General features: G+C 64.4%; 97 protein-coding genes and 1 tRNA gene. 53 read left to right on the top strand and 45 right to left on the bottom strand.

Annotation, left to right across the window (positions count from 1 at the left end):
* Positions 1 to 322: 322 nt before the first annotated feature.
* A complete protein-coding gene (locus DNK34_RS13250; protein WP_131174908.1) occupies positions 323 to 1,336 on the bottom strand; it encodes a DUF2167 domain-containing protein in 1,014 nt (337 codons plus the stop codon).
* 218 nt (positions 1,337 to 1,554) lie between these two features.
* Between DNK34_RS13250 and DNK34_RS13245 the strand changes: the two genes are divergently transcribed.
* From DNK34_RS13245 to DNK34_RS13235, 3 genes are all read left to right on the top strand, one after another.
* Positions 1,555 to 1,836, top strand: a complete 282-nt coding sequence (locus DNK34_RS13245) for a peptidylprolyl isomerase (RefSeq protein WP_131174907.1) — start codon at positions 1,555 to 1,557, stop codon at positions 1,834 to 1,836.
* A gap of 197 nt (positions 1,837 to 2,033) precedes the next feature.
* Complete coding sequence (locus tag DNK34_RS13240; RefSeq protein ID WP_131174906.1) at positions 2,034 to 3,182, top strand: zinc-binding metallopeptidase family protein; 1,149 nt, start codon at positions 2,034 to 2,036, stop codon at positions 3,180 to 3,182.
* 60 nt (positions 3,183 to 3,242) lie between these two features.
* Positions 3,243 to 3,665 carry a GFA family protein gene (locus DNK34_RS13235; protein WP_131174905.1) on the top strand — a complete coding sequence of 141 codons (423 nt, stop codon included), beginning with the start codon at positions 3,243 to 3,245 and terminating at the stop codon, positions 3,663 to 3,665.
* Positions 3,666 to 3,718: 53 nt separating this feature from the next.
* On the opposite strand, the gene DNK34_RS13230 is transcribed toward DNK34_RS13235, so the two are convergent.
* A complete protein-coding gene (locus DNK34_RS13230; protein WP_131174904.1) occupies positions 3,719 to 4,543 on the bottom strand; it encodes an inositol monophosphatase family protein in 825 nt (274 codons plus the stop codon).
* A 121-nt stretch (positions 4,544 to 4,664) separates the two neighbouring features.
* Here DNK34_RS13230 and DNK34_RS13225 point away from each other — a divergent pair, with 121 nt between their 5' ends.
* The gene (locus DNK34_RS13225) at positions 4,665 to 5,399 is read left to right on the top strand and encodes a sulfite exporter TauE/SafE family protein (RefSeq protein ID WP_131174903.1); all 735 of its coding nucleotides are present in this window, start codon (positions 4,665 to 4,667) and stop codon (positions 5,397 to 5,399) included.
* A gap of 29 nt (positions 5,400 to 5,428) precedes the next feature.
* Here the strand turns inward: DNK34_RS13225 and dgt are convergent, their stop codons facing one another.
* Positions 5,429 to 6,901 (bottom strand): dGTPase, encoded by a 1,473-nt coding sequence (dgt, locus tag DNK34_RS13220; protein WP_131174902.1) that lies wholly within the window; start codon positions 6,899 to 6,901, stop codon positions 5,429 to 5,431.
* Positions 6,902 to 7,163: 262 nt separating this feature from the next.
* The gene (locus tag DNK34_RS13215) at positions 7,164 to 7,409 is read right to left on the bottom strand and encodes a DUF2789 domain-containing protein (RefSeq protein WP_131174901.1); all 246 of its coding nucleotides are present in this window, start codon (positions 7,407 to 7,409) and stop codon (positions 7,164 to 7,166) included.
* A 230-nt stretch (positions 7,410 to 7,639) separates the two neighbouring features.
* Here DNK34_RS13215 and DNK34_RS13210 point away from each other — a divergent pair, with 230 nt between their 5' ends.
* The 10 genes from DNK34_RS13210 (at position 7,640) to DNK34_RS13170 (ending at position 13,481) form a co-directional block, all read left to right on the top strand.
* A complete protein-coding gene (locus DNK34_RS13210; protein WP_131174900.1) occupies positions 7,640 to 8,146 on the top strand; it encodes a hypothetical protein in 507 nt (168 codons plus the stop codon).
* A gap of 142 nt (positions 8,147 to 8,288) precedes the next feature.
* Positions 8,289 to 8,990 carry a YebC/PmpR family DNA-binding transcriptional regulator gene (locus DNK34_RS13205; RefSeq protein ID WP_131174899.1) on the top strand — a complete coding sequence of 234 codons (702 nt, stop codon included), beginning with the start codon at positions 8,289 to 8,291 and terminating at the stop codon, positions 8,988 to 8,990.
* A gap of 149 nt (positions 8,991 to 9,139) precedes the next feature.
* Positions 9,140 to 9,742: a hypothetical protein gene (locus DNK34_RS13200; RefSeq protein WP_131174898.1), complete on the top strand. Its 603-nt coding sequence runs from the start codon at positions 9,140 to 9,142 to the stop codon at positions 9,740 to 9,742.
* A gap of 3 nt (positions 9,743 to 9,745) precedes the next feature.
* Positions 9,746 to 10,174 carry an NUDIX hydrolase gene (locus DNK34_RS13195; RefSeq protein WP_131174897.1) on the top strand — a complete coding sequence of 143 codons (429 nt, stop codon included), beginning with the start codon at positions 9,746 to 9,748 and terminating at the stop codon, positions 10,172 to 10,174.
* A 68-nt stretch (positions 10,175 to 10,242) separates the two neighbouring features.
* A complete protein-coding gene (locus tag DNK34_RS13190) occupies positions 10,243 to 10,497 on the top strand; it encodes a hypothetical protein (RefSeq protein ID WP_131174896.1) in 255 nt (84 codons plus the stop codon).
* Between the two features lie 94 nt (positions 10,498 to 10,591).
* Positions 10,592 to 11,119 (top strand): ankyrin repeat domain-containing protein, encoded by a 528-nt coding sequence (locus DNK34_RS13185; RefSeq protein WP_131174895.1) that lies wholly within the window; start codon positions 10,592 to 10,594, stop codon positions 11,117 to 11,119.
* Positions 11,120 to 11,220: 101 nt separating this feature from the next.
* Positions 11,221 to 11,571: a DUF2025 family protein gene (locus DNK34_RS13180; RefSeq protein ID WP_131174894.1), complete on the top strand. Its 351-nt coding sequence runs from the start codon at positions 11,221 to 11,223 to the stop codon at positions 11,569 to 11,571.
* Positions 11,572 to 11,720: 149 nt separating this feature from the next.
* Positions 11,721 to 11,849 carry a hypothetical protein gene (locus DNK34_RS25855; RefSeq protein ID WP_278248871.1) on the top strand — a complete coding sequence of 43 codons (129 nt, stop codon included), beginning with the start codon at positions 11,721 to 11,723 and terminating at the stop codon, positions 11,847 to 11,849.
* A 34-nt stretch (positions 11,850 to 11,883) separates the two neighbouring features.
* Positions 11,884 to 12,288 (top strand): GNAT family N-acetyltransferase, encoded by a 405-nt coding sequence (locus DNK34_RS13175; protein WP_131174893.1) that lies wholly within the window; start codon positions 11,884 to 11,886, stop codon positions 12,286 to 12,288.
* Positions 12,289 to 12,446: 158 nt separating this feature from the next.
* Entirely contained in the window at positions 12,447 to 13,481 is a 1,035-nt protein-coding gene (locus tag DNK34_RS13170; protein ID WP_131174892.1) for a GGDEF domain-containing protein, read from the top strand.
* A gap of 137 nt (positions 13,482 to 13,618) precedes the next feature.
* Here the strand turns inward: DNK34_RS13170 and DNK34_RS13165 are convergent, their stop codons facing one another.
* From DNK34_RS13165 to DNK34_RS13155, 3 genes are all read right to left on the bottom strand, one after another.
* Complete coding sequence (locus tag DNK34_RS13165; protein ID WP_131174891.1) at positions 13,619 to 15,277, bottom strand: cation acetate symporter; 1,659 nt, start codon at positions 15,275 to 15,277, stop codon at positions 13,619 to 13,621.
* Entirely contained in the window at positions 15,274 to 15,585 is a 312-nt protein-coding gene (locus tag DNK34_RS13160; RefSeq protein ID WP_131174890.1) for a DUF485 domain-containing protein, read from the bottom strand. Before DNK34_RS13160 ends, DNK34_RS13165 begins: the two co-directional genes overlap by 4 nt.
* Positions 15,586 to 15,718: 133 nt before the next feature.
* Positions 15,719 to 16,057, bottom strand: coding sequence for a hypothetical protein (locus DNK34_RS13155; RefSeq protein ID WP_131174889.1), 339 nt, complete (start codon positions 16,055 to 16,057; stop codon positions 15,719 to 15,721).
* Positions 16,058 to 16,162: 105 nt separating this feature from the next.
* Here DNK34_RS13155 and DNK34_RS13150 point away from each other — a divergent pair, with 105 nt between their 5' ends.
* Together DNK34_RS13150 and DNK34_RS13145 are read left to right on the top strand one after the other, a co-directional pair.
* Positions 16,163 to 16,393 carry a hypothetical protein gene (locus DNK34_RS13150; protein WP_131174888.1) on the top strand — a complete coding sequence of 77 codons (231 nt, stop codon included), beginning with the start codon at positions 16,163 to 16,165 and terminating at the stop codon, positions 16,391 to 16,393.
* A gap of 260 nt (positions 16,394 to 16,653) precedes the next feature.
* Complete coding sequence (locus tag DNK34_RS13145; protein WP_131174887.1) at positions 16,654 to 16,899, top strand: DUF1654 domain-containing protein; 246 nt, start codon at positions 16,654 to 16,656, stop codon at positions 16,897 to 16,899.
* Between the two features lie 111 nt (positions 16,900 to 17,010).
* Here DNK34_RS13145 and DNK34_RS13140 read toward each other — a convergent pair.
* A tRNA-Thr gene (locus DNK34_RS13140) sits at positions 17,011 to 17,086 on the bottom strand.
* Positions 17,087 to 17,153: 67 nt separating this feature from the next.
* Positions 17,154 to 17,996 (bottom strand): CvfB family protein, encoded by an 843-nt coding sequence (locus DNK34_RS13135; RefSeq protein WP_131174886.1) that lies wholly within the window; start codon positions 17,994 to 17,996, stop codon positions 17,154 to 17,156.
* 155 nt (positions 17,997 to 18,151) lie between these two features.
* Here DNK34_RS13135 and DNK34_RS13130 point away from each other — a divergent pair, with 155 nt between their 5' ends.
* Both DNK34_RS13130 and DNK34_RS13125 read left to right on the top strand, forming a co-directional pair.
* Positions 18,152 to 18,340: a hypothetical protein gene (locus tag DNK34_RS13130; RefSeq protein WP_207390818.1), complete on the top strand. Its 189-nt coding sequence runs from the start codon at positions 18,152 to 18,154 to the stop codon at positions 18,338 to 18,340.
* Positions 18,341 to 18,559: 219 nt separating this feature from the next.
* Positions 18,560 to 20,776 carry an LTA synthase family protein gene (locus DNK34_RS13125; RefSeq protein WP_131174885.1) on the top strand — a complete coding sequence of 739 codons (2,217 nt, stop codon included), beginning with the start codon at positions 18,560 to 18,562 and terminating at the stop codon, positions 20,774 to 20,776.
* Between the two features lie 21 nt (positions 20,777 to 20,797).
* Here DNK34_RS13125 and DNK34_RS13120 read toward each other — a convergent pair whose 3' ends face one another.
* Positions 20,798 to 21,517, bottom strand: coding sequence for a substrate-binding periplasmic protein (locus DNK34_RS13120; protein ID WP_131174884.1), 720 nt, complete (start codon positions 21,515 to 21,517; stop codon positions 20,798 to 20,800).
* Positions 21,518 to 21,597: 80 nt separating this feature from the next.
* The gene (locus DNK34_RS13115) at positions 21,598 to 22,005 is read right to left on the bottom strand and encodes a transcriptional regulator (protein WP_131174883.1); all 408 of its coding nucleotides are present in this window, start codon (positions 22,003 to 22,005) and stop codon (positions 21,598 to 21,600) included.
* Positions 22,006 to 22,187: 182 nt separating this feature from the next.
* On the opposite strand from DNK34_RS13115, the gene DNK34_RS13110 reads away from it, so the two are divergent.
* A complete protein-coding gene (locus DNK34_RS13110; RefSeq protein WP_131174882.1) occupies positions 22,188 to 23,963 on the top strand; it encodes a S8/S53 family peptidase in 1,776 nt (591 codons plus the stop codon).
* Positions 23,964 to 24,069: 106 nt separating this feature from the next.
* Positions 24,070 to 24,360 carry a hypothetical protein gene (locus DNK34_RS13105; protein WP_131174881.1) on the top strand — a complete coding sequence of 97 codons (291 nt, stop codon included), beginning with the start codon at positions 24,070 to 24,072 and terminating at the stop codon, positions 24,358 to 24,360.
* A 222-nt stretch (positions 24,361 to 24,582) separates the two neighbouring features.
* Here the strand turns inward: DNK34_RS13105 and DNK34_RS13100 are convergent, their stop codons facing one another.
* The 3 genes from DNK34_RS13100 to DNK34_RS13090 form a co-directional block, all read right to left on the bottom strand.
* Positions 24,583 to 25,932: a DEAD/DEAH box helicase gene (locus DNK34_RS13100; RefSeq protein ID WP_131174880.1), complete on the bottom strand. Its 1,350-nt coding sequence runs from the start codon at positions 25,930 to 25,932 to the stop codon at positions 24,583 to 24,585.
* A gap of 100 nt (positions 25,933 to 26,032) precedes the next feature.
* On the bottom strand, positions 26,033 to 26,938 hold the full coding sequence (rarD, locus tag DNK34_RS13095) for an EamA family transporter RarD (protein ID WP_131174879.1): 906 nt from the start codon (positions 26,936 to 26,938) through the stop codon (positions 26,033 to 26,035).
* 333 nt (positions 26,939 to 27,271) lie between these two features.
* On the bottom strand, positions 27,272 to 27,568 hold the full coding sequence (locus DNK34_RS13090) for a 3-phosphoglycerate kinase (protein WP_131174878.1): 297 nt from the start codon (positions 27,566 to 27,568) through the stop codon (positions 27,272 to 27,274).
* 173 nt (positions 27,569 to 27,741) lie between these two features.
* Between DNK34_RS13090 and DNK34_RS13085 the strand changes: the two genes are divergently transcribed.
* The 5 genes from DNK34_RS13085 (at position 27,742) to DNK34_RS13065 (ending at position 32,573) form a co-directional block, all read left to right on the top strand.
* On the top strand, positions 27,742 to 28,668 hold the full coding sequence (locus tag DNK34_RS13085; protein ID WP_131174877.1) for a LysR family transcriptional regulator: 927 nt from the start codon (positions 27,742 to 27,744) through the stop codon (positions 28,666 to 28,668).
* A gap of 12 nt (positions 28,669 to 28,680) precedes the next feature.
* Positions 28,681 to 29,505, top strand: a complete 825-nt coding sequence (locus DNK34_RS13080; RefSeq protein ID WP_131174876.1) for an alpha/beta fold hydrolase — start codon at positions 28,681 to 28,683, stop codon at positions 29,503 to 29,505.
* Entirely contained in the window at positions 29,499 to 30,053 is a 555-nt protein-coding gene (locus DNK34_RS13075) for a peptidylprolyl isomerase (RefSeq protein ID WP_131174875.1), read from the top strand. Before DNK34_RS13080 ends, DNK34_RS13075 begins: the two co-directional genes overlap by 7 nt.
* Positions 30,054 to 30,206: 153 nt before the next feature.
* Positions 30,207 to 32,039, top strand: coding sequence for an ABC transporter ATP-binding protein (locus DNK34_RS13070; RefSeq protein WP_131174874.1), 1,833 nt, complete (start codon positions 30,207 to 30,209; stop codon positions 32,037 to 32,039).
* 270 nt (positions 32,040 to 32,309) lie between these two features.
* Positions 32,310 to 32,573, top strand: a complete 264-nt coding sequence (locus tag DNK34_RS13065) for a DUF2790 domain-containing protein (RefSeq protein ID WP_131174873.1) — start codon at positions 32,310 to 32,312, stop codon at positions 32,571 to 32,573.
* A gap of 17 nt (positions 32,574 to 32,590) precedes the next feature.
* Here the strand turns inward: DNK34_RS13065 and DNK34_RS13060 are convergent, their stop codons facing one another.
* The 3 genes from DNK34_RS13060 to DNK34_RS13050 form a co-directional block, all read right to left on the bottom strand.
* The gene (locus DNK34_RS13060) at positions 32,591 to 33,715 is read right to left on the bottom strand and encodes a GNAT family N-acetyltransferase (RefSeq protein ID WP_131174872.1); all 1,125 of its coding nucleotides are present in this window, start codon (positions 33,713 to 33,715) and stop codon (positions 32,591 to 32,593) included.
* 367 nt (positions 33,716 to 34,082) lie between these two features.
* On the bottom strand, positions 34,083 to 35,408 hold the full coding sequence (locus tag DNK34_RS13055; protein WP_131174871.1) for an OprO/OprP family phosphate-selective porin: 1,326 nt from the start codon (positions 35,406 to 35,408) through the stop codon (positions 34,083 to 34,085).
* Between the two features lie 290 nt (positions 35,409 to 35,698).
* The gene (locus DNK34_RS13050) at positions 35,699 to 36,823 is read right to left on the bottom strand and encodes a beta-ketoacyl-ACP synthase III (protein ID WP_131174870.1); all 1,125 of its coding nucleotides are present in this window, start codon (positions 36,821 to 36,823) and stop codon (positions 35,699 to 35,701) included.
* Positions 36,824 to 37,393: 570 nt separating this feature from the next.
* Here DNK34_RS13050 and DNK34_RS13040 point away from each other — a divergent pair.
* Positions 37,394 to 39,001, top strand: a complete 1,608-nt coding sequence (locus DNK34_RS13040; RefSeq protein ID WP_131174868.1) for an FMN-binding glutamate synthase family protein — start codon at positions 37,394 to 37,396, stop codon at positions 38,999 to 39,001.
* A 35-nt stretch (positions 39,002 to 39,036) separates the two neighbouring features.
* On the opposite strand, the gene DNK34_RS13035 is transcribed toward DNK34_RS13040, so the two are convergent.
* Positions 39,037 to 40,002, bottom strand: coding sequence for an NAD(P)H-quinone oxidoreductase (locus DNK34_RS13035; protein WP_131174867.1), 966 nt, complete (start codon positions 40,000 to 40,002; stop codon positions 39,037 to 39,039).
* 128 nt (positions 40,003 to 40,130) lie between these two features.
* Between DNK34_RS13035 and DNK34_RS13030 the strand changes: the two genes are divergently transcribed.
* Positions 40,131 to 42,215, top strand: a complete 2,085-nt coding sequence (locus DNK34_RS13030) for a carboxy terminal-processing peptidase (RefSeq protein ID WP_165497304.1) — start codon at positions 40,131 to 40,133, stop codon at positions 42,213 to 42,215.
* 342 nt (positions 42,216 to 42,557) lie between these two features.
* A complete protein-coding gene (locus tag DNK34_RS13025; RefSeq protein ID WP_131174865.1) occupies positions 42,558 to 44,342 on the top strand; it encodes a bifunctional diguanylate cyclase/phosphodiesterase in 1,785 nt (594 codons plus the stop codon).
* Here the strand turns inward: DNK34_RS13025 and DNK34_RS13020 are convergent.
* The 15 genes from DNK34_RS13020 to DNK34_RS12950 form a co-directional block, all read right to left on the bottom strand.
* The gene (locus DNK34_RS13020) at positions 44,324 to 44,689 is read right to left on the bottom strand and encodes a hypothetical protein (RefSeq protein ID WP_131174864.1); all 366 of its coding nucleotides are present in this window, start codon (positions 44,687 to 44,689) and stop codon (positions 44,324 to 44,326) included. The two genes, DNK34_RS13025 and DNK34_RS13020, sit on opposite strands and share 19 nt — an antisense overlap.
* On the bottom strand, positions 44,686 to 45,012 hold the full coding sequence (locus tag DNK34_RS13015) for a helix-turn-helix domain-containing protein (protein ID WP_131174863.1): 327 nt from the start codon (positions 45,010 to 45,012) through the stop codon (positions 44,686 to 44,688). Before DNK34_RS13015 ends, DNK34_RS13020 begins: the two co-directional genes overlap by 4 nt.
* A 114-nt stretch (positions 45,013 to 45,126) precedes the next feature.
* Positions 45,127 to 45,570, bottom strand: a complete 444-nt coding sequence (locus DNK34_RS13010; RefSeq protein ID WP_131174862.1) for a YkvA family protein — start codon at positions 45,568 to 45,570, stop codon at positions 45,127 to 45,129.
* A 345-nt stretch (positions 45,571 to 45,915) separates the two neighbouring features.
* Positions 45,916 to 46,653, bottom strand: coding sequence for a BamJ family beta-barrel-assembly machinery protein (bamJ, locus tag DNK34_RS13005; protein ID WP_131174861.1), 738 nt, complete (start codon positions 46,651 to 46,653; stop codon positions 45,916 to 45,918).
* 182 nt (positions 46,654 to 46,835) lie between these two features.
* On the bottom strand, positions 46,836 to 47,735 hold the full coding sequence (locus DNK34_RS13000) for a hydroxymethylglutaryl-CoA lyase (protein ID WP_131174860.1): 900 nt from the start codon (positions 47,733 to 47,735) through the stop codon (positions 46,836 to 46,838).
* Positions 47,732 to 49,636 carry an acetyl/propionyl/methylcrotonyl-CoA carboxylase subunit alpha gene (locus DNK34_RS12995; protein WP_131174859.1) on the bottom strand — a complete coding sequence of 635 codons (1,905 nt, stop codon included), beginning with the start codon at positions 49,634 to 49,636 and terminating at the stop codon, positions 47,732 to 47,734. The genes DNK34_RS13000 and DNK34_RS12995 overlap by 4 nt, the downstream gene beginning before the upstream one ends.
* Positions 49,637 to 49,667: 31 nt before the next feature.
* Positions 49,668 to 50,456, bottom strand: a complete 789-nt coding sequence (locus DNK34_RS12990) for a gamma-carboxygeranoyl-CoA hydratase (protein ID WP_131174858.1) — start codon at positions 50,454 to 50,456, stop codon at positions 49,668 to 49,670.
* A gap of 80 nt (positions 50,457 to 50,536) precedes the next feature.
* Entirely contained in the window at positions 50,537 to 52,144 is a 1,608-nt protein-coding gene (locus DNK34_RS12985) for a carboxyl transferase domain-containing protein (RefSeq protein ID WP_131174857.1), read from the bottom strand.
* A gap of 91 nt (positions 52,145 to 52,235) precedes the next feature.
* A complete protein-coding gene (locus DNK34_RS12980; protein WP_207401594.1) occupies positions 52,236 to 53,414 on the bottom strand; it encodes an isovaleryl-CoA dehydrogenase in 1,179 nt (392 codons plus the stop codon).
* Between the two features lie 55 nt (positions 53,415 to 53,469).
* A complete protein-coding gene (locus DNK34_RS12975) occupies positions 53,470 to 53,856 on the bottom strand; it encodes a MerR family transcriptional regulator (protein ID WP_131174855.1) in 387 nt (128 codons plus the stop codon).
* Positions 53,857 to 53,984: 128 nt separating this feature from the next.
* Positions 53,985 to 54,428: a phosphotransferase system, HPr-related protein gene (locus DNK34_RS12970; protein WP_131174854.1), complete on the bottom strand. Its 444-nt coding sequence runs from the start codon at positions 54,426 to 54,428 to the stop codon at positions 53,985 to 53,987.
* Positions 54,429 to 54,504: 76 nt separating this feature from the next.
* Positions 54,505 to 54,831 (bottom strand): thioredoxin family protein, encoded by a 327-nt coding sequence (locus tag DNK34_RS12965; RefSeq protein WP_131174853.1) that lies wholly within the window; start codon positions 54,829 to 54,831, stop codon positions 54,505 to 54,507.
* A gap of 251 nt (positions 54,832 to 55,082) precedes the next feature.
* Positions 55,083 to 55,307, bottom strand: coding sequence for a DUF2188 domain-containing protein (locus DNK34_RS25440; RefSeq protein WP_165496979.1), 225 nt, complete (start codon positions 55,305 to 55,307; stop codon positions 55,083 to 55,085).
* A gap of 4 nt (positions 55,308 to 55,311) precedes the next feature.
* Positions 55,312 to 55,638, bottom strand: a complete 327-nt coding sequence (locus tag DNK34_RS12955) for a YgaP-like transmembrane domain (RefSeq protein ID WP_131174851.1) — start codon at positions 55,636 to 55,638, stop codon at positions 55,312 to 55,314.
* A 117-nt stretch (positions 55,639 to 55,755) separates the two neighbouring features.
* The gene (locus DNK34_RS12950; RefSeq protein ID WP_131174850.1) at positions 55,756 to 56,919 is read right to left on the bottom strand and encodes an acetyltransferase domain-containing protein; all 1,164 of its coding nucleotides are present in this window, start codon (positions 56,917 to 56,919) and stop codon (positions 55,756 to 55,758) included.
* 268 nt (positions 56,920 to 57,187) lie between these two features.
* On the opposite strand from DNK34_RS12950, the gene DNK34_RS12945 reads away from it, so the two are divergent.
* The 5 genes from DNK34_RS12945 to rfbC all read left to right on the top strand — a co-directional run bounded on the left by DNK34_RS12945 (position 57,188) and on the right by rfbC (position 62,694).
* A complete protein-coding gene (locus tag DNK34_RS12945) occupies positions 57,188 to 58,162 on the top strand; it encodes a D-2-hydroxyacid dehydrogenase family protein (protein WP_131174849.1) in 975 nt (324 codons plus the stop codon).
* 588 nt (positions 58,163 to 58,750) lie between these two features.
* Positions 58,751 to 59,797: an NAD-dependent epimerase/dehydratase family protein gene (locus DNK34_RS12940; RefSeq protein ID WP_131174848.1), complete on the top strand. Its 1,047-nt coding sequence runs from the start codon at positions 58,751 to 58,753 to the stop codon at positions 59,795 to 59,797.
* A gap of 188 nt (positions 59,798 to 59,985) precedes the next feature.
* Positions 59,986 to 60,762 carry a glucose-1-phosphate cytidylyltransferase gene (gene rfbF / locus DNK34_RS12935; protein WP_131174847.1) on the top strand — a complete coding sequence of 259 codons (777 nt, stop codon included), beginning with the start codon at positions 59,986 to 59,988 and terminating at the stop codon, positions 60,760 to 60,762.
* A gap of 13 nt (positions 60,763 to 60,775) precedes the next feature.
* Positions 60,776 to 62,149 carry an NAD(P)H-dependent oxidoreductase gene (locus DNK34_RS12930; protein WP_131174846.1) on the top strand — a complete coding sequence of 458 codons (1,374 nt, stop codon included), beginning with the start codon at positions 60,776 to 60,778 and terminating at the stop codon, positions 62,147 to 62,149.
* Entirely contained in the window at positions 62,146 to 62,694 is a 549-nt protein-coding gene (gene rfbC / locus DNK34_RS12925) for a dTDP-4-dehydrorhamnose 3,5-epimerase (protein ID WP_131174845.1), read from the top strand. The genes DNK34_RS12930 and rfbC overlap by 4 nt, the downstream gene beginning before the upstream one ends.
* Here the strand turns inward: rfbC and DNK34_RS12920 are convergent.
* Positions 62,688 to 63,731, bottom strand: coding sequence for a glycosyltransferase family 2 protein (locus tag DNK34_RS12920; RefSeq protein WP_207390846.1), 1,044 nt, complete (start codon positions 63,729 to 63,731; stop codon positions 62,688 to 62,690). The two genes, rfbC and DNK34_RS12920, sit on opposite strands and share 7 nt — an antisense overlap.
* 475 nt (positions 63,732 to 64,206) lie before the next feature.
* Between DNK34_RS12920 and rfaH the strand changes: the two genes are divergently transcribed.
* The 17 genes from rfaH (at position 64,207) to DNK34_RS12835 (ending at position 83,748) form a co-directional block, all read left to right on the top strand.
* Positions 64,207 to 64,719, top strand: coding sequence for a transcription/translation regulatory transformer protein RfaH (gene rfaH / locus DNK34_RS12915; RefSeq protein ID WP_131174843.1), 513 nt, complete (start codon positions 64,207 to 64,209; stop codon positions 64,717 to 64,719).
* Positions 64,720 to 65,174: 455 nt separating this feature from the next.
* The gene (locus tag DNK34_RS12910; protein WP_131174842.1) at positions 65,175 to 66,335 is read left to right on the top strand and encodes an outer membrane beta-barrel protein; all 1,161 of its coding nucleotides are present in this window, start codon (positions 65,175 to 65,177) and stop codon (positions 66,333 to 66,335) included.
* A gap of 119 nt (positions 66,336 to 66,454) precedes the next feature.
* A complete protein-coding gene (locus tag DNK34_RS12905) occupies positions 66,455 to 66,994 on the top strand; it encodes a polysaccharide biosynthesis/export family protein (protein ID WP_131174841.1) in 540 nt (179 codons plus the stop codon).
* A gap of 2 nt (positions 66,995 to 66,996) precedes the next feature.
* Positions 66,997 to 69,228 carry a GumC family protein gene (locus DNK34_RS12900; protein ID WP_131174840.1) on the top strand — a complete coding sequence of 744 codons (2,232 nt, stop codon included), beginning with the start codon at positions 66,997 to 66,999 and terminating at the stop codon, positions 69,226 to 69,228.
* A 47-nt stretch (positions 69,229 to 69,275) separates the two neighbouring features.
* Positions 69,276 to 70,001 carry a tyrosine-protein phosphatase gene (locus tag DNK34_RS12895; RefSeq protein ID WP_131174839.1) on the top strand — a complete coding sequence of 242 codons (726 nt, stop codon included), beginning with the start codon at positions 69,276 to 69,278 and terminating at the stop codon, positions 69,999 to 70,001.
* Positions 70,002 to 70,248: 247 nt separating this feature from the next.
* Positions 70,249 to 71,640 carry an undecaprenyl-phosphate glucose phosphotransferase gene (locus DNK34_RS12890; RefSeq protein WP_131174838.1) on the top strand — a complete coding sequence of 464 codons (1,392 nt, stop codon included), beginning with the start codon at positions 70,249 to 70,251 and terminating at the stop codon, positions 71,638 to 71,640.
* A 101-nt stretch (positions 71,641 to 71,741) separates the two neighbouring features.
* The gene (locus tag DNK34_RS12885) at positions 71,742 to 73,088 is read left to right on the top strand and encodes a UDP-glucose dehydrogenase family protein (protein WP_131174837.1); all 1,347 of its coding nucleotides are present in this window, start codon (positions 71,742 to 71,744) and stop codon (positions 73,086 to 73,088) included.
* A 13-nt stretch (positions 73,089 to 73,101) separates the two neighbouring features.
* Positions 73,102 to 74,469, top strand: coding sequence for a lipopolysaccharide biosynthesis protein (locus tag DNK34_RS12880; protein ID WP_131174836.1), 1,368 nt, complete (start codon positions 73,102 to 73,104; stop codon positions 74,467 to 74,469).
* Between the two features lie 37 nt (positions 74,470 to 74,506).
* Positions 74,507 to 75,667, top strand: a complete 1,161-nt coding sequence (locus DNK34_RS12875; protein WP_131174835.1) for a glycosyltransferase family 2 protein — start codon at positions 74,507 to 74,509, stop codon at positions 75,665 to 75,667.
* A 48-nt stretch (positions 75,668 to 75,715) separates the two neighbouring features.
* Positions 75,716 to 76,840: a GDP-mannose 4,6-dehydratase gene (gene gmd / locus DNK34_RS12870; protein WP_131174834.1), complete on the top strand. Its 1,125-nt coding sequence runs from the start codon at positions 75,716 to 75,718 to the stop codon at positions 76,838 to 76,840.
* Between the two features lie 2 nt (positions 76,841 to 76,842).
* Positions 76,843 to 77,820 carry a GDP-L-fucose synthase gene (gene fcl / locus DNK34_RS12865; protein WP_131174833.1) on the top strand — a complete coding sequence of 326 codons (978 nt, stop codon included), beginning with the start codon at positions 76,843 to 76,845 and terminating at the stop codon, positions 77,818 to 77,820.
* 1 nt (position 77,821) lies between these two features.
* Positions 77,822 to 78,283, top strand: coding sequence for a GDP-mannose mannosyl hydrolase (locus DNK34_RS12860; RefSeq protein WP_131174832.1), 462 nt, complete (start codon positions 77,822 to 77,824; stop codon positions 78,281 to 78,283).
* Positions 78,284 to 78,351: 68 nt separating this feature from the next.
* A complete protein-coding gene (locus tag DNK34_RS12855; RefSeq protein ID WP_131174831.1) occupies positions 78,352 to 79,635 on the top strand; it encodes a hypothetical protein in 1,284 nt (427 codons plus the stop codon).
* Positions 79,598 to 80,362 carry a glycosyltransferase gene (locus DNK34_RS12850; protein ID WP_131174830.1) on the top strand — a complete coding sequence of 255 codons (765 nt, stop codon included), beginning with the start codon at positions 79,598 to 79,600 and terminating at the stop codon, positions 80,360 to 80,362. The genes DNK34_RS12855 and DNK34_RS12850 overlap by 38 nt, the downstream gene beginning before the upstream one ends.
* 62 nt (positions 80,363 to 80,424) lie before the next feature.
* Complete coding sequence (locus DNK34_RS12845) at positions 80,425 to 81,177, top strand: WecB/TagA/CpsF family glycosyltransferase (RefSeq protein WP_131174829.1); 753 nt, start codon at positions 80,425 to 80,427, stop codon at positions 81,175 to 81,177.
* Entirely contained in the window at positions 81,174 to 82,604 is a 1,431-nt protein-coding gene (locus DNK34_RS12840; RefSeq protein WP_131174828.1) for a mannose-1-phosphate guanylyltransferase/mannose-6-phosphate isomerase, read from the top strand. The genes DNK34_RS12845 and DNK34_RS12840 overlap by 4 nt, the downstream gene beginning before the upstream one ends.
* Before the next feature lie 346 nt (positions 82,605 to 82,950).
* On the top strand, positions 82,951 to 83,748 hold the full coding sequence (locus DNK34_RS12835; protein ID WP_242675232.1) for a WecB/TagA/CpsF family glycosyltransferase: 798 nt from the start codon (positions 82,951 to 82,953) through the stop codon (positions 83,746 to 83,748).
* An 88-nt stretch (positions 83,749 to 83,836) separates the two neighbouring features.
* On the opposite strand, the gene DNK34_RS12830 is transcribed toward DNK34_RS12835, so the two are convergent.
* The 8 genes from DNK34_RS12830 to DNK34_RS12795 form a co-directional block, all read right to left on the bottom strand.
* Complete coding sequence (locus tag DNK34_RS12830) at positions 83,837 to 85,030, bottom strand: polysaccharide pyruvyl transferase family protein (RefSeq protein ID WP_131174827.1); 1,194 nt, start codon at positions 85,028 to 85,030, stop codon at positions 83,837 to 83,839.
* 1 nt (position 85,031) lies between these two features.
* The gene (locus tag DNK34_RS12825) at positions 85,032 to 86,348 is read right to left on the bottom strand and encodes a flippase (protein ID WP_131174826.1); all 1,317 of its coding nucleotides are present in this window, start codon (positions 86,346 to 86,348) and stop codon (positions 85,032 to 85,034) included.
* Positions 86,345 to 87,445: a nitroreductase family protein gene (locus DNK34_RS12820; protein ID WP_165497303.1), complete on the bottom strand. Its 1,101-nt coding sequence runs from the start codon at positions 87,443 to 87,445 to the stop codon at positions 86,345 to 86,347. Before DNK34_RS12820 ends, DNK34_RS12825 begins: the two co-directional genes overlap by 4 nt.
* 763 nt (positions 87,446 to 88,208) lie before the next feature.
* The gene (locus tag DNK34_RS12815) at positions 88,209 to 90,281 is read right to left on the bottom strand and encodes an ATP-binding protein (protein ID WP_131174824.1); all 2,073 of its coding nucleotides are present in this window, start codon (positions 90,279 to 90,281) and stop codon (positions 88,209 to 88,211) included.
* Entirely contained in the window at positions 90,271 to 91,773 is a 1,503-nt protein-coding gene (locus DNK34_RS12810; RefSeq protein WP_131174823.1) for an ATPase domain-containing protein, read from the bottom strand. The genes DNK34_RS12815 and DNK34_RS12810 overlap by 11 nt, the downstream gene beginning before the upstream one ends.
* A gap of 160 nt (positions 91,774 to 91,933) precedes the next feature.
* Positions 91,934 to 92,296, bottom strand: a complete 363-nt coding sequence (locus DNK34_RS12805; RefSeq protein WP_131174822.1) for a response regulator transcription factor — start codon at positions 92,294 to 92,296, stop codon at positions 91,934 to 91,936.
* Between the two features lie 24 nt (positions 92,297 to 92,320).
* Complete coding sequence (locus DNK34_RS12800; protein ID WP_131174821.1) at positions 92,321 to 93,763, bottom strand: ATPase domain-containing protein; 1,443 nt, start codon at positions 93,761 to 93,763, stop codon at positions 92,321 to 92,323.
* 183 nt (positions 93,764 to 93,946) lie between these two features.
* Positions 93,947 to 95,104 carry a two-component system sensor histidine kinase NtrB gene (locus DNK34_RS12795; protein ID WP_131174820.1) on the bottom strand — a complete coding sequence of 386 codons (1,158 nt, stop codon included), beginning with the start codon at positions 95,102 to 95,104 and terminating at the stop codon, positions 93,947 to 93,949.
* Positions 95,105 to 95,300: 196 nt separating this feature from the next.
* Between DNK34_RS12795 and DNK34_RS12790 the strand changes: the two genes are divergently transcribed.
* Together DNK34_RS12790 and DNK34_RS12785 are read left to right on the top strand one after the other, a co-directional pair.
* Entirely contained in the window at positions 95,301 to 96,941 is a 1,641-nt protein-coding gene (locus DNK34_RS12790; RefSeq protein WP_131174819.1) for a VRR-NUC domain-containing protein, read from the top strand.
* Positions 96,938 to 99,325 (top strand): ATP-dependent DNA helicase, encoded by a 2,388-nt coding sequence (locus DNK34_RS12785; protein WP_131174912.1) that lies wholly within the window; start codon positions 96,938 to 96,940, stop codon positions 99,323 to 99,325. Before DNK34_RS12790 ends, DNK34_RS12785 begins: the two co-directional genes overlap by 4 nt.
* A gap of 45 nt (positions 99,326 to 99,370) precedes the next feature.
* Here the strand turns inward: DNK34_RS12785 and DNK34_RS12780 are convergent, their stop codons facing one another.
* Positions 99,371 to 100,501 carry a M14 family metallopeptidase gene (locus tag DNK34_RS12780; RefSeq protein ID WP_131174818.1) on the bottom strand — a complete coding sequence of 377 codons (1,131 nt, stop codon included), beginning with the start codon at positions 100,499 to 100,501 and terminating at the stop codon, positions 99,371 to 99,373.
* A gap of 164 nt (positions 100,502 to 100,665) precedes the next feature.
* On the opposite strand from DNK34_RS12780, the gene DNK34_RS12775 reads away from it, so the two are divergent.
* The gene (locus tag DNK34_RS12775; RefSeq protein WP_131174817.1) at positions 100,666 to 101,064 is read left to right on the top strand and encodes a hypothetical protein; all 399 of its coding nucleotides are present in this window, start codon (positions 100,666 to 100,668) and stop codon (positions 101,062 to 101,064) included.
* A 428-nt stretch (positions 101,065 to 101,492) separates the two neighbouring features.
* Here DNK34_RS12775 and ahpF read toward each other — a convergent pair whose 3' ends face one another.
* Entirely contained in the window at positions 101,493 to 103,046 is a 1,554-nt protein-coding gene (gene ahpF / locus DNK34_RS12770) for an alkyl hydroperoxide reductase subunit F (protein WP_131174816.1), read from the bottom strand.
* Between the two features lie 239 nt (positions 103,047 to 103,285).
* Positions 103,286 to 103,849: an alkyl hydroperoxide reductase subunit C gene (gene ahpC, locus DNK34_RS12765; protein WP_131174815.1), complete on the bottom strand. Its 564-nt coding sequence runs from the start codon at positions 103,847 to 103,849 to the stop codon at positions 103,286 to 103,288.
* Positions 103,850 to 104,201: the final 352 nt, after the last annotated feature.

Below are 104,201 nucleotides of genomic sequence, written 5' to 3'. Positions count from 1 at the left end.
GCAGTTGGAGGCTTTCGAGGCGGTCAGCGATAATCCGCAGGCCAAGCTGTCGGCCGTGATCAACTAAACGGCAAACTCAAGTGGCCGAAGCCATGATGAGTTACACCACTTCCAGGGGCACGATCGCGCTTCAGTGGCGACTGCTGGCCCACCGCAGGTTCTGTTGGATGGCCAGCATCGCATCGCCCGGCGCCGAGCCTGTGGAGCCCGACGCAACCTGGCCCTGGTGGAAGAGAAAAGCGTCTTCCACCCTGCGTAGTGCAGATAAACAAAAGCCCCGGCCGCTTGCGCGGCCGGGGCTGGTCAGGAATGCACCAGGCGATCAGCGCTTGTCGTCAGCCTGCGGCGTGTCGTTCATGTCCATCACCGTCCTGGCCGGTTCCACTGGAGGCGTGCTCGCTTGCGGATCGGCCGCCGGCGCCACAGGCTCGGCCTCGCGCTTGCGCCCCATGCGCCGCCACAACCAGCCGATCAGCAGCAGCGGCAGGAACCACAGTTTCTTCAGCAGCACCAGCGCCGCGGCGAGCAAGCCGACCTTGGCCGCGGCCTTGCCGGCGATCAGGGCACCGATGCCGTAGGCCGCCACCTGGTCGAGATCGGGATTGAAATCGGCATAGCGGCTGCCGTCGTTGAAGTCGGTCATGGCCAGTACCGCCGGCAGGTTTTCCTCGATCTGCGGCAATTGATGCATGCCGGCGATGAAGTTCAGCACCAGCACGCCTTTGCGCCCCAGCACGCGAATGTTGTAGTTGAGGATATGCTCGTCGCTGTCGCCGAACTGCACTTCCTTGGCCCAGTGCAGCTTCTTGCCCTGGGCGTCGTAATGCGGCTCGGCGGCCCAGCCGACGATGGCGATGGGTTCATAACCGTTCTCGCTGCGCCACTGGTTCTCGGCCTTGGCGCCGTCCTGCAGATCCTTGAGCATGTCGCCATAGTCGATATCGGCGGCATCGTCGTCGGAGACGTAGCCGCTCTCCTCGTATTCCACCGTCACCGCCCAGGAATCGTCGGCCAGGGGCGAAACGCCCCTGGGCAGGATCATCCCCAGAGGCAGCCTGTCGTCCGGCGGGTTGCCCCAGGCCTCGACCAGCACGCGCTCGGCGTCGGCACCGTCGAGGAAGACGAACTGCTCGGGCAGATCGAGGGTGGCCAGGTTGCCGCCCACCACCACCTTGCCCGTGCGGAAATTGAGGCTATCGAGAAACGCCTCCTCGGTGAGGTACTCGGCATCGTCGGCTTCGGTGACCGCGGGTTCCTGCACGGGGGCCTGGTCGGCAAAAGCGGGGGGAACAACCGTGACCAGCAGGCTGGCCAGCATCAACTCCTTGAACGACATACACAACTCCATGACAGCGGGTTCAGATGAAGGCCATAGCCTACCATCGCTGCCGCACGCGCTCGTCACTCCTGTGTAATTTTTAGAAACATCTCACAAAGTGCGGATGCGCCGGTGCCGCTGCGTCACGCAGGGCCAGCACGCTTGGCAGGGCAGCCGATTTGACTCGCCTGACGATTCCGGTAGGCTCGGCAGCTTCATTGAACGGAGTATTCCCCATGGCCAAAGCCACTGCCCGCCACATCCTGGTTGCCAGCGAAGACAAGTGCAACGAACTGAAAGCGGCCATCGAAGCCGGCGCCGACTTCGCCCAGGTCGCCAAAGACAACTCCAGCTGCCCGTCCAGCCGCGATGGCGGCAACCTCGGCTCGTTCGGCCCGGGCCAGATGGTCAAGGAATTCGACAGCGTGGTGTTCAGCGCCCCGGTCAACGTGGTGCAGGGCCCGGTGAAAACCCAGTTCGGCTACCACCTGCTGGAAGTGACCAGCCGCCAGGACTGATTCGCTCGACCTCGGGTCTGCCGCTGGCGGACCCGCTTCCCGCCTGCACCCTCCTGCCCCTGCGTGACCGACCAGCCGTCAACGGCCCGGCTGACACGCCCCTGCAACAGCCTCCCCGGCAAAATGCCTGAACCGTCCTGCCCCACGCGGCTCTTATCGGTATCGACAGTCCACGCCCGTCCCTGCGAGATAAGCACATGAACCGCTTCTTCAAGGCCCTCGGCCTGCGTATCGGCGACCCCGCCCGACAGGCGCGCAACGCCAGTCAGAAAGCCCTGGGCCAATGCACCTGCGGGCAACCGATCTTCTTTCGCAACAGCCAGTGCCTGGCCTGCCATTCGCCCCTGGGCTACGAGCCCCAGCGTGGCCTGATGGTCACCCTCGCCGCCACCGAACAGGCGGATGTCTGGCAGGTGGACGGAGAAAACGACGGGCCGCGCTACCAGCGCTGCGCCAACCTGCTCACCGCGGCCGGCTGCAACTGGCTGCTGCCGGCGCAGCAGGATGCCTCGCTATGTATCGCCTGCGGCCTCAACCGCACCATTCCCGATCTCTCGGTGCCAGGCAACGACCGCCGCTGGGGCCGCTTCGAAACGGCCAAACGCAGGCTCGTGGCCCAGTTGCTGACCCTGCGTCTGCCCGTGGTGGCCAAGAGCGAGGATGAAGAGCGCGGCCTGGCCTTCGACTTTCTCGGGGTCGGGGTCGACGGCGAACACCCCATGACCGGCCATGCCGGCGGCCTGATCACCCTCAACATCGCCGAAGCCGATGACGACCGTCGCGAGCAGGTGCGGGTACAGATGCACGAACCCTACCGCACCCTGCTCGGCCACTTCCGCCATGAAGTCGGCCACTACTACTGGGATCGACTGATCGCGGACAGCCCCTGGCTGGAAGACTATCGCCGCCTGTTCGGCGATGAGCGCGAGGATTACGCCGCGGCCCTGCAACGCCACTACGAACAGGGTTCCCCGGCCGACTGGCAGGCCAGCTTCGTCAGTGCCTACGCCACCATGCACCCCTGGGAAGACTGGGCGGAAACCTGGGCTCATTACCTGCACATGATGGATACCCTGGACACCGCCTTGAGCTTCGGCATGCGCGCCGGCGATGTCGAACTGGAGTTCCAGCCCTTCACCCGCGAGGCGCTGTACGACCCGGACGATCCCCTGGCCGAAGACTTCCTGGTGTTCGTCAACGCCTGGATCGAACTGGCCGCCATGCTCAACGAACTGGCGCGCAGCATGGGCCAGCGCGACCTCTATCCCTTCGTGCTGCCGGCGGCCGTGATCGGCAAACTGCAGTTCATTCACCGCGTGGTGCAGAACGCCTCTCCCGACGATTGAAACGCCACGCTTGCCGTCGGCTATGCTTGCCCATTGCCCGCACCAGCCTGGAGACCCGCGATGAACGCAACACAGGAAAAGCACGGCCGCTGCCTATGCGGCGCCGTCGGCATCAGCATCAGTACCGCGCAACTGACCGTCAGCGCCTGCCATTGCGCCACCTGCCGCAAATGGGGCGGTGGCCCGCTGATGGTGGTCGAGAGCGAGACGCCGCCACGCATCAGCGGCGAGCAGCAGGTGCGCGTGCACGCCTCTTCCGATTGGGCCGAGCGCGGCTTCTGTGGGCAATGCGGCAGCCATCTCTTCTACCGCCTCAAGGCCGGCGGCTTCCATGCCATACCGGTCGGTCTGCTCGATGGCGATGAGGCCTGGCGCTTCGAGCTGCAGGTGTTCATCGATGCCAAGCCCGCCTACTACTGCTTCGCCAACCAGACCCGCAACCTCACCGGCGAGGAACTGTTCGCGCAGCACGGCCAGGCGTAGGGGCTGTCGCTACGGCAGTGCCCGCCGCGCTGCCAGGGAACCTGTAGCCGCTCCTAGTCGCCGTCCAGCGACGGCCCGATCATCGCCGCGACCTGCTCGTACACCCCCGGGCAGGCCACCAGATAGGGATTGCCGCCCAGCAGCCCGTCGCCGCGCAGGAAGTCGTTGCAGCGCCCACCGGCCTCCCTGACCAGCACCATGCCGGCCAGGCAATCCCAGCTCTTGAGGTGGGTTTCGTAGTAACCGATCAGGCGTCCGGCGGCGACGTAGGCGGTCATCAAGGCGCCCGAGCCATTGCGCAGAAACATGCCGCCCTCGTCCAGCAAACGGCTGATGAAAGGCAGAAAATGCTCCTTGCCCGGCCGGTGCGTGGTGCCGACGCCGAGCAGGCCCTCGCGCACGTGGCGCGCGCCATGCACCCGCAGCGGCGTCTGGTTGACGAACGCCCCACGCCCGGCGCAGCCATGGAACAGCTCATCGTGGTTGGGATCGGCAATGGCGCCGAGCAGCGGCTGGCCGTCGACCATCAGGCCGATGGACACGCACCAGTTGTGCAGGCCGTTGACGAAGCAGGCGGTGCCGTCGATCGGGTCGATCACCCAGATGCAACGGGCATGCAGATCGGCACTGCCGCCCTCCTCGCCGACGAATCCGTCCTCGGGAAACTGCCGGGCCAGTTCGGCCCTGATGAACAGCTCCAGCTCCTTGTCGGCGATGCTCACCACGTCCTGCCGGTCGTCGCCCTTGTGCGACACGCTCAGGCTGTCGCGCTGGCGGTAGTAGGCCATGCCGCGCTCGGCGGCCTCGCGCGCCACGCGCCGGGCGCAGGCGTAGCGGGCGTCGATGGCGGCAGGGGCGATGCTGGCGGGGGTATCCATGGGCGGGGCTTCCTCTCGGGCTGGCGCGGCGTGGGGGCCAAGGATGACAGGCGGGCGACTTGCGATAAAGCCTCGCCAGCCCCTACCCTGCACACCTCGCGCTGACCCCGGTATCCCTTGCATGACCCTGGCCGACCTGCTGTTGTTCGCCATCCCCGCGATTTTTCTCACCGGTCTGTCCAAGGGCGGCTTCGGCGGTGCCCTGGGCGGTATCGCCGTGCCGCTGCTGGCCCTGGCCACCTCGCCCAAGCAGGCGGTGGCGGTGATGCTGCCGATCCTGTGCCTGGCCGATGTGGTCGGGCTCAAGGCCTATTTCGGCAAGTGGGACACGGCCAATCTCAGGGTCATGCTGCCCGGCGCGCTGATCGGCATTGGCATCGGCGCGCTGACCTTCGAATTGCTCAACGAGAACCTGATCGGCCTGCTGATCGGCATCATCGCCATTTCCTTCGTGCTGATGGGCCTGCTCAAGAGCGACCCGGCGCCACGCCCGCTGCAACCCGGACGCGGCCTGCTGCTATCGTCCATGGCCGGCTTCACCAGCTTCGTCGCCCACGCCGGCGGACCGCCGGTGATGATGCACCTGCTGCCCCAGCAACTGGACAAGCTGCGCTACGTGGCGACCATCAATATGTTCTTCCTGCTGACCAACGCCCTCAAGCTGATTCCCTACACCCTGCTCGGCCAGTTCACCCGGGACAACCTGCTGCTCAGCCTGATGCTCGCGCCCATCGTCCCCATCGGCGTGTGGACGGGGCTGTGGCTGCAGTCACGCATCAACCACACCTGGTTCTACCGCATCGCCCGCCTGGGCATGCTGGTCGCCGGGGTGCAGTTGATCTGGAAGAATATCTGATCGCGCCTCACCGCTCGGACATCGCGCCGCTACAGGGCGGCCATGATGCGGTACTCGTCCTGGGCCTGCTGGTCGGTCATGCCGCTGATGAAATCCTGCAACAGCCGGCAGCGGTGATAGAACTCCCAGGCGGCACGATCCGTTTCCGCGCATTCGAGCAGCGCCTGCCGATAGGCCTTGAGCAGTTGTCCCGGCAGGCGCCGCACCAGCATCTGCAGGTGCGGCTGGCGGCGGCAGGTGCCCTCGGTCAGTTCCAGGAAGCTCTGTGCGTCGACCCTGAGCAGCGCCCCGTAGCAATCCAGCAGGCCCTGCAGGATGCGATACCCCTGCAACTGCAGGGTCTCCACCTCGCGGTGGCAGAACACCCGGGCCATGGCCACGTCCTTGAAGGTCTGCACGATGGCATGGGGCAGGCTGTCGTCCTCGATCAGGGCGCGATCCAAAGTGCCGTGGTAGACCGCCTCGATGTTGTCGATGAACTGGCGGGCGGCGTGCTGCACCAGGGGATGGATCATGTTGACCCGCAGCCTGACGAAGAACTCGCCGGCCTTGTTGATCGGCTCCTTGCGGTAACTCTCCCTGGCCTGCTCCACCAACTGCCGGAACGAATGCCCGGCACCGGGAATCGGCACGTCCGGCGACTGCATCGCGGCGAAGGTGTCGATCAGCAGCGGCACCAGCTCGCTGACGCCGAGGATGCCCTTCTCCACCGAGTCCTCGATATCGGCCAGGCAATAGGAAATGTCGTCGGCCGCTTCCATGATGTAGGCCACCGGGTGGCGCGTGCCGGGCTGCTGGCCGAGCACCTGGTGCAGGCGCTCGACGAAGCCCTCCTCCGCCAGGTAGAAACCCGGCTTCTTGTTCAGGTAGGCCTTGGCCGTGCCCTTCGCCGGCTTGGGCTGGTAGGCCGGACGCAGGTACTTGAGCAGGCCGGCGGTCTGGGTGTAGGTCAGGCGCAGGCGCTGCAGATTGACCACCACCCTTACCGCCTGGGCATTGCCTTCGAAATTGCGCAGATCGGCGCGCAGGCGCGCCTGCAGCGGGCCGTCGACCGATTCTTCTTCGAGGGCCCGGTCGAACAGGACATCCAGCGAACGCTCGAACCATTCGCCCAGGGCGAACTCGCCGAAATGGCCGAAGGGCGGGTTGCCGATGTCGTGCATCAGGCAGGTCATTTCCACCAGGCTTTCCAGGGCCCCCTGCAGGCCGTCGAGGCCATAGTCCGCGGCACGCTCGCCCAGCTGCGCGTACAGCGTGCGCACGATGAAACGCCCGGTCTGCTGCACCTCCATGGAGTGGGTCAGGCGGCTGCGCACCGCCGCGTTGCGTTCCAGCGGAAAGACCTGGGTACGCTGCTGCAGACGCCGCACGGCGGCGGAGTTGATGATCCGCCCACGGTCGCTTTCGAACGCGTAGAGCAGCTCGGCCAGATCGGCACCGGCGGACTCGCTGCCGGGGCGCTGGGCGGAAATCCTGTTTTTGAAATTGACCGCTGGGGGCATCGTTGCTGGTCTCTGGCTGACCCAAGAACGGCGAGCCTAACGCGCAGCGCCGGGCTTACCAAGCGTTGCCGTGCTGACAGACTGGCCCTGTGGCAGTCCCATGGGAACACACGCGATGAGCCGTGCCGAGTTTGCCGAGCGAGCCCAGGCCGAGGCCCAAAGCCCTGGGCCAGCGCTGGCTGGCCTGGGTCGCCAGCGAGCTGTACCAGCTGGCCCCGGCCGAATACGCGGCCATGGTGCGCCGCGAACTGCAGCGCCCCAGTTATTGCTGCGGCGTTTCGTGCAGGCGCACGTTGAGTTCGTCGACCACGGGCGCCCATTCCGCGTCCTCGAGCAACTCCTCCTTGAGGAAGGCGGCCTGGGACTCGTTCCAGAACGGCGCCTCCGACACCTTGACGTCGTCGGCCAGCGGGTAGTGGCGGGCGATGAAGGCGTCGATGCTGGCCGGATCGGCCGGCAACCCGAGCTGTTCGAACAGTGTGCCGAGATCTTTGTTGGGAAGTTCCATGCTGTGCTCCATAGGCTCGAGGGTGGATGTCACGGTGTCCTTGCGGTGTCCTTGAGTAGAGGGCCGTTGCCCGACGACAGTTCAACCTGTCCGGACGCCCTTCCCCAGGCATCGGCTAAGGTAGAGAGCAGCAGGCAATGACCATGAGAGAGCCGGGTGATGGACGGCGAGCGCATGAACCCGGCGCTCCGGCACGGGTCGATACATGAGATTCGAGAGAGGGACACCTAATGAACGACTGCCGACAAGGCATTGCCTGGCTGGCGCTGAGCCTGCTGCTCAGCGGCTGCGCCTCGACCGCCTGCGATGAACCGCTGAGCGGCGAAGCCTGCCGGGACAAGCAACTGCTGCACCAGAACGACATGCTGCAGGCGAAGATGCTGGTGGTGTCGGGCGACATGGAGGGTCACGAACTGGCCAACGCCCTGCTGCGCCGCGCCGAGAGCGAGGACAGCCTTGGCGAGGTGGCCTTCTACCAGGCCATCCTGAAAATCCGCGAGGGCCCGCAGGCCGACGAAGTGCTGAGCAAGCTGGAGGATGCCGCCGCCCAGAAACAGCCCTATGCGGTCGCCCTGCTCTACAAGATCTACGCCGAACCCTACCTGATCGACGAAGCCGACCCGATCAGGGCCGAAGAATACCGCGCCGCCTATGCCGAGCTGGACGTCGCCAAGAGCGGCTACCCCTCGTTCGAAAAGGCCCTGGAACTGGTCAACCAACTGGTGCAAGCGCCCTGATTGCCTGCGCGCCTGGCGCTTTTCGCATTTGCAGGGTGCCAGCGCGCGAGGGACGGACTAAAATCCGCAGCCGGATTCGTCGAGCGGCACCCTGGCCGGCCAGGGTGCCCTCCCTCATCACACACAGATCAAGAGAGCAGACATGGGCGCCCAGTGGAAAGCCAAACCTAAAGAAGCCGCCGCCAACGCCAGGGGCAAGATTTTCGGCCGCCTGGTCAAGGAAATCATGATCGCCGCGCGCAACGGCGCCGACCCGGACATGAACCCCAAGCTGCGCCTGGCCGTCCACCAGGCCAAGAAAGCCTCCATGCCCAAGGACACCCTCGAGCGGGCGATCAAGAAAGGCGCGGGCCTGAGCGGCGAGACGGTCAACTTCGAGCGCGCCACCTATGAAGGCTTCGCGCCGCACCAGGTGCCGGTGATCGTCGAATGCCTGACCGACAACATCAACCGCACGGTCGCGGAAATCCGCGTGCTGTTCCGCAAGGGCCAGCTCGGCGCCAGCGGTTCGGTGACCTGGGATTTCGATCACGTCGGCCTGATCGAGGCTTCCAGCGACAGCGGCGCCGATCCGGAACTGGCCGCCATCGAAGCCGGCGCCCAGGATTTCGACGAAGCCGATGAAGGCAACAGCCTGTTCATCACCGAACCCACCGACCTGGATCTGGTCAGCCGCGCGCTGCCGGAACAGGGCTTCACCGTCAACTCGGCGTCCCTGGGCTACCGCCCGAAAAACCCGGTCACCAGCCTGACGGCCGAGCAGCGTGAAGAAGTCGAAGCCTTCCTCGAAGCCATCGACAGCCACGACGACGTACAGAACGTCTACGTCGGCCTCGCCGGCTAAGCCGCTGCGAGGTGGAAGGGAAAAGCGCCTTCCACCCTGCGGACTTGCGGTAATGCATCACGGTATTGCCGCAGCAACCCTGTATACTGCGCGGCTGCCTTGTCTGCCGCGCAGCGCGGACCGGGCCGTAGACGCACAGGAGTTTCACATTGCACAAGTCATTCATGCTCGCCGCCTGCCTGCTGCTGGGCGCATGCGCCAATACCTCGCCCTCCTCTCTCGAACCCTCCGTCCGGGCCGAACCTGACCCGATCGGTCGCAGCAACCTGGAAGCCATCCATGACGTCCAGGCCATTCCGTTGCCGCTCAAGCCGGGCGTCGCCCTGCCCAAGGCCCGGTTCGGCGCTCATCGGCCGGCCATGGACTTCGGCAGCTCGCTGTCCAACTACCGCGTCTACTCCCTGGCGCTGAAGAAGGGCGAACGCTACCGCCTCAATGTCAACTCGCTGTGCGACGACACCTGCATGGGCATCGACACGTTCGCCCTGAAACCGCGGGCGCTGCTGCTCGACACCTACGGCACGGTGATTCCCGACAAGCCACTGCGCGCCTCCAGCGTGGTTGGCATGCTGAGCATGGGCTGGGATGGCGAGGCGCCGGAAGACGGCACCTACTACCTGCTGGTAGCGGCGGACAACGAGGACGTTGGCCATACCATCGTCATCGACGACGTGTGGATCAACAACTCGCCGCTGATGGCGGTGAAAGTCGATAGGCGCGACGGCGTTTCCACCCCGTCCGTGCTGCGCTGACCCATGCCGGCTGCCATCCTGCGCATCGCCGCCGCCTGCCTGTTCGACGAACAGGAGCGCCTGTTGCTGGTGCGCAAGCGCGGCACGCGCATGTTCATGCTTCCCGGCGGCAAGGCCGAAAGCGGGGAAACGCCGTTGCAGACCCTGAGCCGCGAGCTCGCCGAAGAACTGTCGCTGCGCCTGCCGGCGACAGCCTTCGAAGCCCTGGGCCGGTTCAGCGCGGCGGCGGCCAACGAAGCCGACACCCTGGTCGAAGCCGAGTTGTTCCGTGCCCGCTTGCCACACCCCGTCAGCCCCGCCGCCGAACTGGAAGAGCTGCGCTGGCTCGCCCCGGGCGAGGCCTGGAGCACGGACCTGGCGCCGCTGCTGCGCCTGCACGTACTGCCCCTGGTATGGCCCGCGCGCGCCGATAGCCACTATCGAGGCGAATGATTTCTGCACGGCCCGCCCAGTGAATAGCCTGTGCGACATACCTCCAGGCCATCTCACAGGTGCTCCCCATGCAACGCTCACTGCTCGCCCTGCTCACCGTCTTCACCCTGTTCCTCAGCGGCTGCGCCAGCCAGGCCTCGTTGGCCGAACGCCCCTACAGCGATGCCGAGATCAAGCAGTTTGCCCTGGAAATGCTCAGCCGCAGCGGGCTCTCCTACGAGGACTACGAACGAATCCGCAGCGCCCTGCTCAAGCCCGAGTACCGGGTATCCAACTCGATTCGCGACATCGACGGCCGGCCGCAGCTGGATTCCGAAGGCTGAGTGAATCGGCCTGATCGAAAGACTCAATCGGCCAATAGGACGCGGCACCGTTATGCTGGCGCCATTGTTGATCACAGCCGATGAGAGACCCGCCATGAGCGAGCAGACAGACCGCAGTACCCGCGCCCTGGACGACGACACCCTGGCCTTCGCCGAGAAGGTCTTCGACCTGGCCCGCCAAGGCGATGCCGCCTCCCTGGACGCCCTGCTGCAACAGGGGCTGCCGGCCGACCTGCAGAACCACAAGGGCGACAGCCTGCTGATGCTGGCCAGCTACCATGGCCACCTGGACACCGTGCGCGTGCTGCTGCAGCACCAGGCCGATCCCCAGTTGCGCAACAACAATGGCCAATCGCCCCTGGCCGGCGCTGCGTTCAAGGGCGATCTGGACATGCTGCAACTGCTGCTCGATGGCGGCGCCGACGTGGAAAGCGCCACGGCTGACGGCAAGACCGCGCTGATGATGGCGGCGATGTTCGACAAGGTCGAAGTGATCGACCTGCTGCTGCGCCATGGCGCCAACCCGTCCAGCCAGGATGCCAGTGGTCTCACGCCGCTGAGCGCCGCCGAACGCATGGGCGCCCAGCGCGCCAGCAACCGCCTGCAGCAAGCCGTGCAGTGATGATCATTCGCTGCGGATCGATCCATTGATCCGCAGCAAGGCACACCCGCGCAGACGCCTTAGCCTGTGACGCTCATTCCTGTCACCTGCGAGGTTCAACCATGGCCATCACATCCGCCGGCATCTGCGCAGCCGCCGACCAACTGCAGGGTTTCGTCGGTTTCAACCACAAGACCGGCAAGCATATCGTACGTTTCAGCGAAGACTCCTTCGGCCTCGACGTCGCCGATGACAGCATCACACCCACCTGCGAATTCGTCTGGAACAGCGTCGGACAAGCCGCACAGCCAGCCCTGATGACCCTCAAGCGCGAGCGCCTGCAACTGTTGCTCGACCTGCGCATCGACGAGCGCCTGAACATCACCGAGCCCTTGCGCGTCTACGTGCGCCGCGACGATATCCCCGAGATCACCGCCGAGCGCCGTCTGCGCCAGAATGCGGCCGCCAGCTGAAGCTCATGCGGCAGCCAAAGCTTATGCCACGCCCTTGCGTCAATGGGCGTAGACTGGCGCTTACCGGTCTTGCAGACCTACAGTTCGAAATGACCTGAACCGCTTGCAATCATCGCATCGTCCCGCTGCATATCAGACAGAGGTAGATCATGAGCAAAGGTATGGATTCGAAGAAGTCGGCGAAAAAGAAACCGCTGAAAACCGCCCAGGAGAAACGCCTGGCGAAAAAGGGCAAGCACACCGAGAAAACCCTGCTCGGCAGCCATGCCGCCACCTGACCACTAGCGCGGTGGGCTCCGCCCGCCGCCTGCCATGCCGATGCCAGACTACCGCCTCCTGCCCCCTCGACTCACGCCCCTGGCCGACAAGTTCTACCGCAGCCATCGCTCCTCCATGCGCACCCGCCCCGAGCATCGGGTATGGGTGGCCCAGCACGCTGAAATCGTCGCCGCCCTGTGCCTGCAGAACATGGCCCACGGCCAATGGCTGACCAGCCTGCTGGTCGCGCCCGCGCATCGCTGCCAGGGTCTGGCCAGCAGCCTGGTCGAGCGAGCACTGAATGATGCCGAAGGCCCCACCTGGCTGTTCTGTCACCCGGATCTGCAGCCTTTCTATCAGCGCCTGGATTTCCGCCTCGCCGAGCAGTTGCCCGCCCCACTGGCCGAGCGCCTGACGCGCTACCAGCGCAACAAGCCGCTGGATGCCATGCTGCGCTGAACCGCCCTGTTTCCGCCGGCTTGGCACATATGCGGGCACCTTGCGCCATTTCTACGCTTGCCATAAGCCGGCAAAGCTCCAATGCTGCCTTGGGGTTGAACACCTGGTTACAGGCACGTTCACAACTGTTGATACAACGACAATAACGACAGACAGCCATGACAAAGCACCTGCACCGGCTGCTTGCGCGCCTGCGCAAGAATTTCCAGCTATCGATCATCACACTCATGGGCCTGTTCGGCGTCCTGGGCATCTCGCCCTATGCCGTTTACCGCGCCATGCAGGGCAACTACCTGGTGAGCATCGCCGATACGCTGATCGTGCTCTCGACCATCGCCGCCGTGCTCTACGCCTGGCGCACCGACGATACGGTCAAGCCCGGCCTCTATCTGGCGGGGGTCTTCTCCGTCGGCGCCACCCTGATCACCCTCAGCCTGGGCGTCAATGGGCTGTTCTGGATCTACCCGCTGATCCTGTTCAACTTCTTCATGGTTTCCCCTGGCCGGGCCCTGCTCGCCACCATACTGGTGGTCGCCGCCCTGGCCAGCTACGCCACGCTACTGCCCGGCACGGTGTTCGAAAGCCGTTACCAGATGCTCTCGTTCCTGGTCACCGCACTGCTGGCCAGCGTGCTGTCGTTCATCTTCGCCTACCGCACCCAGCATCAACGCGAGCAACTGCAGGCCTGGGCCACGCGCGATCCGTTGACCGGTGCCCGCAATCGCCGGGTGATGAACGAGGAACTGAAGATCGCCGTCGCCAGCCAGCGCCGTCATCGCGCCAGCAGCGCGGTGCTGCTGATGGACCTGGATCACTTCAAGCAGATCAATGACCGCTTTGGCCATCAGGCCGGCGACCAGGTGCTGGTGAACTTCGTCGAACTGCTCGGCCAGCACTCTCGGGAGGAGGATCGCCTGTTTCGCTTCGGTGGCGAGGAGTTCCTGCTGCTGTTGCCCAATACCGACATGAACGGCCTGCGAAGCGCCGCCCGGCACCTGCAGACACAGATCGCCGAGCGACTGACAAGCCCGGGCGGCGCGGTCACGGTGTCGATGGGGGGCGCGGTCCTGCTTTCGGGCGAGCAATGGGAAAGCTGGCTGCAGCGTGCGGACAGGCAGCTCTACCAGGCCAAGAGCGCCGGGCGCAATCGCACGCTGATCGATGAAACCCAGCACATCCCGGCGCTGGTCTGAAGCCCGCCGTGACCGAACCGGCAAACAGCGCCAGAACCCCGGGCACAGATACCCTGCCAGGCACACGCGCCCCGCTCGATCGCCGGACAAAAGAAAAGGGCAGCCCTGCGGCTGCCCTTCCCCATACCGGCAGTGGATCAGTGGGCCGAAGCGCCGCTGGCTCCCAGGCCGGTCTGCGAGCGCACGAACTGTGGCAGGAACAGAGCCCGCTCACCCTCCGCCGCAGTGGACTTGTCGGTGATCGAGAAGAACCAGATGCCGACGAAAGCCACGATCATGGAGAACAGCGCCGGATACTCGTACGGGAAGATCGCCTGTTCGTGGCCGAGTACCGAAACCCACACGGTCGGGCCAAGGATCATCAGCGCCACCGCGGTGATCAGGCCGAGCCAGCCGCCGACCATCGCGCCGCGGGTGGTGAGGTTCTTCCAGTACATGCTGAGGAACAGCACGGGGAAGTTACAGCTCGCCGCGATGGAGAACGCCAAGCCCACCATGAAGGCGATGTTCTGCTTCTCGAAGGCGATACCCAGGCCGATGGCCAGCACCCCCAGGCACACGGTGGTGATCTTCGATACGCGCAGTTCGTCCCGCTCGTTGACCTTGCCCTTCTTGAACACGCTGGCATACAGGTCGTGGGACACCGCCGAGGCACCGGCCAGGGTCAGACCGGCCACCACCGCGAGGATGGTGGCGAAGGCCACGGCCGAGATGAAGCCCAGGAACAGGCTGCCGCCCACGGCGTTGGCCAGGTGCACCGCCGCCATGTTGTTGCCGCCCAGCAGCGCGCCGGTGGCGTCCTTGAAGGCCGGGTTGGTGCTGACCAGCAGGATCGCGCCGAAACCGATGATGAAGGTCAGGATGTAGAAGTAACCGATGAAACCGGTGGCATAGAACACCGACTTGCGGGCTTCCTTGGCGTCGCTGACGGTGAAGAAGCGCATCAGGATATGCGGCAGACCGGCGGTACCGAACATCAGCGCCAGGCCGAGGGAAATCGCCGAGATCGGGTCCTTCACCAGGCCGCCGGGGCTCATGATCGCCTCACCGTTGGCGTGCACCTTGATGGCTTCGGCGAACAGCGTGCTGAAGTTGAAGTCGACGTGCTTCATGACCATCAGCGCCATGAACGAAGCACCGGACAGCAGCAGCACCGCCTTGATGATCTGTACCCAGGTGGTGGCGAGCATGCCGCCGAACAGCACGTACATCACCATCAGGATACCGACCAGGATCACCGCGACATGGTAGTTGAGGCCGAACAGCAGTTCGATCAGCTTGCCCGCGCCGACCATCTGCGCGATCAGGTAGAAGGCCACCACCACCAGCGAGCCACTGGCGGACAAGGTACGGATTTCCTTCTGCTTGAGACGATAGGAGGCCACGTCGGCGAAGGTGTACTTGCCCAGGTTGCGCAGGCGCTCGGCGATCAGGAAGAGGATCACCGGCCAGCCGACCAGGAAGCCGATCGAGTAGATCAGGCCGTCGTAGCCGGAGGTGAACACCAGCGCGGAAATCCCCAGGAAGGAGGCCGCCGACATGTAGTCGCCGGCAATCGCCAGGCCGTTCTGGAAACCGGAGATGCTGCCACCGGCCGTGTAGAAGTCGGACGTGGAGGTATTGCGCTTGGAGGCCCAGTAGGTGATGTACAGGGTCGCGCCGACGAAGGCGAGGAACATCACGATGGCCGGGGTGTTGACGGCCTGGCGCTGCACGTCGCCGGTCAGAGCGTCGGCGGCCAGCAGGGCCGGCGACAGGGCCAGCAGGCCCAGGGTGCTGAGTAGGCGCGCGATCATTTTTCCACCTCATCCAGGATCACCTGGTTCAGGTCGTCGAATTCGCCGTTGGCGCGTCGCACGTAGATGCCGGTCAGGACGAAGGCCGACAGGATGAGGCCGACGCCCACGGGGATGCCCCAGGTGATCGGCGAGTCCGGGCTGATGCGCGTACCCAGCCAGCCGGGCACGAAGGCGATCAGCAGGATAAAGGCCACATACAGGCCAAGCATGATGGCGGACAGTATCCAGGCAAATCGCTCGCGCTTGGATACCAGTTCCTTGAAGTGCGGACTCTGCTCGATCCGCCGGTAGATGCTGTCGTTCATTTTATTGTTATCCTCCACAGCAGGATGCTGGTGAGGAACACTCTAGATCGGCATTACGCTGACGACAGACGACCTTAGTCGAAGCCGGTGGCTTTCTAGACCAAAGTCTAACGGGGCTGAAAGCTCAGGGAACTCAGCGCCGCTGATAGCGCTGCTGGGTGCTCTGCCCCGGGTAACGCTGTACCTCATGGCCACCGGGATACTCGGTGGTCTGGCGGATACCGCCGCGGGTTTCGAAGCGCTGGCTCTCCTGGCTCTCGTAGTGGCTCGAGCCGCTATCGCGCGGCACAGCCTGCCCGCCGTAAATATCGTACTGCCGATAGCGCTCGGAGCTGTCGATGCTGCCACTGGCGCCAGGGCTGACATAGGCTTTGGGAATGACGCGGAGGGTCTGCGGCGTCTGATCGTCGGCCCAGGTACTGGTAGCCAGCACCAGGGCAAAGACTGCAATACAGCGGGACATTGTCTGCATGCCACTCTCCGGTTGGCGACTGTGGGCATTAGGCAACAGCAACCGCGCCCTGTTCAGTGCCCGGCGTTCATCGCGCCGGGCGGACACACATCACAAGGAGCCCCAATGGGTATCAAGAAATCCTCGCTTGAACTGAAACGCCACCTCAAGAGCACCGCTGCCAACCTGGAAAAGACCGCCGGTGAAATCAGCCGGCTCGCCGAACAGATCGAAGGGGTCGATGTGGTGGCCGTGCTGCATCTCATGAACCGCCTCTACAAGGACGCCGATCAGCTCAAGGCCTATGCCGACGAAGTCAAGGCCGGGCGCATCGTCCGCGGTCGCGACATCGGCTGATCCTGGTGGCACTACCGCCATCCCGCAAGATCCGTGGCGCGACCGCCATTCGCTGCGAGGTCGCAGCGCCTACGGGGCCTGGGCAAACCGCCGTTTTGCGGGCCAAATACTTAACCGACTGACATCAGCCATGCTGCCTCGCCGGAACGGCCGTTTCCATGATGCAGTCGCCAGCGGGAGAAACCGAGGCCGATTGTCTCGCTGTTGCCTCATTCCCCAGCAGGCAATACTGTATATAAAACCAGTAAAAAACCGCCATCATGACCAACGACAAGCAAAGCCCCTCACCCAGCGCTTATCAACTAATGGGCTTACGCCTGCAGAAAATCATCAACGCCACGGCCGCGCAAAGATCCAGGCATGCCGTGCTGCAGCGCCACCCGGACGAATCCGCGGAGGTCTGGTCACGGATACTGGAAGAAATCGGCGAAACCGATAATGTCACGGTCGCCTACCGGGACGCCGATACCGTCGACCTGTTCTGGACGCTGCCCCCGGAAGACTGATCGGGCAGCAGCGTTCGGCAGGGAAAGAACCTTCCGGCCAAGGCCAACAGGGTTCAGAGTACAGCGGAAACGCAAAAGCCCGCCATTCAAGCGGGCTTTCTACGCGAGGTATGGTGCCGTTGAGAGGAATCGAACCCCCGACCCCATCATTACGAATGACGTGCTCTACCATCTGAGCTACAACGGCGCCTGGGCATTATTCATGGCCGCCCCGCTACGCTCAAGCGGATTTTATTCGGCTGACGCCCTATCGATCACCTGGCGACCAGCTCGATACGGTCATCATGGATCACGATCAGGCCCTGCTTGTACAGACCGCCGATGGCCTTCTTGAAGTTGCCCTTGCTGACGCGGAACATGGCACTGATGCGCTCCGGATCACTCTTGTCGCTGAGCGGCAGCACGCCGTCGTTGTCGCGCAGCTTGCCGAGGATCTGTTCGCTCAGGCTGCTCGACGCCTGCTGCCCGGCCGGCTGCAGGCTGAGGCTGATCTTGCCGTCGGCGCGCATGTCCTTGATGAAGCCCTTGTGCTGCATGCCGCTGCGCATGAACCCGAACACTTCGTTCTTGTGGATCAGGCCCCAGTGCTTGCCGTTGATGATCGCCTTGAAGCCCATGTCGGTGGCCTCGGCGACCAGCAGGTCGACTTCCTGCCCGGCCTGGTAGCTGGCGGGTACGTTGTCGAGGTAGCGATCCAGGCGAGCCGTGGCGGTGATGCGCTTGCTGCGTTTGTCGACGAACACGTGCACCACGCAGTAATCGCCGATCTGCAGCGGGCGCTTCTCTTCGGAATGGGGCAGCAGCAGATCCTTGGGCAGGCCCCAGTCGAGAAACAGGCCGACGCGATTGATGTCCACGACTTTCAGGCTGGCGAATTCGCCGACCTGCACCTTCGGCTTCTCGGTGGTGGCGATCAGCTTGTCGTCGCTGTCCAGGTAGATGAACACGTTGAGCCAGTCATCCACCTCGCTCGGGGTGTCCCTGGGAATGTAGCGCTTGGGCAGGAGGATCTCGCCATCCGCGCCGCCATCCAGGTACAGACCGAAATCGGTGTGCTTGACCACCTGCAGAGAATTCATTCGTCCGATTACAGCCATGATGCCCGCCCTCTTTTTCAGGCCGGCAGTCTACCTGAGTTGCGTGGCGGATTCTCGGCCACCGGGCCCGGCGCGGGCGGAACTGGTTATTTATCGAGCAATTTCCCAGCCGTTCGGGTACAATGGGCGGCCACATTAATTCTCGAGTAGGTTAAATGGCCGTCATGCGCGTTAAAGCATCCAACAGCAAAGCCAAGCCAGCACCGGCTGTCGAAACCAGCGCGTCGATCGACGCTCAGGTGGCAGCGTTCCTCAAGTCTGGCGGTGAAATCCAGCAGATCGCCAAGGGTGTCAGCGGCCAGACCTACGGCGCCAGCAAGCAGATCACCATCGGCAAGAAGTAATCCCCCCGACCTGTTGCGCTTTGCCCGACTTACCGACAAAGCGCCAGGTTGCAGTTTCCTCCCCCGCCTGCCCCGTTTCTCTCGCCTCGATAGTTTGCCCCATTCGCTGCTTAGCGCTGGCGATGAGCACAGTCATGTTTCAGAATGATGACGGCGCCGCTCTACCGTGGCGGATCCGGCTTTGCCGTTCGATCGATGGCAATTGCCCGAGGAGTAAGCGTGCGTTCTCTCAGCCACTGGCTGCAACGTTCGGACAGTGCCCTGCTGGCGCTGGCCAGCGTATTGATCCTGATTCCGCTGATCAGCCGCTATGCCATGGGCTGGTCGCATCCCTTCGGTTACCTGTCCGACCTGGCCATGGGCGGCCTGCTGCTGGCCCTGCTGCACCGTCGCAGCCTGGTGCTGGGCATCCCCCTGTTGCTGCTCTGGGTGGTGTTCAACGTCGGCACGGCCGAGCTGGTCACCGCGGTCGGCCGCATGCCCGAGCCCAGCGACCTGCAGTACCTCACCGACGCACAGTTCCTCAGCCACTCGACCCAGGGCAGCGGCCTCAGCCATCCATTGGCGGCCCTGGCCCTGGTCGCGGCATCGGTGATCTTTCTGGCGCTGCGCCTCTACCAGCGCGGGCAGACGCGGCGCGGCCTGGCAGCCGCCTGGTTGCTGTTGCCGGCGGGGCTGTTCGCCAGCCACGCGTTCTACCAGTACCGCAGCCCCAGCGAGGCGGATCAGTGGCTGCAGTTCAATCTGCCGCACAAGTGGCTGGCGGAAAGCCTCAGTGCCGGCCAGTTGGGCATCGAAGACTGGCTGGCCAGCGGCCAAGCCAATAGCCCGCCCGATATCAGCGGGCTCAACCGCCTGGACCTGGACGGCAGCCCCTTGCTCGGCGAGCCGGGCAAGGCCCGCAATGTGCTGATCATCACCCTCGAAGGCATTCCCGGGGCCTACATCGAGGCCAGCCGTCAGGCCATCGGCAGCAGCTATCGGGCCGACCCGATGCCGCGTCTCAGCCAGTGGGCGACACGCGGCATGCTCACCAGCGATTACGTGCTGCACGGCCATCAGACCATTCGCGGCCTGTACGCCATGCTCTGCGGCGACTACGACAAGCTCGATTCGGGTACGCCGAAAGGCCTCGAATTGCTGGCCAATGCCCAGCGCAGCGAACAATGCCTGCCCGCCCGGTTGCGCGAGCACGGTTTTGCCACGCACTTTCTGCAAGGCGCCGGGCTGCGTTTCATGGCCAAGGATCGGATCATGCCGCGCATGGGCTTCGACAAGACCCAGGGCCGCGACTGGTTCCGCAACGCGCCCTATCTGGACTTCGCCTGGGGCATGGACGACAAGGCCTATTTCGAAGGCGCGCTGGGCTATGTGGAGGGTCTGCGCAAGCAGCGGCATCCGTGGATGCTCACCCTGCTGACCGTGGGCACCCACCAGCCCTACTCCGCACCGCCGGCCTACCTGGCGCGCGAGCCGAACGCCAAGCAGGCGGCCATCGCCTACCTGGACGATGCCGTTGCCGACTTCCTCGATGCCCTGGAGCGTCGCGGCGTGCTCGACGACACCCTGGTGCTGGTGACCTCGGACGAATCCCACGGCGTGGACAATGTGCGCCTGGCCTCGGCCTGGGGCTTCAATCTGCTGCTCGCGCCGGAGCAGGCGCAACTGCCGGCCCTGAAAGGCGGCGTCTACGGGCATGTCGACCTGACCGCCTCGGTGCTCGACTACTTCGCCCTGCCCATGCCAGCCGATATTGCCGGGCGCTCGCTGCTGCGCGACTACCACCACGGTCGGGAAATCATCTCCTATACCAATGGCCTGCTGCGCGAGCACGACGGCAAGGGCGTGCTCACCGAGTGCAATTTCCAGCAGGTCTGCCGGCGTTATGCCAGCCCCGGTTTCATCGCCGACACGGCCGAGTACCTGGGCCGCGTCAGCGGCAGGCAGGCGCGCCTGGTCAGCCAGCGCGCCGCCCTGCTCGACGAATCGCTCAACCAGGGCCAGGCCGCCCAGCGCCTGCAGTTCGCCAGCAACGAACGGATCAGGCTACGCACCACACCGGGCGACGACTGGGCCGACAACCTGATCGGCGCCCAGTACCTGGAACTGCCCGAAGGCACGCAGACCAGCGTGACCCTCAAGGTTCGCGCCGTGAGCATGGACGACAAAGGCGCCACGTTGCGCCTGAAGACCAAGGAATTCGACCGCGACGTGCTGATCGGCGTCCCGGAACTGCCCCGCCTGAGCAAGGGGCAACCGCTCGAAGTGCGCTTCGCCTTCGACAACCTCGATACCCGCAAGGCGTTCTCCTTCCACCTGCTGGGCGAAGGTCGCGGCGCCATCGAGATCACCGACTTCAGCGTTGAAACCCGGGCCCTGGAGAGCGAACTGCTGGCGGCCCAGGCGGATGAGGCGGTCGACGAACTGGCGCAGTGAGCGACGCCGCCACTTCGCACCTCAATACAAGGCGTAGCGGCGCTCGATCTCGGTGTATTCGCCACTCGCGCGGATGCTCGCCAGCCCCCGATCGAAGCGATCGCGCACCTGCGAGTCGCGCAGCCCGAGTTGATAGGCCGTGGCGGGGAATATCGGGTACTCGACGATCGGCTGGCCGGCGTCGACCTGGTCGTAGACTTCACGGTTGAAGTAGCGAAAGATGCGCCGGTCCGCCACCACGACTTCGACCCGGCCGCTGTAGAGCAGGCGGTTACGGGCGATCTGCTGAGCCTGCTCATGGTAACGCGGATTGGCCTCGGCCATGCGCCGGTATTCAGCGCCGAGCAGGAAGCGCGCGCGCTGGAAGGCGCTGACCGAGTACTGCCCGAGGTCGGCGATCGTGGCGATGGAAAGATTGCGCGAGGCCAGGGCCACGGCGACGTTGTGGTAGTGGATATAGGGCTGCGAGTAGAACGCCGCGACGCCGTCGAAGCGGTTGGTGGTGGTGATGCCGTCGAGCTCGCCCCGGCTCAGTGCCACATGCAGCCGCTCCATGGGCGCGTAATAAGGCCGTACGCTGAACCCCGCCGCTCGCGCCGCGGCAATCACGATGTCGTACTCGAGCCCCTTGTCTTCGGTTTCGAAGACATAGGGCGGCTTGTGTGTGCCGAAGCCTATCCTCAGCTCCTGTGCCACGCCGTCCAGCGCGATCAGCAACAGCCCGACTGCCCACCACTTCATGCGTCCACCCGTCGCTCACCAAATGCGCAACCGATTGCCGTGGCGGCAGTATGCCCATGCAACTGCGGCAGCGACTAGACTCAGACCAGCGTTGCCCTTGGCGCCAGGCTATCGAAGACTTCCGGTGTCAGTGCGGCCAGGCCATGCCGGTCGAGCACTTCACGCGGGTGCTCCTCCCCCGGGAAGCTGCTGTCGATCATGCTCAGCAGTTGCAGGCCACGGGGTGTCAGGATGAAGTTCTCGCCATTGCCGCCTTCCGCTTCGGGGCGTGGTTCGATGAAGCCGGCCGCCAGCAGCTTGGCTTCGTACTCGCCCGCCTCGGCCTTGAGGCTGTCCAGGTTGGCGACGGGCTTGCCGGCCTGCTGCAACGCCTGCGCCAGCTCTTCGGCGCACAGGCGCGGCGCGAACGGCTTGTCGGCAGAGTTCTGCACCTCGTGCAGCATACGTTCGATCAGATCCCAGTTATGGGTTTTCGCCTGAGTCGTCATGTGATCGTCTCCCACTGTTCTGGCGCCCGATGGACGTACCGGGCGCGGTGCCCGCAGGCACTCGATGCAGTTGTGACGCCAGGCCGGCGACTAAGGTTCGCCCTATCTGCGAACAGGAGCCATGAACCAAGGCCGAATGCCCCGGGTCTGAGCCGCATCGCCTTATGCACGAAGGAATGTCCATGCCTCACCTGACCCTGGGCGCGCTGTTGAGCGGCCTGTTTCTGGCAAGCAGCGGCCAGTTGGCCCTGGCGGCCGAGCCGCTGCGCCTGACCCACCTGTACCGTTGCGGCGACCTGCTGACGCTGCAGGAGCAGACCTTCTGCCTGGACGCGACGGGCCTCCAGAACGGCGCCCTGGAGGTGCTACTGGCCGGCAAGGCGCTCCCCGGGGCCGCCATCGAGCGCAACGGCCAGGGCCTGCGCATCCACCTCGACAGCACCAGGCAAAGCAGCGGCCCACTGTGGCTGAGCCAGGCCGGCGCGACCAGCAACCCGGTGTGGCTGTCCCTGGCCGGCAGCCATGTGCTGGCCGCCAAACCAGGGGAAGTGGCGCAGAACATGGACGGCCTGAACACCTATGTCGACCTGGTCAGCCTGATCATCGAAGAGGACGCCGAGGGCCTGGAAACGGCCCGGGCGCTGGCGAAAAAGTACGATGCCGAAGTGGTCGGCGCGATCCCGCCGCTCAATACCTATCAGTTGCGCCTGCCGGCGCGCGACCTGATCGAGCGCGACGCCCTGGTGCTGCGCCTGGGCAGCGAGCTCAGCGTGGACGCGGTGGTGATCGAAGAGTCCTCGGCCGAGGAGCGCGAGGTCGCGGCCCGCGACACCGCGCGGCAGGAGCCCGATGAGGACGAGTGGGTGGCCAACCGCTTCCTCGATGCGGTGAACTACTACCAGCGGCGCATTCCCTCCAAACGCTCGCCCATCGCCACCCGGCCGGTGCGCCTTGGCATCATCGAACGCAATGTGGATTTCGATGCGCCCGATTTCAGCGACTACCTCGGCGCCGCCGAGCGCCAGGACAATACCCCGCATACCCGCCTGTACGGTCGTGACGCGAATCGACCGGATGGCCACGGCTCGACGGTCGCCGGGATTCTCGCGGCGCGCTGGGACAAAGGCGGCAATACCGGCTTTCTGCGTGGCCTGGACGGCGCCGGGCCAGGCTTCGAGGTGATCGTTGAGCGCAACGCCGATGCCGGTATCACCGCCAACATCGCCGCCTCGGTCAACCTGGTGGAGGACGGTGTGCGGGTACTCAACTGGAGCTGGGGCATTCACCGCGTCGGCGCCAGGAACGTCGACGGTGACGCCGTCGACTCACTGGTACGCTCCGGGCTGGCCATGAGCGGCTACGAGGAGCTGCTCGAAGAGTTCTTCCTCTGGCTGCGCCGCGAGCACCCGGATGTGCTGGTGGTCAATTCCGCGGGCAACGGCGCCTCGTTCTCCGGCACCGACGAGTACCGCCTGCCCTCCTCCTTCGTCACCGATCAGTTGCTCGTGGTCGGCGGCCACCAGCGCAGCGAACGCCACGATGTCGCCGTGGACGACCCGGCCTACGTCAACAAGCGCAGCGCCTCGAACATCGACACCCGGGTGGACATCACCGCCGCGGCCTGCGTGCGCGCATCCAGCGCCAGCGAGGAGCAACGGGGCAGCGTGCACTGCGGCACCTCCTACGCGACGCCCCTGGTCAGCGGGGTCGTCGCGGCGATGCTGTCGATCAACCCCGAACTGCAGCCCGAGCAGTTGCGCATGCTGCTGCGCCGAAGCGCCATGACCATAGGCGAGGAGTTCGACTTCGAACCGACCGATGCCGAGGACCTGACCGCGCCGATCCTGCCCTCCGAGCGTAACTTCGACATGCACGACAAGGACATCGGCCGCTCGGCGCGCCTGGATATGCAGAAGGCGCTGGATCTGGCGGTAAAGAGCCTGGATCGGGTGCGTTAGGGCACGTCGACCGCACAACGGCCCACACGCCCTAAAGCCTGAACTTCGTGCGACCCGCGGCGATCAACCGCACAGGCATATCCATGCCGACTGTGAGGATTTGATCATGACCCAGCCACTGATTCCGCTCTTCGTCCTGGCACTGGCGCTCTGCGCCCATGGCTCGGCTCAGGCCTGTACCCCCGAGGAAGCCACGGCGAAAGCCGAGCAACTGGCCGCCAAGGTTGCCGAAATCACCCAGCGCGATCCGGAACGGGCGGCCGCGCTGCGCGAGGAACTCAAGGATCTCGACCCGCAGACCCGGTCCGATGAACTGGGCAACGATTGCGATGCCTACGACCAGCGCCTGCGCGAGCTGGAAGAGGCCGGCGGCGAAGTCGAAGAACAGATGGACTAGGGCCACATCACGGATCAAATGTCGTATCCGAGCGAACGGGCTGAGTCGCCGCTCAAAGGCCATAGCAGCCATAAGCTTCAAGCTTCAAGTTAAAAGTGGTTCGGAGCGCTCTATCGCTCTTGCTTCTATCTTGTAGCTTGTGGCTTGTGGCTTGCAGCTCAATTGCCCCCGTTCGCCGCCTCGGGCACATCGACCATGCGACACTGGTGTCCGGGCAGGCGCCTACTCGGCGCTGGGCGCGCGGCGCTTGAGGGGCGCCAGGCCGTCCTGGCTGACCAGGGCGGGGGTATCGCTCTTCGGCCGGTTGGCGCTGTTGCGCTTGCTGGGCGCCTTGGCGGCCGGCTTCTTGGCGAGCTTCTTGCCGGTCTTCGGGTCGACCTTTTTCTTCTTCGCCCCGACCGCCTTGCCGGAGGCCTTGAGGTTCTTCGGCCCCTGGTAGGTGCCTTTGAGTTCCTTGATGCCGCGCCGCTCGAAACGCTGCTTGAGGTAGCGTTCGATGCTCGACATCAGGTTCCAGTCGTTATGGCAGATCAGCGAGATGGCCAGGCCCTCGCCGCCGGCGCGGCCGGTACGGCCGATGCGGTGCACGTACTCGTCGCCGGAGCGCGGCATGTCGAAGTTGATCACCAGATCGAGGCCGTCGACATCCAGGCCGCGGGCCGCCACATCGGTGGCCACCAGCACCTTGACCGCCCCCTGGCGCAGGCGGTCGATGGCCAGCTTGCGATCCTTCTGGTCCTTCTCGCCATGCAGCACGAAGGCCTTGAATTCGCGGGCCACCAGCTTGCCGTAGAGACGATCGGCCTGCACCCGGGTGTTGGTGAAGACGATCGCCTTGTCGTAGCTCTCGTTGGCCAGCAGCCACTCGACCAGTTGTTCCTTGTGGTGGTTGTGGTCGGCGGTGATGATCTGCTGGCGAGTGCCTTCGGCCAGCTGGCTGACGCTGTTGAGCTGCAGGTGCTGGGGCTCGCGCAGCACCTTGGCGACGATCTCGCGCAGCCCGGAACCACCGCTGGTGGCGGAAAACAGCAGGGTCTGGCGATCCTTGGCGCACAACTCGGCCAGGCGCTGCACGTCTTCGGCGAAGCCCATGTCGAGCATGCGGTCGGCCTCGTCGAGCACCAGCACCTCGACCTCGTCGAGCAGCAGATTGCCGGCGTTGGCGTGCTCGATCAGGCGACCGGGCGTGCCGATCAGGATGTCGACCTTGCGCAGCATGGCGGCCTGCACCTTGAAGTCTTCGCCGCCGGTGATCAGGCCCGGCTTGATGAAGGTGTACTGGGCGAAGCGCTCGACTTCCTTGAGGGTCTGCTGGGCCAGCTCGCGGGTCGGCAGCAGGATCATCGCGCGGATGCTCACCCGCGGCCGGGCGGCACCGTCGCCGAGCAGGCGATTGAGCAGCGGCAGCACGAAGGCCGCGGTCTTGCCGCTACCGGTCTGGGCGGTCACACGCAGATCCTTGCCCTGCAGCGCGGGCGGAATGGCCGCCACCTGTACCGGGGTGGGCTCGACGAAATTAAGCTCGGCCACGGCTTTGAGCAGGCGTTCATGCAGGGCGAATTGGGAAAACACGGGGCAACCTCGATGAAAACGGAAAATCAGCCGTATAGCCTACCGTGTTCGCGCTCCGGGGCCGAATGCTTTCTCGCGGGGCCGGCGCACGCTGGGCTGATCAGCCGCCCGGGCGCGCGACCCGCCACTGCTTGAGCAACAGCCGGGCACTGTCCCAACCGACCAGCGACACCGCCAGCCAGATCGGCAGGTAGGTCAGCCATTGACCGCTATCGAAACGCTCGCCGAGGAACACCAGGCTGACCAGAAACAGCAGCACCGGCTCCACGTAGCTGAGAATGCCGAACAGCCCCAGTGGCAACAGCCGCGTCGAGGCCATCATCGCCGCCAGGGCGATGGCGCCGAGCAGTGCCATCCCCGGCAGCAGCCACCACAACTGCGGCGCCTGGCCGAAAGCGCCCGCCGGCGCCCAGTGCACGATCACCCAGAGCGCCAGCGGTGCCAGCAGCAACATCTCCAGGATCAACCCGGACAAGGCGTCCAGCCGCATCCAGCGGCGCAGCATGAAATAAGGCGGATAGCCCAGGGCGGTAGCCAGGGTCACCCAGGAAAACGCCTGGATGCGCCATACCTCGTGCAGCACACCGGCGAAGGCACAGGCCACGGCCAGCTTCTGCAGCGGGCGCAGGCGCTCGCCATAGAACAGCCGCCCCACCAGCACCATCAACAGCGGCAACAGGAAATAACCCAGGGTGGCATCGAGCATGCGCCCGGCCAGCGGCGCCCAGACGAACAGCAGCCACTGCACCCCGATGAGCAGCGCCGACAGCGGCAAGGCCGCCAGCAGCAGGGGCTCGCGGCGCAGGCGCTGCAAGACGCCACGCAGCACCGGCCACTGACGCAGCAGGGTCACCAGCAACAGTACCGCCGGGATCGACCACAGCACGCGCTGGGCGAACACCTGCAGGCCATCCAGCGGCGCCAGCATCTGCACATAACCGGGAATCAGGGCGAACAGGATCGAGGCGCTGATCGACAGCACCACACCACGTCCGGAAAGCGTCATCGTGCACCTCGAATGGATCATTTGGCGTGCGGGCAACGCTCAGGCTATCAGCCCGCCGCGCCCCCGGTCCCGATGCGGCGCGGACAGGCACGCCGATGCCGCTGCGCGCGCAGGCGGCGCACCATAACGATTCATCGCCAGTCAGGCAAACCGCTTCGCTCACCCGTACCCGAGACATGCCCCACGCCATCGAACGAGGCGTTGAAATAGCCATGGAAGCCAGACCAGGAACGCAGGATTCGATAAAAAAGCGCAGATATCCGCCGCTAAATATCGGCTATATTGATTTATGGACCGGCCAGCACTAGGCTGCCCGGCAGCCAGGAAGGACCGTCACTGTGGCGTACAGGTCAGCTGCACGCGCAGGCGAATGATGCTGCGCGCGAACCTGACGGTCAGGTTGCCGTTCTGCCCTGCCGCCAGTTTCACGCTGCGCGTGCGCGGCGCCTCGGGACCATTGCGCAACACCGCCTTGCAGTCGGCCGCGGTCTCACCGTAGTTGTGCAGCAACACCGCGGCCATGTTGTGGTCGATTTCCTGGGTGCTGGCCGAGACTTCGGCGCCGTTGAGCTGTTTCTCCAGTTCGATGGGATAGGCCTGGGCCGTCAACGGCAGCAAGGTGGCCAGCACGCAGCAGAGTCTTTTCCCGGCCCGCCATCCCTGGCGGCCAGCCGTGGGGCCGTCGCCAGCGACGTCAACGATTGCTTGCGGCCATTTTTTCATGGGCAGTCTCCAATGATGGGCTGCCAGTTTAGGGCCAGTTCCGCTTCCCGTGCACGCGGCCGGCTTCGACAGGAGATGCTATGAAGGCCCCACGTGTAACCCTCGATCAATGGCGCACCCTGCAGGCCGTGGTCGATCATGGCGGCTTCGCCCAGGCGGCCGAGGTTCTGCACCGCTCGCAATCGTCGATCAGCTATACGGTGGCGCGCATGCAGGAGCAACTGGGCGTGCCGCTGCTGCGCATCGAGGGACGCAAGGCGGTGCTCACCGAAGCTGGCGACGTGCTGCTGCGGCGCTCCCGGCAACTGGTCAAGCAGGCCAGCCAGCTCGAGGAACTGGCCCAGCACATGGAACAGGGCTGGGAAGCCGAGGTGCGCCTGGTGGTGGATGCCGCCTACCCCAATACCCGCCTGGTACGCGCCCTCACCGCCTTCATGCCGCAGAGCCGCGGCTGCCGTGTACGCCTGCGCGAGGAAGTCCTCTCGGGCGTCGAAGAGGTGCTCAAGGAAGGCATCGCCGACCTGGCCATCAGCGGCTACAACATTCCCGGTTTTCTCGGCTCGGAAATGAGCCCGGTGGAGTTCGTCGCCGTGGCCCATCCCGATCACGCCCTGCACCGCATGCAGCGGCAATTGAATGTCCAGGACCTGGAAACCCAGATGCAGGTGGTCATCCGCGACTCCGGCCGCCAGCAGCCCCGGGACGTCGGCTGGCTCGGCGCCGAGCAGCGCTGGACGGTCGGCAGCCTGGCCACCGCCGCCACCTTCATCAGCAATGGCCTGGGCTTCGCCTGGCTGCCACGGCACATGATCGAGCGCGAACTCAAGGACGGCCTGCTCAAGCCCCTGCCCCTGGACAAGGGCGGCAGCCGCAGCCCGGTGTTCTTCCTCTATGCCAGCAAGGACAAGGCGCTGGGGCCGGCCACGCAGATTCTCACCGAGCTGATCCAGCGCTTCGACGCCGCCCCCCTGGATGCCGACCTCGCCGCGCTCCAGCCGCCCGCCTGAGAGGAATCCGCCATGCCCTATTTCGATCACGACGGGTGCCAACTGCACTACGAGGAATATGGCCACGGCACGCCGGTACTGCTGCTCCATGGCCTGGGCTCGAGCACCCTGGACTGGGAATACCAGATCCCCGAGCTGGCGGCCCGGCACCGCGTGATCGCCCTCGACGTGCGCGGCCATGGCCGTTCCGACAAACCACGGGAGCGCTACCGCATCGCCGACTTCGCCAGCGATGCCGCCGCCCTGCTCGAGCACCTCGGCCTGCCCCGCGTGCACCTGGTGGGCATCTCCATGGGCGGCATGATCGGCTTCCAGCTCGGCGTCGATCAGCCCCACCTGCTGCACAGCCTGACCATCGTCAACAGCGGCCCGGAAGTGAAGGCCCGCAAGCCGCGCGACTACCTGGAAATCGCCAGGCGCTGGACGCTGTCGCGCCTGCTGAGCCTGGAAACCATCGCCAGGGCCCTGGCCCGCCTGCTGTTCCCCAAGCCCGAACAGGCCGAGCTGCGGCGCAAGCTCGAGGAACGCTGGCCACGCAACGACAAGCGTGCCTACCTGGCCAGCCTGGACGCCATCATCGGCTGGGGCGTACGGGAACGCCTGGCGCGCATCACCTGTCCAACCCTGGTCGTCAGCGCCGACCACGATTACACCCCGGTGGCGCAGAAACAGGCCTATGTGGACGAGTTGCCCAACGCGCGGCTGCTGGTCATCGAGGATTCGCGACACGCCACCCCGCTGGATCAACCCGAACGCTTCAACCACAGCCTGCTTGCCTTTCTCCGGGAAGTCGAAAAGACTGCCCCAACCTCAAACAAGGATCAGTCCACATGCTGAAAAAACTTGCCCTCACCGCCTGCTCGCTGCTGTTCGCCGTGCAGGTCATGGCCGCGGAAAATCCGATCGTGCTGCTGACCACCAGCCTGGGCGACATCGAAGTCCAGCTCGACGAGCAGAACGCGCCGATCAGCACCAGGAACTTCCTCGCCTACGTCGACAGCGGCTTCTACAAGGACACCCAGTTCCACCGGGTGATCCCGGGCTTCATGATTCAGGGCGGCGGCTTCGATGCCAGCATGCGCCAGAAACAGACCGAGGCGCCGATCAGGAACGAAGCCGACAACGGCCTGCACAACGTACGCGGCACCCTGGCCATGGCACGCACCCAGGCGCGGGATTCGGCCACCAGCCAGTTCTTCATCAACCACAGCGACAACGCCTTCCTCGACCACGGCTCGCGCGACTTCGGCTATGCCGTGTTCGGCAAGGTGCTCAAGGGCATGGACGTGGTCGACAAGATCGCCCAGGTGCGCACCGCCAACCGCGCCGGCCAGCAAAACGTGCCACTGGAACCGATTCTTATTCTTGAAGCCAAACGCCTCTGATACCCTGCACCCGGGTAACCCGCAGGCCAGAGCCTGTGGATTACCCGCGAGCGCCGCGCTCGCCGCTACGCCTCGAGCCTCGCCTGACAGGCCACGCCTGCCACCCCTCCGGGAAGCCCGCCTCCCGCTCACCAGCCAGAGCAGACTGCACCCATGTTGTTCCGCCGTTTCGAAGCCCTGATCGACGTATTCAAACCGGCCCCCGACGTGGAGCCCCCCAGCGGCATGCTGCGTTTCTACGCCCATTACCTGAAACAGGTATGGCCACTGATGATCGCGGTGCTGGTGATCGGCTTCCTCGCGGCGGTGATCGAAGTGGCGCTGTTCAGCTTTCTCGGGCAACTGATCGACATGGCCCAGGGCGCCCAGAGCAGCGAATTCTTCGCCCAGCACCGCGACGAGCTGTTGTGGATGGCGCTGGTGGCGCTGATCATCCGCCCGCTGGTGTTCGGCCTGCACAACCTGCTCACCCACCAGGCCATCAACCCCGGCCTGACCAACCTGATTCGCTGGCAGAACCACCGCTACGTGCTCAAGCAGAGCCTGAGCTTCTTCCAGAACGATTTCGCCGGACGCATCGCCCAGCGGGTGATGCAGACCGGCCCGTCGCTGCGCGACTCGGCCATGCAGGTGATCGATGCGCTGTGGCACGTGGTGGTGTACGCCGGCAGTGCGCTGTACCTGTTCGCCGCCGCCGACCTGCGCCTGGTCGTGCCCCTGGCCTTGTGGATCCTCGCCTACAGCGCCTCGCTGTGGTATTTCGTGCCGCGCATCAAGGCGCGCTCGGCGGCCGCCTCCGCGGCCCGTTCCAAGGTCATGGGCCGGGTGGTCGACGGTTACAGCAACGCCGCCACGCTCAAGCTGTTCGCCCACTCGCGGGAAGAGGAAAGCTACGCCCGCGAAGCCATGCAGGAGCTGCTCGACAAGTTCCGCCTGCAAACGCGCACCATCACCGCCCTGGACTTCAGCATCACCTGCATCAATGGCCTGTTGATCGTCGCTACCGGCGCCCTGGCCCTGTGGCTGTGGAGCGAGTCGCTGATCAGTACCGGCGCCATCGCCCTGGCCCTGGGCCTGGTGATCCGCATCAACAACATGGCCGAATGGATCATGTGGGTGGTCAATGGCATCTTCGAGAACGTCGGCACCGTGCAGGACGGCATGCGCACCATCGTCCAGCCGCGCCACATACTCGACCGGGCCGAGGCCAAACCGCTGCAGGTCGAACGGGGCGCCGTGCACTTCGACAACATCCACTTCCACTATGGCAAACAGGAGGGCGTGATCAGTGGCCTCGACATCGCCATTGGTCCCGGCGAGAAGATCGGCCTGGTCGGCCCGTCCGGCGCCGGCAAGTCGACCCTGGTCAATCTGCTGCTGCGCCTGTACGACCTGGAAAGCGGGCGCATCCTCATCGATGGCCAGGATATCGCCGAGGTCACCCAGGAAAGCCTGCGCGCGCGCATCGGCGTGGTCACCCAGGACACCTCCCTGCTGCACCGCTCGATCCGCGACAACCTGCGCTACGGCAAACCCGAGGCGAGCGACGAGGAACTCTGGGAAGCGGCGCGCAAGGCCCGCGCCGACGGCTTCATTCCGCTGCTCGACGACGGCCAGGGCGGCCATGGCTTCGATGCCTACGTCGGCGAGCGTGGCGTCAAGCTCTCCGGCGGCCAGCGCCAGCGCATCGCCATCGCCCGGGTGCTGCTCAAGGATGCGCCGATTCTGATCCTCGACGAGGCGACCTCGGCGCTGGACTCCGAAGTGGAAGCCGCCATCCAGGAAAGCCTGGACAGCCTGATGGAAGGCAAGACGGTGATCGCCATCGCCCACCGCCTCTCCACCATCGCCCGCATGGACCGCCTGGTGGTGATCGACAAGGGCCAGGTGATCGAAACCGGTACCCATAGCGAACTGATCGAACGTGGCGGCCTGTATGCGCGCCTGTGGCAGCACCAGACCGGTGGTTTCGTCGGCGTCGATTGAGCGGGCCCGCCGGCGCGGGCAGGCGCGCCGGGAACACTCAGATAGGTAGCTTGCTAATATCCATCATTGGCACTGATGAAGACTACAAAAGCCATCGATTTCACCTGCCCCGGCTTTATTGGTTCCATGGCGTCGTACCAAGCCAAACCGCAGCCCCGATGAGTCCCAACCCGACCAGCCGATGGACACCGCGCGTTTCGCTTGATGCTTGCCGGGGTTCGTCGGCGCTCCAGGGCGGGCGAACCCTCAACTTGCATTGAGGACGACTCCATGAAAATCGCATCCGTTGTAACCGCTGTACTGTCCAGCCTCGCACCTGCCGTTTTCGCCGCCGACATCACGCGCCAACCCGGCGCCGGGCTGCCGGTCGAGGACTACCACTACGGCATGAAGGTCGATGTGCAGAAAGTGCTGTTCCGCACCGACGTCTCGGACAAGACCGGCGTGGTACCGGTGATCATGGTCTACACCGACAGCCAGGGTGAAACCCACAAGTTGCGCTTCCTCGAATGGGGCGGTCGTAACGACGGTTGATCCACCCGCCCAGCGCATCAGGCCTGCCGATAAGGCAGGGCCTCGCGCGCCTGCCGGGCGTACGCCAGTACCCCTTCGCGTTCCTCGCGCAGAAACGCCTCGACCGCCGCCCGCAACCCGTCGTGCACCAGGTAGTGCCAGGAATGGGTGATCACCGGCTCGAAACCGCGTATCAGTTTGTGCTCGCCCTGGGCGCCGGCATCGAAACGCTGCAGGCCCTGGGCGATCGCCAGCTCCATGCCCTGATAGAAACAGGTCTCGAAATGCAGCCGGTCGAATTCGGCCAGGCAGCCCCAGTAGCGCCCATACAGGCGGCCGGCAGCGATCAGGCTGAAGGCCATGGCCACCGGCCGAGCCCCCTGCCGGGACAGCACCACGCGAATGGCCTCGGGCATACGCTCGGCCAGCAGGCTGAAGAAGGCCCGGGTCAGATAGGGCGACTGGCCGCGCACGTGGTAGGTATTGGCGTAGCACAGGTAGACGAAATCCCACTCGGCCTCGCTCAACTGCTGGCCTTCGCGCCACTCGAAGACGATGCCCTGCCCCGCCACCTGCTCACGCTCCTTGCGCATCTGCTTGCGCTTGCGCGAACTGAGGCCGTCGAGGAAATCCTGAAAATCCCGGTAGCCGCGGTTGTGCCAGTGGAACTGGCAACCCAGGCGCTGCAACCAGCCCTCCCGCCCCTGCAGCAAGGCATTGGCGGCCGCGTCGGTGAAATTGATGTGCAGCCCGGACAGCCCCTGCTGCGCGAGCGTGGCGGTGACCTCATCGAGCATCTGTCCGGCCGCCTGCGGCGTGCCGAGCAGGCGCTGACCGGTCACCGGGGAAAAGGGAATGGCGCCGAGCAGCTTGGGGTAGTAGTCGATGCCGGCTCGCTGGCAGGCATCGGCCCAGCCGTGGTCGAACACGTACTCGCCATAGGAGTGGCGTTTGACATAGGCCGGCAATGCGGCGACCGGCTCGCCCTGCGCGCCCAGCGCCACTTGATGCGCCGCCTGCCAACCACTGCGCCCACCGACGCTGCCACTGTCCTCCAGGGCACTGAGAAAGGCATGGCGCAGAAACGGCTGGGGCTCGCTCAGCAAGCCATCCCAGACGGGTGCGGCGAGGTCGTTGAGAGCGTGCAGGCTGTAGACGGGCATCGAAGGTATCCGGGTAGCGGTCAGTGCCCACTATATCGCCAACCCAGGGAACGGTTGTGTGTCGTTTCCACGGCACAGCCCGCAGGATGGCCGCCAGGGATGGCAGGCCACAAAAATAACCGGCAGCGATTTTTCATGTAGCGCGGAAGATGGCCACGCTTGTAGGAGCCCCGACCTCGGGGCGATTGCTGGTCACACCACAGATGTTGGGCGATGGCTACCATCGGGGGTCGACGCTCCTACACAAGGATCAGGACGGTCTCTACGATTCCCACGACACATGACCGGGACATAGCCTAAAAAAAGCCCCGCACTGGGCGGGGCAGAAAGTAAGGAGCAACGGTACTACTGGAGAAACACCGAACGATCAGAACGCGTACTGGGCACGAACCACGAAGCCGTCGCCACTGTCGTCGCCGGTGCGCAGGGCGCCCACGGCGTTGTAGACATTGTCGGTGCTGGCCTTGACGTAGACGCCGCTGAGCTTGACCGCTTCGTTGACGTACCAGTTCACGCCGAGGTTGTGCACCTTGGCTTCCAGGTCGCCGACATCACGCGTGGCGCTGGCAGTGACCAGGTTGTCGTCTTCCACGGTGATGCTGTCGTAGCGGTAGAACACTTCCCAGGCGCCGATCTGCTTGTTCTCGGGCTTGATCGAGTCGAAGCGGCCGAGCCTGTAGCCACGGGACTCGCCGGTCAGGGTGTAGGCGGCCTGAACGTAGTAGCCGTCGGCCTTGATGTCCTGGAAGGCGGAATCGTCGGCTTTCAGCTTGCGCTTCATGTATTCGCCTTGCAGCGAGAAAGGCCCGGTGGCCCAGGCCGCTTCCAGGCCCCAGGCGGTGTCATTGTCGTAGGAGCCGGCAGCGGTACCGCTGGCGCCGGCGAAGACCACGCGGTTGCCGTTCGCGCCGGCGTCGTTGCCACCGGAGGTCTCGACACCGCGCATGCCCAGGCGGCTACGGAAGCGGGTGTCGACGACCGAGTCGGAGACATCGCGGCGGGCGAAGTTGGCGCCCAGGTGAAGGACGTTGCCGGCATCGTGCAGAGGCGCGAACACGCCACGCAGGTTGACCTGCTTGTTGCTTTCGCCGTCTTCGTCGTTGCTGTCCTTGGCGAACAGGCCGCCCGACAGGTACAGCGAATCGCCGATCGCGCTGGAGGCCTGGATGCCCATGCCGTTCTGGTGGCCGTTGGCCCAGTCGATCACGTCATAGAAGGCGTTGCGCTCTTGCGCGGTCACCCACTTGGAGCTGGTGGCTTTTTCCAGGCCGAACTCGGGATCGAAGCGACCGACCTTGATCGACACCGGCTTGAAGCCGTTGTAGGCGATGGAAGCCTCGTCGAAATAACCGTCTTCCGAACTCCCGGAGTTGTGCGAGAAATCGTAGCTCAGGGTGTAGGCCCAGTCGGTGAAGGCCACGCCGGAGATTTCCAGGAAGGCGCGGCGGAAGTAGGCGGCATCGGCACTTTTGCCATTGTCGGTATAAATGCCATCGAACGAACTGTAGTCAGCCTGCAGACGGCCGCCGACCTTGAAACCGAAGGCCTTGTCGGTCGTCGCGACTTCCAGGCCACCCTTGGTCTTGATCACGATATCGGCGCCGTCGGTGGTGACGGTGCCGGCGAAAGCCTGGGCGGAAACGGCCAGAGCCAGGGCGCTGGCTGCGAAACCGGCGAAGTGCTTACGGATCATCGAAGATTCCCCTATTGGACAATAAGTGCTGAAAACACCCGAGCATTCGCGCTCGTTCGTGCTGGGGGAATCTTCGCGGCGGCTTATGTCAGCGCGGTTGCCGATATATAAATATTTGATGACAAGGGAACTTTCTTACTTCCGATACTCATAAGAGCCGGCAGCCGCCTCCACGAGCGGACAACCCGGGCCCGTTCGGCGAGGCAGCAAAGGCAGGCGCGCCGCGAACGCGGCGGCGCAGGGGATGGGCCGGTACACAGGGCATACCGGCCGAGGGGGACGACGAGGCTTCAGCGCTTGCGCAGGATCACGCTGCCGATCGAATAGCCCGCCCCAAAGGAGCTGAGCACGCCCAGCGCGCCGCTGGGCAGGTCTTCGTGGTGCTTGTGCAGGGCGATCACCGAGCCGGCGGAGCTGGTATTGGCATAGGTGTCGAGGATCACCGGCGCCTCGTCGGGCTCGGCATCGCGGCCCAGCAGTCTGCGCACGATCAGCAGGTTCATGTTGAGGTTGGCCTGGTGCAGCCAGAAGCGCTTGATGTCGCTGACCTGCAGGTCGTTTTCCTGCAGGTGGCTGGCGATCAGCTCGGCGACCATCGGGCAGACGTCCCTGAACACCTTGCGCCCCTCCTGCACGAACAGCTTGTCGCGCGTGCCCTGGCTGCCGTCTTGCGCCGCGCGGTTGAGGAAGCCGAAGTTGTTGCGGATGTTGTTGGAGAACTGGGTCAGCAGCTTGGTGCCGACCACCTCGAACTGCTGCGCCGAGCTCGCCTGATCGGCGCGCTCGATGATCACCGCCGTGGCCGCGTCGCCGAAGATGAAGTGGCTGTCGCGGTCGCGGAAGTTGAGGTGGCCGGTGCAGATTTCCGGGTTGACCATCAGGATCGCCCGGGCCTGGCCGAGCTGGACGCTGTTGACCGCGGCCTGGATGCCGAAGGTGGCCGAGGAGCAGGCCACGTTCATGTCGTAGCCGAAACCCTGAATGCCCAGCGCCGCCTGCACTTCGATGGCGACCGCGGGATAGGCGCGCTGCAGGTTGGAGCAGGCGACGATGACGCCGTCGATATCGGCTGCCGTCTTGCCGGCGCGGGCCAGGGCCTGCTCGGCGGCGCCCACCGCCATTTCGCAGAGGATGCCCCACTGCTCGTTACTGCGCTCGGGGATGTACGGCACCATGCGCCGGGGGTCGAGAATGCCCTGCTTGTCGATCACGAAGCGGCTCTTGATGCCCGAGGCCTTCTCGATGAAGGCACTGTTCGATTCGCTCAACGCCTCGACCTCGCCACGCGCGATGGCTTCGGCGTTGTCGGCGTTGAACTGCTGGACGAAGGCATTGAAAGACGCCACCAACTCGTCGTTGGAAATGCTGTTGGCCGGGGTGTACAGGCCCGTGCCGCTGATGACGACGTTATGCACGTGTATTCCTCTTGTTCTTCGCCATTCGCGGCGACATATCAGGCAAACCGCAAAAGGCGGCCAACAAGGTGCCACTGGCAAGGCCGGCGAGCACTCGCCGCCAGCAGAAACACCTCATCACAAGTAATTAGGATCCGTTGACGTTTCAGCGCAAGCCGCGTTGCCGCGAGAAATCTCGCCAGGCCGGGCGGCGATCCGCTAGGCGGAGGACGCCGGGAATGGCGTTCCCTTGCCAAGTCCTCCAACAACGCATGGCGAGATTTCTCGCGCAACCTAGGCGGCCCCACCCGAAGGGCCGGGCCCGTTTTGCCGCGATGCTGCGTTTCTCGCCGGCTCATTTAGCCCGCTAAACTTCGCGGCTCGTGCCTTGCCTCGCGGTAAAACGGGCTCCGGCGCGGTCGTGCTGAAACGTCAACAGATCCTAAGTGTGCCACAGACGCCCTTTTTTCGCCTGCCCCTCGGATAAACAGAGCGCCGGGCAGAAGGCGCCCGGCCTGCCGCAGGCATCGACGAGCGGGTGGCGGGCCGTCTACATTGCAGGCGTGTCGCCACAGGCAACAAGGAGCCTGCATGAACCTGTCCCTGCTCAGCCGTTATGCCTTTTTCGCCTTCTGCGTGTCGTTCACACTCGTCAGCCTGGCATTCCTGCAGCACGAATGGCTCTGGCCGCTGACCCTCGCCGGCGCCCTGCTGAGCCTGATCGGCATTGGCGACCTGCTGCAGAAGCGCCACGCCGTGCGCCGCAATTACCCGATCCTGGGCAACATCCGCTACCTGGTCGAGGGCATTCGCCCGGAGATCCGCCAGTACCTGCTCGAAGGCGACAGCGAGCAGCTGCCCTTCTCCCGCGCCCAGCGCTCGCTGGTCTACGCCCGCGCCAAGAACGAGGGTGGCGACAAGCCCTTCGGCACCCTCATCGATGTCTATCAGGATGGCTTCCAGTTCATCAGCCACTCGATGCGCCCGGCGCCGCTGAGCGACCCCGACAGTTTCCGGGTGGTCATCGGCGGGCCGCAGTGCGGCCAGCCCTACTCGGCCTCGCTGTTCAACATTTCCGCCATGAGTTTCGGCTCGCTCAGCGCCAATGCCATACGCGCGCTGAACAAGGGCGCCAAGCTGGGCAATTTCGCCCACGACACCGGCGAGGGCAGTATCAGCAGCTACCACCGCGAGCACGACGGCGACCTGATCTGGGAACTGGGCAGCGGCTACTTCGGCTGCCGCACGGCCGCGGGCACCTTCGACGCGCAGCGCTTCGCCGCCCAGGCGCAGCGGCCCCAGGTGCGGATGATCGAGATCAAGCTGTCGCAGGGCGCCAAGCCCGGCCACGGCGGCATCCTGCCCAAGCACAAGATCACCGCGGAAATCGCCGAGACCCGCGGCGTGCCCATGGGCGAGGACTGCGTCTCGCCATCGCGCCACAGCGCCTTCTCCACCCCGATCGAACTGCTCCAGTTCGTCGCCCGCCTGCGCGAGCTGTCGGGCGGCAAACCGGTGGGGTTCAAGTTCTGCCTCGGCCATCCGTGGGAATTCATGGGCATCGCCAAGGCCATGCTGGAAACCGGCATCCTGCCCGACTTCATCGTCGTCGATGGCAAGGAAGGCGGCACCGGCGCGGCGCCCGTGGAGTTCACCGATCACCTCGGCGTGCCCATGCGCGAGGGCCTGCTGTTCGTGCACAACACCCTGGTCGGCCTGAACCTGCGCGACAAGATCAAGCTCGGCGCCAGCGGCAAGATCGTCAGTGCCTTCGACATCGCCCGCGTACTGGCCATCGGCGCCGACTGGGCCAACTCGGCACGCGGCTTCATGTTCGCCATCGGCTGCATCCAGAGCCAGAGCTGCCACACCAACAAGTGCCCGACCGGAGTGGCCACCCAGGACCCGTTGCGCCAGCGCGCGCTGGTGGTCGAGGACAAGGCGCAGCGCGTCTACAACTTCCACCGCAACACCCTCAAGGCCCTGGCGGAAATGCTCGCCGCCGCCGGCCTCGACCACCCCGCGCAGATGGACGCACGGCACCTGGTGCAGCGCATGTCGGCCACCGAGATCCGCCTGTTCTCCCAGCAGCACGTCTTTCTCAAACCGGGCGAGCTGCTCGGCAGCGAGATAGAAGGCGAGTTCTACCAGCGGATGTGGAAGATGGCCCGCGCCGACAGCTTCGAAGCGGCGGCCTGAGGCGGCGCACCGGGCGCCGCGCCAGGCTCGCTGGATCAGCTCAGGCTGGCGTCGACCACCAGCACCAGCTTGCCATTGACCTGGTTGCTTTCCAGGGTGGCGAAGGCGGCCTCGGCATCCTCTATCGGGAAGCTGCGGGCCAGCTGCGGCTTGAGCCGGCCCTCGCCGAACAGCGGCCAGACGTGCTGGCGCAGGTCGCGCAACAGGTCGGCCTTGAACAGCTCGTCGCGGTTGCGCAGGGTCGAACCGATCAATTGAATGCGCTTGCCCAGCAGCAGGGCCAGATCCAGCTCCGCCTTGCGCCCGCCCATCAGGCCGATGTTCACCCAGCGGCCATCGCGGGCCAGCAACTTCAGGTTGAGCGCGGCGTAGCTGGCGCCCACCGGATCGAGAATCACCTCGAAGGGGGCGAAATCGTTCAACGCCTCGAGGCCGTCCTCGCCGCGGATGGCCCCGCCGACCGCCCCCAGGCTTTCACAATAGGCCAGGCGCTCGGGTGACCCGACGCTGACCCAGCAGGGGCTGCCGAAGGCCTTGCACAACTGGATGGCCGCCGAGCCGACGCCGCTGGCCCCGGCGTGCAGCAAGACCTTCTCGCCGGGCTTGAGGCCGCCCAGCTGGAACAGGTTGAGCCAGGCCGTGGCATAGACTTCCGGCAACCCGGCGGCCTCGTGCAGCGACAGGCCGTCGGGTACCGGCAGCACGTGCCGCGCGTCGACCACCACCTCCTCGGCGATGCCGCCGCCGGCGAGCAAGGCACAGACCCGGTCGCCCACCTGCCAGGCGCTGCCGGCGCCCACCTCGCTGACGATGCCGGCACATTCCAGACCAAGAATATCGCTGGCTCCAGGGGGCGGCGGGTACAACCCGGCACGCTGCAACAGGTCGGCGCGATTCAGCCCCGCGGCCGCCACGCGGATACGTATTTCCCCCACATCACAGGCCGGAACGGGACGCTCGGCCCATTCCACCTGCCCTTCCACGCCTTGCAATGCCTTCACGCTGCCTCCATAGTGCATTTGAACCGAGCCCGGCGCTTAACGCTGGGCTTTTGCATTGCGCCGATGGAACCTGGCGCCCTTAAAGATGGCCTAATATGCGTTATCAACTGTCCCCGCGTCGAATCAGCATGAAGCGATCCCTCATCAGTGCCACCCTGGCCCTGGCCCTCGGGCTGGGCGCTCTGCCCCTTGCGGCCAAGACCAGCAAGGCGGACCCGTGGGAATACCTGCAGCCCGATCGCGAACAGGTGATCGCCAGCCTCAACGTCGTGGAGTTGCTGCAACGCCACCACTACAACAAGCCGCCGCTCGACGACAAGCGCTCGGAGAAGATCTACGAGGGCTATCTCAAGTTACTTGACCCCGCGCGCAGCTATTTCATTGCAACGGATATCGCCGAGTTCGACCGCTGGAAGGACAAGTTCGACGACCTGCTGAAGAACGGCGACCTCGGCCCCGGCTTCTTCATCTACAAGCGCCAGCTGGAGCGTCAGCAGGAGCGCCTGCAGTATGTGCAGAACCTGCTGGCCAAGGGCGTCGACAAGATCGACTTCAGCATCGACGAGGATCTGCTGGTCGACCGCGAGAAGGCGCCCTGGGCGAAGAATGTCGCCGAACTGGACGAGTTGTGGCGCAAGCGTCTGAAGGACGAAGTGCTGCGCCTGAAGATCGCCGGCAAGGAGCCGGCCGCCATCCAGGAACTGCTCGCCAAGCGCTACAAGAGCCAGCAGGCGCGTCTGCAGCAGACCCGCGGCGAGGACGTGTTCCAGGCGTACATCAACGCCTTCGCCATGACCTACGACCCGCACACCAACTACCTCTCCCCGGACAACGCGGAGAACTTCGACATCAACATGAGCCTGTCCCTGGAAGGCATCGGCGCCGTGCTGCAAAGCGATAACGAGCACGTCAAGGTGGTGCGCCTGGTACCGGCCGGCCCGGCGGAAAAGAGCAAGCAGATCGCTCCCGCCGACAAGATCGTCGGTGTCGCCCAGGGCGACGACGACATGGTCGACGTGATCGGCTGGCGCCTCGATGAAGTGGTCAAACTGATCCGTGGCCCGAAAGGCTCGCGTGTCCGCCTGGAAGTGATACCGGCCAGCAATGCGCCGAACGACCAGACCAGCAAGGTGGTGAGCATCACCCGCGAGGCGGTCAAGCTGGAAGAACAGGCGGCGAAGAAATCCGTGCTCAAACTGGAACAGGACGGTCGCTCCTACAGCCTGGGCGTCATCGAAATCCCGGCTTTCTACCTGGATTTCAAGGCGTTCCGTGCCGGCGACCCGAACTACAAGAGCACCACCCGCGACGTGAAAAAGCTGATCACCGAGTTGCAGGCGGAGAAGGTCGACGGCATCGTCATCGACCTGCGCAACAACGGTGGCGGCTCGCTGCAGGAAGCCACCGAGCTGACCGGCCTGTTCATCGACAAGGGCCCCACGGTGCTGGTGCGCAACAGCGACGGCCGGGTCGACGTGCTGGCCGACGAGCAGGACGGCGCCTTCTACAAAGGCCCGCTGGCCGTGCTGGTCAACCGCCTCTCGGCTTCGGCCTCGGAAATCTTCGCCGGCGCCATGCAGGACTACCACCGCGCCCTGATCCTCGGTGGCCAGACCTTCGGCAAGGGCACGGTGCAGACCATCCAGCCGCTCAATCATGGCGAGCTGAAACTCACCCTGGCCAAGTTCTACCGCGTGTCCGGGCAGAGCACCCAGCATCAGGGCGTGATTCCGGACATCCTCTATCCCGACGTGATGGACAACAAGGAAATCGGCGAAAGCGCCCTGCCCGAGGCCATGCCCTGGGACAGCATCCGTCCGGCGATCAAGCCGGAACTGGATCCGATCAAGCCGTTCCTCACCGAGCTGAAATCGCGCTACGACAACCGTACCGCGAACAACCCGGACTTCAACTTCGCCCGCGAGCGCCTGGCCCTGTCCCAGGAGCTGATGAGCGAGAAGACCGTCAGCCTCAACGAGGCCAAGCGGCGTGCCCAGCAGGCCGATATCGAGAATCGTCAGCTGGCGATCGAGAACAGCCGCCGTAGCGCCAAGGGCGAAACGCTGCTGACCGAGCTGAAGAAGGAAGACGAGGATGCCCTGCTGCCCAGCGAGGACGAGAAGACCAAGCCGGAAGATGACGCCTACCTGGCGGAAACCGGGCATATCCTGATCGACTACCTCAAGCTCAACGCCACCCTGGCCAAGCAATAAGCCCTCCCCCCAGGCGCCCTGTCCTCTCGACATGGCGCCTCCTTCCCTGCCCCACTGGTGCCACGATGGCGTATCCAAGCGGATCGGCTGAGTGGTCGCTCAAAGGCGATAGCGGACGGCCGATAAGAGCGCTAGAGGCTGGAGGCTGAACGACAAGCAAACCGCACAGGCTCTTTCGTCCAGCTTTCCAGCCTCGAGCGCTTTTGATCGAAGGCCGAAGGCCGCTATCGCCTTATGGCTGTCATCAAATAGTCATCCAGCTGTCGTGAAATAGCGCAATAGCAAACGTGAGCGGCATCGCTCGCGGAGCGTCCGCCCTTCGCTTTTTCACAGAGACCTGCCATGACCGTCACCGAGCAATTGAGCGCGCTGGGCCAGATCCTCGCTCACGGCGACCTGCATAGCCTGTTTCAACCCATCGTTTCGCTGGCCGAACGCCGCATCCTCGGTTACGAAGCGCTGACCCGTGGCCCGTCCAACAGCCCGCTGCACTCGCCCATCAACCTGTTCGCCGCCGCCCGCCAGAGCGGTTGCCTCAGCGAACTGGAGCTGGCCTGTCGCAAGAGCGCCTGCCGTCGTTTCAGCGAGCTGAAGCTGGGTGGCCTGCTGTTTCTCAACGTATCCCCGGACTCGCTGCTCGACGGCAACCACCAGCCGGGTCGTACCCTGCAGTTGTTGCAGACCTATGGCATCCCGCCGAGCCAGGTGGTGATCGAGTTGACCGAACAGTCGCCCACCGACGACTTCAGCCTGCTCGATACGGCCCTGCACCACTACCGCGCCATGGGTTTCTCCATCGCCCTGGACGACCTCGGCGCCGGCTACTCCAGCCTGCGCCTGTGGTCGGAACTGCGTCCCGACTACGTGAAGATCGACCGCCACTTCATCGACGGCATCCACCAGGATGCGGTCAAGCGCGAGTTCGTCGGCTCGATCCTGCAGATGGCCAAAGCCTCGCGGGCCCAGGTGATCGCCGAAGGCATCGAGCTCGAAGAGGAGCTCGCCGTGCTCTGCGAAATGGGCGTGGACCTGCTCCAGGGCTACCTGCTCTGCCGTCCGCAGGAGCAGCCTCCCAGCGATGCGCGCCAACTGTTGCCGACCCTGGGCAGCACGCCGACCACGCTCGGCGAGGAAGGCAGCGACCTGTCCGCCCTGCTCAACGAGCAGCCCGCGGTCGCCCTCGACACGCCCACGGCACAGGTGCTCGAAGCCTTCCGCGCCCAGGCCAACCTCAACTCGCTGGCGGTGCTCGACGCGCAGCAGCGCCCGGTGGGCATCGTGCACCGTCATTCGCTGTCGGAAGCGCTGCTCAAGCCCTTCGCCACCGAGCTGTTCGCCCGCAAGCCGATCAGCCGCCTGATGAGCAACGACTTCCTCGCCGTCGAGCTCGGCCAGTCGCTGCAGAAGGTCAGCCGCCTGCTGACCAGCCGCGCCCGGCAGCGTATCGAGGAAGACTTCATCATCACCCTCGACGGCCGTTACCAGGGGCTGGGCCGGGTCATCGATGTGCTCAAGCTGATCACCGAACTGAAGATCCAGCAGGCCCGTTACGCCAATCCGCTGACCCTGCTGCCCGGCAACGTGCCCATCCAGCAATGCTTGAGCCGCCTGCTGCTGCAGAGCCGCGAGGCGGTGATCTGCTACGTGGACATCGACAGCTTCAAACCCTTCAACGACCTCTACGGCTACGCCCGGGGCGACGAAGTGCTGTTGTGCCTGGCCCAGTGCCTGAACGAGCGGGTCGACCCGGCCCGGGACTTCGTCGGCCATATCGGCGGCGATGATTTCCTCCTGGTGTTCGGCTCGCAGGATTGGCGCGCGCGGCTCAACCGCCTGCTGGAAGACTTCCAGGGCCAGTGCCGGCGCTTCTACAAGGATGAACACCTGGATGCCGGCTGCTTCATCAGCCATAACCGCCAGGGGCAGCGCGAGGAATATCCGCTGCTGTCACTGTCGGTCGGCGTGGTGCACCTGCACCCCGAGCATTGCGCCCAGCTGGATGCCAGCGAACTGGCCAGCCTGGCCTCGGATGCCAAGCGCCAGGCCAAGGCGATCCCGGGTTACAGCCTGCACCTGATCGACACCCACACGCTCGATGCCGAGCCCGCTCAGGGCTCCTGCGGGTAGCTGAACTCGAATACCCGGGCTACTTCGGAGGCATGCCAGGAGGCGGCCGCCACACCGTCGGAAGCGCCATCGAAGCGCCCCAGGCGCGTCACGCAGTCGAAGAAACCGGTGCGCGGCAGGCGGCTGGCGCCCTGACTGATCACCAGCGCACTGCGCAGCGGGCGACCGGCACGCGCATCCAAGGCCGCCAGATGCTCCAGGGCGGCGGTCAGGGTCTGCATCGCCGGGCTCGGCAACGCCAGGCGCTCGATCAGAGCCCGATAGGTGAGCAGATGACGCTGGCGGCGGGCATCCTCCAGGGCGTCCAGCAAGGCCTGCCAATGCACGCGGCTGATGCGCACACTCACCGCCCCGGCTCCCAGGCGGAAACGCCCAGCACCCAGGCCAGCGCCCGCAGGATCGCCGCATCGGGCTGGCGTTCGCCGCTCTCGATCATGCCCAGGTAATGCGGGCTGATGCCCACCGCCCGCGCCAGCTCCTCGCGGCTCAGGCCCTTGTCTTCGCGGCGGGCCCGCAGCTCGGCAAGCGACGCCGGAGCCTGCGTTGGCGGCGGCTCGATCCGAGGCGCGGGGAGCTCCCGTCCGGCGGCCTGCAACAGTGCCCGATACTCGGCCCAAGGCAAGACCGCGTATTCCGGTTCGCCGTCCCGCTCGATCACTTGTACATTCATTCTCGGCTCTCCGTGAGGCGTGGCATCATGCCCAGGCCGACGCTGACGGGCACCACGCGGCGTCAGGCCCGCGCCATCTTAGCAGTCCCCCGGCAGCCGCGCTCGCAACAGCCCTCAGGACTTGTCCACGACCACCCGCTCGGCAACCGGCAAACGGGCGATGGACTCACGGGTCTCGCGATCCTGGCCGTCGCGCCAGTTGCGAAAGGCCGTCAGTTCGCTGTCCCAGGTGCGCAAGACCCAGGCCAGTACCGCCAGGTCATCCACCAGGCCCAACCCGGGAATGAAGTCGGGAATGGCGTCCAGCGGTGTCACGAAATACAGCAGTCCTGCCACCACGGCGAGTAACGCCTGCGGATTGACCGCCCGATAACGCCCCCGCCACCAGGCCACGCACAGCTCCTGCAACAGGCCCAGATCGTCCTTCAGGCCGGCAAGGCCCCGGCCTTGGCGAGCGCTCTTGCGGGTCACCGCCATCAACAGGGCGGGCAAACGGCCACGGTTCAGAAAACGCCGGGCCAGGGGCAGGTAACGGGAAAAATTCCAGGGTGCTTTCATGGTCACTCCTCGTCAGCCCGCATGCTTGCTGGGCTGTCTGCGGTTATCCACCAAAGCTGTGGATAACCTTGTGAACAGCTACTGGATGAGCTTACCAAACGCCCTGTTCATGCGGTCTTGCCACAGATCGGACATTTTTTATCCAGCCAATAAATCCCTGTTAAATCAATTAGTTAAAAAAATCAAAAGATTTCTCTGGAAACCCTGAGGCGGTAACCGAAACAGCTTGTCGCAATGTGCATAACCGTAACATGGCGCTTGCATTGCAGAGCATTTTCGGACTAGGCAGCCCGCCCCGAAAACGACGACGCCCCGAAAACGGGGCGTCGTCCTGCAAGCCATGGCTTACTGGGCAGGCTCGGCTTCGGGCTCTGCCGGCTGCTGGGCAGCCTGGTCCTTGATCGCCAGCAGTTCCAGGTCGAACACCAGCACCGAGTTGGCCGGAATCGCCGGGCTCGGGCTCTGCGCGCCATAGGCCAGCTCGCTGGGGATGTACAGTTTGTACTTCTCACCCACGTGCATCAGCTGCAGGCCTTCCACCCAACCCGGGATCACGCCGCCAACCGGCAGGTCGATCGGGCTGCCACGCTCCACCGAGCTGTCGAACACGGTGCCGTCGGTCAGCTTGCCTTCGTAATGGACGGTGACCACGTCATCGGCCGTGGGCTGAGGGCCGTCGGCCTTCTTGATCACTTCGTACTGCAGGCCGGAAGCGGTGGTGGTGACGCCGTCACGCTTGCCGTTCTCTTCGAGGAATTTCTGCCCGGCCTTGGCCGACTCTTCGTTCATGGCGGTCATGCGCTCTTCGGCACGCTTCTGCAGGAAGGCGAAGGCTTCGATCAGCTCTTCGTCCTTCAGGCGCTGTTCCTTCTTGCCGATGGCGTCTTCGATGCCCTGGGCCACCGCTTTGGAGTCCAGGTCATCCATGCCTTCCTGAGCCAGGCTCTTGCCCATGTTCAAGCCAATACCGTAGGAAGCCTTTTGTGCGGGGCTTTCCAGTTTCACGTCGCTGGTTTGCGAATCGCAACCGGCGAGCACCAGGCCCACTAGGGCAACCGCTGCCGCCAAACGATGCTGTTTCATGCTGATTCCTTGTTCGCTGCGCCCGAGGGCAATCGAGTGAAGGCGCGAGCTTAGGGTCTGTTGACGTATCAACGCAAGCCGCGTAGCTGCGAAAAAACTCGCCAAGATAGGAGTTTACCGCTCGCGAGAAGTTCATCGGGCGGCCTCGCGACGGCCTCCAAGGCGGGCAGCGGCTGCTCTGCTCATCCGCCCAGCAGCGCTCGCGCCACCCGTGAACCGTTGTCCTTGCCCAGCACCGTACTGATGCGCTGTCCGGCGTCGACCAGGGCCCTCAGGTCGATGCCGGTTTCGATGCCCAGGCCTTGCAGCAGGTAGAGCACATCCTCGCTGGCCACGTTGCCGGTGGCGCCCTTGGCATAGGGGCACCCTCCCAGGCCGGCGACCGAGCTGTCGAACACGGCGATGCCTTCCAGCAGGCTGGCGTAGATATTGCTCAGGGCCTGGCCATAGGTGTCGTGAAAATGCCCGGCGAGCCGCTCGCGCGGCACCTCGCGCCCGACCACCTCGAACAGGCGCCGCGCAGCCGATGCCGTGCCGACGCCGATGGTGTCGCCGAGCGACACCTCATGGCAGCCCATGCCATGCAGCTCGCGGGCGACGGCGGCCACCTGTTCAGGCTCGATGTGGCCGTCGTAGGGACAGCCCAGTACGCAGGACACATACCCCCGTACACGCACGCCATGGCGCCGCGCCGCGTCCATGACCGGGACGAAACGGGCCAGGCTCTCGCTGATCGAACAGTTGATGTTGCGCCGGGAAAAGGACTCCGACGCCGCGGCGAATACGGCGACTTCCCTCACCCCGGCCTGCAACGCAGCCTCCAGCCCCTGCAGGTTGGGGGTCAGCGCGGCATAGGTGACGGCGGGCCGCTGCCTGATGGCGGCGAACACCTCGGCGCTGCCGGCCATCTGCGGCACCCATTTGGGCGAGACGAAGCTGCCGACCTCGATATAGCCAAGGCCGGCGGCGGACAGGTCGTCCACCAGGCGCACCTTGTCGGCGATGCCGATCGGTTGCCGCTCGTTCTGCAGACCATCGCGCGGGCCGACCTCGACCAGGCGCACGCGGGCGGGCAGGCTCATGGCTGCACCTCCAGCTCCACCAGCACCGCGCCTTCGCCGATCAGCTCTCCCTCACTGCAGTGGAGCGCCTTGACCGTGCCGGCCCCCGGCGCGCGGATACTGTGCTCCATCTTCATCGCCTCCAGCACGACCAGCGCGGTGCCGGCCTCGACCCGCTGGCCGACCTCGACCAGCACGCGCACGATACTGCCGTTCATGGGCGCGCTGAGACCGCCCTGCTGGGCATTGCCGGCCTCGGCGGCGGCGATGGGATCGAAACGGCGCACGGCCTGCCATTCGTCCTTCCAGCGCAGGTACAGGGTAGTGCCCTGGCGCCATACGCGCGCTTCGTTGGCCGCCATGCCGTCGAACACCACCTCACGACGAACGTCGCCGCACACCAGGGTCATCGGGATCTGCGCCGGCAGGCCGCTGCGCCAGGCATTGCGCGCCGCCCAGGGCGAGTGCGGATCGTCCGCCCGCTGCCGCTCGGCATCGGTCGCCAGAAAGGCGGCGGCGGCCTGCTGCCAGAAGGCCTGCGGCAACGCCCCGGGCGCGGGCAACAGCTGCGCCCGGTGGCGCTCGATGAAGCCGGTATCCAGTTCGGCCTCGGCGAAGGCCGGATGGGCGAGGATGCGCTGCAGGAAGGCCAGGTTGGTCTTGAAACCGCCGACCACGGTCTCGCCCAGCATGCTCAGCAGGCGCTGGCGAGCCTCTTCGCGGTTCTCGCCCCAGGCGATCAGCTTGGCCAGCATCGGGTCGTAGAACGGCGACACCTGGTCGCCCTGCTGCACGCCGCTGTCGACCCGCCGGCCCGGCCCGGCCGCCGGCTCGCGGTATAGGTCGAGGTGACCGCTGGCGGGCAGGAAACCAGCTTGCGGGTCCTCGGCGTACAGGCGCACTTCGATGGCGTGGCCATGCAGCGGCACCTGCTGCTGCGTCAGTGGCAGCGGCTCGCCGCGGGCAACGCGAATCTGCCAGGCCACCAGGTCGAGCCCGGTGATCGCCTCGGTTACCGGGTGTTCGACCTGCAGCCGGGTATTCATCTCCATGAAGAAGAACTCGCCGCGCGCGTCGAGCAGGAATTCCACGGTGCCGGCACCGACATAGCCGATGGCCTGGGCGGCGCGCACGGCGGACTCGCCCATGGCCTGGCGCAGCGCCGGCGACAGGCCCGGCGCCGGGGCTTCCTCCACCACCTTCTGGTGGCGGCGCTGGATCGAACAATCACGCTCATTGAGGTACAGGCAATGGCCATGCTGGTCGGCGAACACCTGGATTTCCACATGGCGCGGTTTGATCAGGTACTTTTCCACCAGCATGCGCCCATCGCCGAACGCCGACTGCGCTTCGCGCTGCGCCGACGACAAGGCCTCGGCCAGCTCGCTGTCGCGCTCGACCACCTTCATGCCCTTGCCGCCGCCCCCGGCCGTGGCCTTGAGCAGCACCGGATAACCGATCTGCGCGGCGGCTTCGCGGAAAGTCTGCAGGTCCTGTTCGTCACCGTGGTAGCCGGGCACCAGGGGTACGCCGGCCTTGGCCATCAGCGCCTTGGCCGCGGACTTGCTGCCCATGGCCTCGATGGCGCTGGCCGGTGGACCGAGGAAGATCAGCCCGGCCTGTTCCAGCTTGCGGGCGAAGCTGGCGTTCTCGGAGAGAAAGCCGTAGCCCGGGTGAATGGCCTCGGCGCCAGTGGCCCGGGCGGCCTCGATGATCTTGTCCATCAACAGGTAGCTGTCGCCGGGCCGGGCGCCGCCCAGGCCGATGGCGAGGTCGGCCTCGCGCACGTGCAGGGCGTCGCGGTCGATGTCGCTGTGCACCGCCACGGTGGTCAGGCCCAGGGACTTGGCGCTGCGCATCACCCGGCAGGCGATCTCGCCCCGGTTGGCGACCAGCAGTGTGCTGATGGTTGTCGTTTTCATATGGTCATGCCTTCAGGTGCGTCGCCGCGGATCACTGCCACGCCGGTTTGCGTTTTTCCAGAAAGGCGTTGAGTCCTTCCTGCCCTTCCGCGCTGACGCGGATGCCGGCGATGACGCTTTCGCTACGCTGGCGCAACGCATCGCCGAGCACGCCGCTGCCGACGTCCAGCAGCAGGGCCTTGCTGGCGCGCATGGCCTGCGGGCCGTTCTGCAGCAGGTTGGCCAGCCACTGTTCGAGCGCCGCCTCCAGCTCGGCAGCGGGATAGCATTCGGCGAGCAGGCCCAGTTCGCGGGCGCGCTCGCCGCTGAAGCGCTCGGCGCTGAGCGCGTAACGCCGGGCGGCACGCTCGCCGATGGCCTGCACCACATAGGGGCTGATCACCGCCGGCGCCAGGCCGATGCGCACTTCGGAGAGGCTGAACGAGGCGTCACGGGCGCCGATGGCGATATCGCAGCAAGCCGCCAGCCCCACGGCCCCGCCGAACGCCGCCCCCTGCACCACGGCCAGGGTCGGGCACGGCAAGTGGTAGAGCAGGCTCATCAACTCGCCGAGCTGGTGGGCGTCCTTGAGGTTGGCGGCATAATCGAGCCCGGCCGAAGCCTGCATCCAGGCCAGGTCGGCCCCGGCGCTGAAGTGCCTGCCGCGGCCACGCAGGAGCAGAAAACGCAGGCTGTCGTCGTCCGCGACCTGGCGTAACGCCTGGATCAGTTCGGCGATCATCGCGGCGTCGAAGGCGTTGTGCTTGTCCGCACGGTTCAGCCACAGGGTGGCGATACCGCGCGGGTCGCTATGCAGTTCGATGGTGGCAAAGTCGGTCATAGAAATCCCCTTGAGCTGCAAGCTTCAAGCTACAAGCGGCAAGAAAACGCAGAACAGCTTGCGGCTTGTAGCTTGCGGCTTTACATCCGGAATACGCCGAACCGGGTCGGCTCGATTGGCGCATTGAGGCTGGCGGATAGCGCCAGCGCCAGCACTTCGCGGGTCTGCGCCGGGTCGATGACACCGTCGTCCCACAGCCGGGCACTGGAGTAATAGGCATGGGCCTGGCGTTCGTACTGCTCGACGATGGGCTGCTTGAGCCGCTGCTCGTCTTCGCCGGAGAATGCCTGGCCGGCGCGCCGCGCCTGTTCGTGCTTGACCTGCACCAGCACCCCGGCGGCCTGTTGCGCGCCCATCACGCCGATCCTGGCGTTGGGCCACATCCACAGGAAACGCGGCTCGAAGGCGCGGCCGCACATGCCGTAGTTACCCGCACCGAAGCTGCCGCCGATGATCACCGTGAACTTCGGCACCCGGGCGCAGGCCACGGCGGTGACCAGCTTGGCGCCATGCTTGGCGATGCCCCCCGCTTCGTATTTCTGCCCGACCATGAAGCCGGTGATGTTCTGCAGGAACAGCAGCGGGATGCCGCGCTGGCAGGCCAGTTCGATGAAATGCGCGCCCTTCTGCGCCGCCTCGGCGAAGAGGATGCCGTTGTTGGCCAGGATGGCGACCGGGTAGCCGTTGATGCGGGCGAAGCCGCAGACCAGGGTGGTGCCGAACAGCGCCTTGAATTCGTCCAGCTGCGAGTCGTCGACGATCCGTGCGATCACTTCGCGCACGTCGAACGGTTGCTTGGCATCGGCCGGGACGATGCCGTACAGCTCATCGGCGGCGTAGCGCGGGGCGACGGGCGCCAGCGCCTGCAACTGACCCAGCTTGCGCCAGTTGAGGTTGGCCACGCAGCGCCGCGCCAGCGCCAGGGCGTGGGCATCGTTCTCGGCATAGTGGTCGGCGACGCCGCTGGTTCTGCAGTGCACGTCGGCACCGCCCAGCGCCTCGGCGCTGACCACCTCGCCGGTGGCGGCCTTCACCAGCGGCGGGCCGGCGAGGAAAATGGTCGCCTGCTCGCGCACCATGATGGTCTCGTCGCTCATCGCCGGCACATAGGCGCCACCGGCGGTGCAGGAGCCCATGACCACGGCTATCTGCGGGATACCCTGGGCGCTCATGCCGGCCTGGTTGAAGAAGATGCGGCCGAAATGCTCGCGGTCGGGGAACACCTCGTCCTGGCGCGGCAGGTTGGCGCCGCCGGAGTCCACCAGGTACAGGCACGGCAGGCGGTTCTGCTGGGCGATGGTCTGCGCGCGCAGGTGTTTCTTCACCGTCAGCGGGTAGTAGCTGCCGCCCTTCACCGTGGCATCGTTGGCGATGACCATGCACTCGATGCCTTCGATGCGGCCGATCCCGGCGATCACGCCGGCCGCCACGACGTCTTCGTCGTACACATGGTAAGCGGCCAACTGGCCGATTTCGAGAAACGGCGAACCCGGATCGAGCAGCCGGTCGATGCGCTCGCGAGGCAGCAGTTTGCCGCGCGACCGGTGCCGCTCCTGCGCCTTGGCGCCACCGCCTTCGCGAATACGGACGAGCAATGCGCGCAGTTCATCGACCTTGGCCAGCATCGCCTCGCGGTTGGCGGCGTACTCGGGGGAACGGGGATTGATCTGGGTGGGCAAGGTGGTCATAGAAGCCTCGAAAAAAGCGCCATATGCCGGAGGCTAGACGAGGACTGTGGCCGCTTTCCGTCCAGCCTTCAGCCTCAAGCCTCCAGCGACTTTATTTGGTTTCGTCGAACAGCTCGCGGCCGATCAGCATGCGGCGGATCTCGCTGGTGCCGGCGCCGATCTCGTAGAGTTTGGCGTCGCGCCACAGGCGCCCGACCGGGAATTCATTGATATAGCCGTTGCCGCCGAGGATCTGGATCGCCTCGCCCGCCAGCCAGGTGGCCTTCTCCGCGGCATAGAGGATGACCCCGGCGCAGTCCTTGCGAACCTGGCGCACATGGCCGCTGCCCAAGGCGTCGAGCTGCCGGCCCACGGCATACAGGTAGGCGCGGCAGGCCTGCTGGGTGGTGTACATGTCGGCGAGCTTGCCCTGGATCAGCTGGAACTCGCCGATGCTCTGGCCGAACTGCCTGCGCGCGTGGATATAGGGCACCACCACGTCCATCGCCGCCTGCATCAGCCCGAGCGGGCCGCCGGACAGCACCGCGCGTTCGTAGTCCAGGCCGCTCATCAGCACCTTGACGCCCTCGCCGACGCCGCCGAGTACGTTCTCTTCGGCGATTTCCACGTCCTGGAACACCAGCTCGCCGGTGTGCGAGCCGCGCATGCCCAGCTTGTCGAGCTTCTGCGCCACGCTGAAGCCTTGCGCGCCCTTTTCCACGATGAAGGCGGTCATGCCCTTGGCGCCGGCCGCCAGGTCGGTCTTGGTGTAGACCACCAGCACATCGCAATCGGGGCCGTTGGTGATCCACATCTTGCTGCCGTTGAGCAGGTAGCGGTCGCCCTGCCTGTCCGCGCGCAGCTTCATGGACAGCACATCGGAACCGGCATTGGGCTCGCTCATGGCCAGTGCGCCGATATGTTCGCCACTGATCAGCCGCGGCAGGAAACGGCGTTTCTGCGCCTCGCTGCCGTTGCGGTTGATCTGGTTCACGCAGAGGTTGGAGTGGGCCGCATAGGACAGGCCGATGCCGCCGGCGGCACGGGAGATTTCCTCCATGGCGACCATGTGCGCCAAATAGCCCATGCCAGCGCCGCCGTACTCCTCGCCGACGGTCAGGCCGAGCAGGCCCATGTCGCCGAACTTGCGCCACAGATCCATGGGGAACTGGTCGTGGCGATCGGCCTCGGCGGCACGCGGGGCGATCTCCCTGGCGGCGAAAGCGGCGACCGCGTCGCGCAGCAGGTCGATGTCCTCGCCGAGGAAGAAATTCAGGCCAGGCAGGCTGATGCTCATGTAACGACTCCCCATTCTTATAGTTGTTGGATGGCGGGTAATGACGGTTTCAGGAAGCCACGGCGATCGCTTTCATGGCGGTCAGGCAACGTTCTTCGGCGGTATCGAGTTCGAGCTGCATCTGCCGGATATCGAGCATCTGCTGTTCGAGCTGCTCCCGGCGTGCAGCGATCTTTTGCAGAAAGTGCTCGAGCTGCTTGCGATTGCCGCCTGCCGGATCGTACAGGTCGATGAGCTCCTTGCACTCGGCCAGGGAAAAGCCGATGCGCTTGCCGCGCAGGATCAGCTTGAGCGTCACCAGATCCCGCGGCGAATAGATGCGCTCCTGGCCGCGCCGCTGTGGCGCCAGCATGCCCTGCTCCTCATAGAAGCGAATGGTGCGCGGCGTCACGTCGAGCGAGCGGGCCAGATCCGAGATGCTGTATGTGCTGGGCATTCGCCGCTCCCTTTCTTTACCTTTACGTAAAGGTAAACCTGCATGTGCAACCTGTCAAACGACGAGCCATGAACGGGCATTGGAAAGCATCAGGCCGAGAGAGAACGGGCTCCCGGCCCGCACGGACGTCAGTCCTGGTCGTCGGCCTCGCCATCCCATGGCTGGCCATCGAGAGGCCGCTTCCTGGCCAGCTCGGCTTCGTCGAGCCCTTGCCCGGCGCCGATATCGTCGCCCTCGACGATGCTCAGATCCTGATCGGCGGGCCCGTCCCCGCCCCGTTCGAAGGGCGAGCGCGCGCCGCTTTCATCGATCAGGGTCTCAGGGCTCAGGTCATCGAGATCGACACCGTCCTCGTGGCGGCCGCTGCTCAGGGTTTCGCCACCGCTCATGCCGGCCTCGCGCACCCGCTCGTCCGGATACTGCTCGCGGACTTCGTCCAGCGGACGGCGGTCACCGATACGCCCCTGGCGCTCATCGCCACGCTCACTGAAATCCAGTGGCTCGATGGAGCCCATGCGGTCTTCGGTATCGTCGATCTCCGCGGGCGTCACGGGTTGCCTGGGCTTGCTCATGGTCTTCTCCGATTGGTTGGTTCACTGCAGTGGAGTGAATCGACGCCGGGAAAATTCAGAGTAAACGATGAGCCGTTCAGCCCTCGCCGGTCAGTTGCTCGAAGGCTTCCTCGATGGGGCTCAGGCCCGTGGGACGCACCAGGCGGGTGACCTCCTGGCCGTTACGCAGGAAGATCAGCGTGGGCCACAGCTTGACCTGAAAGGACCGCCCCAGGGGCCGGCCGCTGCCGTCCTCGAGCTTCAGGTGGCCAACCTCCGGGTAGTCGGCGAAGACCTTGGCCAGCAGCGGCTGCACAGCCTGGCAGTGTCCGCAGCTGTCAGTGCCGAATTCGACCAGGGTCAGGCCCGGCCGGGCTTCGACCTCGGCCAGGCTGGGCGCGCTTGCGCTGTATCGGGTGAGCATGCCTTTCTCCTGTTCGGTGATGCAGCAGAACGGCCTTGGCGCCTGTGAGCAGACGCCAAGGCCGGCCTATGCAGGTTTGCCCTGGCCCTGCAGGAGCCGCGACCTCGCGGCGAAGCGTGGCCATATCGCGATTTTTGCAGCATGGCCACCCTCGCATCGCACCGAGGTCGACGCCCCTGCACCGGCGGCGGTTTGCCGCTCTTGCTCCGGCAAAACCCTATCTGATCAGCAGTGGGCCTGTGCAGCGGGTTTCACTCGGGCGTGGCGAAGGGGTCGATCTCGGACGGATAGCTGAGCTCGCGCTCCACCGAGCCATCGGCCCGGTGCAGAATCAGGGTGCCGTCCTTGCCGGCCATATACACCGGCATCAGGCGCAGCAGTTCTTCCCGGGTTTCGGTGACCTTGGCGGCCTGCTCCGCGCCATCGCGCTGGAACGCCCAGCCGACCTCGACAGGCACGATGTGATAGCGATCCACGGCGCTATACCCCGTTCTTGCCCTGATTCGCCGCCGCGGTCGAGGTGACCTGCGCGGCCACCCGGGCCTCCAGTCGCTCGATGGTCGCGGCGGCCTTGTCCACTTCCGGACGCAGGGCGCGTGCGTCGTCCAGCACACGTTTGACACGGCAATGGCCGGACAGCCCACGCGCCAGCAACAGGCCGCCGAAGGCTGCGCGGCACAGGCCGATCACCCCGCCGCGCTTGAGCCCGGTACGGGCCATGGCGATGCCGCTGCCGATGGAGAGCGCCCGCTCCCATCCCTGCACATTGCTCGTGGGACGCTGGGACTGATCATCGAATGTGGCCATGGTGCTTGCTCCTGTCTATTCAACTGCGGGTCAAACAACCGACTGGAACAACGACCCGGGCGTTCGCCCGGCCCGACGGGCGGCCGAGCGGCCACAGCGCCAGGCGATACGCCCGGCTCAGAGATATCGCAGCCAGGTCAGGTCGCGCCGCCGCGCCTTGAGCGCGGCGAACCAGTGCACCGGCGGATACAGCGCCGCCGCCAGCAGCAGCGAGCACAGCCAGATGCCGGTGATCGAATCGAAACCGAAATAATCGCCCTGATTGCGGCCCCAGATCGCCAGCGCCGCCAGGTACAGCAGCTTGAGCACGTAGAGGTGCAGCAGATAGAAGAACATCGGCGCACCGCCATAGACCGTCAGCACCTTCAGCCAGGCACTGCCCTGGCGGCGTTCGAACGCCAGCAGCAGGAGCAGGCCAAGGCCCAGGGTCAAGGCGAGAAAAGCCAGCGATGGCGGATACTTGGTGATGTTGAGGATGCTCATCAGGGTTTGCAGGGCGGAATCGCCCACTGCCCAGCTTTTCTCGCCATAGCCGTTGCCGGCACGTACCACGACGAACACCAGCAAGGCACCCAGGCCCCAGTTCAGCAACCGACGCTGGCGCACGGCCGCGTCGCTGCCGCGGGCGAACCAGTCGCCGGCGGCATAGCCCAGGGCGATCACGCCGATCCACGGCAGCAGCGGGTAGGACGTGCGCAGGCGCAGGTGCTCGGATACCTCCAGCCAGCCACGGTCATGCAGGATCGCCCAGGGCACGTGCATGGCCGAACCGGCGGCGAAATGCAGGCCATCGAGCAGGTTGTGCCCGGCCACCAGCAGCACACCCAGGGCGATCAGCCCGGCACGCGGCAGCCACACCAGCGCCGATAGCGCCAGCATGCTCAGGCCGATGGCCCAGATCACCTGCAGGTAGATCACCGTGGGCGGGAACTGGAAGGTCCAGGCGAAGTTCACCAGGGTCAACTCCAGCACGATCAGGAACAGCCCACGCTTGAACAGGAAGGCGCCTACCGCGGCCTTGCCGCCCTGCTTTTCGCCGTACAGGAAGGCCGACAGGCCGGTGAGGAAGATGAACACCGGCGCACACAGATGCGCCAGGGTACGGCTGAAGAACAGCGTGGGCTCGGTGCTGGCGATATCCATGGGATCGAGCACCTGACGGTGCAGGAAGAAGGTCTCGCGCACGTGATCGAGGAGCATGAACAGGATCACCAGGCCGCGCAGGGCGTCGATGGAGGTGAGTCGCAAGGAAGGCGAAGCAGGCAGGTTGGCAGGAGTCATGGCATATCCAGAGCAGGAAGCCGGGCAGACAGGTGAGTCCGCCCGATAGAACGAATCGTTATGATATAACAATCCGCTCTTGCCAGCCCAGCCCTTATCGCCCTCGCCCTGCCATGCACCTCCGCGGATCGACTACCATCGTGGCACGGGGCATCGCTGACAGCCTTGCCGATCTGGCGCCTCTGCCGGGCTCGCCACAGGCGGTGCCCGGAGCGCCGGCTGATATCCACAGGCGCCGCGAGGCGCCTGAACCGCCTTGGAGCCTGCCATGCATATCGTCATTCCCGACGACTACCAGAACGTCATCCGCACCCTCGATTGCTTCGCCACCCTGCGCGATCACCGCGTCAGCCTCTACCACGATGCCGTGGCGGATGTGGCGCAACTGGCCGAACGCTTCGCCGACGCCGATGCGCTGGTGCTGACCCGCGAACGCACCCTGGTTGGCGAGGAGCTGCTGGCGCGCCTGCCGCGGCTGAAGCTGATCAGCCAGACCGGCAAGGTTGCCGCGCACCTGGATCTCGCCGCCTGCACCCGCCATGGGGTAGCGGTCATGGAAGGTCGCGGTTCGCCCATCGCCCCGGCCGAGCTGACCTGGGCCCTGATCCTCAACGCCCGGCGCCAGTTGCTGCCGGCCATACAGGGCCTGTATGCCGGACAATGGCAGGTCAACCTGGGCCAGCGCCTGTACGGGCAGACCCTGGGTATCTGGGGCTACGGCAAGATCGGCCAGCGCCTGGCGCGCTATGCCCAGGCGTTCGAGATGCCGGTACTGGTATGGGGCAGCGAAACCTCGCGCGCGGCCGCCGAAGGCGATGGGCACCGTGCGGCGACCTCGCGCCAGGCATTCTTTGCCGAGGCCGACGTACTCAGCCTGCACCTGCGCCTGGCCGACGCCACACGCCACCTGGTCACGGCCGAAGACCTGGCCCGGATGAAGCCATCCGCCCTGCTGGTCAACACCAGTCGCGCCGAATTGATCACCCCTGGCGCCCTGCTCGATGGTCTGAACCTGGGTCGCCCGGGCTATGCCGCGCTCGACGTGTTCGAACAGGAACCGCTGACGGATAGCGGACATCCGCTGCTGCAACACCCCCGGGTGCTGTGTACGCCTCACCTCGGCTATGTCGAGCGCGAAGGGTATGAGCTGTACTTCGGCGATGCATTCGCCAATATTCTGGCGTTCTTCTCCGATCAACCCTGTACCCTGGCCAACCCTGACGTACAACGCAAAACGGACTGATCAGCTTCGCCAGGACGGCGTTTTTCTGCAGTTTCACCCTCGATAGTCGCGCAAGCCGCCGGTCACAATAGGCGGCATGCCGTCTGTCGCCAGAAATTCCGCCAGACGGTATCCCACAGATGAAAACCAATCTCAGTAAAATCATGCACAATCAACACAAAAATAATAAAAATATTTAAAATTCAATTATTTATAGTTTTAAATTCCATTCATCAGGAAAATAAACATTTTTTTGACGAAAGCATACTATCTGTCCGGTCGATGGTTTGCGGTACCAGGTTCCAGGATCTGCTGCCGGTCATACCGGAACGTGTTTTGCCGCAAGGCAGAGCACGGGACACGACATTTTCTTCAACACAGCCTGCGCCTCACCAGCGGACCCGCGCCAGAACGCTCCAGAAGTCCTGGCACAAGCCGTACCTGAGCGTCGAGAACGCAGCAAGCGCGGTAAACACGAACCCGATCCTGCGGGTTTGCGCGAAAAGCCTCACAGCGTTGAGGCACAGAAAACGGCATTCCTGGCGTGTCCGCCTGGCGGATCGCCACTCGTGCGCGGCAACAGTCCCTAGACGGCACAAGGAAGGCGTTATGAAGATTCTCGTTATTGGCAACATGGGTTATGTCGGCCCCGCCGTGATTCGCGAGCTGACCAGCCGCCACCCATCGGCAACCGTGCATGGTTTCGACAACGCCTATTTCGCCCATTGCCTCACCAATGCCAGCACCCTGCCCGAGAGCCTGCTGACCCAGCAGTTCTTCGGTGACGTGCGCGACCTGTCGGCGCAGAGGCTCGAGGGCTACGACGCGGTGGTGCAACTGGCCGCGGTCTCCAACGACCCCATGGGCGATCGCTTCGCCAGCGTGACCGAAGCGATCAACCAGGACGCGACCATCGCCATCGCCAGGGCCGCTGCGCGCGCCGGCGTAGGCAACTTCGTCTTCGCCTCCAGTTGCAGCATCTACGGCGTGGCGCTCGGCGGGCCGCGCCGCGAAAGCGATCCGGTCGCGCCCATGACCGCCTACGCCCGCTCCAAGATCGGCGCCGAGGATGCGCTGGCCGATATCGATGGCGACATGGTCATCACCAGCCTGCGCTTCGCCACGGCCTGCGGCATGTCCGATCGTCTGCGCCTGGACCTGGTGCTCAACGATTTCGTCGCCGGCGCCCTCAGCGAAGGCCGCATCAGCGTGCTCAGCGATGGTTCGCCGTGGCGGCCGCTGATCGATGTGGCCGACATGGCCCGCGCCATCGACTGGGCCATCCAGCGCGGTGCCGGCAACGGCGGCCGGGTGCTGCGCGTCAACACCGGCAGCAACGAACGCAATCACCAGGTACGCGACCTCGCCGCCGCCGTGGCCGAGGCCCTGCCCGGCACCCAGGTCAGCATCAATACCGACGCACCGGTCGACAGTCGCTCCTACCAGGTCGACTTCAGCCTGTTCGCCCAGCTCGCCCCCCACCACCAGCCTCGGATGACGCTGTCGAGGTCGATCAGCAAATTGATCGACGGTCTCACGGGTATGAACTTCGTCGACACGACATTCCGCACATCGCCGCTCATGCGCCTGCACGTCCTGCAAGGCCATATCGCCAGCGGGCGCCTGTCCGAAGACCTTCGCTGGCAATCCCGCTAGGGATTCCGGCAGTTGCACCGGGCCGGCAAGGCCCACTTCCGGGAAACCGTTTCACGGTCTCGCGGGCCAGAGTCCTGCAAGGAGCAACGACCGACGGCAACAGCGGCCGCAGTCCGGCCCGCAGGAAGAGCGCCCGTCCGTTTTCACGCGGCAGGCGGCGAACGTCATACGTCATGGGGGATCTCAGCATGAAGGTTGCAATATTCGCGGGCGGCTTTGGCACACGCTTGAGCGAGGAGACGGCCATCCGGCCCAAGCCGATGGTCGAGGTCGGCGGCCGGCCGATCATCTGGCACATCATGAAGATGTACGCGCACCATGGCTTCAACGACTTCGTGGTCCTGGGCGGCTACAAGGTCGATTACATCCGCGACTACTTTCTCAACTATCGCGCGCAACGCACCGACTACAGCATCGACCTGAAAACCGGCGCCATCGACTGGCTGGAGAGCGTCAGCGAAGACTGGCGCGTCACCGTCCTCGATACCGGTGCGGACTCGATGACCGGCGGGCGTCTCAAGCGCGCCATGCGCCTGCTCTGCGACGAACCCTTCTGCCTGACCTACGGCGATGGTGTCAGCGACGTCGACATTCGCCAACTGGTCGAGGCGCACAAGGCCTCCAAACGCTGGTGCACCCTCACCGCCGTCACCCAGCCAGGGCGTTACGGCGCCCTGCGCCTGAACGAACAGCTCACCCAGGTGGAAGCCTTCCGCGAGAAAGGCGCCGCGGACGGCGGCCTGATCAATGGCGGTTTCTTCGTCTGCGAGCCGGAAGTGTTCGAACTGATCGACGGCGACCAGACCACCTGGGAAAACGAACCCATGGACCGCCTGGTCGAGCGCGACATGCTCGGCAGCTACCACCACAAGGGCTACTGGCAGAGCATGGATTCACTGCGCGACAAGATCACCCTGGAAACCGCCTGGGCCAGCGGCGCGCCATGGAAAGTCTGGAAAGACTGAACGGAGAAGCCTGATGATCATCGTTGATAGCGCCCTCGCCAGACGCGAGGCCGAAGGCCGCCCCATCCGCGTCGGCATGATCGGCGCCGGCTTCCAGGCCAGCGGCATCGCCCTGCAGATACTCACCGCCACCCGGGGCATGCGCCTGTGCGCCGTGGCCAACCGCAACCTGGGCGGCGCCGTGGGCGTCTACGACCAGGCCGGCATCGAAGCGCTGCGCTGCGACAGCCAGGACGCACTGGAACGCGCCATCGCCGACGGTCGCCCGGCCGTGACCGAAGACGCCATGGCCCTGGCGCGCGCCGCGGGCCTGGATGCCATCATCGAGGTCACCGGCTCCATCGAGTTCGCCGCCAATGCCGTGCTCGCGGCCCTGGAAAGCGGCAAGCACGTGATCCAGATGAATGCCGAGCTGGATGGCACCATCGGCCCCATCCTCAAGGCCCGGGCCGATCGCGCCGGGGTCATCTACACCTTCTCCGATGGCGACCAGCCCGGCGTGCAGATGAACCTCTACCGCTTCGTCGCCGGGCTGGGCGTGAAGCCGGTGCTGTGCGGCAACATCAAGGGCCTGCACGACCCTTACCGCAACCCGACCACCCAGCAGGAATTCGCCCGCCGCTGGGGCCAGAAACCGGCGATGGTCGCCTCCTTCGCCGACGGCACCAAGATTTCCTTCGAGCAGGCCATCGTCGCCAACGCGACCGGTATGCGCGTGGCGCGCCGCGGCATGCTCGGGCCGGACTTCTCCGGCGGCAATCCGGGCGCGCCGCTGGTGCCGATCGAAGACACCGTCGCGGCCTTCGCCGAGCACCTGGACGCCAGTCGGCCCGGCCTGGTCGACTACGTGGTCGGTGCCCGCCCCGGCCCCGGCGTGTTCGTCCTCGGCACGCTGGAGAATCCGCGGCAACGCCACTACCTCGAACTCTACAAACTGGGCAAGGGGCCCTATTACTGCTTCTACACGCCCTACCACCTGTGCCACTTCGAAGTGCCCAACTCGGTGGCCCGCGCCGTGCTGTTCGGGGACCCGGTGCTGACCCCGCAAGGCGGCCCCAGCGTCGGCGTCATCGCCATGGCCAAGAAGGCGCTGAACGCCGGTGACAGCATCGACGACTTCGGCGGCTACGAAGCCTACGGCGTGGCCGAGAACATGGCGGTCATCCGCCAGGAAAACCTGCTGCCGATCGGCCTGGCCCTGGGCTGCACGCTCAAGCGCCCGGTCGCCAGGGACACCCCGCTGACCTTCGACGACGTGCAACTGCCCAGCGGCCGAACCGTCGACCGCCTGTATGCCGAGCAGGAATGCCTGTTCGCGCCCGAAGCGGCCGGCACGCAACGCTTTCGCGACTTTCTTCGCCCTCTGAACAGCCAGGAGCCGTCATGATCTTCCACACCACCACACTCAACGATGCCTGGCTGATCGAACTGCAACCGCGCGGCGATGAGCGCGGCTATTTCGCCCGCACCCTGTGCGCGGACGAGTTCCAGCGCCACGGCCTGATCAGCCACTTCGTCCAGCAGAACGCCTCGCGCTCGACCCGCCGCGGCACCCTGCGCGGCCTGCACTATCAGGTACACCCCTACGGCGAAGCCAAGCTGGTGCGCTGCACCCGTGGCGCCATCGTCGACGTCATCGTCGACCTGCGCGAGGAATCCTCGAGCTACCTGCGGCACGAGGCCTTCGAACTGACCGCCGACAACCAGCGACAGTTGTACGTGCCGCCCGGCTTCGCCCACGCCTTCCAGACCCTGAGCGACGATGTGGAAGTGAGCTACCTGGTGTCGACGGCCTACACCCCGAGTGCCGAACGCGGCCTGCGCTACAACGACGAACGCCTGGGCATCGACTGGCCACTGGCGGTTACCACGCTGTCGGAAAAGGATGCGGCCTGGCCATTGCTCGCCGACCGCACCGACAGGCTCTACTGAGCGCCCGCCATCGCGGATGGCAGGTACAGCGGCTGCGACTCGAGCACGGGAGCCAGGCTGGGCAGCAGCTGCAGATCGAAGACCAGCGAGGACGCGCAACGGATCTGCACGTTCAAGCTCTCCAGCGGCGCATCGGCCGACTCGACCTGCGGCGAGAACCCCAGCCCCTCGGCCAGTCCCAGCAACACCACCCGCGCCTTGTTCAGCTCGCCCTTGCGCAACAGCCTGAGCATGCCCCACACCTGATAGGCAAAGGTCAGCAACACCCGACGCTGATTGGCGTACTTGCGCATGATGAACAGTTCGTTGCGCACGAAATGGCGGTGGTAGCGGATCCGGACAGGATTCTTCTCGGTACGGATGCTGATCGCCCCACCGCCCTCCTGGCGCAGATGCAGCACCTTGCTGGCACCGACCAGATACCCAGGCTTGCTGCGGGTCACACGCAGGGTGAACTCGGTGTCCTCGCCCCAGATGAACATCGAGGTGATCGGTACGCCATGCTCGGCCAGGGTCGAGCGGGGCACGAGAATCGATACGAAGGTCGCCCGACAGACCGGTACCACGCCGAGCTCGACCGTGGCCGGCCAGTTTTCATAATCGATACGGTTGCGCCGCACGTCCAGGGACGGGGCATTGTTGACCAGCCCTTCCTGGGTGTAGGCCCCGGACAGCAGAAAGGCATGCTCGATATTGCGCGCGGCGAGCAACTCGTCGGCTTCGATCAGACGCTGCAGGGCATCGGGATTGGGGATGACGTCGTCGTCCATCATCCAGACCAGATCGGCCCCCGCCTGATAGGCCAGACGAAAGCCGGCGTTGAAACCACCGGATGCTCCCACATTGGCGGACAGCACATAGAGCCTGAGATTGGGCAGCGACAGATCGAGTACCATCTGCTCGGTGCCGTCGGAACTGGCGTTATCGATAACGATAACGCCGTCACAGTTTCTCGTTTGCGAATAAACAGCGTCCAAGCAACGTTTAAGCAAGTCCTTACGGTTATAAGTAAGCACCACCGCAAATATCTGCGACATAGGGGTCATCCTGAAAGTAGTGAGTTGACTTCCCTGGCCGAAACAGCTGCGGCCATAGCCCATAAAACGCCCGCCGTAAAGCGCTCAAAACTGCAAAGAGCCCCAAGCTGTCAGGCCTGCGGCAAGTTACACATCAAGCAATGCGGTTAAGTTAGAAGTTCATAACAACAGGATATATACAATCGCCATAAAACAGGCGCCATAAAATCAGCTTACCTATCCGATTGAACTTTTCCCGTGTACGCCGTGCGCCTCTACTATGCAGCTTCTACAGGAAAATACAGTTCGCCAGCGCGCATTTACGGGCGCCGCCGGTCGGAAACCATTGCCGGCCAACCACTCACTTGTTCATACGCCGCCATTCGTCGCGCCAATAGAACTTAGCCCGCAAATCGGGTCTGTACTAAGGGATTAACGACTTTAGGCAGGCGCGACGGCAAACGCTCAACTCACGGGCAATGGCAGTGGAGGCTTTATGAACACGCATATGGAGCTGCCCGAGATTGCCTGGTACCTGATCCAGTGCAAGCCCAGGCATGACGAACAGGCCTGGGAACACCTGAACAGACAGGGTTTCGAATGTTTCTGCCCGCACATACGGAAAGAGACGATTCGGGCCGGCAAGGTCAGGAAAATCAGCCAGCCACTCTTTCCTGGGTACATTTTCATTCATCTCAAGGCCCAGGATAACTGGGTAAAACTGCGCTCCACCCGGGGCGTGAGCAAAGTCGTCGGCTTTTGCGGGCGCCCCTGCCGGATCGATGACGAGATCATCGAGCGCCTGAAACAGCGCACCGCCCAGGAACCGGAAACGAAGGCACTCAATCCTGGCGATAAAGTGCAAATCAAAACAGGCCCCCTGGCGGACATGGATGCGATTTTTCTGGCGATGGATGGCGAACAAAGAGTGATGCTGCTGCTGAGCATCCTCAACCGAGAGCAACATGTCAGGTTGCCACTATCCCACCTCTCGGCACTACGGGCATGAATATTGCTCTTAACATTCCTGTAATGCTCCAGCTGCATCTTGGTCGGACTTGATCAGTCCCATGGAACGCACACTTTCCGTTCGTTCACTTCCCCCCAGCAGTATTGTACCGCCCCTGAGAGAGATGGCCTTGGGGCGGTAGCGTGCTTTTCATCGACCCACCGAACATGCACCGTATTGCGGCATATCCCTCAGGGTCGAGCCACTTGAGGGCAGGCAAAAAGTTCCCTTTTGATTTATCCGTCACGGCTGTGACGAGTTTCACGCTACCGGGGAACTTCTGCACAGCGCAGACAACCAATGAGTCATGAAAAATGGCTAGTAAGTCAACGCGATACGGAGGCCCGCAGCACAGCCTGCACAGCGCGAAAAGCGCAGCCGGCTCACCCGGCCCCGAGCGTGACGCAGCCCTCGGCACACTCCAAGATATCAACCCTGGGAAGGGATTCGGCTCTATGAGACTCACAACGATATTGACGGCTTCGCTTGCAGGTACGCTGTCCACAGCCAGCTGGGCGACCGATCCGCAAAGCATCGATCTGGCCGGCTTCGAGTTCACGCCAACCCTCGACCTGACGGAAAGCTACGACGATAACTACCGTGGCTTGCGCGAGGGGGCCAAGTCGTCCTGGATCACCAGCATCAACCCGAGCTTTCTGCTCAGTGCCGAAGATCGCAACAGCGGCTACCAGTTGAAATACGAGTTCGACAACCAGACCTTCCATTCCGATAACGACGCCAGCCATACCAACCAGCACCTGACGTTCAAGAGCGCCATGGCCTTCACCTCGCGTCACCGCCTGGACTGGAACCTGGGCTACCACCGCATCGAGGAAACCACCGACCTGGCGGACCCCGACAACGAAGAAAACGACAAGTACAGACGCGCCGTGGCCGGCGCGGTGTACAGCTACGGCGTGCAGAGCGGCCTGAACCAGCTGGACTTCGGCGCCAACCTGGAGTCGATCCGCTACCACAACAGCGGCAACCTAAACGCCGACGAGGATCGCGACAGCACCACGCTCAACAGCGTCTGGTATCACCGCCTGGGCGGCAGCACCCGCTCCCTGGTCGAGCTGCGTCACACCGACCACGACTACAGGCTCAGCACCAGCAACCGCGACAGCACCAACACCGCCATGCTGTTCGGCGCCACCTGGGACGCCACCGCCAAGACCTCGGGCACCCTGCGTCTGGGCGCCGAGCGCAAGAACTTCGACAGCAGCACACGCGAGGACTACACCAGCCCGATGTGGGAAGTCGGTGTGGCCTGGGAACCGCGCACCTACTCCGTCGTCAAACTCAACACCCGGCGAGCCTTCGACGAGGGCGACGACGGCGCCAGTACCGTTCAGGACACCACCACCCGCCTGAGCTGGGAACACGAGTGGACGGCCCGGATCAGCTCCGACATCTACTACCGCTATTCGGATCGTGACTACAAGGCCATCGAGCGCGAGGACAAGCGCACAGGCTACGGTGTGGGCCTGACCTACTCGCCCGATCGCTGGGTCGACGTATCACTGGGCTACCGCCACACCGAGAACGATTCGAGCCTGCGGGAGAAGACCTACGACCGCAACATCTATCAACTCTCGCTGAGCCTTAGCCTCTAGGACACGGCGGCGCTCGACGCCGCCATTCAAACAACCCCTCTTCCCGTTCGTCTGTACAGGCGAGCGATGGGCGCCCCTTTTCCCGCGCCGGAAGACAGACCAACCCTAGGAGTGAGCGAATGTCAGTCACCCACCTGTACAAAGCCCTTTCGCTGCTGCTGTTGCTCGTTTTCGCGGCCAGTGCACAGGCCAACCCCCAGTACCGGTTGAGCTCCGGCGACGTGATCAAGATCAGCGTGTTCGGCGAGCCCGATCTGTCCTTCGATGAAATCCGCCTCAACGATGCCGGCACCTTCTCCTACCCCTTCATCGGCTCGGTGGAGGCCCGTGACAAGACCGCCGGCGACATCGAGCGGCTGCTCACCGAAAAGCTCAAGTCCGAAGGCTATCTGGTCGACCCACGCATCTCCGTCAGCGTCACCACCTACCGCGAGTTCTACATCAGCGGTGAGGTCAAGGCGCCTGGCGGCTACCCCTTCCAGCCCGGCCTGACCCTGGATCGCGCCATCGCCCTGGCCGGCGGTCTGACCGAGCGCGCTTCGACCAAACGCATCAGCATCGTGCGCGGCTCCGATGAAGGCCGTAAGGCCGAAAAGGCGACGCTCGACACGCTGGTCAAACCAGGCGACACCATTACCATCGATCAAGGATTTTTCTGATCATGAACAGTCCCGCGCGCACTACGCGTCAATGGCAGCAACTGCCGTCCGAAGATGACACCGACTACATCGACCTGAAGCGCATCTGGAATGCCATCTGGCTGCGCAAATGGTCCATTGCCCTGCTGGTCGTGCTGATCACCCTGCTGACGGCCATTGCCGTGTCGCGCATGACGCCGGTCTACAAGGCAGTCGCGACGGTGATGATCGAAACCAAGGGCACCCAGCTGGTTTCCTTCCAGCAGGTCTACGACACCACCGGAGCGGTGAACGAATACCTGCAGACCCAGCTCGGCCTGATCAAGAGCCGCGCCGTTGCCGAGAAAGTGGTGCGTGAACTGAACCTGACCGAACACCCCGATTTCGACCCGCGCCAGCAGCCCGCGCCCCTGATCAACGTGAGCGGTTTTTTCCGCAGCCTGCAGGGCATGCTGTCGATCACCGGCCTGGTCGATGCGCCGGAACCGGTCAAGCCGCCGACCGAAGCCGAGCTGCTCGACAGCGTCACCAAGTCGCTGATGGATCGCGTCAGCATCTGGGTCGAGGGCAAGAGCCAACTGGTCAGCATCGCCGTCGAGCTGCCTGACCGGCTGACCGCGGCCCAGGTCGCCAATGCCCTGGCCAGCAGCTACATCGACAGCCAGCTCGAAGCGCAGATGGAAATGTCGCTGTCGGCGACCACCTGGATGAACACCCGCCTGACCGAGCTGCGCGCCTCCCTGCAGGAAGCCGAGAACCGCCTGCAGAACTACCGCGAAGCCGAAGGCCTGGTCGACGTCAATGGCGTGGCCACCATCAGCAGCAACGAACTGTCGCTGACCGGCGACCGCATGATCGACGCCCGTCGCCAACGCGCCGAAGCCGAAAGCCAGTATCGTCAGGTCGAGTCCATGAGCAGCATGGGCTGGCAGCGCCTGGCCAGCGTTCCCGCGGTACTGGGCAACCCGTTGATTCAGCAGTTCAAGGCCGATGAAGCGCGGGCCCGGGCCAAGGTCGAAGAGCTGTCGCGCCGCTATGGCGAACGCCACCCGACCATGGTGGCGGCCAAGTCCGACCTCAGCGCCGCTTCCGCCAGCCTGCGCGCCCAGGTCGAGCAGGTGGTCGCGAGCATCGAACGCAACTACCAGCTGGCCGTGGCCAACGAGAACTCCCTGCGCGCCTCCTTCAACACCAACAAGGAGCAGATCCAGGAAATCTCGCGCAAGGAATTCAAGGTCCGCGAGCTGACCCGCGACGTGGAGAGCAACCGCTCGCTCTACGAAACCTTCATGACCCGCCTGCGTGAAACCGCCGCGACCCAGGACATCAACTCCAGCAGCGCGCGGATCATCGACCAGGCCATCGCCCCCAGCGAAGCCAGCGCCCCAAACAAGCGCCTGCTGATCGTGCTGGCCGCCGGCCTGGCCCTGATCTTCGGCGTCGCCCTGGCCCTGGTACGCGACATCCTCAACAACACCTTCAAGAGCGCCGAAGACGTCGAGAGCAAGCTCAATCTGCCGGTTCTGGGCATCGTGCCGCTGATCACCAACAAGACCAAGAGCACCGCCGCGCACCTGTTCGAGCACGGCGAGGATCAACGCTTCTGCGAGTCGATCCGTACCATTCGTACCAGCGTGATGCTCGCCGACATGAACCGCGCGCAGAAAGTCCTGGTGGTCACCTCCTCCTCCCCCGGTGAAGGCAAGAGCACCCTGGTCGCCAACATGGCCTTCGCCCTTGGCCAGTTGCAGCGCGTGCTGCTGATCGACGCCGACCTGCGTCGCCCGACCCTGGCCAAGAGCTTCGACTTCCCGGTCGGCACGCCCGGCCTGGCCAACCTCATCGCCGGTACGGCCAAGGTCGAGGACTGCATCCGCTCCATGGACACCAACCTGGACATGCTGCCGGCCGGTGCCGTGCCGCCCAACCCGCTGGAACTGCTGGCTTCGCCGCGCTTCGCCAAGTTCCTGGAAATGATCAAGGAACGCTACGACCACATCATCATCGACTCCCCGCCCAGCCAGGCGGTCAGCGATGCGGTACTGCTGTCGACCATCGCCGACGCGGTGATCTACGTGGTCAAGTCCGAGTCCACCTCCATCCCGCTGGCGCAGAAAGGCGTCGGCCATCTGCTGCAGAGCGGCGCATCGCTGATGGGCGTGGTGCTCAACCAGGTCGACGTGGAAAAGGCCGCCAAGTCCGGCGAGTACAGCGGCTACTACGACCACTACGGCTACAGCGATCAGAAAGCCTGACGCCAGCCGCCATTTCCCATGAACAGCACGGACGTAGGAGGTATTCGATGATCGATCTGCATAATCACCTTCTGCCAGGTATCGATGACGGTCCGGCAGACCTGTCGACCGCGCTGGACATGGCCCGCATGGCGGTGGCCAACGGCATCACCCATATCGTCTGCACGCCCCATATCCACAGTGGTCGCTACGAGAACGACAGCGCCAGCATCCGCAACGCCTGCGAGAACTTCGCGGTGGAACTGGACAAGGCCGGGATCGACCTGCGCATCGGGGCCGCGGCGGAAGTGCGTTTCGCCAGCGAAATCATGGCCCGGGTCCTCGATGGCAGCATCCCCTTTCTCGGCCAGTGGGAAGGCAAGCGGGCCTTGCTGCTCGAATTCCCCCACGGCGAGCTGCCCTTCGGCGCGGAACGCCTGACCGAGTGGCTACTGGCCCATGCCGTCGTCCCCATACTGGCCCATCCGGAACGCAACAAGGCGTTGATGCAGACGCCGTCGAAGCTCAAACCCTTCATCGAACAAGGCTGCCTGCTGCAGGTCACCGCTTCGTCGGTGGCCGGCCGCTTCGGTGAACGGGCAATGCGTCTCGCTCGCGAACTGCTGGAGCAAGGCGTGGTCAGCATTATTGCGAGTGATGCCCATAACCTGGATCACCGCCCTCCAGAATTACAAGAAGGTCTCCTGCATGCCGCCCGGATACTGGGCGAGAGAGAGGCCGAACGCCTGGTCATCGATACGCCCTGGCGCATCGCTCACCGGCACTTCGTCTAGCTAACTGCCTGAAAACGCGTACCTGCTCCCACAGGTCGTAGGTTTTGTATTTGCCAGAGGTCGGCAAACCCATGCTTCGAGAACTCAGCAACATGGCGCGGCACCCACGTAGTCAAGCGCCACAGCGTTCGCCACAGCCGGGTACGCCCACCGTATCGCCATGCGCATCGCACATGGACAGGCCGCCCCTCGTGCACGTGCCGAGGGCATCCCACTTCATCGAAGAATTGCATGAGGACAGCCCACGATGATTTCCAAACGCATCAATCCTGCCGCCAATCGCAGGGGACTGACGTTCTGGGGTCAATGGTCATGCGCCATTACTCTGGTCAGTGCATTGCTCTGCTACCTGGTAATGCAGCAATACGGCGCGGTTCCCACCGAGTACCGCCTGCTGATCGTGCTCACGGTGTTCGGCTCGGTGCCCGCCTACATGCTGCTGCGCGTGTACCACAAGCGCTTCAGCTACGGGGTCGGCCTGCTGCACCTGCTGGCCGGCTGGGCCACCCTGCTGGCCGGCCTGGTGTTCATCGCCTACTTCAGCCAGAGCCTGGAGCGCTTCTCCTTCGAGATCATGCGCGAATGGGCGGTACTGGGCTTCCTGGTGCAGGCGGCGGCGTTCATCCCGTTGCGTTACTTCGCCGGTCTGCATTCGCAGAAGCTGCGCAACGAGCGGGCCTCGGTGATCATCGGTTCCGGTCCCAAGGCCTATGAACTGGCCGAGCGCCTGACCGCCTCGAACCGCGTACCGCTGATCGGCCTGCTCTCCTCCCATGCCGGCGAGCATACCCAGGATGGCCGCTTCCCGATCCTCGGCGCACTGCACCAGTTGCGCGAAGTGACCGAGCAGTACGGCGTACGCCGCGTCTACATCGCCCTGACCCTGGATGAGATCTCGCATATCGAGAAGCTCTACATCGACCTGCTGGACATGAGCGTGGATGTGGTCTGGGTACCGGACTTCGGGCGCATGCCGCTGCTCAATCAGTCGATCTCGCAGATCGAGCAACTGCCGGCCATCTACCTCAACGAAAGCCCGCTCAGTTCGCACCCGGCCGCGGTGTTCAGCAAGGAACTGATGGATCGCACCCTGGCCTTCCTCGCCCTGCTGGCGCTGAGCCCGGTGTTCATCGCCGCGGCCATCGCCGTGAAGCTTTCCTCGCCGGGCCCGGTGTTCTTCCTGCAGCCGCGCCACGGCTGGAATGGCGGCGTGATTCTGGTGTGGAAGTTCCGCTCCATGCGCATGCATCAGGATCAGGCGGTCAAGCAGGCCACCCGCGAAGACCCACGGATCACGCCGGTCGGGCGCTTCCTGCGACGCACCTCGATCGACGAGCTGCCGCAGTTGCTCAATGTGCTGCGCGGCGAGATGTCGCTGGTCGGCCCGCGTCCCCATGCCGTGGCGCACAACAATTACTACAGCGACAAGATCCTCGCCTACATGGCCCGTCACCGCCTCAAGCCGGGCATCACCGGTCTGGCCCAGGTCACCGGCCACCGCGGCGAAACGGAGACGCTGGAAAAGATGCAGCAGCGCGTGGAACAGGATCTGGCCTACATCAACAACTGGTCGTTGTGGCTGGACATCAAGATCCTGTTCAAGACGCCCTTCACCCTGTTCTCGCGAAACATCTACTGAACAGCGGCGACTGCCCGCGCCATATGGCGCACAAGACACTTCGCCCCTCCCCGGAGGGAGGGGCAGGTAACGCTTAACGCTCACTCAAGGAATTTGCCTCCATGAATATCACTGTCGTTGGAACGGGCTACGTCGGCCTGGTCACGGGCGCCTGCATCGCCGAGATGGGTAATACGGTCGTCTGCGTCGATGTCGACCCGAAGAAGATCGACAACCTCAAGCGAGGCATCCTGCCGATCTACGAGCCGGGCCTGGAAACCGTGGTCACCGAGAACCACGACGCCGGTCGCCTGCTGTTCACCACCTCGCTGGCCGAAGCCATGGAACAGTCGGATCTGTTCTTCATCGCCGTCGGCACGCCGCCCGGCGAGGACGGCTCGGCCGACCTGCGCTACGTGCTCGAGGTCGCCCGGCAGATCGGCCGCCTGATGACCCGACCGGGCATCGTGGTGAACAAGTCCACCGTGCCGGTGGGCACCGCCGACCTGGTACGCGCCGCCATCTCCGAACAGCTGGAGTTGCGCGACCTGCAGATCGACTTCGATGTGGTCTCCAACCCCGAGTTTCTCAAGGAAGGCGCCGCGGTCGATGACTTCATGCACCCCGACCGCATCATCATCGGCGCCGACAGCGATCGCGCCCGCCGGGCGATGAGCGAACTGTACGCGCCGTTCATCCGCAACAACCCGCGCATCAAGTTCATGGGCGTGCGCGATGCGGAGATGACCAAGTACGCGGCCAACGCCATGCTGGCCACCAAGATCTCCTTCATGAACGAAATCGCCAGCCTCTGCGACCGCCTCGACGTGGACATCGAGAACGTGCGCCTGGGCATCGGTTCCGACCAGCGCATCGGCTACCACTTCATCTACGCCGGTTGCGGCTATGGCGGCTCCTGCTTCCCCAAGGACGTCAAGGCGCTGATCAGCATCGCCCATCAGAACGACTTCGAACCCAAGCTGCTGCAAGCCGTGGAAGCGCGCAACGATCAACAGAAACAGTCGCTGTTCAACAAGATCAGCAGCCACTTCGACGGCGACCTCAAGGGCCGTACCTTCGCCGTCTGGGGCCTGGCCTTCAAGCCGGGCACCGACGACATGCGCGAAGCGCCCAGCGTGGTGCTGATCAACAGCCTGATCAATGCCGGCGCCAACGTGAAGGCGTTCGACCCGATCGCCCGGGAAACCGCGGTCAGGGAGTTCCCCGAGCACTGGTTCAGCGAAAACCGCCTGCAGATCGTCGAAGGCCAGTACGAAGCCGCCATCGACGCCGATGCCCTGGTGCTGGTCACCGAGTGGAAGCCCTTCCGCCGGCCCGACTTCAAGGCACTGCGCAAGCTGCTCAAGCAACCCTTGATCATCGATGGGCGCAACCAGTACGACCTGGGCCAGATCGAACGGGAAGGCTTCGACTACTACGGCATCGGCCGTAAACAGGTGCATGGCTGAGGCCGGCTTGACAATGGACGTCATCGAACCCAAGGCCATCGCGCCCGTCACTGCGCGGATGCGCTTCGGCATGGCCTTGCGGGGCGGGCTGCGCAGCCCGGTGCTGCGCAATATCGCCACCGTCGCCTCCGGCACCGCCGGGGCGCAGGTCATCACCCTGGCCCTGATGCCGGTCATCACCCGCATCTACGGGCCACAGGCCTATGGCGTGCTGGGCGTGTTCATGAGCCTGGCGTTCATGCTCATTCCCATCGCTGCACTCACCTACCCGGTGGCCATCGTGCTGCCCAAGCGTGACAGCGACGCCCGTGGGCTGGTCAGGCTGTCGCTGCTGGTGGCGACGTTTTTCGCCCTGCTCAGCGCAGCCTTCATCGCCCTGTTCGGCGATACGCTGGCCGCGCGCATGGGCGTGGCGCAGATCGCCCCGTTCATGATGCTGCTACCGCTGGTGATGCTGGCCGGCGCCGCACTGGAAATCACCCAGCAATGGCTGATCCGCAAGCAGCGCTATCGCCTCACCGCCGGTGTGGCCGTGCAGCACTCCCTGCTGCACAACGGCTTGCGCATCGGCGTCGGCCTGCTGCATGCAACGCCGGCGGCGCTACTGCTCAGCACGGCCCTCGGCCCGCTGCTGCATACCCTGATGCTGACCTGGGGCCTGCAGCGCAGCCGCTCGGCACAGCCTGCGCAACCGGCTGCCGAGGCACTACCGCTGGGCATACGCGACCTGGCCCTGCAGTACCATGATTTCCCGCTGTTCCGGGCTCCACAGATCCTCATCAACGCCGTCTCGCAGAACCTGCCGACCCTGGTGCTGGCGGCCTTCTTCGGCCCGGTGGCCGCCGGCTTCTTCGCCCTGTGCAAACAGGCGTTGAACGTACCGACCCAGCTCATCGGCAAATCCGTGGCGGACGTCTACTACCCCAGAATCAGCGCCGCGGTGCACAACCACGAACCGATCACGGCCATGCTGAGCAAGGCCACCGCCGCCCTGGCGCTGGTCGGCCTGGTGCCATTCGCGGTGGTGTTCTGCTTCGGTCCGACATTGTTCGCCCTGGTGTTCGGCGAGCAATGGCGCACCGCCGGCGAGTTCGCCCGCTGGCTGGCCCTGGCCGAATACAGCGTATTCGTCAGCCGTCCCTGCACGGTCGCGGTACCGGCGCTGGCCTTGCAGGGCCGCTTCCTCGGTTTCGAGGCAGTCAGCACCGCACTGCGCGTCGCCGCCCTGATGGCGGGCGCCCTGCTCCTGGAGCAGGCCGAGCAGACCGTCATGGCCTTCGCCACGGCGAGCATTCTGGTCTACCTGAGCCTGATCGCCATCGTGCTCCACGAATCCCGCCGCTGGCACGACCGAGCGGATCGGCAGCCCAGGCGCCGGTGATCGACCTTCAACCCATTTCGAGACTGACTTCGACCCTATGACCGAACATTCGCCCACCATCGTCGTCATCGGCTACAACCGCCCGAAGAGCCTCAGCCGGCTGCTCGGCTCGTTACGCAAGGCGCGCTACCCGTCGGGTCACGTGCGCCTGGTGATCAGCCTGGACAACTCCGGCAACCCCGAACCGCGCCAGGTCGCGGAAGCCTTCGACTGGCCCTTCGGCGAGAAGCGCATCATCGCCCACCAGGAACGCCTGGGGCTGCGCAAGCACGTCCTCAGCTGCGGCGATCTCACCGAACAATACAACGACGTGATCATTCTCGAGGACGACCTGTTCGTCTCGCCCTTCTTCTACGAATACGCCTCGCGCGCGCTGGAGGCCTATGCCGACGATGCCGGCGTCGCCGGCATCAGCCTGTACAGCGTGCAGTTCAACCAGACCGCCAACCTGCCCTTCACCCCGGTCGACGACGGCGACTCGGACGTGCACTTCATGCAACTGGCCGCCTCCTGGGGCCAGGCCTGGTCGCGCCGGCACTGGCAGGGTTTCCGCAGCTGGCTGGACAGCAACGGCAGCGACATCGGCCATATCGACAACATCCCGGCGGACATCCGCAGCTGGCCGGAATCCTCCTGGCTCAAGCTGTACAACGCCTACATCATTTCCAGGGATCTGTACTTCGTCTATCCGTTCCGCTCGCTGAGCACCAATTTCGGCGACCCCGGCCAGCATTTCAACATCGCCTCGTCACGCTTTCAGGTGCCAATCCAGCAGCAGCCAATCGACTACCAGTTCGCAAAACGGGAAAACAGTCTGTCGGTGTACGACGCCTTCTGCGAACTGCTGCCCGCCTGCCTCAAACGGCAGAACGAAAAGCTCGCAGGCTACGATTTCACGGTCAATCTGTATGGCTGCAAGGATTGCCGCAGCGGCCTGCAACTGACCCGCACCCAGGCCGCCGGGCTGCATAACTTCAGCCTATCCATGAAGCCCATGGAACTGAGCATCCTGCACGATATCGAAGGTGATGGCATCGCCTTGATCGACTCGGCCGGGATCGACAGCGCCAGCTTGTCCAGGCCGAAAACGGAGTACGACATCTACCGTTTCTTTTACAAGTTCCCATCCGTACGGATCATTCTTTTCGGCGTCGTCGAACGCTTGCAGTTGCTGCTCAAACGCGTGATGCCCAACTGATTTTAGCTTGCCCCAGCCTCCCTTAAATTGAACATCGCAGGTATTGCAATGGAACAGAAAGTAGCGCTCATCACCGGTATCACGGGTCAGGACGGCTCCTACCTCGCCGAGTTCCTCCTCGAGAAGGGTTACCAGGTGCACGGCATCAAGCGCCGCGCCTCGTCCTTCAACACCCAGCGCGTGGATCACATCTACCAGGATCCGCATGTACAGAACCAGAACTTCGTCCTGCACTACGGCGACCTCAACGACTCGTCCAACCTGACGCGCATCATCCAGGAAGTGCAGCCCGACGAGGTCTACAACCTCGGCGCCCAGTCCCACGTCGCGGTGAGCTTCGAAGCCCCCGAGTACACCGCCGACGTCGACGCCATGGGTACCCTGCGCATCCTCGAGGCGATCCGCCTGCTCGGCCTGGAAAAGAAAACCCGTTTCTACCAGGCCTCCACCTCCGAGCTCTACGGCCTGGTGCAGGAAATCCCGCAGAAGGAAACCACACCCTTCTACCCGCGCTCGCCCTATGCGGTCGCCAAGCTGTACGCCTACTGGATCACCGTCAACTACCGCGAAGCCTATGGCATGTATGCCTGCAACGGCATCCTCTTCAACCACGAGTCGCCACGTCGCGGCGAGACCTTCGTCACCCGCAAGATCACCCGCGGCCTGGCCAACATCGCCCAGGGCCTGGAGCCCTGCCTGTACATGGGCAACATCGATTCGCTGCGTGACTGGGGCCATGCCAAGGACTACGTGCGCATGCAGTGGATGATGCTGCAGCAGGACCAGCCGGACGACTTCGTGATCGCCACCGGCGTGCAGTACTCGGTGCGTGAGTTCATCACCTGGTCCGCCGCCGAGCTGGGCGTGCACCTGCGTTTCGAAGGCACTGGCGTGGACGAGCAAGGCGTCGTCGAGCGCATCGAAGGCGACAAGGCCCCGGCCCTGAAAGTCGGTGACGTGGTGGTGCGCATCGACCCGCGCTACTTCCGCCCCGCCGAAGTGGAAACCCTGCTCGGCGATCCCACCAAGGCCAAGACCAAGCTGGGCTGGACACCGGAAATCACCGTGCAGCAGATGTGCGCCGAGATGGTTCGCGAAGACCTCAAGGTCGCCCAGCGCCATGCCCTGCTCCGCGAGCACGGCCACGAGCTTCCGGTATCCGTGGAGAACTGAGCATGACCGCGACTTCTCTCGAGCAGCGCATCTTCGTCGCCGGCCATCGCGGCATGGTCGGCTCGGCGATCGTGCGTCACCTGCAGAGCCTGGGCTACCAGAGCATCGTCACGGCGCCGCGCGAGAGCGTGGACCTGGTCGATGCCGCCAGCGTGCAGCGCTTCTTCGCCGAGCAGCGCATCGACCAGGTCTACCTGGCCGCCGCCAAGGTCGGCGGCATCCACGCCAACAACCAGTACCCGGCCGACTTCATCTACCAGAACCTGATGATCGAGGCCAACGTCATCCAGGCGGCGCACAACGCCGGCGTGCACAAGCTGCTGTTCCTCGGCTCCTCGTGCATCTACCCCAAGCATGCCGAACAGCCGATGCGCGAAGAGGCGTTGCTGACCGGGGTGCTGGAGCCGACCAACGAGCCCTACGCGATCGCCAAGATCGCCGGGATCAAGCTGTGCGAAAGCTACAACCGCCAGCACGGGCGCGACTACCGCAGCGTCATGCCGACCAACCTGTACGGCCCGCACGACAACTACCACCCGGAAAACAGCCACGTCATCCCCGCCCTGCTGCGCCGCTTCCATGAAGCGACCCGGCGTGGCGACGACGAGGTGGTGATCTGGGGCAGCGGCACGCCGATGCGCGAGTTCCTCCACGTCGACGACATGGCGGCGGCCAGCGTGCACGTGATGAACCTGGACGACGCCACCTACCAGGCGCACACCCAGCCGATGCTCTCGCACATCAACGTCGGCACCGGCCAGGACTGCACCATCGCCGAGCTGGCGCAGACCATCGCCCGGGTCACCGAGTTCCAGGGGCGCCTGACGTTCGACAGCAGCAAGCCCGATGGCACGCCGCGCAAGCTGATGGACGTGTCGCGCCTGGCCAGCCTCGGCTGGACGGCCAGCATCGACCTGGAAAGCGGCCTGCGCGACGCCTATCGCTGGTTCGTCGAGCACATCGACGATGTCAGGGGCTGACATGTTCCTGCCCGCCGATACCTTCCAGAGCGTGGTCGCCAGCACGCCGCTGGTGTCCATCGACCTGCTGGTTCGCAACGCACAGGGCGAGCTGTTGCTGGGCGAGCGCCGCAACCGTCCGGCGCAGGGCAGCTGGTTCGCCCCGGGCGGGCGCATCCTCAAGAACGAAACCCTGGATGCCGCCTTCGAGCGCCTGACCAGCGACGAGCTGGGCCAGACCTTCCATCGCGCCGAGGCGGCGCTGCTGGGCGTCTACGAGCACTTCTACGAGGACAGCGTCTTCGGCGAGCGCCCGGACACCCACTACGTGGTCATCGCCTATGCCATCGACCTCGCGGCAGGGCAAGGGCTGCAGCCACCCGAGGTGCAGCACGGCCGCTATCGCTGGTGGCCGCTGCAGCAGGTCAGGGACGAACCAGGGGTACACGGCAATACACGGGCCTATCTGCAGGCCCTGTACTGAAAGCCGCAAGCCAGGCGAACGGATTGTCGCCCTGCGGACAACGACCACTTCGATATGGGAACGCGAGCTTGTTCAAGCAACTTCTTGCATACCGCAACCTGCTGTTCATCTTGTTTCTGCTGAATTCGGCATGCTTCTTCCTGACCGATGACAAGAAGGCGGGTATCCCCTATCTGCGCGAGCTGTACCTGCTGGGCATCGTGGGCTGCGCCGCGGCGCTGTTCCTGGTGTGGAAGCGGGTGTACCAGTCCAAGGCCAGCCTGTGGATCATCTTCATGGGCCTGGCCCTGCCGATCCTCTCGGCGATCATGGCCAACCTCAACTTCGGCCAGCCCTTTCTCTATGGCCTGCTCGAAGAGCGACGCAGCTTCGCCTATCTGGTGTTCTTCCCGGCCCTGTTCCTGCTGATCAAGACCGCGCCGTCGCAACAGCGCCTGGAGACCTTCTTCCTCTACTCGGGCCTGGCCTGCGCCTTCGTCGGTTACTGCTACTACTTCGGCATCATCCCGGAGAACAGCAACGTCTCCTTCACCGTCGACGCCAAGGACGCGGGCGAGGTGCTGCTGCGGCCGAACCGCTTCCGTATCGGCTCCAGCTACGTGACCATCAGCGCCTTCATGCTGATGTACAGCATGAAAGACCGTATCTCGCTGGCGAAGGTGGCCACGCTGCTGTTCTTCGCCTCGTACCTGTGGCTGGTGCTGCAGACCCGCCAGACCATGATCATCTGGTGCCTGGCCGGCCTGTGGATCTTCCGCGACCGTATCGACTCGCTGCTCAAGCTGGGCCTGCTGGCCAGCACCATCCTGGTGGCCTCGTACTTCCTGTTCCCGGAGTTCTACTACGAGCAGTACGTCAAGTTCGAGGCGCTGCTGGACGAGGCCACCACCGGCCCCGGGGTGCGCGACACCACCACGGCGATCATCCTCGGCGCCGTGGCGGACAACTGGTACATCGGCCTGGGCTCGCTGTCGCTGCAGTGGAACGGCGGTTTCTCGACGCTCTACAACCCGCATTTCTATCTGTCCGATGTCGGCATCGTCGGTGTGTACTACCGCTATGGCTTCCTCACGCCGGTGATCGCCTTCGTGTTCTACGCCGGCTTCCTGCGCATCATGAAAAACTGCCCGAACAAGGGCAACCTGCTCAATGCCTTCCAGTTGGTGTTCTGGTTCCAGATGCTCAACATGTTCCTGTCCAACTCCCTGATGTATGGCGGTGATGTCCTGGGCATCGCCGCCGCCAGTTTCCTCTACTACTCGAAAGCTCATGCAACCGAAAAATCCACTACTCCAGTCTTCAGAGGCGCACGCCATGACAACCTTCAGTATCGTGACCATCAACTGGAATAACCTGGAAGGCCTGAAGCAGACCTACCGGAGCGTGGCGGCCCAGACCTACCGCAACTTCCGCTGGATCGTCGTCGACGGTGCCTCCAACGACGGTGGCGCCGAGTGGCTGGCGACCATCGACGAGCCCTATGCCGAGATCACCTCGGAGCGCGACAAGGGCCTCTACGACGCCATGAACAAGGGCCTGATCAAGGGCTCGGCGACCGAGGGCTACACCCTGTTCCTCAACAGCGGCGATTCGTTCTACGACGAAAACGTGCTGCAGACGGTAGCCGACGCCATCGAGCAGGCGCCGAGCAAGCCGCGCTATGTCTACGGCGACTACTACCTGCAGAACGCCGCCGGGCGCCTCACAGCACAGAGCGCGAAGAAGATCGAGCACCTGGTGCTGGGCATGCCGTCCAGCCACCAGGCGATGTATTTCGAGAACGAAAGGCTGCGCAACGTGCGTTTCCGCGAGGATTACAAGCTGTCGGCGGACTACTGCATGATCGTCGAATTCCTGCAGGGTCAGGATCACCAGCGCGACGTGCTGAAGATCCCCGCGCCGCTGTGCATCTTCGATACCACCGGGGTTTCCACCAGCCGTCGTTTCGACGCGCTGAAGGAAGATATGCGCATCCGTCGGGAGGTCATGAAACTATCGCCGCTGCACAGTATCTCTTTGTATGTCCTGCACTACGTGCATACCCACAGCAAACTGCTGAAATCGGCACTGGGCAGATGAGCACGCAGCGACAGCAACCGTTATCCATGACACAGCTGAAGAAGTGTCCCGAAGAGGTGGTGATGAAAGCCTTTGACATCGAGTTTTATGGTGGCTCAAAACAGGGTCTGATCGAGGACTTGGCCGATCACAGCACCGACAAGTACAGCTATGTCGTCACACCCAACGTCAACCACGTGGTGCAGCTGGAAACCGACCGCAACCTCAAGCGCGCCTACGCCGTGGCCCGCCACCGGGTGTGCGACAGCCGCGTGCTGCTGCCCATGCTCAGGCTGCTCAGGGTCGACGTGGCGGAAGCCATTCCTGGCAGCACCCTGACCGAGGAGCTGGTGCAACTGGCCGAAGAGCGCGCCTGGCACGTGACGGTGATCGGCTGCGAGGTGGACGATATGCAGCACATGCGCGAACGCTACCCGCACATCACCTTCCACCACCATAACCCGCCGATGGGCTTCATCGAAGACGAGCAGGAAGTGCAGGCCTGCCTGTCGTTCGTCATCGATCATCCGTCGAACCTGGTGGTGCTGGCGGTGGGCTGCCCGCGTCAGGAAATACTGGCGCTGAAAATCCTCGAGACCGACCAGGCGGTCGGCATCGGGCTGTGCGTCGGCGCCTCGATCAACTTCCTCTCCGGCAGGACGCGTCGCGCGCCGCAATGGATGCAGCGCTGGTGCCTGGAATGGCTGCACCGTGCCGGCACCGAACCACGCAGGCTGATCGGACGCTACGCACGGGATGCGGTCCTGATACTTCCGATCCTGTTCAGGGAATTCAAACTACGGCAATCACTCTCCATGGGAGGAGCTCCACGATGATTCCTGTCATTCTTTCCGGCGGTAACGGCTCGAGACTCTGGCCCCTGTCCCGTCAACTCAATCCCAAGCAGTTCCTGCCCGTGGCCGACGATTCGCTGTCCATGCTGCAGGCCACCATCCAGCGCCTGGACGGGCTGGACATCGCCCTGCCCTACCTGATCTGCAACGAGGAGCACCGTTTCCTCGCCGCCGAGCAGTTGCGTCAGCTGGGTATGGACAAGGCCAGCATCCTGCTCGAGCCGGTGGGCCGCAACACCGCCCCCGCCGTGGCCCTGGCGGCCATCAAGGCGCTGGAGGACGAGCATGACCCGGTGCTGCTGGTACTGGCGGCGGACCACCTGATCAAGGACGTGGCGGCCTTCCACCAGAGCATCAAGACCGCCCTGCCGTTTGCCGAGGCCGGCAAGCTGGTGACCTTCGGCATCGTCCCCACCCATGCCGAAACCGGCTACGGCTACCTGGAAAAAGGGGCCGCCGCCGGCGATGGCGGTTTCGACGTGAAGAGCTTCGTGGAAAAACCGGACAGCGAAACCGCCAAGGGCTACCTCGCCTCGGGCGAGCACTTCTGGAACAGCGGCATGTTCATGTTCCGCGCCAGCCGCTATCTGCAAGAGCTGGAGCGCTGGCAACCGGAAATCCTCAGCGCCTGCCGCCTGGCATCGGCGCAGAGCGAGCGCGACATGCACTTCGTGCGCATCGGCATGGAGCCCTTCGCCAGTTGCCCGGAGAACTCCATCGACTACGCCGTGATGGAAAAGACCGCCGATGCGGTCATGGTGCCGCTGGACGCCGGCTGGAGCGATATCGGCTCCTGGTCCGCGCTGTGGGACGTCAGCGCCAAGGACGAACAAGGCAACGTGTTCAAGGGCGACGTGCTCCAGCACGACACGCAGAACACCTACGTGCACGCCGACTACCGCCTGGTCACCACCGTGGGCGTGGAAGACCTGATCATCGTCGAGACCAAGGACGCGGTGATGGTCGCGCACAAGGACAAGGCCCAGGAGGTCAAGCGTATCGTCGAGCAGCTCAAGCAGGAGCAGCGCGGCGAGTACCTGAACAACCGCGAGGTCTATCGCCCCTGGGGCAAGTACGACTCCATCGACAATGGCCAGCGCTACCAGGTCAAGCGCATCACCGTGAAGCCCGGCGCCAAGCTGTCGGTGCAGATGCACCACCATCGCGCCGAACACTGGATCGTGGTCAGCGGCACCGCCCAGGTGACCAACGGCGAGGAGACCTACATGGTCACCGAAAACCAGTCGACCTACATCCCCATCGGCCAGATCCATGCCCTGGAAAACCCCGGCATGATCCCTCTGGAACTGATCGAGGTGCAATCCGGCACCTACCTGGGCGAGGACGACATCATCCGTTTCTCGGACAACTACGGACGGGTCAAGGAACTCAAGGTTTCCGCGGCCTGAAAAACCCGGCAGCCAGGGAATGCAGCAGTGCACGTGAACTTTCCCTGGTTGCCGGCAGACCAACACCATGACCCCTGCGTAATCGGTGTACGTGGGGATGGTTCAGCAGGGGCGTCTGTCATGCAGCCCGATGCTCGTATAGCCGCAGGCTTGTACCTGCCACACACCGATAACCGTACAGCGCCAACGCCGTACCGTTCCCGTGCCCGGCCCTTGCGGAAACCGGCGCTGCGCTCGACGCAATACCCTTGCATCTCACTCATTTCGTCCCGCCAAGATTCTTACAAAAACGATTCCGCCGCGAACCGAAGTGAATACCCATACCCCCCCATGCAGAGGCTCGCCCGTGAATAATTCCAATCCCAAACTCTACGATCCCTTGATCCACAAACTGAAATTGCTGGAAGAAGACGATGTGGATTCACTGCTCGACGAGTTACGCACGCCGAAAAAGCCGATGATCCTGGGTTTCCTCAACCAGCACGGCTACAACATTGCGCATAACAACCCCGCTGTGCGGCGCAATTTCATGCAGATGAACTACCTGCTGCGCGACGGGATTGGTGTGAAGCTGGCCTGCTCGCTCAACGGCCTGCAGCCGAAAGCCAACCTCAACGGTTCGGATTTCATTCCCCGGCTGATCGACCACCTGCTGAGCGACAGCAACAGCGACAACTACCAGTTGTTCGCCATGGGCACCCAGGAGCCCTGGCTCAGCGAGGGCGCCAGAACCTTGTTCGGCGGCAAGCCTTTCCATGCCATCGATGGCTTCCAGCCGACCCAGGACTACATCGATTTCATCAGGCAGCACCGGCGCCTGGGCAAGACCCCGATCATCGTCATGGCCATGGGCATGCCGCGCCAGGAAGAGATTGCCGCCCTGCTGCAGCGTGAACTGCAATGCCCGGCCCTGATGATCTGCGGTGGCGCCATCCTGGATTTCTCGGCGCAACGCTTCAGCCGCGCCCCGGAGGCGGTACGCAAGCTCGGCATGGAGTGGCTGTTCCGTCTGGCGATGGAGCCGCGCCGCCTGTTCAAGCGCTATATCGTCGGCATCCCGCAGTTCTTCTACTACGTGGCGCGCAATGGCCTGAACAGCACGGTACGGGTCAGCGAACAGCGCGCATACGACCGTAAATCCTGACGCCACCGCCGCAACGAAAACGCCCCGGATGAGCGATCATCCGGGGCGTTTTTCATAACAGAAACAGGTGGCACCCTACCCAACCGGATCAACGGCCTGCCGCTACCGCCAGCGGCTTCTCGCTGCGCACACCCTGCTTCTGCGCGATCAGCGCGAACACTTCGTCCCACATGGCCTGAGTACGGGTTTTCAGCTCGGCGGAATGCTCCTGCAAGCGGCTCGACAGCGCCTGCATCTGCGCCGGCTCGGTCAGGTAGTCGAGCGCGTTGGACAGCTCCTCGTCCGACAGGTTGATGTCCAGCACGCCTTCGGCGAAACCGTAGTCGGCGAACAGCATCTGGTACTTGTGGCTCCAGCCGGTGGCGAGTGACGGCACGCCCTGCGAGAGCGCACTGACCAGGCCATGGAAACGACTGCCGAGGGTGCCGCGGCAGGCGCCGAGGATGCCCTTGATCGCCAGTGGATCGGTCTCGCGCAGGATCGGCAGGCCACCGACCGCCTGCGACACCTGCTCGGCCAGGCGCGCATCGCCCTCGCCCTCATGAATCAACAGGAACGGCTTGGCACCCCGCTCCACCAGCATCTTCGCCGCGCGCTGCAGGAACGGCGCATAGCCCTTGGCAATACTGTCATTGGTCTTGTCCAGCATGCGGCAATTGGGCACCAGGCAGACCTGATGAACCTCGGGATCGAAATAGGCCGGCAATACACCGCTGATCAGGTTGGTGAAATCGGGCGCCAGCTTGATGTTGGCACGCTCGCCGACGACTTCGGTGAGGTAGTCGTAGGACACCTGCTCACGGGCGAAGATCAGGTCGCAGTTGTCGACGAAGGCCTTCACCGCCTCCTTGCTCTTCTGATCACGGAACGGGCCGAATGCCTGGGGCAGCAGAATCACCTTGCTGCCGTTCTTCTTCCAGCGCTTGCTCGAGCGCGCCAGCTCCTCGGACAGAGCCGGCCCCCACTGGTCGCTGTAGGCGAAGCCGGCGGCGTCCAGCACCACGTCCACTTCCTTGTCCAGCACCACGCCGTACTGCTCCCGGATACCGGCCGGGACGAAGGCGGCCAGGTCGCCGAAGGGAATGCCGGCACGCCACAGCCAGGCCTTCTGATACAGCCCCAGGGACGCGCGATTGACATAGGGATAGGGGCTCTTGGCCCGGCCAGGCTCCATCACCACCTTGGCGGCAGGCAGATTCTGCCGCACCTGCTGCAGGGCGGCGTGCAGCATCAGCGCGGCGCCCTTGTTGACGAAACCGGCCTTGCGAATCTCGACGTACATATCACGTTCTCCTGAATTCACGGATCAACTGGGGCACGCTGATGAAGGCATGCAGAAAAATGCTCTTGGTCATCATGACGAACAGCGGCCGTGTCCTGCGTGACAGCAGCAGGCTCACGTAACCGGCGATGGAATAGGAAATCAGCGTTGCCCAGGCGGAGCCGACGACGCCGTGGCTGCGGATGAGGAAGTAATTGAGCACGATGTTGCTCAGGGCGCCGAGGCCCTGGGTGACCAGGGAAAAGATGAAGGCCTCCTCGATGATGATCCACTTGCTGAACAGCGCGCGCATGAACACGAAGGTCGCCGCGAAGATATGGATCGCCAGTACCGGCCCGGCGTCCGCGTACTGAGCACCGTACAGCACCTGCACGATCCAGTCGGAGAGGAAGAACACCACCACCGCCAGGCCGAAGGCCATGAAGAACAGCACATCCAGCGCCACCTGCATGAAGCGGTTGTAGCCCGCCGTATCGGTCTTGCTCAGGTCGATCATCTTCGGGAAGACCGAGGCCATGAGAATGGTCGGGATCAGGTACCAGGCTTCCGACAGCCGCGAGGCCGCCGAATACACACCCACGGAGTATTCGCCGAGCATGTACTGCAGCATGATCTGATCGACCTTCAGGTAGATCACCGCCGACAGCGAACCGAGGAAGATCAGCAGGCTTTTCTTGAGCAGGGTCTTGCCCAGCGTCCAGGAAAAGTCGAAGCGGAACTCGCGCTTGAGCATCACCGCATAGCAGACCAGGATCGCCGAGGTGACCATCACCACCACCACGTGGGCCAGGGCGATGTACACCAGCCCCGCCCCGGCGATGGCCAGAATCATCTTCAGGCCGTTGCCACCGAGCTGCCCGACGAACCCGGCCACGGCGGCGTACTTGGCCTGTACCCGCGCCTGGAACCAGTCGATGAGCATCTCGAATGGGGTGAAGAACAGCGCCAGGGCGGTGAACAGCAACACCAGGAAATTCTGGTCGTTGCCGATCAGGTAGGTGCCCATCATGATCGCGAAGGCGATCACCGAGCAGCCCACCTTGATCATGAATACCGTCGAGAGAATCTGGTCTTCGTTTTCCGGGTGGCTGCGCAGTTCCTTGACCACCAGGCCGGTCAGCCCCAGGTGCACCACGATGCTGAGCAGGCCCAGCAGCGCCAGCGCGTAGTTGAGGTAACCGAAGTCCTCGGGGCCCAGGTAGCGAGCCAGTACCACGGTGGTCGCCAGGCCGATGGCCAGCATCAGGAATTTCTCGGCCAGCATCCAGCCGGAATTGAGGAGGTATTTCATGCCCTCCTGGACACGCGATGCACTCATTTAGCAGGCATCTCCAGCTGGCCATAGCTGCGGGCTTCGTCCAGGGAGAGTTTCTGCGAATACGGCACCAGACCGCCCTCTGCCGCGTAACCCAGCGAGATGAACATGACGATGCGCTCGTCGGGCTCGAGCTTGAGCAGCTTGCTGGCCGCCAGCTCGCGCTCGGGGATATCCGGCCAGTTGATCGAGCAGGACGACACGCCCTGGGTTTCCAGGGCGAACATGAAGGACATCGCCGCCAGCGCGCCATCGATGTAGATCACATGGCGATCGCGCACATGGGGGTAGGCGCGCAGACGACCGACCACCGCGACGATCGCCGGGAAGTTGTGATCGAAACCGGCCACGCCCATGGGCAGGCGCGAAGCCTGGGCCACCGAGGCGGCATCGTCGAAGATCAGGAAGCGATACGGCTGACGGTTACAGGCACTCGGCGACTGCACGGCGACCTCGACCGCCTTGTCGATGACCTCCCGGGGCACCGGCCGGTTCTCGTACCAGCGTACCGAACGGCGCTTCATCGACAGCTGGCGCATGGCGGTGTAATCCACGCTCGACGTGCTCACGTCAGCGGCGAAAGGCACGCGCTCGGTGTCAGGATTACGCAGACTGCCTGGCGAGCTGAGCGGACGCTCGAGACGGGCGAATTTCTCGCGGGCTCGATTGATCACGGGATGCTCACCGGTCACGGCGAAGTACTCGGCGAGCACATCGTGGGCCCAGCTGACTTCGTCTCGATCCACGTTGCCGTTGAGCGAGGCGATGTAACTGTCGACCGTATCGCCGATGTAATCCAGGGCGAAGACCTCGCGCCTGGGCTGCATGATCAGCCCCTTCTCGATACGGTGCACGGCACGGCGCAGGAAGTAGTTCACCGGCTCGGCGCCGGACAGGTTTTCCTCGTGCTGCAGGTGACCGACCACTACGGCGTAAGCCTCGCGATCGAATGCCGCGGAAAAGAACGAGTAATGAAAGCGTCTCAATGTCGCCGACTTCGAAAGTGCCCTGATCCAGCCCATGGCGAGCCGTTTCTGCAACTGTTTCAAGTTGTCGATGCCGCTGCGGGGCAATATCTTCTTGAGAGATTCCTTCAACATTTTCATAGGCTGTAATTACCGTTCAATGGTTAATATCTCCCCCGCATCATCATGGCGGCACAATGATATTGAATGGATATGTGCAGGCAGTGAGTGGCCACGACTCGATAATGGAGTGTGACTGCGTATGCGCAGGGCAACGCCCGCCATACGTGGCGCGGACAGCGGAAATCCCGGCTATCGGTACCGCGGGGAGCGCCTCGTCTGCCTGCTGCTGGCCACCATGGACATGCCTGCAGAGAGGGCAAACGAATCGACTTCCATACTGATACTCCAAGAATCCGGACGGCTGTGCTGATACCGCTGCTTATTGTCAGGAGTTAGGACTACGGCGCAGCACTTTGATTCCACGCCGGCCAGCTTTATGCGGAAAAAGTTGCGGGACGATGGCTGTCAAAGTGATATCAATGCGAACTGGCGCACAGATGGCGTAACTTCGTGAGTGTCATGACATACGGCGGGAACAGCAAGTCAGTATCGGCTCGACGCGCAGCGAATTGCCCCCGACCTCATTAGCCGGCAAACCACCGACCGTGCAGGCGCGTCGCCCCCGGCGCGATACGATGGAGGCCATTCCGCAGAATCCGTGGCGTGGCCGCCATTCGCCGCGAGGGCGCGGCTCCCACAGGATCGCGGCAAACCACCAACCGTGTAGGAGCGTCGACCCCGGCGCGATGCGATGGCGGCCATTCCGCAGAATCCGTGGCGTGGCCACCATTCGCCGCGAGGTCGCGGCTCCTACACGAATGTGGCAATTCTGCGTTCAGCCCTTGGTCGCCAGCATATCGCTCAGCTTGTTCGCCAGGTCGGTCATGGAGAACGGTTTGCTGATGATGTCCATATTGCTGCCCGGCAAGACCGTGCTGGAATGATCGGCATAGCCGGTGACGAACAGGATCGGCAGCTCGGGCCTGTGCTGGCGGGCGATCTCGGCCAATTGGCGTCCGCTCATCCCCGGCAGGCCGACGTCGGAGACCAGCATGTCGAGCGTCATGTCCGAGGCCAGCAAGGCAATCGCCGCTTGCGGCTCGGCGGCATCCACGGTGTCGTAGCCCAGTTCGTCCAGTACCTCGGCCACCAGCAGGCGGACGGCAGCATCGTCCTCGACCAGCAACACGCGCTGGCCGCGCCCACTCGGCGAAACGCTCTCCTCCTCGATCAGGCCATGGCTGGCGGACGTCTCCACCGCCGGCAGGTAGAGTCGCACCGTGGTGCCGGCGCCCGGTTCGCTGTGAATGGTCACCTGGCCACCGCTCTGCCGGGCGAAGCCATAGACCATCGACAGCCCCAGGCCGGTTCCCTGGCCCACGGGCTTGGTGGTGAAGAAGGGGTCGAAGACCTTTTCCAGCACCTCGGCGCTCATCCCGGAGCCGCTGTCCGTCAGCGTGATGAGCAGATAGCGGCCCACCTGCAGATCCGGCAAGGTGACGATATCCGCCTCGTCCAATTCGACCAGGGACGTATGCAACTGCAACTGCCCACCGAACGGCATGGCGTCGCGCGCGTTGATGGTCAGGTTGAGGATGGCGCTTTCCAGTTGATTGGCATCGGCCAGCGCCAGCGCCAGGCCATGCTCGTAGCGCATGTGCAGCACGATGCGTTCGTTGACCGTGCGCCGGATCAGTTCTTCGAGCGACCCCAGCAACTGGTGGACATCGATGGGCCTGGCCTCCAGCGACTGCCGACGGGAGAAGGTCAGCAGACGCTGGGTCAGCCCGGCGGCACGGTTGGCCGAGATGGTCGCCGCATCCATGAAGCGATCGAGATCATCGACGCGACCGCTGGCGATCCGCCGTTTCATGATATCGATGGCGCCGATGATGCCGGTGAGCATGTTGTTGAAGTCGTGGGCGATGCCGCCGGTCAGCTGACCCACGGCCTCCATCTTCTGGCTCTGTCGCAGTGCCGCCTCGGCCTGGGCGCGGCTGGCCATTTCCTCGTGCAGTTCGGCAGTGCGCGCATCGACCTTCTGCTCGAGCAGTTCGGCGGTATCGCGCAGGCCCTCCTCGAGTTTCTTGCTGTCGGTGATATCCAGTACGAACACATGAAAACCGTCCACCTCGCCCGCACCATCACGCCGTGGCAGGTAGCGCACATCCGCCACCCGACGGCGCCCGTCGGCGCGTGGCCAGGGCACCTGCAGGCGCATCTCGACCCCGGCCAGGGCGCCTTGCATGCCAGCCAGGCGCTGATCGAAACGGGTGTGGCCGATCACTTCCTGCACGTTACGCCCCAGTACATGCTCCGGGCTCAGGTCGAACCAGGATTCGCAGGCACGATTGACGAAACGGCAGCACAGTTGCTTGTCGATGAAGGCCACCAGCACGGGCAGCGAGTCGGTGATCAGGCGCAATTCGCTCTCGCTTGCCAGCAAGGCCTGGCGGCTGTCGGCCAGCTCACGCAACTGATCGCGAATCTGGAACTGCTTCTGCCGCCCACGCAGCGCCGAGGCCACGCTGCTGAGCAGCGACAGCGAACTCAACGGACGCTCCAGCACGATGGTGTTGGTGGCGATCCGCGGCAGCCTGAGCCGTGCCCGTTCACTGCCCCAGGCACTATCGCCCTGGCGCGCGGCGAGCAGCACGAAGGGCACATCCGACCAGGGCGCCTGGGCTTCGAGCTTGCGCTGCAAGGACTCGGTCCGCGCCGCGAAAGCTTCTTCCGTGGCCAGCACCACGCCGACCCGATCGTCCAGCACCTCGGCCACCTCGCCCAGGCTTGCGCAGATCCGGGTGGCGTAGCCATTCTGCTCGAGCAGCGTCGCCACGCTGGCAGCGTCTCGCCCGTAGGGCGCACAGATCAGGACGCGCAACGCCGGCGATCGGTCAACGCTCACCAGCACGGTTTTCCATCAGCGGCAAAGCGTTGCCCAGATACTCGGGGGTACCGCTGAGCACACCCTTGAAATCCACCAGGACGTCACCGACGCGCACGCCCTGGCGGTCGATGCGCAACTCGCGGATGCTGTCTTCATGCAGGCCACTGCGGTTCTTGATGATCGACACCGCCTTGCGAATACGCCCCTGCGCCTCGAAGAAACGCAGCAGCACGACCGCATCGGCGACATAGGAAATATTCAGGTTGCCCGTCGACATGCTGCCGACCAGGCCGTGCTGCGGGTTGATCAGAAAGGTGCTGACGCCCCGCTGGCTGAGATAGGAGAGCAACTCGTGCACCTGCAGGATCAGTTGCTGCTCCTGAGGCATCGCCGCCAGGTAACCGCTCAGGCTGTCGATCACCAGCAGGCGGCAATCGTTGCGCTCCACCTCCTCACGCACCTGCCAGGCGAACTCGCCGGGCGAGACCTCGGCCGGATCGATCTGGCGAATCGTCAGCAGGCCACTGGCGATGTGCTCGCGCAACTGCAGGCCCATGGCTTGTGAGCGGATCAGCAGGGTGCCGATACGCTCGTCGAATTCGTAGAGGGTGCAGCGCTCGCCACGCAGGCAGGCGGCGTTGAGGTACTGCAGGGCCAGGCTGGTCTTGCCCGAACCGGCCGGGCCGGTCACCAGCGTACTGGTGCCACGCAACGGCCCGCCACCGAGCAACGCATCCAGCCCGGCGATACCGCTGGCAACCGGGCTGCCGTCGAAGGGGACGTGATGCTGCGCGGCCACCAGGCGCGGAAACACCCGCAGCCCTCCCTTGCGGATGACGAAATCGTGCAGCCCCGCGGCGAAGTCGACGCCGCGCAGTTTCTGAACCTGCAGACGCCGCCGGGCGGCGCCGAAATCCAGGGTCAGGCGCTCCAGGGTGAAGACGCCATGACACAAACTGTGCAGGTGGGCATCGCGCTCGCCCTTGTTGCCCGTCAGGTCATCGACCAGGAACACGGTCGCCTGGCGCGGCGCGAAGAACTGCTTCAAGGCCAGCACCTGGCGTCGATAGCGCAGCGAGTCCTGGGCCAGCAGGCGCAACTCCGACAGGCTGTCGAACACCACCCGCGCCGGCGCGATACGTTCCACTTCGTTCTGGATCAGGCGGATGGTGCCGCCCAGCTCCACCTCCCACGGATGCAGGATCGATTGCTCGCGGCCATCGCCCAGCACCTCCTCGGCCGAGGCCAGCTCGAACAGGTCGATACCCTGCAGCGACCAGCCGTGGGAGGCCGCCACGGCCTGCAGCTCTTCGCTGGTTTCCGAGAGGGTGATATACAGGCAGCGCTCGCCGCGGGCTACGCCTTGCAGCAGAAACTGCAGGGCCAGGGTGGTCTTGCCGGAGCCGGGCGATCCCTCGAGCAGATACAGCCGACTGGGCGGCAAACCGCCGCCGAGTATGCTGTCCAGTCCCTGACTCCCAGAGGGAATCCGTTCTGCGGTTTCACTCATGGATATTCCTTTTCTGAACAGAGGCATGGGTGAGCACACATGCCAGCTGACGTTCGACCATGGCGGTCGGACGGGCGTTCAGGAAAAACCATGGGGCAAGCCGACAGGGCTCAGGGCGGGAAGCACGACACGGGAACAGCCCATGGCTGCAGTGGACGGATCAGCTCGGGCCGATCAGCGCCTTCACCGTGGCGACGACCTGGTTGATATCGAAGGGCTTGTCGAACACGGCGGCGAACAGATCGGGACTGGCACGGCCGACACTGCCCTGCGCGCCACTCATCAGGATGATCGGCAGATCGGCGGACATGGGCCTGGCACGGATGGCCTTGGCGAACTCGAGCCCGTCCATCACCGGCATCATGAAGTCGGTGATGATCAGTTCGGGCCGTTCACGGTCGAGCACTTCCAGGCCTTTGCGGCCATTGCTCGCCTTGACCACCATGTAGCCCTCGTCCTCCATGGCATAGCCGAGAATATCCGCGATCAGATATTCGTCGTCGACTATCAGGATGGTCGTCATAGTCCGTAGGCCCGATCGAACCGCTCAGGCGTCAGTAGCCGACGTAGCGGTACCCGATAAAACACCCGCTGCATGTCTGAAGGCCTTGGTTAGTTCAATACCATGATCATTGATGACCACTTCCAGAAGCGAGGAGTCGTAAAAACTGTCCCTCATTTTAAGGATGGACAGCAACCGCTTTAGTTCAGAGTCCATTTCCACGAAGCGCATCAGTATGAGGTTGTCGACGATGCTCGACAGCTCTGGCGCGGGCGCGTTGATCTCGGCGGCGAACAGATCGCGCATTTCCCAGGTGGCGAATACCGTCACCCCCATGGCGCGCAACTGGCTCATCAGCGCACTGAAGAACTCGATCAGGCGCGAGGTGCCGGTGGCCACCCGTGCCATGCCGCCGAGGCTGTCGATATGCAGGCGCTTGATGCCCTTCTCCTCGACCGCCTTGATCAGGCGCGCACCGAGCCCATCGAGCAGGCCTTCGGTGGTCGGTTGCCAGAGGATGTGCAGCGCGCCGCTATCCTCCATCGACTGCATGTCGATGCCGATGGCGTGCGCCTTCCAGCGCAGACGCTGTGGCGTCTCGTAGAAACCGAAGTGCAGCCCCGGCGCCTCGGGGGTCGACTGGGAGAGGAAGTTCAGGCCGAGGCTGGTCTTGCCGATACCCGACGGCCCCATGATCAGGGTCACCGACGACTCCGGCAAACCGCCGCCGATCAGCCGGTCCATGGTGTCGATGCCACTGGCGATACGCCTCATGCTGTCGCTGTCCGGCAGGCTCGGTTGGCTGTAGAGACTTTCCAGACGCGGGTGAACCACCAGTCCGTGATCGGTGATCTCGCATTCATGCAGGCCGGAAAGGGCGCCGCTGCCACGGGTCTTGCGCAGATGGATGCGACGTACCGAACGGGCGCCGAACAGCTCTTCGCCGAGTTCGATCACGCCGTCGACCATGGTGTGTTCCGGACTGCCGTCATCCAGCCGGGAGCTGGTGAGGAACAGCACGGTACAACCGGCGAAAGCCGCATGGCCCTGCAGCTCGGAAATGAACTTCTTGGTATCGATCTGGGTTTCCGCTTTCGAACGGGCATTGAGCAGCCCGTCGACGATCAGCAGGGTGGCCTTCTGCCGGCTGATCTCGCGCCGCAGCAGCTTGACCACCTCGTCGAGCCCTTCGCTCTCCAGGGTATCGAAGGCGCTGACGAACTGGATCTCGGCGCCGACCTTGCTCGGGTCGAAAAAGCTCAGGGTGGAGAGATATTGGAAAAGCCTTTCATGGGACTCGGCCAGCAGGGTACCGACCAGGACACGGCCACCCTCGCGCACATGGTTGAAGGCGATCTGGTTGGCGAGGATGGTCTTGCCCGAACCGGGGCGTCCCTGGACGATGTAGGATGCGCCGGCGACCAGGCCGCCCTTCAACAGAGCGTCCAGCCCTTCGATCCCACTTTCAAGGCGTTTTAACTGTTCCAAGTGCTGGCCTGCCTCAATAAAAATTATGCGGAAGTAGCCTAGGGTCTGTTGACGTTTCAGCGCAAGCCGCGCGGGAACATCCAACGGCCCAAAGGCCCGATCATTCCCTGAATTGGGACGTTTTTCTCAGTAGGCAGCTGAAAGAAAAAGCGGATGGGCGAGAATACTAGGGGGTGTGGCTTTTCAAGTACAGTCGCTCGTCTGCCCGCGTTCCGCGGCGGGCAGACAGAGGGTCACCGTGGTGCCCTGCCCGAGCACGCTCTCGACATGTACGCCACCCTGCGCCTGGCGGACGAAACCATAGACCTGGCTGAGCCCCAGACCGGTTCCCTTGCCCACCTCCTTGGTGGTAAAGAACGGCTCGAACAGGCGCCCCTGGATCGCCGGGTCGATCCCCGGGCCATGGTCGCTGACGGAAATCAGCACGCACTCGCCATGCAGGTCGTCCCACTCGCCGCTCATCAGGCGGTTCTGCGCGCGCAGATGCACCACACCACTGTCCTGCATGGCATCACGGGCATTGAGCAACAGGTTGAGCATGGCCATCTCCAACTGGCTCGGGTCGACATCTAGCGGATGCAGCGCGGGCGCCAGCTCCATCTCCAGGCTCATCGCCCGGGGCAGCGCCTGCACCAGGAACATCCGCGCCTCGGGCAGCAGCCGGTTGAGGTCGATGCGCTGGCTCGGCAGACGCTCGCGGCGGGCGAAGGTCAGCAGGTGCTGGGTCATCTGCGCGCCCCGCTCCCCGGCATCGCGGATGCTGTCGAGCAGATCGGCGAGACGCTGCGGATCCCGCGTGCGCTCCGCAAGCTTGGCGGCACTGAGGATGATGGTCAGCAGATTGTTGAAGTCATGGGCCATGCCCCCGGTGAGCTGGCCCAGGGCCTCGAGTTTCTGCGCCTGGAACAGTTGCGCGCGCAGGGCGTCGTAACGCAGATCGGCTTCGTGACGCTCGGTGATGTCGCGGGTGATCTTGGCCAGCCCGATGACCTGGCCCTCGGCGTCGTGAATCACATCCAGGACCACCAGCGCCCAGAACCGCGAGCCGTCCTTGCGCAGGCGCCAGCCTTCATCCTGGGAACGCCCGTCGCGCAAGGCCTTTTCCAGCAGCATCCAGGGCTTGCGCTGCCGCAGATCCTCTTCGCTATAGAAGATCGACAGGTGCTGGCCGATCGCCTCTGTTGCCGCATAGCCCTTGATCCGCTCGGCGCCCGTGTTCCAGGAAATGATATGACCGTCGAGATCGAGCATGAAAATGGCGTAGTCGACGACCGCCTGCACCAGCAGTTCGTAGTGGCGTTCGTGCAGCGTGCCAACGGATAGGGGAACGGAGCGGCTCATGGGCGCCTTGGCTGCGAAAGGGGCTGTCGGGATGCAGTGTAAAACCATAAGCCTGCGCGTTGACAGCACAGATTCCCGCTGCGGCGATGTCCCCGGGAAAATCTCGCCAGGGTCCGTGGCCGTCCATCCCTTGGCCGTTGCCAGATGCGCAACGGCCTGATATCTGTATATACGAACAGTATAAAGCCCTGCCAGCATGCCACTCTCCAGCGATCCACGCTTCTACTACCTGCACAATTTCCACAAGGTACTGGCCTGGATAGGCGAGCGCCATGCCGACTTGCTGGACGAACGCGAGCACGGCTTCGTACGGGCATTCGGCACGCTCGAGGTACCGTCCCAGGCCCTGCTGGTGCGCATGATCATGCGCAAGGGCGTGCATTTTCGCGCCAGCAAACTGGGCTACGAAGAGATCGGCTGCTGCCGGCAGGCCGTCCTGGCGCTGCTCGACCAGGGCTGGATCGTCGACGATGCCGCCCTGACGCTGGACGAACTGCTGGCCCTGCTGCGCAAGGACGAAATCGTCGCTCACTTCGCCGACCGGCTCAGCGACCGCCGCGCGCGCAAGGACGACCTGCTGCTGCAATTGCAGCCTCACTGCAGCGAAACGCAGTCCTTCGCCAACTGGTGCGCGAACCTCGACGACCGCCTCTACAGCCTGACCATCGACGATCTGTGCGAACGCCTGCGCCTGATGTTCTTCGGCAACCTGCGCCAGGACTGGTCGGAATTCGTGCTCAGCGACCTGGGCATCTTCCGCTACGAGCAGGTCGAACTGAGCCGGGACGCGCGCGCCTGGCGCTGCCGTGGCGACATCGACGACTACCTGCACCTGCAGCGTTGCCGCGAGGCCTTCGAAGCCGGCGAGCCGATCGCCGAGGTGCTCGAACGGATCGGCGAGCAGCCGCATGCCACCCCCTACATCGCCGAACGCCGGGCCAAGCTGCTGTTTCGCATCGGCCAGTATCTGGAGCGCAGCGGCGAGTTCGATCTGGCCTTGCACGTCTATGCCGGCAGCGGTTACAGCGCCGCCCGCCAGCGCCGCATCCGCGTGCTGGAACGGGCCGGGCTGTATCGGCAAGCCTATGAACTGGCCCGCGAGACGCTTGCCGCGCCTTGCAGCGATGGCGAAGTGCAACTGGCCGAGCGTGCCCTGGTGCGCCTGACCCGGCAGCTGGGTCTGCCCCGAGCCGGCAAACGCAGCACCCCGTCGGCCTCGCGCCTGGACCTGCAGCTGAGCAGGGCAACGGCGCTCGGCGTGGAGCACGCCGTGCAGCAACACCTGCAGCAGGCCGATGCGCCGGTTCACTATGTCGAGAACACCCTGATCTGCAGCCTCTTCGGCCTGCTCTGCTGGCCGGCGATCTTCGCCCCGCTGCCCGGCGCGTTCTTCCACCCCTTCCAGTTCGGCCCCGCCGACCTGCTCGCCGCGGACTTCCATGGGCGTCGCGCCCCGCTGTTCGCCGAGTGCCTGGCGCGACTCGACGACGGCACCTACCCACAGCGCATACGCCAGACCTACCAGGACAAGTTCGGCATCCAGTCGCCCTTCGTGCACTGGGGCGTGCTCAGCGAAACCCTGCTCGAACAGGCCCTCGATTGCCTGCCGCCCGCCCACCTGAAAGCCTGGTTCCTGCGCCTGCTCGGCAATATCCAGGCGAACCGCGCCGGCATGCCCGACCTGATCCAGTTCTGGCCCGGGGAAAAACGCTACCGCATGATCGAAGTGAAGGGGCCCGGCGACCGCCTGCAGGACAACCAGCGGCGCTGGCTGGCGTTCTGCGCCGAACACGGCATGCAGGTGGATGTCTGCTACGTGCAGTGGGCCGACGCTTGAGCTACCGCGTGGCGGTGCGCGCGCTGTGCGAATTCACCGCCAAGGTGGGCGACCTCGACCTGCGCTTCACACCCTCGCCCACGGCCCAGGAAGGCATGGCCGGACACGCCACCGTGGTCAGCCGCCGCGGCGCCCATTACCAGGCGGAAGTAGCGCTGCTGGGCCAGTTCCAGTCGTTGCGCGTCGCCGGCCGCGCCGACGGCTACGACCCGCGGGAAAACCTGCTGGAAGAGATCAAGACCCACCGCGGCGATATCGCCCGCATCCCGGACAACCACCGGCAGTTGCACTGGGCCCAGGCCAAGGTCTATGGCTGGCTGCTGTGCCAGAGCGGCGATCTCGACGAAATCGACCTGGCAGTGGTCTATTTCAACGTCATCACGCAGAAGGAGACCTCATTCCGCGAGCGTTTCACGGCTGCGCAACTGCGCCAGTTCTTCGAACGGTCATGTACTCGCTTCATCGCCTGGGCCGAGCAGGAACAGGCCCACCGCCTGGCCCGCGATGCAGCACTGCGGACCCTGGCGTTTCCCCATGCGCAATTCCGCCTGGGCCAGCGGCAACTGGCCGAATCGGTGTACCGCGCCGCCCGCGACGGCCACTGCCTGATGGCCCAGGCCACCACCGGCATCGGCAAGACCCTCGGCACCCTGTTCCCGCAGCTCAAGGCCTTTGCCGAGCAGCGCCTGGATCGGCTGTTCTTCCTCACCGCCAAGACCCCCGGCCGGCGCCTGGCCCTGCACGCCCTGGAAAGCCTGCGCAGTACGCAGCCAGGCATGCCCCTGCGGGTGCTCGAGCATGTCGCCCGCGACAAGGCCTGCGAGCACCCGGACAAGGCCTGCCACGGCGAATCCTGCCCGCTGGCCAAGGGTTTCTACGACCGCCTGCCGGCGGCGCGCCAGGCCGCGGTCAACCTCGGCTGGCTGGATCAGGCAGCGCTGCGCGAGGTCGCCCGGGCCCATCAGGTCTGCCCCTATTACCTGAGCCAGGAACTGAGCCGCTGGGCCGACGTGGTGGTCTGCGATTACAACTACTACTTCGACATGAGCGCCCTGCTCTACAGCCTGACCCAGCTCAACGAGTGGCGCGTCACCCTGCTGGTCGACGAAGCCCACAACCTGATCGAGCGGGCGCGCAGCATGTACACCGCGGAGCTCGACCAGGCGCGCTTCGAAGCCATGCGCAGGGCCGCGCCCAAGGGCCTGAAGAGCGTGCTGGAGCGGGTCAGCCGCCACTGGAACCAGTTGCACAAGGATCAGCACGAGGCCTATCAGGTCTACCCGCTGCCGCCCGACCTGTTGCTCATGGCGCTGCAGAAGGCGGTCAGCGCCATCACCGACCACCTGACCGATCAGCCCACCGGCAACGACGGCGAACTGTTGCAGTTCTACCTCGATGCCATGCTGTTCTGCCGCCTGGCGGAAGCCTTCGGCCCGCACTCGCTGTTCGACATCAGCCGGCAGCCGGCCCTGCGCGGGCGCAGCCATTGCACCCTGTGTCTGCGCAATATCGTGCCGGCGCCCTTTCTCGCCCCGCGCTTCGCAGCCAGCCATAGCACCACGCTGTTCTCCGCCACCCTGAGCCCGGCGCATTACCATGCCGACCTGCTCGGCCTGCCGGCGGACACGCCCTGGCTGGACGTCGAATCGCCCTTCCTGGCCGAACAGCTGCAGGTGCACGCGGTGAGCAACCTGTCGACCCGCTACCAGGATCGCGAGCGCTCGCTGGCACCCATCGCCGCCCTGCTGGCCCGGCAGTTCGCCGAGCGCCCCGGCAACTACCTGGCCTTCTTCAGCAGCTATGCCTACCTGCAGCAGGTGCTCGAAGTGTTCACCCGGGACCACCCCGCGATCCAGTGCTGGGTGCAGTCGCGGCAGATGGACGAGGGCCAGCGCCAGCAGTTCCTCGAGCAGTTCCAGGCGGGCGGGCGCGGCATCGGCTTCGCCGTGCTCGGCGGCGCCTTCGGAGAAGGCATCGACCTGCCCGGCGAGCGGCTGATCGGCGCCTTCATCGCCACCCTGGGACTGCCGCAGATCAACCCGATCAACGAGCAGGTCAAGCAGCGCATGGACGCCATGTTCGGCAGCGGTTACGACTACACCTACCTGTTCCCCGGCCTGCAGAAGGTGGTGCAGGCCGCCGGCCGGGTAATCCGCACCCTGGACGACCGGGGCGTGGTGCACCTGATCGACGACCGTTTCAACCTGGCGACGGTACGCGGCCTGCTGCCGAGCTGGTGGCACGTGCAGCGCAGCCGCCTGCCGTCGCTGCCGTCGACGCCCGCGCGCCTCGACAAGCCCCGCCCCGTCCCGCCAATGGCTCGACTTACAGCCCCCGCGCAGGGCGAAGCCAGCCAGCCGGGCCTGTTCGACGTGCCGGGCTGAGGGCCACGTAGAAGAACGGGCCTGGCCCGTGGCGCGGCTGGACGGTCAGCGCAGGCGCTCGACCATGGCCGCGGCCACGCTCAGCACGTCCCCGGCCAGGGCCATGGAACGCCGGCCATTCCAGCCGGTGACGGGATCGGCGCTGTCGTCGTGATCCTTGAACGGCATCTCCAGGGTGAACGACAGGCAATCGAACTCCAGCCCCACCGCGTTGCACGCCAGCGCGGTGTTGCCCTGCCCCGGCGCGCTGCGTGGGTAACCGAAACGGGTCTGGAACTCGGCGCCCAGCGCCACCAGGCGCGTGCGGAACTCGTCCTCCAGCGCTTGCAGGCGTGCCGAATAACCGGGATTGCCCTCGCAGCCGGCGGTGAACACATGGGGGATTTCCTCATCGCCATGGATGTCGAGGAACAGATCGACACCCACCTCGCGCATGGCCTGCTGCACGAACAGCACCTCCGGGCTGCGCCCGGCGCTCGCCGACTGCCAGGCGCGGTTGAGGTCCTGGCCGGCGGCATTGGTGCGCAGGTGACCGCGAAAGGCGCCATCGGGATTCATGTTCGGCACCAGGTACAGCTCGGCCCGCTGCAGCAGCCCATCGAGCTCGGCGTCATCGGTCGCCTGCAGGCGCCTGACGATGCCCTCCATGAACCACTCGGCCATATGCTCGCCGGGGTGCTGCTGGGCGATTATCCAGATCTTGCGCGTGGCCGAGGCATGCCGGCGCACGCGCAGCAGTTCGATCGCACGCCCTTCGATGCTGCTGCCGCAGGCGAACAGCTCGACCCCGGGAATACGCAGTGCCTCACCGATCAGAGCCGCATGGCGCTCGCGGCTGTAGGGTTCGAAATAGGCGAACCAGATCCGCGCCTGCCGCGGCTCCAGGCCGAAACGCAAGGCACCGTCCTCGAAGCGGCTCGGCACCCGGAACCAGTCGCGCTGATCGTAGGAAGCCACCGCGTGGTAGCCGTTCCAGGCATGGCTGTAGGCCGACTGGCCGGCGTTGCCGATGCTGAAATCGTAGCGCTCGCCCGGCGTCATGCCATCGACGCGAAAGTGGAACCACTGGAAATGGGGGCTGTTCAGATCCGCGCGCATGGCCAGCAGCACCTGGTGCGGATCGCTGGCGTCCTGCACGAGAATGTTGCCGCTGTCGAAGTCCGAGCTGATATTCATGGCACCCCCTGGGCTGTTCACGGTGACGCTCAGGATCGCAGTTTCCATGCCCCGGCGAAACCGGGCGTGATGCACGCGGCCATTGCCGGGCGCCTTGTCGCGGCCCACACTGTCAGACTCGCAGCGCGAGCTATCGACCGCCCCCTTACCGCCCGGAGCCCCCCGTGAACCTAGCCGATGAGCGACACCGCCAGCGCGTGCTCGATGCCGCCGAATCCCAGGACTGCACCCTCTACCGTCCGGACGAAGAGGACAGCGAAGCCGAAGAGAAGGACCTGGGCGACGCCAAGGTACTGTTCACCGGCCCCTTCGAGCCACCGCAGGAATGGGATGCCCATGAGCGTGAGGCCTACTTCGACGGCAACGACCCAGCGCTGTTCGTCACCGCCCTTATCGCCTGCGAAGCCAAGCCCGGCTCCAGGGCATTCTTCACCGCCCAGCCCGGCGACTACCTGGCGGCCACGCCCGGGCTCGGCGAGGTGGTGATGTACTACGTCTGCGAACGCCTGGACGATGACCAGGGCACGACCTATGTCCTGATCCGCGACGAAGAGAGCGCTTGACGGCTGCTGTGTCCCAGGCAAGCGGGATGATGAATGGCACTGGCGGATCGCCAGTCGAATCCAGGCAGGACCGCGATCCGCTCCCTCGCCCTCCGGAAGAGGGCTGGGGAGAGGGTAATGCAGTCAAGGTTTTGCCCCATCTCCCATTGTGCGAAACAGGCTTTTTGCAGGAACAGAGGGCGCTTGCAGAAGAGCGGCAAGCCGCCGCCCGTGTGGGAGCGTCGCCCCCGGCGCGATGCGCTCTTGGCCATCGCACAAAGCGTGTCGCGGCCAGCAATCGCCGCGGGGTCGCGGCTCCTACAGGCCCAGGCAAACCGTCGTTTTTCGGATCAAAAGCTTAACTGGCATTAGGGGAGAGAGGGCTTTTATCGCGGCCATGAAAAAGCGGGCCCTGATGGGCCCGCCTGCTTACCTGCCGCGCCTGTCGATCAGGAGCGGATCAGGTGGTCGAAGGCGCTGAGCGAAGCCTTCGCGCCCTCGCCCACGGCGATGACGATCTGCTTGTACGGCACGGTGGTCACGTCGCCGGCGGCGAAGATACCGGGCAGCGAGGTTTCGCCACGGGCATCGACGATGATCTCGCCGCGATCCGACAGCTCCACGGAGCCCTTGAGCCACTCGGAGTTCGGCAACAGGCCGATCTGCACGAAGATGCCTTCCAGCTCCACCGGGACGAACTCGTCGGAGTTGCGATCCTTGTAGACCAGGCCGGTGACCTTCTGCCCATCGCCTTTCACTTCGCTGGTCAGGGCGCTGGTGATCACCTTGACGTTGGGCAGGCTGTAGAGCTTCTTCTGCAACACGGCGTCGGCGCGCAGCTTGCTGTCGAACTCGAGCAGGGTGACATGGGCGACGATGCCGGCCAGGTCGATGGCCGCTTCCACGCCGGAGTTGCCACCGCCGATCACCGCCACACGCTTGCCCTTGAACAGCGGGCCGTCACAGTGCGGGCAGTAGGCCACGCCCTTGTTGCGGTACTCCTTCTCGCCGGGCACGTTCATCTCTCTCCAGCGGGCGCCGGTGGACAGGATCACGGTCTTGGCCTTGAGGCTGGCGCCGCTCTCGAACTTGACTTCATGCAGGCCGCCTTCACTGCTGGCCGGAACCAGGGCGCTGGCGCGCTGCAGGTTCATGATGTCGACTTCGTACTGCCTGACGTGCTCTTCCAGGGCGCGCGCCAGTTTCGGCCCTTCGGTCTCCTGCACGGAGATGAAGTTCTCGATGGCCATGGTGTCCAGCACCTGGCCACCGAAACGCTCGGCCGCGACACCGGTGCGGATGCCTTTGCGGGCGGCGTAGATGGCCGCCGCGGCGCCTGCCGGGCCACCACCGATGACCAGCACGTCGAAGGCGTCCTTGGCGCTGATTTTCTCGGCATCGCGGGCGGCGGCACCGGTGTCGATCTTGGCCAGCACCTGCTCGACGTCCATGCGGCCCTGGCCGAACAGTTCGCCGTTGAGGTAGATGCTCGGCACCGACATGATCTGGCGCTGCTCGACTTCATCCTGGAACAGTGCGCCGTCGATGGCGACGTGGCGGATGTTCGGGTTGAGCACGGCCATCAGGTTCAGGGCCTGCACCACGTCCGGGCAGTTCTGGCAGGACAGCGAGAAGTAGGTCTCGAAGTTGAATTCGCCTTCGATATTGCCGATCTGCTCGATGAGCTCGGTGCCGAGCTTCGACGGGTGGCCACCGACCTGCAGCAGGGCCAGTACCAGCGAGGTGAACTCGTGGCCCATCGGGATACCGGCGAAACGCAGGCTGATGTTGCCGTTGGGGCGGTTCAGCGCGAACGACGGCTTGCGCGCATCGTCGCCATCGGTCTTCAGGGTGATCTTGTCGGTCAGGCTGACGATGTCGTCGAGCAGGCCTTTCAGTTCCTGGGATTTGTCGCTGTCATCGAGGGACGCGACGATCTCGAACGGCCGGGTGACCTTTTCGAGGTAGGCCTTCAACTGGTTTTTAAGATTGGCGTCCAACATGTGCATGTCCTCGTTGACGAAATTCTGGCAATAAAACGCCCGGACGGGTTACGCCCGGGCGTTGGGCACCTCTGAAAGCCTAGTAGGCTCGGAAAGGTGAAAATGGGATGGAGAGCGTCGCGAGCGACGGCAGTGCAAGGCGAAATCAGGCGAGGGCGCGGAGTTTACGAGCTGTAAATGAGCAGCCCGAGCCTGATTTCAACGTAGCAATGCCTAGCGCAGCAGCTCTACGCCCATTTTTAGATCTTGCCGACCAGGTCCAGGGATGGAGCCAGGGTCTTCTCACCTTCCTTCCACTTGGCCGGGCAGACTTCGCCCGGGTGAGCGGCGGTGTACTGGGCAGCTTTCAGCTTGCGCAGGGTCTCGGTGACGTCACGGGCGATCTCGTTGGAGTGGATCTCGACGGTCTTGATCACGCCTTCCGGGTTGATCAGAAAGGTGCCGCGCAGAGCCAGACCTTCTTCAGCGATGTGCACACCGAAAGCGTTGGTCAGCTGGTGAGTCGGATCGCCGATCAGCGGGAACTGGGCCTTGCCGACGGCCGGGGAAGTCTCGTGCCATACCTTGTGCGAGAAGTGGGTATCGGTGGTGACGATGTACACCTCGGTACCGGCCTTCTGGAACTCGGCGTAGTTGTTGGCAGCGTCTTCGATCTCGGTCGGGCAGTTGAAGGTGAAGGCTGCCGGCATGAAGATCAGTACCGACCACTTGCCTTTCAGGCTTTCTTCGGTGACTTCGATGAACTTGCCGTTGTGGAATGCGTTGACTTTGAAAGGCTGTACTTGCGTGTTGATCAAGGACATCAGTGAACTCCTTCGGAGGGTTGAAAAATTTACAGGACAGATAGTAGCCCCATATGGATCGAAGAGCCCATTGATTGAAAGCATCAATCCAATAAGCCACCTCAATCGACCCATATAAAAAGCCTTTTAAAACAGTAACCTGATTTTTTCGTCCGTGGCAAAACTTCGTCGCCTCTGCGATCCTCCCAGTGCTCGTCGACCTCGCCGGCAATCGACACCGGCGGATCTGCCGCTCGTCGACGGGAAAACGTACTATCAGGCCGTTGAAAAACGTAGGCGAGGCAGCCAGCGCAAGGCAAAAACAGGCGAGGAAGCGGAGTTTACTGGTGTAAATGAGCATTCCGAGCCTGTT

This window comes from Phytopseudomonas dryadis (assembly GCF_004327355.1).
Lineage (GTDB): Bacteria > Pseudomonadota > Gammaproteobacteria > Pseudomonadales > Pseudomonadaceae > Aquipseudomonas > Aquipseudomonas dryadis.
Note: the sequence above shows the minus strand (reverse complement) of the source record. Positions and strands in the feature narration are given on the sequence as shown.

What these genes read in the sequence shown, in the direction of transcription:
- DNK34_RS12790 (WP_131174819.1), top strand. Translation starts at nt 95,301, where the DNA reads ATGCCACTCTCCAGCGATCCACGCTTCTACTACCTGCACAATTTCCAC.
- DNK34_RS13000 (WP_131174860.1), bottom strand. Translation starts at nt 47,735, where the DNA reads ATGAGCCTGCCCGCCCGCGTGCGCCTGGTCGAGGTCGGCCCGCGCGAT.
- DNK34_RS13180 (WP_131174894.1), top strand. Translation starts at nt 11,221, where the DNA reads ATGGCCATCACATCCGCCGGCATCTGCGCAGCCGCCGACCAACTGCAG.
- DNK34_RS12845 (WP_131174829.1), top strand. Translation starts at nt 80,425, where the DNA reads ATGAAAGCCTTTGACATCGAGTTTTATGGTGGCTCAAAACAGGGTCTG.
- DNK34_RS12840 (WP_131174828.1), top strand. Translation starts at nt 81,174, where the DNA reads ATGATTCCTGTCATTCTTTCCGGCGGTAACGGCTCGAGACTCTGGCCC.
- bamJ (WP_131174861.1), bottom strand. Translation starts at nt 46,653, where the DNA reads ATGAAACAGCATCGTTTGGCGGCAGCGGTTGCCCTAGTGGGCCTGGTG.
- DNK34_RS13040 (WP_131174868.1), top strand. Translation starts at nt 37,394, where the DNA reads ATGAACCTGTCCCTGCTCAGCCGTTATGCCTTTTTCGCCTTCTGCGTG.
- DNK34_RS12955 (WP_131174851.1), bottom strand. Translation starts at nt 55,638, where the DNA reads ATGGCCACATTCGATGATCAGTCCCAGCGTCCCACGAGCAATGTGCAG.
- DNK34_RS12820 (WP_165497303.1), bottom strand. Translation starts at nt 87,445, where the DNA reads ATGTTGAAGGAATCTCTCAAGAAGATATTGCCCCGCAGCGGCATCGAC.
- DNK34_RS12885 (WP_131174837.1), top strand. Translation starts at nt 71,742, where the DNA reads ATGAATATCACTGTCGTTGGAACGGGCTACGTCGGCCTGGTCACGGGC.
- DNK34_RS25855 (WP_278248871.1), top strand. Translation starts at nt 11,721, where the DNA reads ATGAGCAAAGGTATGGATTCGAAGAAGTCGGCGAAAAAGAAACCGCTG.
- DNK34_RS13195 (WP_131174897.1), top strand. Translation starts at nt 9,746, where the DNA reads ATGCCGGCTGCCATCCTGCGCATCGCCGCCGCCTGCCTGTTCGACGAA.
- ahpF (WP_131174816.1), bottom strand. Translation starts at nt 103,046, where the DNA reads ATGTTGGACGCCAATCTTAAAAACCAGTTGAAGGCCTACCTCGAAAAG.
- DNK34_RS12995 (WP_131174859.1), bottom strand. Translation starts at nt 49,636, where the DNA reads ATGAAAACGACAACCATCAGCACACTGCTGGTCGCCAACCGGGGCGAG.
- DNK34_RS12780 (WP_131174818.1), bottom strand. Translation starts at nt 100,501, where the DNA reads ATGAATATCAGCTCGGACTTCGACAGCGGCAACATTCTCGTGCAGGAC.
- DNK34_RS13185 (WP_131174895.1), top strand. Translation starts at nt 10,592, where the DNA reads ATGAGCGAGCAGACAGACCGCAGTACCCGCGCCCTGGACGACGACACC.
- DNK34_RS13190 (WP_131174896.1), top strand. Translation starts at nt 10,243, where the DNA reads ATGCAACGCTCACTGCTCGCCCTGCTCACCGTCTTCACCCTGTTCCTC.
- DNK34_RS13170 (WP_131174892.1), top strand. Translation starts at nt 12,447, where the DNA reads ATGACAAAGCACCTGCACCGGCTGCTTGCGCGCCTGCGCAAGAATTTC.
- DNK34_RS12965 (WP_131174853.1), bottom strand. Translation starts at nt 54,831, where the DNA reads ATGCTCACCCGATACAGCGCAAGCGCGCCCAGCCTGGCCGAGGTCGAA.
- DNK34_RS13215 (WP_131174901.1), bottom strand. Translation starts at nt 7,409, where the DNA reads ATGGAACTTCCCAACAAAGATCTCGGCACACTGTTCGAACAGCTCGGG.
- gmd (WP_131174834.1), top strand. Translation starts at nt 75,716, where the DNA reads ATGGAACAGAAAGTAGCGCTCATCACCGGTATCACGGGTCAGGACGGC.
- DNK34_RS12975 (WP_131174855.1), bottom strand. Translation starts at nt 53,856, where the DNA reads ATGCCCAGCACATACAGCATCTCGGATCTGGCCCGCTCGCTCGACGTG.
- rfbC (WP_131174845.1), top strand. Translation starts at nt 62,146, where the DNA reads ATGATCTTCCACACCACCACACTCAACGATGCCTGGCTGATCGAACTG.
- DNK34_RS12880 (WP_131174836.1), top strand. Translation starts at nt 73,102, where the DNA reads ATGGACGTCATCGAACCCAAGGCCATCGCGCCCGTCACTGCGCGGATG.
- DNK34_RS12985 (WP_131174857.1), bottom strand. Translation starts at nt 52,144, where the DNA reads ATGACCACCTTGCCCACCCAGATCAATCCCCGTTCCCCCGAGTACGCC.
- DNK34_RS12970 (WP_131174854.1), bottom strand. Translation starts at nt 54,428, where the DNA reads ATGAGCAAGCCCAGGCAACCCGTGACGCCCGCGGAGATCGACGATACC.
- DNK34_RS13085 (WP_131174877.1), top strand. Translation starts at nt 27,742, where the DNA reads ATGAAGGCCCCACGTGTAACCCTCGATCAATGGCGCACCCTGCAGGCC.
- DNK34_RS13240 (WP_131174906.1), top strand. Translation starts at nt 2,034, where the DNA reads ATGAACCGCTTCTTCAAGGCCCTCGGCCTGCGTATCGGCGACCCCGCC.
- DNK34_RS13070 (WP_131174874.1), top strand. Translation starts at nt 30,207, where the DNA reads ATGTTGTTCCGCCGTTTCGAAGCCCTGATCGACGTATTCAAACCGGCC.
- DNK34_RS13130 (WP_207390818.1), top strand. Translation starts at nt 18,152, where the DNA reads ATGGCCGTCATGCGCGTTAAAGCATCCAACAGCAAAGCCAAGCCAGCA.
- DNK34_RS12850 (WP_131174830.1), top strand. Translation starts at nt 79,598, where the DNA reads ATGACAACCTTCAGTATCGTGACCATCAACTGGAATAACCTGGAAGGC.
- DNK34_RS13235 (WP_131174905.1), top strand. Translation starts at nt 3,243, where the DNA reads ATGAACGCAACACAGGAAAAGCACGGCCGCTGCCTATGCGGCGCCGTC.
- DNK34_RS13025 (WP_131174865.1), top strand. Translation starts at nt 42,558, where the DNA reads ATGACCGTCACCGAGCAATTGAGCGCGCTGGGCCAGATCCTCGCTCAC.
- DNK34_RS12810 (WP_131174823.1), bottom strand. Translation starts at nt 91,773, where the DNA reads ATGAGTGAAACCGCAGAACGGATTCCCTCTGGGAGTCAGGGACTGGAC.
- DNK34_RS13110 (WP_131174882.1), top strand. Translation starts at nt 22,188, where the DNA reads ATGCCTCACCTGACCCTGGGCGCGCTGTTGAGCGGCCTGTTTCTGGCA.
- DNK34_RS12950 (WP_131174850.1), bottom strand. Translation starts at nt 56,919, where the DNA reads ATGACTCCTGCCAACCTGCCTGCTTCGCCTTCCTTGCGACTCACCTCC.
- DNK34_RS13135 (WP_131174886.1), bottom strand. Translation starts at nt 17,996, where the DNA reads ATGGCTGTAATCGGACGAATGAATTCTCTGCAGGTGGTCAAGCACACC.
- DNK34_RS13145 (WP_131174887.1), top strand. Translation starts at nt 16,654, where the DNA reads ATGACCAACGACAAGCAAAGCCCCTCACCCAGCGCTTATCAACTAATG.
- DNK34_RS12830 (WP_131174827.1), bottom strand. Translation starts at nt 85,030, where the DNA reads ATGTACGTCGAGATTCGCAAGGCCGGTTTCGTCAACAAGGGCGCCGCG.
- DNK34_RS12940 (WP_131174848.1), top strand. Translation starts at nt 58,751, where the DNA reads ATGAAGATTCTCGTTATTGGCAACATGGGTTATGTCGGCCCCGCCGTG.
- DNK34_RS13210 (WP_131174900.1), top strand. Translation starts at nt 7,640, where the DNA reads ATGAACGACTGCCGACAAGGCATTGCCTGGCTGGCGCTGAGCCTGCTG.
- DNK34_RS13105 (WP_131174881.1), top strand. Translation starts at nt 24,070, where the DNA reads ATGACCCAGCCACTGATTCCGCTCTTCGTCCTGGCACTGGCGCTCTGC.
- DNK34_RS12945 (WP_131174849.1), top strand. Translation starts at nt 57,188, where the DNA reads ATGCATATCGTCATTCCCGACGACTACCAGAACGTCATCCGCACCCTC.
- DNK34_RS12905 (WP_131174841.1), top strand. Translation starts at nt 66,455, where the DNA reads ATGTCAGTCACCCACCTGTACAAAGCCCTTTCGCTGCTGCTGTTGCTC.
- DNK34_RS12805 (WP_131174822.1), bottom strand. Translation starts at nt 92,296, where the DNA reads ATGACGACCATCCTGATAGTCGACGACGAATATCTGATCGCGGATATT.
- DNK34_RS13115 (WP_131174883.1), bottom strand. Translation starts at nt 22,005, where the DNA reads ATGACGACTCAGGCGAAAACCCATAACTGGGATCTGATCGAACGTATG.
- DNK34_RS13080 (WP_131174876.1), top strand. Translation starts at nt 28,681, where the DNA reads ATGCCCTATTTCGATCACGACGGGTGCCAACTGCACTACGAGGAATAT.
- DNK34_RS13250 (WP_131174908.1), bottom strand. Translation starts at nt 1,336, where the DNA reads ATGTCGTTCAAGGAGTTGATGCTGGCCAGCCTGCTGGTCACGGTTGTT.
- fcl (WP_131174833.1), top strand. Translation starts at nt 76,843, where the DNA reads ATGACCGCGACTTCTCTCGAGCAGCGCATCTTCGTCGCCGGCCATCGC.
- DNK34_RS13055 (WP_131174871.1), bottom strand. Translation starts at nt 35,408, where the DNA reads ATGATCCGTAAGCACTTCGCCGGTTTCGCAGCCAGCGCCCTGGCTCTG.
- DNK34_RS13160 (WP_131174890.1), bottom strand. Translation starts at nt 15,585, where the DNA reads ATGAACGACAGCATCTACCGGCGGATCGAGCAGAGTCCGCACTTCAAG.
- DNK34_RS13120 (WP_131174884.1), bottom strand. Translation starts at nt 21,517, where the DNA reads ATGAAGTGGTGGGCAGTCGGGCTGTTGCTGATCGCGCTGGACGGCGTG.
- rfbF (WP_131174847.1), top strand. Translation starts at nt 59,986, where the DNA reads ATGAAGGTTGCAATATTCGCGGGCGGCTTTGGCACACGCTTGAGCGAG.
- rfaH (WP_131174843.1), top strand. Translation starts at nt 64,207, where the DNA reads ATGAACACGCATATGGAGCTGCCCGAGATTGCCTGGTACCTGATCCAG.
- DNK34_RS12920 (WP_207390846.1), bottom strand. Translation starts at nt 63,731, where the DNA reads ATGTCGCAGATATTTGCGGTGGTGCTTACTTATAACCGTAAGGACTTG.
- DNK34_RS13230 (WP_131174904.1), bottom strand. Translation starts at nt 4,543, where the DNA reads ATGGATACCCCCGCCAGCATCGCCCCTGCCGCCATCGACGCCCGCTAC.
- DNK34_RS12825 (WP_131174826.1), bottom strand. Translation starts at nt 86,348, where the DNA reads ATGAGTGCATCGCGTGTCCAGGAGGGCATGAAATACCTCCTCAATTCC.
- DNK34_RS12875 (WP_131174835.1), top strand. Translation starts at nt 74,507, where the DNA reads ATGACCGAACATTCGCCCACCATCGTCGTCATCGGCTACAACCGCCCG.
- DNK34_RS13030 (WP_165497304.1), top strand. Translation starts at nt 40,131, where the DNA reads ATGAAGCGATCCCTCATCAGTGCCACCCTGGCCCTGGCCCTCGGGCTG.
- DNK34_RS13165 (WP_131174891.1), bottom strand. Translation starts at nt 15,277, where the DNA reads ATGATCGCGCGCCTACTCAGCACCCTGGGCCTGCTGGCCCTGTCGCCG.
- DNK34_RS12890 (WP_131174838.1), top strand. Translation starts at nt 70,249, where the DNA reads ATGATTTCCAAACGCATCAATCCTGCCGCCAATCGCAGGGGACTGACG.
- DNK34_RS12910 (WP_131174842.1), top strand. Translation starts at nt 65,175, where the DNA reads ATGAGACTCACAACGATATTGACGGCTTCGCTTGCAGGTACGCTGTCC.
- DNK34_RS12990 (WP_131174858.1), bottom strand. Translation starts at nt 50,456, where the DNA reads ATGACCGACTTTGCCACCATCGAACTGCATAGCGACCCGCGCGGTATC.
- DNK34_RS13065 (WP_131174873.1), top strand. Translation starts at nt 32,310, where the DNA reads ATGAAAATCGCATCCGTTGTAACCGCTGTACTGTCCAGCCTCGCACCT.
- DNK34_RS13175 (WP_131174893.1), top strand. Translation starts at nt 11,884, where the DNA reads ATGCCGATGCCAGACTACCGCCTCCTGCCCCCTCGACTCACGCCCCTG.
- DNK34_RS13245 (WP_131174907.1), top strand. Translation starts at nt 1,555, where the DNA reads ATGGCCAAAGCCACTGCCCGCCACATCCTGGTTGCCAGCGAAGACAAG.
- DNK34_RS13150 (WP_131174888.1), top strand. Translation starts at nt 16,163, where the DNA reads ATGGGTATCAAGAAATCCTCGCTTGAACTGAAACGCCACCTCAAGAGC.
- DNK34_RS13075 (WP_131174875.1), top strand. Translation starts at nt 29,499, where the DNA reads ATGCTGAAAAAACTTGCCCTCACCGCCTGCTCGCTGCTGTTCGCCGTG.
- rarD (WP_131174879.1), bottom strand. Translation starts at nt 26,938, where the DNA reads ATGACGCTTTCCGGACGTGGTGTGGTGCTGTCGATCAGCGCCTCGATC.
- DNK34_RS13225 (WP_131174903.1), top strand. Translation starts at nt 4,665, where the DNA reads ATGACCCTGGCCGACCTGCTGTTGTTCGCCATCCCCGCGATTTTTCTC.
- DNK34_RS13010 (WP_131174862.1), bottom strand. Translation starts at nt 45,570, where the DNA reads ATGAAAGCACCCTGGAATTTTTCCCGTTACCTGCCCCTGGCCCGGCGT.
- DNK34_RS12895 (WP_131174839.1), top strand. Translation starts at nt 69,276, where the DNA reads ATGATCGATCTGCATAATCACCTTCTGCCAGGTATCGATGACGGTCCG.
- DNK34_RS13015 (WP_131174863.1), bottom strand. Translation starts at nt 45,012, where the DNA reads ATGAATGTACAAGTGATCGAGCGGGACGGCGAACCGGAATACGCGGTC.
- DNK34_RS13155 (WP_131174889.1), bottom strand. Translation starts at nt 16,057, where the DNA reads ATGCAGACAATGTCCCGCTGTATTGCAGTCTTTGCCCTGGTGCTGGCT.
- ahpC (WP_131174815.1), bottom strand. Translation starts at nt 103,849, where the DNA reads ATGTCCTTGATCAACACGCAAGTACAGCCTTTCAAAGTCAACGCATTC.
- DNK34_RS12930 (WP_131174846.1), top strand. Translation starts at nt 60,776, where the DNA reads ATGATCATCGTTGATAGCGCCCTCGCCAGACGCGAGGCCGAAGGCCGC.
- DNK34_RS13060 (WP_131174872.1), bottom strand. Translation starts at nt 33,715, where the DNA reads ATGCCCGTCTACAGCCTGCACGCTCTCAACGACCTCGCCGCACCCGTC.
- DNK34_RS12900 (WP_131174840.1), top strand. Translation starts at nt 66,997, where the DNA reads ATGAACAGTCCCGCGCGCACTACGCGTCAATGGCAGCAACTGCCGTCC.
- dgt (WP_131174902.1), bottom strand. Translation starts at nt 6,901, where the DNA reads ATGCCCCCAGCGGTCAATTTCAAAAACAGGATTTCCGCCCAGCGCCCC.
- DNK34_RS12795 (WP_131174820.1), bottom strand. Translation starts at nt 95,104, where the DNA reads ATGAGCCGCTCCGTTCCCCTATCCGTTGGCACGCTGCACGAACGCCAC.
- DNK34_RS12860 (WP_131174832.1), top strand. Translation starts at nt 77,822, where the DNA reads ATGTTCCTGCCCGCCGATACCTTCCAGAGCGTGGTCGCCAGCACGCCG.
- DNK34_RS13205 (WP_131174899.1), top strand. Translation starts at nt 8,289, where the DNA reads ATGGGCGCCCAGTGGAAAGCCAAACCTAAAGAAGCCGCCGCCAACGCC.